General features: G+C 61.8%; 95 protein-coding genes, 5 tRNA genes and 1 pseudogene (1 of these 101 running past the window's edge). 67 read left to right on the plus strand and 34 right to left on the minus strand.

Annotated elements, in window-relative coordinates; genetic code table 11:
• The 3 genes in view from modC to modA are tightly spaced (at most 34 nt apart) and all read right to left on the minus strand, a layout consistent with a single transcriptional unit that may run on beyond the window.
• Positions 1 to 848: the 5' portion of a molybdenum ABC transporter ATP-binding protein gene (gene modC / locus HV670_RS11400; protein ID WP_217478407.1), read on the minus strand. The gene continues 274 nt to the left of window position 1, outside the view; 848 of the gene's 1,122 nt are visible here — the first part of the coding sequence; its start codon is at positions 846 to 848; its stop codon lies beyond the left edge, outside the window.
• 34 nt (positions 849 to 882) lie between these two features.
• A complete protein-coding gene (modB, locus tag HV670_RS11405) occupies positions 883 to 1,563 on the minus strand; it encodes a molybdate ABC transporter permease subunit (RefSeq protein WP_175104887.1) in 681 nt (226 codons plus the stop codon).
• A gap of 9 nt (positions 1,564 to 1,572) precedes the next feature.
• Positions 1,573 to 2,337 carry a molybdate ABC transporter substrate-binding protein gene (modA, locus tag HV670_RS11410; protein ID WP_175104888.1) on the minus strand — a complete coding sequence of 255 codons (765 nt, stop codon included), beginning with the start codon at positions 2,335 to 2,337 and terminating at the stop codon, positions 1,573 to 1,575.
• Positions 2,338 to 3,019: 682 nt separating this feature from the next.
• On the opposite strand from modA, the gene HV670_RS11415 reads away from it, so the two are divergent.
• The 5 genes from HV670_RS11415 (at position 3,020) to HV670_RS11435 (ending at position 6,704) form a co-directional block, all read left to right on the plus strand.
• Positions 3,020 to 4,333, plus strand: a complete 1,314-nt coding sequence (locus HV670_RS11415; RefSeq protein WP_175104889.1) for a replication-associated recombination protein A — start codon at positions 3,020 to 3,022, stop codon at positions 4,331 to 4,333.
• A gap of 363 nt (positions 4,334 to 4,696) precedes the next feature.
• Complete coding sequence (locus HV670_RS11420; protein WP_175104890.1) at positions 4,697 to 5,146, plus strand: hypothetical protein; 450 nt, start codon at positions 4,697 to 4,699, stop codon at positions 5,144 to 5,146.
• Between the two features lie 151 nt (positions 5,147 to 5,297).
• Positions 5,298 to 5,567 carry a helix-turn-helix domain-containing protein gene (locus tag HV670_RS11425; protein ID WP_175104891.1) on the plus strand — a complete coding sequence of 90 codons (270 nt, stop codon included), beginning with the start codon at positions 5,298 to 5,300 and terminating at the stop codon, positions 5,565 to 5,567.
• A complete protein-coding gene (locus HV670_RS11430) occupies positions 5,564 to 6,007 on the plus strand; it encodes a hypothetical protein (RefSeq protein ID WP_175104892.1) in 444 nt (147 codons plus the stop codon). Before HV670_RS11425 ends, HV670_RS11430 begins: the two co-directional genes overlap by 4 nt.
• 412 nt (positions 6,008 to 6,419) lie before the next feature.
• Positions 6,420 to 6,704, plus strand: a complete 285-nt coding sequence (locus HV670_RS11435) for an LAPAL motif-containing putative phage structural protein (protein ID WP_484555932.1) — start codon at positions 6,420 to 6,422, stop codon at positions 6,702 to 6,704.
• A gap of 267 nt (positions 6,705 to 6,971) precedes the next feature.
• Here HV670_RS11435 and HV670_RS11440 read toward each other — a convergent pair whose 3' ends face one another.
• Positions 6,972 to 8,240 (minus strand): polyhydroxyalkanoate depolymerase, encoded by a 1,269-nt coding sequence (locus HV670_RS11440; RefSeq protein WP_175104894.1) that lies wholly within the window; start codon positions 8,238 to 8,240, stop codon positions 6,972 to 6,974.
• Between the two features lie 372 nt (positions 8,241 to 8,612).
• Positions 8,613 to 10,430 carry a glycoside hydrolase family 15 protein gene (locus HV670_RS11445; RefSeq protein WP_175104895.1) on the minus strand — a complete coding sequence of 606 codons (1,818 nt, stop codon included), beginning with the start codon at positions 10,428 to 10,430 and terminating at the stop codon, positions 8,613 to 8,615.
• 296 nt (positions 10,431 to 10,726) lie between these two features.
• Between HV670_RS11445 and HV670_RS11450 the strand changes: the two genes are divergently transcribed.
• Positions 10,727 to 10,975: a hypothetical protein gene (locus tag HV670_RS11450; RefSeq protein ID WP_175104896.1), complete on the plus strand. Its 249-nt coding sequence runs from the start codon at positions 10,727 to 10,729 to the stop codon at positions 10,973 to 10,975.
• Positions 10,976 to 11,122: 147 nt separating this feature from the next.
• Here HV670_RS11450 and HV670_RS11455 read toward each other — a convergent pair whose 3' ends face one another.
• From HV670_RS11455 to fdxA, 3 genes are all read right to left on the minus strand, one after another.
• Positions 11,123 to 11,275, minus strand: a complete 153-nt coding sequence (locus HV670_RS11455) for a DUF3096 domain-containing protein (RefSeq protein WP_175104897.1) — start codon at positions 11,273 to 11,275, stop codon at positions 11,123 to 11,125.
• Positions 11,276 to 11,528: 253 nt separating this feature from the next.
• Positions 11,529 to 11,604: transfer RNA gene (locus HV670_RS11460), tRNA-Asn, on the minus strand.
• 147 nt (positions 11,605 to 11,751) lie between these two features.
• On the minus strand, positions 11,752 to 12,075 hold the full coding sequence (gene fdxA, locus HV670_RS11465; protein ID WP_175104898.1) for a ferredoxin FdxA: 324 nt from the start codon (positions 12,073 to 12,075) through the stop codon (positions 11,752 to 11,754).
• 263 nt (positions 12,076 to 12,338) lie between these two features.
• Here fdxA and pncB point away from each other — a divergent pair, with 263 nt between their 5' ends.
• The 4 genes from pncB (at position 12,339) to HV670_RS11485 (ending at position 17,598) form a co-directional block, all read left to right on the plus strand.
• Complete coding sequence (gene pncB, locus HV670_RS11470) at positions 12,339 to 13,523, plus strand: nicotinate phosphoribosyltransferase (RefSeq protein WP_175104899.1); 1,185 nt, start codon at positions 12,339 to 12,341, stop codon at positions 13,521 to 13,523.
• A gap of 245 nt (positions 13,524 to 13,768) precedes the next feature.
• On the plus strand, positions 13,769 to 15,172 hold the full coding sequence (locus tag HV670_RS11475; RefSeq protein WP_425511416.1) for a sodium:proton antiporter: 1,404 nt from the start codon (positions 13,769 to 13,771) through the stop codon (positions 15,170 to 15,172).
• 78 nt (positions 15,173 to 15,250) lie between these two features.
• Positions 15,251 to 16,243, plus strand: coding sequence for a 2-hydroxyacid dehydrogenase (locus HV670_RS11480; RefSeq protein WP_175104900.1), 993 nt, complete (start codon positions 15,251 to 15,253; stop codon positions 16,241 to 16,243).
• A gap of 23 nt (positions 16,244 to 16,266) precedes the next feature.
• Entirely contained in the window at positions 16,267 to 17,598 is a 1,332-nt protein-coding gene (locus tag HV670_RS11485; protein WP_175104983.1) for a DNA recombination protein RmuC, read from the plus strand.
• Positions 17,599 to 17,607: 9 nt separating this feature from the next.
• Here the strand turns inward: HV670_RS11485 and HV670_RS11490 are convergent, their stop codons facing one another.
• From HV670_RS11490 to HV670_RS11510, 5 genes are all read right to left on the minus strand, one after another.
• Positions 17,608 to 18,093 carry a GNAT family N-acetyltransferase gene (locus tag HV670_RS11490; RefSeq protein WP_425511413.1) on the minus strand — a complete coding sequence of 162 codons (486 nt, stop codon included), beginning with the start codon at positions 18,091 to 18,093 and terminating at the stop codon, positions 17,608 to 17,610.
• Complete coding sequence (locus HV670_RS11495; RefSeq protein ID WP_175104902.1) at positions 18,090 to 18,407, minus strand: hypothetical protein; 318 nt, start codon at positions 18,405 to 18,407, stop codon at positions 18,090 to 18,092. Before HV670_RS11495 ends, HV670_RS11490 begins: the two co-directional genes overlap by 4 nt.
• A 91-nt stretch (positions 18,408 to 18,498) precedes the next feature.
• Positions 18,499 to 19,161, minus strand: coding sequence for a molybdenum cofactor guanylyltransferase MobA (mobA, locus tag HV670_RS11500; protein ID WP_175104903.1), 663 nt, complete (start codon positions 19,159 to 19,161; stop codon positions 18,499 to 18,501).
• Entirely contained in the window at positions 19,158 to 20,297 is a 1,140-nt protein-coding gene (moaA, locus tag HV670_RS11505) for a GTP 3',8-cyclase MoaA (protein WP_175104904.1), read from the minus strand. The genes mobA and moaA overlap by 4 nt, the downstream gene beginning before the upstream one ends.
• A gap of 134 nt (positions 20,298 to 20,431) precedes the next feature.
• Entirely contained in the window at positions 20,432 to 23,890 is a 3,459-nt protein-coding gene (locus tag HV670_RS11510) for an Rne/Rng family ribonuclease (RefSeq protein ID WP_175104905.1), read from the minus strand.
• A gap of 793 nt (positions 23,891 to 24,683) precedes the next feature.
• Here HV670_RS11510 and HV670_RS11515 point away from each other — a divergent pair.
• The 4 genes from HV670_RS11515 (at position 24,684) to HV670_RS11530 (ending at position 27,896) form a co-directional block, all read left to right on the plus strand.
• A complete protein-coding gene (locus HV670_RS11515; protein WP_175104906.1) occupies positions 24,684 to 25,685 on the plus strand; it encodes an RluA family pseudouridine synthase in 1,002 nt (333 codons plus the stop codon).
• Complete coding sequence (locus HV670_RS11520; RefSeq protein ID WP_175104984.1) at positions 25,666 to 26,325, plus strand: HAD family hydrolase; 660 nt, start codon at positions 25,666 to 25,668, stop codon at positions 26,323 to 26,325. Before HV670_RS11515 ends, HV670_RS11520 begins: the two co-directional genes overlap by 20 nt.
• A gap of 118 nt (positions 26,326 to 26,443) precedes the next feature.
• Positions 26,444 to 26,827, plus strand: coding sequence for a Rieske (2Fe-2S) protein (locus HV670_RS11525; protein WP_246257249.1), 384 nt, complete (start codon positions 26,444 to 26,446; stop codon positions 26,825 to 26,827).
• A gap of 49 nt (positions 26,828 to 26,876) precedes the next feature.
• Positions 26,877 to 27,896 carry a S49 family peptidase gene (locus HV670_RS11530; RefSeq protein ID WP_175104908.1) on the plus strand — a complete coding sequence of 340 codons (1,020 nt, stop codon included), beginning with the start codon at positions 26,877 to 26,879 and terminating at the stop codon, positions 27,894 to 27,896.
• A gap of 19 nt (positions 27,897 to 27,915) precedes the next feature.
• On the opposite strand, the gene HV670_RS11535 is transcribed toward HV670_RS11530, so the two are convergent.
• Both HV670_RS11535 and HV670_RS11540 read right to left on the minus strand, forming a co-directional pair.
• On the minus strand, positions 27,916 to 28,632 hold the full coding sequence (locus tag HV670_RS11535; protein ID WP_175104909.1) for an SAM-dependent methyltransferase: 717 nt from the start codon (positions 28,630 to 28,632) through the stop codon (positions 27,916 to 27,918).
• On the minus strand, positions 28,629 to 29,231 hold the full coding sequence (locus HV670_RS11540; RefSeq protein ID WP_175104910.1) for a Maf-like protein: 603 nt from the start codon (positions 29,229 to 29,231) through the stop codon (positions 28,629 to 28,631). The genes HV670_RS11535 and HV670_RS11540 overlap by 4 nt, the downstream gene beginning before the upstream one ends.
• 128 nt (positions 29,232 to 29,359) lie before the next feature.
• Here HV670_RS11540 and HV670_RS11545 point away from each other — a divergent pair, with 128 nt between their 5' ends.
• The 22 genes from HV670_RS11545 to nagZ all read left to right on the plus strand — a co-directional run bounded on the left by HV670_RS11545 (position 29,360) and on the right by nagZ (position 49,818).
• Positions 29,360 to 30,067, plus strand: a complete 708-nt coding sequence (locus tag HV670_RS11545; RefSeq protein WP_175104911.1) for a YceD family protein — start codon at positions 29,360 to 29,362, stop codon at positions 30,065 to 30,067.
• 74 nt (positions 30,068 to 30,141) lie between these two features.
• Positions 30,142 to 30,321, plus strand: a complete 180-nt coding sequence (gene rpmF / locus HV670_RS11550) for a 50S ribosomal protein L32 (protein ID WP_175104912.1) — start codon at positions 30,142 to 30,144, stop codon at positions 30,319 to 30,321.
• 110 nt (positions 30,322 to 30,431) lie between these two features.
• Positions 30,432 to 31,538, plus strand: coding sequence for a phosphate acyltransferase PlsX (gene plsX / locus HV670_RS11555; protein ID WP_175104913.1), 1,107 nt, complete (start codon positions 30,432 to 30,434; stop codon positions 31,536 to 31,538).
• Positions 31,538 to 32,539, plus strand: a complete 1,002-nt coding sequence (locus HV670_RS11560) for a beta-ketoacyl-ACP synthase III (RefSeq protein WP_175104985.1) — start codon at positions 31,538 to 31,540, stop codon at positions 32,537 to 32,539. Before plsX ends, HV670_RS11560 begins: the two co-directional genes overlap by 1 nt.
• A 242-nt stretch (positions 32,540 to 32,781) precedes the next feature.
• Positions 32,782 to 33,708, plus strand: coding sequence for an ACP S-malonyltransferase (fabD, locus tag HV670_RS11565; RefSeq protein ID WP_175104914.1), 927 nt, complete (start codon positions 32,782 to 32,784; stop codon positions 33,706 to 33,708).
• 197 nt (positions 33,709 to 33,905) lie between these two features.
• Complete coding sequence (gene fabG / locus HV670_RS11570; protein WP_175104915.1) at positions 33,906 to 34,655, plus strand: 3-oxoacyl-ACP reductase FabG; 750 nt, start codon at positions 33,906 to 33,908, stop codon at positions 34,653 to 34,655.
• A 138-nt stretch (positions 34,656 to 34,793) separates the two neighbouring features.
• On the plus strand, positions 34,794 to 35,033 hold the full coding sequence (gene acpP, locus HV670_RS11575) for an acyl carrier protein (RefSeq protein WP_175104916.1): 240 nt from the start codon (positions 34,794 to 34,796) through the stop codon (positions 35,031 to 35,033).
• 131 nt (positions 35,034 to 35,164) lie between these two features.
• The gene (gene fabF, locus HV670_RS11580; protein WP_175104917.1) at positions 35,165 to 36,403 is read left to right on the plus strand and encodes a beta-ketoacyl-ACP synthase II; all 1,239 of its coding nucleotides are present in this window, start codon (positions 35,165 to 35,167) and stop codon (positions 36,401 to 36,403) included.
• Positions 36,404 to 36,418: 15 nt separating this feature from the next.
• Positions 36,419 to 36,934 (plus strand): hypothetical protein, encoded by a 516-nt coding sequence (locus HV670_RS11585; protein ID WP_175104918.1) that lies wholly within the window; start codon positions 36,419 to 36,421, stop codon positions 36,932 to 36,934.
• Positions 36,935 to 37,007: 73 nt separating this feature from the next.
• On the plus strand, positions 37,008 to 37,607 hold the full coding sequence (rpoE, locus tag HV670_RS11590) for an RNA polymerase sigma factor RpoE (RefSeq protein ID WP_175104986.1): 600 nt from the start codon (positions 37,008 to 37,010) through the stop codon (positions 37,605 to 37,607).
• A 54-nt stretch (positions 37,608 to 37,661) separates the two neighbouring features.
• Positions 37,662 to 38,348: a sigma-E factor negative regulatory protein gene (locus tag HV670_RS11595; RefSeq protein ID WP_175104919.1), complete on the plus strand. Its 687-nt coding sequence runs from the start codon at positions 37,662 to 37,664 to the stop codon at positions 38,346 to 38,348.
• Positions 38,348 to 39,472, plus strand: coding sequence for a MucB/RseB C-terminal domain-containing protein (locus HV670_RS11600; protein WP_175104920.1), 1,125 nt, complete (start codon positions 38,348 to 38,350; stop codon positions 39,470 to 39,472). The genes HV670_RS11595 and HV670_RS11600 overlap by 1 nt, the downstream gene beginning before the upstream one ends.
• A gap of 19 nt (positions 39,473 to 39,491) precedes the next feature.
• On the plus strand, positions 39,492 to 41,030 hold the full coding sequence (locus HV670_RS11605; RefSeq protein ID WP_175104921.1) for a DegQ family serine endoprotease: 1,539 nt from the start codon (positions 39,492 to 39,494) through the stop codon (positions 41,028 to 41,030).
• 20 nt (positions 41,031 to 41,050) lie between these two features.
• Positions 41,051 to 41,428 carry a glutaredoxin family protein gene (locus tag HV670_RS32020; protein WP_175104922.1) on the plus strand — a complete coding sequence of 126 codons (378 nt, stop codon included), beginning with the start codon at positions 41,051 to 41,053 and terminating at the stop codon, positions 41,426 to 41,428.
• A gap of 78 nt (positions 41,429 to 41,506) precedes the next feature.
• A complete protein-coding gene (gene lepA, locus HV670_RS11615) occupies positions 41,507 to 43,300 on the plus strand; it encodes a translation elongation factor 4 (RefSeq protein ID WP_175104923.1) in 1,794 nt (597 codons plus the stop codon).
• A 15-nt stretch (positions 43,301 to 43,315) separates the two neighbouring features.
• Positions 43,316 to 44,215: a signal peptidase I gene (gene lepB, locus HV670_RS11620; RefSeq protein ID WP_175104924.1), complete on the plus strand. Its 900-nt coding sequence runs from the start codon at positions 43,316 to 43,318 to the stop codon at positions 44,213 to 44,215.
• Between the two features lie 96 nt (positions 44,216 to 44,311).
• Positions 44,312 to 45,583: a ribonuclease III gene (gene rnc, locus HV670_RS11625; protein WP_175104925.1), complete on the plus strand. Its 1,272-nt coding sequence runs from the start codon at positions 44,312 to 44,314 to the stop codon at positions 45,581 to 45,583.
• 41 nt (positions 45,584 to 45,624) lie between these two features.
• Entirely contained in the window at positions 45,625 to 46,521 is an 897-nt protein-coding gene (gene era / locus HV670_RS11630; protein ID WP_175104926.1) for a GTPase Era, read from the plus strand.
• Positions 46,508 to 47,410 carry a DNA repair protein RecO gene (gene recO, locus HV670_RS11635; RefSeq protein ID WP_175104927.1) on the plus strand — a complete coding sequence of 301 codons (903 nt, stop codon included), beginning with the start codon at positions 46,508 to 46,510 and terminating at the stop codon, positions 47,408 to 47,410. Before era ends, recO begins: the two co-directional genes overlap by 14 nt.
• Positions 47,407 to 48,195 carry a pyridoxine 5'-phosphate synthase gene (locus HV670_RS11640; protein WP_175104928.1) on the plus strand — a complete coding sequence of 263 codons (789 nt, stop codon included), beginning with the start codon at positions 47,407 to 47,409 and terminating at the stop codon, positions 48,193 to 48,195. The genes recO and HV670_RS11640 overlap by 4 nt, the downstream gene beginning before the upstream one ends.
• Positions 48,196 to 48,278: 83 nt before the next feature.
• Positions 48,279 to 48,680: a holo-ACP synthase gene (gene acpS / locus HV670_RS11645; protein ID WP_175104929.1), complete on the plus strand. Its 402-nt coding sequence runs from the start codon at positions 48,279 to 48,281 to the stop codon at positions 48,678 to 48,680.
• A gap of 127 nt (positions 48,681 to 48,807) precedes the next feature.
• A complete protein-coding gene (gene nagZ / locus HV670_RS11650; protein WP_175104987.1) occupies positions 48,808 to 49,818 on the plus strand; it encodes a beta-N-acetylhexosaminidase in 1,011 nt (336 codons plus the stop codon).
• Here nagZ and HV670_RS11655 read toward each other — a convergent pair.
• The 3 genes from HV670_RS11655 to earP all read right to left on the minus strand — a co-directional run bounded on the left by HV670_RS11655 (position 49,815) and on the right by earP (position 53,548).
• Positions 49,815 to 51,161, minus strand: coding sequence for a sigma-54-dependent transcriptional regulator (locus HV670_RS11655; RefSeq protein WP_175104930.1), 1,347 nt, complete (start codon positions 51,159 to 51,161; stop codon positions 49,815 to 49,817). The genes nagZ and HV670_RS11655 overlap by 4 nt on opposite strands.
• A gap of 321 nt (positions 51,162 to 51,482) precedes the next feature.
• Positions 51,483 to 52,040, minus strand: coding sequence for an elongation factor P (gene efp / locus HV670_RS11660; RefSeq protein ID WP_175104931.1), 558 nt, complete (start codon positions 52,038 to 52,040; stop codon positions 51,483 to 51,485).
• A gap of 221 nt (positions 52,041 to 52,261) precedes the next feature.
• Positions 52,262 to 53,548, minus strand: a complete 1,287-nt coding sequence (gene earP, locus HV670_RS11665) for an elongation factor P maturation arginine rhamnosyltransferase EarP (RefSeq protein ID WP_175104932.1) — start codon at positions 53,546 to 53,548, stop codon at positions 52,262 to 52,264.
• Positions 53,549 to 53,684: 136 nt separating this feature from the next.
• On the opposite strand from earP, the gene uvrC reads away from it, so the two are divergent.
• The 4 genes from uvrC to HV670_RS11685 all read left to right on the plus strand — a co-directional run bounded on the left by uvrC (position 53,685) and on the right by HV670_RS11685 (position 57,052).
• On the plus strand, positions 53,685 to 55,979 hold the full coding sequence (gene uvrC, locus HV670_RS11670; protein ID WP_175104933.1) for an excinuclease ABC subunit UvrC: 2,295 nt from the start codon (positions 53,685 to 53,687) through the stop codon (positions 55,977 to 55,979).
• A 96-nt stretch (positions 55,980 to 56,075) separates the two neighbouring features.
• Positions 56,076 to 56,672 carry a CDP-diacylglycerol--glycerol-3-phosphate 3-phosphatidyltransferase gene (pgsA, locus tag HV670_RS11675; protein WP_175104934.1) on the plus strand — a complete coding sequence of 199 codons (597 nt, stop codon included), beginning with the start codon at positions 56,076 to 56,078 and terminating at the stop codon, positions 56,670 to 56,672.
• A gap of 145 nt (positions 56,673 to 56,817) precedes the next feature.
• Positions 56,818 to 56,893, plus strand: a tRNA-Gly gene (locus HV670_RS11680).
• An 85-nt stretch (positions 56,894 to 56,978) separates the two neighbouring features.
• Positions 56,979 to 57,052, plus strand: a tRNA-Cys gene (locus HV670_RS11685).
• 109 nt (positions 57,053 to 57,161) lie between these two features.
• Here the strand turns inward: HV670_RS11685 and HV670_RS11690 are convergent.
• Both HV670_RS11690 and HV670_RS11695 read right to left on the minus strand, forming a co-directional pair.
• On the minus strand, positions 57,162 to 57,644 hold the full coding sequence (locus HV670_RS11690) for a copper chaperone PCu(A)C (protein WP_175104935.1): 483 nt from the start codon (positions 57,642 to 57,644) through the stop codon (positions 57,162 to 57,164).
• A gap of 10 nt (positions 57,645 to 57,654) precedes the next feature.
• Positions 57,655 to 58,365 (minus strand): SCO family protein, encoded by a 711-nt coding sequence (locus HV670_RS11695; RefSeq protein ID WP_175104936.1) that lies wholly within the window; start codon positions 58,363 to 58,365, stop codon positions 57,655 to 57,657.
• A gap of 244 nt (positions 58,366 to 58,609) precedes the next feature.
• On the opposite strand from HV670_RS11695, the gene otsB reads away from it, so the two are divergent.
• Positions 58,610 to 59,371 (plus strand): trehalose-phosphatase, encoded by a 762-nt coding sequence (gene otsB / locus HV670_RS11700; protein ID WP_175104937.1) that lies wholly within the window; start codon positions 58,610 to 58,612, stop codon positions 59,369 to 59,371.
• The gene (otsA, locus tag HV670_RS11705; RefSeq protein ID WP_175104938.1) at positions 59,368 to 60,744 is read left to right on the plus strand and encodes an alpha,alpha-trehalose-phosphate synthase (UDP-forming); all 1,377 of its coding nucleotides are present in this window, start codon (positions 59,368 to 59,370) and stop codon (positions 60,742 to 60,744) included. The genes otsB and otsA overlap by 4 nt, the downstream gene beginning before the upstream one ends.
• Before the next feature lie 40 nt (positions 60,745 to 60,784).
• Here the strand turns inward: otsA and HV670_RS11710 are convergent, their stop codons facing one another.
• Entirely contained in the window at positions 60,785 to 62,677 is a 1,893-nt protein-coding gene (locus HV670_RS11710) for an ABC transporter ATP-binding protein (RefSeq protein WP_175104939.1), read from the minus strand.
• 597 nt (positions 62,678 to 63,274) lie between these two features.
• On the opposite strand from HV670_RS11710, the gene HV670_RS11715 reads away from it, so the two are divergent.
• From HV670_RS11715 to HV670_RS11740, 6 genes are all read left to right on the plus strand, one after another.
• Positions 63,275 to 64,339 carry a glycosyltransferase family 4 protein gene (locus HV670_RS11715; protein WP_175104940.1) on the plus strand — a complete coding sequence of 355 codons (1,065 nt, stop codon included), beginning with the start codon at positions 63,275 to 63,277 and terminating at the stop codon, positions 64,337 to 64,339.
• A gap of 154 nt (positions 64,340 to 64,493) precedes the next feature.
• On the plus strand, positions 64,494 to 64,760 hold the full coding sequence (locus HV670_RS11720; RefSeq protein ID WP_175104941.1) for a hypothetical protein: 267 nt from the start codon (positions 64,494 to 64,496) through the stop codon (positions 64,758 to 64,760).
• 133 nt (positions 64,761 to 64,893) lie between these two features.
• Positions 64,894 to 65,220: an ecotin precursor gene (locus HV670_RS11725; protein WP_175104942.1), complete on the plus strand. Its 327-nt coding sequence runs from the start codon at positions 64,894 to 64,896 to the stop codon at positions 65,218 to 65,220.
• Between the two features lie 294 nt (positions 65,221 to 65,514).
• On the plus strand, positions 65,515 to 65,853 hold the full coding sequence (locus tag HV670_RS11730; protein ID WP_175104943.1) for a type II toxin-antitoxin system RelE/ParE family toxin: 339 nt from the start codon (positions 65,515 to 65,517) through the stop codon (positions 65,851 to 65,853).
• A complete protein-coding gene (locus tag HV670_RS11735) occupies positions 65,850 to 66,137 on the plus strand; it encodes a helix-turn-helix domain-containing protein (RefSeq protein WP_175104944.1) in 288 nt (95 codons plus the stop codon). The genes HV670_RS11730 and HV670_RS11735 overlap by 4 nt, the downstream gene beginning before the upstream one ends.
• Before the next feature lie 256 nt (positions 66,138 to 66,393).
• Complete coding sequence (locus HV670_RS11740) at positions 66,394 to 71,268, plus strand: NAD-glutamate dehydrogenase (RefSeq protein WP_175104945.1); 4,875 nt, start codon at positions 66,394 to 66,396, stop codon at positions 71,266 to 71,268.
• A 151-nt stretch (positions 71,269 to 71,419) separates the two neighbouring features.
• Here the strand turns inward: HV670_RS11740 and HV670_RS11745 are convergent.
• The 4 genes from HV670_RS11745 to HV670_RS11760 all read right to left on the minus strand — a co-directional run bounded on the left by HV670_RS11745 (position 71,420) and on the right by HV670_RS11760 (position 73,874).
• A tRNA-Val gene (locus tag HV670_RS11745) sits at positions 71,420 to 71,494 on the minus strand.
• Positions 71,495 to 71,646: 152 nt separating this feature from the next.
• Positions 71,647 to 72,378: a DNA polymerase III subunit epsilon gene (gene dnaQ / locus HV670_RS11750; RefSeq protein WP_175104946.1), complete on the minus strand. Its 732-nt coding sequence runs from the start codon at positions 72,376 to 72,378 to the stop codon at positions 71,647 to 71,649.
• 42 nt (positions 72,379 to 72,420) lie between these two features.
• Positions 72,421 to 72,864, minus strand: coding sequence for a ribonuclease HI (gene rnhA / locus HV670_RS11755; RefSeq protein ID WP_425511414.1), 444 nt, complete (start codon positions 72,862 to 72,864; stop codon positions 72,421 to 72,423).
• Entirely contained in the window at positions 72,864 to 73,874 is a 1,011-nt protein-coding gene (locus tag HV670_RS11760) for a class I SAM-dependent methyltransferase (RefSeq protein ID WP_175104947.1), read from the minus strand. Before HV670_RS11760 ends, rnhA begins: the two co-directional genes overlap by 1 nt.
• A gap of 16 nt (positions 73,875 to 73,890) precedes the next feature.
• On the opposite strand from HV670_RS11760, the gene gloB reads away from it, so the two are divergent.
• The 6 genes from gloB (at position 73,891) to HV670_RS11790 (ending at position 82,946) form a co-directional block, all read left to right on the plus strand.
• Positions 73,891 to 74,745, plus strand: coding sequence for a hydroxyacylglutathione hydrolase (gloB, locus tag HV670_RS11765; protein WP_246257236.1), 855 nt, complete (start codon positions 73,891 to 73,893; stop codon positions 74,743 to 74,745).
• Positions 74,746 to 74,905: 160 nt separating this feature from the next.
• Positions 74,906 to 76,786: a transglycosylase SLT domain-containing protein gene (locus HV670_RS11770; RefSeq protein WP_175104949.1), complete on the plus strand. Its 1,881-nt coding sequence runs from the start codon at positions 74,906 to 74,908 to the stop codon at positions 76,784 to 76,786.
• Positions 76,787 to 77,325: 539 nt separating this feature from the next.
• The gene (gene carA / locus HV670_RS11775; protein WP_175104950.1) at positions 77,326 to 78,492 is read left to right on the plus strand and encodes a glutamine-hydrolyzing carbamoyl-phosphate synthase small subunit; all 1,167 of its coding nucleotides are present in this window, start codon (positions 77,326 to 77,328) and stop codon (positions 78,490 to 78,492) included.
• Positions 78,493 to 78,585: 93 nt separating this feature from the next.
• Positions 78,586 to 81,840, plus strand: coding sequence for a carbamoyl-phosphate synthase large subunit (carB, locus tag HV670_RS11780; protein ID WP_175104951.1), 3,255 nt, complete (start codon positions 78,586 to 78,588; stop codon positions 81,838 to 81,840).
• Positions 81,841 to 81,969: 129 nt separating this feature from the next.
• Positions 81,970 to 82,446, plus strand: coding sequence for a transcription elongation factor GreA (gene greA / locus HV670_RS11785; protein ID WP_175104952.1), 477 nt, complete (start codon positions 81,970 to 81,972; stop codon positions 82,444 to 82,446).
• 11 nt (positions 82,447 to 82,457) lie between these two features.
• The gene (locus HV670_RS11790; protein ID WP_175104953.1) at positions 82,458 to 82,946 is read left to right on the plus strand and encodes a DUF4149 domain-containing protein; all 489 of its coding nucleotides are present in this window, start codon (positions 82,458 to 82,460) and stop codon (positions 82,944 to 82,946) included.
• 24 nt (positions 82,947 to 82,970) lie between these two features.
• On the opposite strand, the gene HV670_RS11795 is transcribed toward HV670_RS11790, so the two are convergent.
• The gene (locus HV670_RS11795) at positions 82,971 to 83,504 is read right to left on the minus strand and encodes a YhbY family RNA-binding protein (protein WP_175104954.1); all 534 of its coding nucleotides are present in this window, start codon (positions 83,502 to 83,504) and stop codon (positions 82,971 to 82,973) included.
• A 110-nt stretch (positions 83,505 to 83,614) separates the two neighbouring features.
• Here HV670_RS11795 and HV670_RS11800 point away from each other — a divergent pair, with 110 nt between their 5' ends.
• The 11 genes from HV670_RS11800 (at position 83,615) to phoR (ending at position 95,662) form a co-directional block, all read left to right on the plus strand.
• On the plus strand, positions 83,615 to 84,286 hold the full coding sequence (locus HV670_RS11800) for an RlmE family RNA methyltransferase (RefSeq protein ID WP_175104955.1): 672 nt from the start codon (positions 83,615 to 83,617) through the stop codon (positions 84,284 to 84,286).
• Positions 84,287 to 84,409: 123 nt separating this feature from the next.
• Positions 84,410 to 86,305, plus strand: a complete 1,896-nt coding sequence (ftsH, locus tag HV670_RS11805) for an ATP-dependent zinc metalloprotease FtsH (protein WP_175104956.1) — start codon at positions 84,410 to 84,412, stop codon at positions 86,303 to 86,305.
• A 131-nt stretch (positions 86,306 to 86,436) separates the two neighbouring features.
• Entirely contained in the window at positions 86,437 to 87,219 is a 783-nt protein-coding gene (gene folP / locus HV670_RS11810; protein WP_175104989.1) for a dihydropteroate synthase, read from the plus strand.
• Between the two features lie 152 nt (positions 87,220 to 87,371).
• Complete coding sequence (gene glmM / locus HV670_RS11815; protein ID WP_175104957.1) at positions 87,372 to 88,730, plus strand: phosphoglucosamine mutase; 1,359 nt, start codon at positions 87,372 to 87,374, stop codon at positions 88,728 to 88,730.
• Between the two features lie 229 nt (positions 88,731 to 88,959).
• Entirely contained in the window at positions 88,960 to 89,994 is a 1,035-nt protein-coding gene (gene pstS, locus HV670_RS11820; protein ID WP_175104958.1) for a phosphate ABC transporter substrate-binding protein PstS, read from the plus strand.
• Between the two features lie 95 nt (positions 89,995 to 90,089).
• Entirely contained in the window at positions 90,090 to 91,070 is a 981-nt protein-coding gene (pstC, locus tag HV670_RS11825) for a phosphate ABC transporter permease PstC (protein WP_175104959.1), read from the plus strand.
• Positions 91,067 to 91,957 (plus strand): phosphate ABC transporter permease PstA, encoded by an 891-nt coding sequence (pstA, locus tag HV670_RS11830; protein ID WP_175104960.1) that lies wholly within the window; start codon positions 91,067 to 91,069, stop codon positions 91,955 to 91,957. The genes pstC and pstA overlap by 4 nt, the downstream gene beginning before the upstream one ends.
• Before the next feature lie 27 nt (positions 91,958 to 91,984).
• Positions 91,985 to 92,764 carry a phosphate ABC transporter ATP-binding protein PstB gene (gene pstB, locus HV670_RS11835; protein ID WP_175104990.1) on the plus strand — a complete coding sequence of 260 codons (780 nt, stop codon included), beginning with the start codon at positions 91,985 to 91,987 and terminating at the stop codon, positions 92,762 to 92,764.
• Positions 92,765 to 92,779: 15 nt separating this feature from the next.
• Positions 92,780 to 93,484 (plus strand): phosphate signaling complex protein PhoU, encoded by a 705-nt coding sequence (gene phoU / locus HV670_RS11840; protein WP_175104961.1) that lies wholly within the window; start codon positions 92,780 to 92,782, stop codon positions 93,482 to 93,484.
• A gap of 38 nt (positions 93,485 to 93,522) precedes the next feature.
• Entirely contained in the window at positions 93,523 to 94,227 is a 705-nt protein-coding gene (gene phoB, locus HV670_RS11845) for a phosphate regulon transcriptional regulator PhoB (protein ID WP_175104991.1), read from the plus strand.
• A gap of 49 nt (positions 94,228 to 94,276) precedes the next feature.
• Positions 94,277 to 95,662, plus strand: coding sequence for a phosphate regulon sensor histidine kinase PhoR (gene phoR, locus HV670_RS11850; protein WP_175104962.1), 1,386 nt, complete (start codon positions 94,277 to 94,279; stop codon positions 95,660 to 95,662).
• A 114-nt stretch (positions 95,663 to 95,776) separates the two neighbouring features.
• On the opposite strand, the gene ppk1 is transcribed toward phoR, so the two are convergent.
• Complete coding sequence (gene ppk1, locus HV670_RS11855; protein WP_175104992.1) at positions 95,777 to 97,855, minus strand: polyphosphate kinase 1; 2,079 nt, start codon at positions 97,853 to 97,855, stop codon at positions 95,777 to 95,779.
• A gap of 158 nt (positions 97,856 to 98,013) precedes the next feature.
• On the opposite strand from ppk1, the gene ppx reads away from it, so the two are divergent.
• Positions 98,014 to 99,522 carry an exopolyphosphatase gene (gene ppx, locus HV670_RS11860; protein ID WP_175104963.1) on the plus strand — a complete coding sequence of 503 codons (1,509 nt, stop codon included), beginning with the start codon at positions 98,014 to 98,016 and terminating at the stop codon, positions 99,520 to 99,522.
• 133 nt (positions 99,523 to 99,655) lie between these two features.
• Here the strand turns inward: ppx and HV670_RS11865 are convergent, their stop codons facing one another.
• Positions 99,656 to 100,456: a GNAT family N-acetyltransferase gene (locus HV670_RS11865; RefSeq protein WP_175104964.1), complete on the minus strand. Its 801-nt coding sequence runs from the start codon at positions 100,454 to 100,456 to the stop codon at positions 99,656 to 99,658.
• A gap of 320 nt (positions 100,457 to 100,776) precedes the next feature.
• Positions 100,777 to 101,256: a SixA phosphatase family protein gene (locus HV670_RS11870; RefSeq protein ID WP_175104965.1), complete on the minus strand. Its 480-nt coding sequence runs from the start codon at positions 101,254 to 101,256 to the stop codon at positions 100,777 to 100,779.
• Positions 101,257 to 101,725: 469 nt separating this feature from the next.
• Here HV670_RS11870 and HV670_RS11875 point away from each other — a divergent pair.
• Positions 101,726 to 101,802 (plus strand) — tRNA-Pro (locus HV670_RS11875).
• Between the two features lie 48 nt (positions 101,803 to 101,850).
• On the opposite strand, the gene HV670_RS11880 is transcribed toward HV670_RS11875, so the two are convergent.
• The 5 genes and pseudogenes from HV670_RS11880 to HV670_RS11900 form a co-directional block, all read right to left on the minus strand.
• Entirely contained in the window at positions 101,851 to 103,350 is a 1,500-nt protein-coding gene (locus HV670_RS11880; protein ID WP_175104966.1) for a coiled-coil domain-containing protein, read from the minus strand.
• Between the two features lie 111 nt (positions 103,351 to 103,461).
• Positions 103,462 to 104,031 (minus strand): hypothetical protein, encoded by a 570-nt coding sequence (locus HV670_RS11885; RefSeq protein WP_175104967.1) that lies wholly within the window; start codon positions 104,029 to 104,031, stop codon positions 103,462 to 103,464.
• A gap of 7 nt (positions 104,032 to 104,038) precedes the next feature.
• Positions 104,039 to 104,737 (minus strand): C39 family peptidase, encoded by a 699-nt coding sequence (locus HV670_RS11890; protein ID WP_175104968.1) that lies wholly within the window; start codon positions 104,735 to 104,737, stop codon positions 104,039 to 104,041.
• Positions 104,718 to 105,104: a hypothetical protein gene (locus HV670_RS11895; protein ID WP_175104969.1), complete on the minus strand. Its 387-nt coding sequence runs from the start codon at positions 105,102 to 105,104 to the stop codon at positions 104,718 to 104,720. Before HV670_RS11895 ends, HV670_RS11890 begins: the two co-directional genes overlap by 20 nt.
• Positions 105,105 to 105,209: 105 nt before the next feature.
• Positions 105,210 to 105,621, minus strand: a pseudogene (locus tag HV670_RS11900) (hypothetical protein); the annotation flags it as partial.

Here is a 105,621-nt window from a genome sequence, read left to right on the forward strand (position 1 = left end):
GAGGAATGAACGACTCTCATCGTCACGGGTGTCCCTGGGAGCGCCAGTGTGAGGAGCTCGTAGGTGGACTCGTAGCCGATGACAACACCGGGCATGACGACGGACGCATCGTCTGCCCTGGCGACAGCGAGATCGAGCCGCGCGAGCATGTCGGAGATCAAACCGCTCGCCACGGTGCGGCCATTGTCCAGAAGAACCAGATAGTCGGCGAGCCGGGCTACTTCCTCGGGCGCATGGCTGACGTAGATCACCGGAATGTCGAGCTCATCATGCAGACGCGCAAGATAAGGCAGGATTTCTTCCTTGCGCTGCCGATCCAGCGATGCCAAGGGTTCATCCAGCAGCAGAAGGCGCGGACTGGTCAACAAGGCGCGTGCAATGGCCACTCTTTGCCGTTCACCACCGGAGAGGCCGCTTGGCATGCGTCGCAGCAGGTGCTCGATACCCAGAAGCTGAGCCGCTTGGTCGAAGACCACGCGCTGTTCGGAGCGCGCCACGCGCTTCAGTCCGAAACGAAGATTTCCTTCGACCGTGAGATGCGGAAATAAGCTCGCTTCCTGAAACACATAGCCGAGCGGTCGACAGTGTGTGGGTAGACAGAGTCGATTCGCCGTGTCGAGCCAGACATCCGCGCCGATAGACAGACGCCCGCTCACCGGCGTGACCAGCCCGGCGAGGCAGCGCAGCAGCGTCGTCTTGCCGGATCCGGATTGACCGAAGATTGCCGTCACGCCACGGTCCGGAAGGTCAAGATCGACGTCGAGCGTGAAGCCGGAATGTTCGACAAGAAAGCGCGCATGAATGCCGCCGGAAGTCGTCCGTGTCTCGCTTGACGGAGTACGGCTCATCAGGGGAGGCTTAGGCTCGGGCAGAGCGGATAGATCATGCATAGGTCTTCGGTGTCCGCCCGCGTGAATAGAGAAGCAGAAGGACTGTGAACGAAAACACCACCATTCCGCCCGCCAGCCAATGTGCCTGTGCATACTCCATTGCTTCGACATGATCGTAGATCTGCACCGAAACCACCCGGGTCTTGCCCGGGATATTTCCGCCGATCATCAACACCACGCCGAACTCACCGACCGTATGAGCGAAACCCAAAATGGCGGCTGTTGCGAACCCGGGCCTTGCCAGGGGCAACACCACTGAGAAGAATCGATCCCATGGGCCGGCGCGCAGTGTCGCGGCCACTTCGAGCGGCCGGTCGCCGATGGCCTCGAACGCATTCTGCAAGGGCTGGACGACAAACGGCATCGAGTAGATGACGGATCCGACCACAAGGCCGGCAAACGTGAAAGGCAGGGTGCCCCACCCCAAACCGTGGGTGAGACGTCCAACCCAGCCGTGAGGCCCCATTGCGACAAGCAGATAAAAGCCGATGACTGTCGGCGGCAGTACTAGCGGCAACGCGACAAGTGCACCCACGAAGCTCTTGAGTCGAGAGTGCGTGCGCGCAAGCCACCAGCTTATCGGCGTGCCGATCAAAATCAGTAGCACGGTCACCAGGCTCGCGAGCTCGAGCGTCAGCCATATGGCCTGCATGTCGTCGTTGGTGGGCAGCATGAGGGCAGCTCAATGCGTGTCGAGCTTGTAGCCGAATGACTTGATGACCTCCGCAGCCTTCGGTCCTTTCAGATATTCGATGAACGCCTGCGCAGCCGGGTTGGCACTGCCTTTCGAGAGAATGACTGCATCCTGCCTGATGGGGTCGTGCAGCGATTCAGGCACGAGCCAGGCCGAACCCTGGGTGACCTTGCCGTTCTTGTAGATCTGCGAGAGTGCGACAAAACCAAGCTCCGCATTACCGGTCGCAACAAATTGCTGCGCCTGTGAAATGTTTTGACCTGCGACGATCTTGGACGCCACAGCCTGCGTTAGCCCGAGTTTGTCGAGCACTTGCGTTGCCGCCAGTCCATAAGGCGCGGTCTTGGGGTTGGCGATCGCAATGTGTTTGAACTCGTTTCGCTTCAGCACGTCGCCGTTCGGATCGACGTATCCGTCTGTCGCCGACCACAGCGCGAGTGCACCGATGGCGTACGTAAAACGGCTGCCTGCCACGATCTGGCCTTCGGATTCGAGTTTGGCCGGTGTCGTGTCGTCGGCTGCAAGAAAGACTTCGAACGGCGCGCCATTCTTGATTTGAGCATAGAACTGGCCGGTCGCCCCGAACGAGGCGACCACCTTGTTGCCGGTGTCTTTCTCAAAGTCCGCGGCGATCACCTGTGTCGGCGCGGTGAAGTTTGCCGCGACGGCAACCTGCACTTCCCCCGCAAGGGCCGAGACGGTTGCCAACGACGTGACGAGTGCAATGACGAAGCGGGATAGACGAGCGTTCATGGAAAATCTTCCTTGAGTCAATGCAACCTATTGGATTCGCGGCTCAAACAGGGAAAACAAAAATGCGACACCAGCGCAGTCCGATCGATCGTGCCGTCCTATCCTCGAAAATCGTCTGAACGGCATCAACGATTCCACTTCTGAAAGCCCCACTGCGAAAGATGCAGGCACGCGAGCTGAAGTTCCTAGTCTGCGGGCGATGGCTGGCGAACAAGTCGAGGGTAATATACTTACAGATATAACGGGAGAATTGACGAAGAATTGCCACAGGAGAGTTCACTCATTGACGGCAAGAGACGTTCTCATGGCACGAGTTGTTCGATACATCGGTGCAAGAGGGTGCGCTTGTGGCTGACGAGTGTGGCGCAGCGACCTTGAGTTTCGTTGAAGACGCGCCTTTGCTTTTCTCGGCGGCGGACATCATGTCAGCTCGCGGTCACGTCAAACGACAGGTTCAGGCCTTGCGCGTGTATCACCCCGTGCCGAAGACAGAATCGGGGCAGCTTCGATGCAGGCCAACGACAGGCGTACGCGTAGAATCCAGGAACCGGTGAAATGCCGGTCGCTGTTGGCCCAAATCGCTGTTTTCCACTGCCCGGCATGTGTCGGGGAGTCCTGATTCGGCGAACCGAACCCGCAGGCCTCAATGCCTCCGGTATAAAAGCCGCAAGCCATCTGTGACATGACCGACCTCTTTACTACCCAACCTCGCGCGCCGCTTGCCGAGCAGCTTCGCCCCGAATCGCTCGACGATGTCGTGGGGCAGTCTCATCTGCTTGGCCCGGGCAAGCCCCTTCGGCTCGCGCTCGACTCCAAAAAGTTGCACTCTTTCATACTTTGGGGACCGCCCGGCGTCGGCAAGACGACGATTGCGCGGCTTGCCGCGAAGGCGTTCGACCATGAATTCATCGCTGAGTCAGCCGTCGCCGCAGGCGTAAAGGAACTGAGGGAGGCCGCCACACGTGCCCAGCAGGTGCTTGACCACGATGGTCGTTCAACCGTCCTGTTCCTCGACGAAATACATCGTCTCAACAAGAGCCAGCAGGACGCCTTGTTGCCCCACGTGGAGGTCGGGCGATTGACCCTCATTGGAGCCACGACGGAAAATCCCAGCTTCGAGGTCAACAGCGCTCTGCTGTCTCGTGCGCAGGTGTATGTACTCAAGCCGTTGTCCGACGGGGAGCTACGGCAGCTCTTCGTGCGAGCCCGCCCTCTGCTGGGCGACCTGGCGTTTGAGGAGCCCGCGCTCGAAGCTGTCGTCGGGTTTGCCGATGGTGATGGCCGAAGGTTCCTGAACCTCCTCGAGCAGCTCGCCAACGCTGCCGCAGCGGCCGGGGTAACGCGCGTCGACGGTAGCTTCGTCAGCTCCGCATCCGCCGCGACCACCCGGCGCTTCGACAAGGGTGGCGAGGAGTTCTACGACCAGATTTCGGCGCTTATCAAGTCTGCCCGCGGCTCCGACCCGGATGCGGCGCTGTACTGGATGGCTCGAATGGTTGACGGAGGTGTCGACGTTCGTTATCTCGCGCGCCGCATCATCGTACTGGCAAGCGAGGAGGTCGGTAACGCGGACCCAAGAGCGTTGGAGGTTGCCGTGAACGCGGCTGAGGCCTATGAGCGGCTCGGCTCACCCGAAGGCGAACTTGCACTGGCGCAAGCCCTTGTGTATGTCGCGGTCGCGCCGAAGTCGAATGCCGTCAGCGTGGCGTGGCATCAGGCATTGTCATTCGTGCGCAGCGACCGCACACGTCCGGTGCCACTGCATCTGCGTAATGCGCCGACGCAGCTCATGAAGAAGCTCGGCTACAAGAAGGGCTATCGCTACGCGCATGACGAACCAGATGCGTACGCAGCGGGAGAGAACTACTTCCCGGAAGATATCCCTGAGCAGCGGTGGTATCAGCCAACGCCGAGGGGTCTTGAAACCAAGATCGGCGACAAGCTTGACCATTTGCGCGAACTCAACGAGCAGGCGCGCAAGGCGGAGAAGAGTTAGGGCACGCACTGTGCCCTGGAAAAATCTCGGAGCAACGTCTTCTTCATCGGGTGTCTACCCGCTCGCGAGTTCTCAGCGTCGCACCGGATTCAATTGAGGCAATGCCATCTGCGCAACATGCGCGCCGTCTCCGCGCAGAGGGGTTCCTGCACGCGCACCTTTTCCAGTCGTCAGCGATGTCCAGATGGCAAGTCAGCCCTTCGCATGGGTTGCGATACGTTCGAGCGTTGGCTACGATCAAAAGTCAATTTTTCTGAAGGTGTGCGAAGTTCTGAAGCCCGCATCAATATGATTTGTGCAATTTTGTAGGATTCTTCCTCAACATTGCGAATCCGAAACCGTACTTATATACTGCGTGATATAGTGGCGAGCCTTTCGTATGTAGACAGGGTTGATCACGACCTTAAGCAGATTTCCGCATGGTCGCAGGAGGACGCAGATGACTTGCGAGCCTTCCTCCAGGAATTGGAGGAGTCGGAGCATCTTCTCGACCGTCTGAGCAGTTGGCACTATGCGCATGCGTACGCCGATCCGCAGTTCGATTGCCGGGCGATCGACTGTCTTCAGCGTCGCGGCTACAACGTGTATCGACTGAAAGCGTTGCGTCTTGAGTGGGCGCGCAGGCACTACCGAATCTTGTACGCGTATGACGTTGCGTACGATGATTTCATCGTTCTGGCTGTGGTGTTGCGCTTGACTGATCGCACACCTTTGGAGTTGCGTGAGTATTGCTATGACTACCAACCGAACCACCCGATCTCCCAAAGAATCTGTACCGAGTACGAGCGACTCGCCTTGCCAGTTCGGCACTAACGTCGCCGCGGCGAGTGGCGCGACCTCGCCATCAATTCAGTGGGTGGCCACTGCGAATCAGGATGCACCCAAGCCTCGGCGGCCAGGTACCAAATCGTTCTCTGAAAGCGTCTCCGCGCGTGAGGTCGCCGATGAGGCTTTCGGCGCACGCATGGCTGCGGCTCGTGCACGTATCGCACCAGATCTGTACGACGTACCTCTGACTTTGGCCGCGTTACGTCTTTCCAGGGGATTCTCGCAGGCTGCTCTGGCAGCTCGACTTGGAACGAGTCAGTCACACGTGGCAAAGATTGAGTCGGGGAAGCTCAAGATTCAATTTGAAACGGCTGCCGCTCTCGCTGACGCGTTGAACATCAGCCTGGATGACCTGCGGCCAATGATCAGCGGTGTTCCTCGCAAGACGAGCGACTCAATCAAATGAACCGCTTTGCCGTGAGCACGTTCTGCGATGACGTGCGCTTCGAGGAGGGATCGAAGAGTTCGCTGATGGGCATCTATCAGCGAGACCTTCTCGTTCCAAAGAATCTGATTGTCCTTCCCAAGCTGTGCATTTTGACCCACTTCGGCGCGGCCATTGACGACCCGGTGAGCAGCCTCGTAGTGCGAGTCCATGCGGACTCCCAGCTGTTGCATGAGGAAATCTTGCCGGATGAGGCCGTTGCAAAAATAGTCGACGATATGCAGCGCGCTGACGAAGCAGCGATGCGGACGATGATCGGCGTTCTTGTCACGCTATCGCCATTCGTCGTTGATCGAAGCTTTGAATTGAAAACGACTGTTGTGGCGGATGGTGAGGTGTTCCTGGCGGGAAGCTTGAGAATCAAATTTGGCACTTCGCGTGCTCGGTCCACTCCGGCCTAGTTCGAATCTCTCGAGGCCGGTTCTTTTCAAGTCAGCTATCCATATCCGATCATTTCGGAAGGCTCTGATGCCGGGCGAGTATGTGCTGCAAGCTGCCCCCCGCGCAGGACGTATGATGATCTGGCGCGGGCAAGACTGCGCTCTAGGTCGTGTCGGAAATGAGCCCGGTGCGTTGTCGCGCTTTCGAACAGAGGCTCGCTGTTTCAATATTTAGTAACCGCCCCGCGCACAATTTCAGTTTCTTCGAGATTGTTGTCGGCTCCTTCCTATTCGTTGTCAGGCGGGGGCTCGAGCCGTCGGACGATTGAGAGATCCGCATCGCTTGCTGCGAAACTAAAAGCTCACTCGAACGAAGTGCCATCGCCGTGAGCGGCGAGGTGATCTTTAATAATTCGCACGCCGCAGCATAGGGATTCGTCAATATGGAAATGAGCAACCACGACACTTTCACGTCGTCTACGACGGGCCTGCACTGGTGGAACATCGGATGGACGTGCGAGACCTCGCGCCGGCCCTCATTGCCATCGCGGATCTGTTGACAGCGGCCAACCAGGAAATAAATGGCGAAGCGGCCGAAGTTCGCGTTCAGGTCAACGCCACGTTCAAGGCAGGCTCGTTTGGCATCGAGCTGGTGGCCGCACAGCAACTGATGGCACAGCGATGCGGGTGCGCGGTTTGGAAAAGGCGATTTGCTTAACGTCGACCTCAGGCGAATCCAGAAGATGGTGGATAGCAGGCTCGTCAGTGACTACCGGGTCGTCAAGGTTCGAGAGCATCGTGCGCCATCGCAGCGCTCGTTTCTTTAACGCTCCGAAGGAGGGGTCTTTCGCTTCGTCTCGCGGAAGTGCCATCTCGTTGAAGAGATCACTGCAGCCGCCCCCTGTATTCAGCGTCTCCTGATCTCATGAAAAATGGGCGCCTAGGCGCCCATTTTTCACTTCGCGATCATCACCTCAACCAACACTCACGCCGCCGCTTTTTCCGACTGCTGCTGCTCATGCTCGTTGATGAAGTCACGAATCTGCGGATAGATGATGTTGCGCCAACGCCGGCCTGCGAAGATCCCATAGTGTCCGCACTTCTCCGCCGTGAAATGGCGGCGCATCGATTCGGGAATTCCGGTGCACAGATCGTGAGCCGCACGTGTCTGGCCGTCGCCCGAAATATCGTCGAGCTCGCCTTCGATCGTGAACAGCGCCGTGTGCTTGATGTCCTGCGGACGCACGAGCGCACCGTTGACTTCCCATGTGCCTTCCGCGAGCCTGAACTCTTGGAACACGATACGGATTGTCTCGAGATAGTACTCGGCCGCCATGTCGAGCACGGAGTTGTACTCGTCGTAGAACCGGCGATGCGCATCGGCATCTTCATCGTCGCCGCGCAGCAGGTTCTGATAGAACTCCCAGTGCGACGTGATATGACGCTCCGGGTTCATCGCGACAAAACCCGTGTGCTGCAGAAACCCCGGATATACCTTGCGGCCCATGCCCGGATAGTTCGACGGCACCGTGTAGATCACATTGTTCTCGAACCACTCGTACGAATGCTGGGTCGCGAGCGAGTTGACCGAAGTCGGGCTCTTGCGCGCGTCGATCGGGCCACCCATCATCGTCATCGTCCGCGGGGTGTCTTCACCGTTGCTCGCCATCAGCGAGATCGCCGCAAGCACCGGCACGGTCGGCTGGCAAACCGAAATCACATGCAGATCCTTGGCACCGATATGACGGATGAATTCCTGGATATAAGCGATGTAATCGTCGAGATGGAACGCACCGTCGTCGAACGGCACCATCCGCGCATCGATCCAGTCGGTGATATAGACCTTGTGATCCTGCAGCAGGGTGCGCACGGTATCGCGCAGCAACGTCGAATGGTGGCCCGACAGCGGCGCGCAGACGAGCACGACAGGCTCTTCCTTCAGCCGCGAGACTTCCTTCGCATCATCCGAATAACGCTTGAAGCGCAACAGGCGGCAGAACGGTTTCTCGATGATCGACTGTTCAACGACCGGAATGCTGTACCCGTCCTTGTCGATCGACTTGATCGCGAATTCTGGCTTCTCGTAATCCTTGCCGAGCCGGTACATCAACTCATAGCCAGCCGCGAGGCGCGAGGCGCCAGGGACATAGGCAAGCGGGCTCGCCGGATTGACGAACGACTTCGAAGCGGCCTCGGCCCATGCGGTGACCGGGCCCCAGAAGGCACGCTGAATTTCGTGTAGCTGGTAGAGCATCTGCGCATCCCATAAACCCGCCGGGTCTCGCGAGACCTGACATTCATCACCATCGAAGTGTCGCATTAAACGGGCAAAGCTGCCTGCGTTGCGCCGCAGCAAGCCCATCAAGGTCGACCGAATGTAGCACCAAGGTTCGAACCGACATGATACGGGACAAACCCTTGTACCGCACAGCAACATTAGTCTAATACATTGTTATGAAAGGTATTTGAATAATTTTGGATTGTGCGCGTACCATCGGATTGTGCATTGCACGATGTGGTTTTTGACACTCATCGTTACTCCGCAAAGCTTTGCCACCACCAGGACTCCCGAGAAAAGCGCCGCGCTCTTTTTTGCGGCGCTCTCTCATGGAAGCCGGTCCGTCTCTCACGCCGCCGCGGCGTCGGCCGGTTGTCCAGCCGCACGCGCGATTTCCTGCTCGTGCCGCATCAGGTTCAGACCCGTATTCACCAGTGACACATGAGAGAACGCCTGCGGGAAGTTGCCGACCTGGCGCTTGCGCACGACGTCGTATTCCTCCGCGAGCAGGCCGACGTCATTGCGAAGCGCGAGCAAGCGTTCAAAAAGCGCGCTCGCGTCCTCGCGGCGTCCGATCAGCTTGAGGGCGTCAGCCATCCAGAAGCTGCACGCGAGGAAGGTGCCTTCGCCCGGCGGCAGTCCGTCGGCCGTATGTTCGGTCCGGTAGCGAAGCACCAGGCCGCCGTCGGTCAGTTCACGCTCGATCGCTTCGATCGTGCCTCGCACGCGCGGGTCGGTGGCTGGCAGGAATCCCAGTTGCGGGATGAGCAACAGGCTGGCATCCAGCGTGTGGCCGTTGTAGGCCTGGGTGAACGACTGAAGCTTCGAATTCCATGCGTTGCTGCATACGTCCGCATGAATTTTCGCGCGCATCTGCCGCCATTTGTCGAGCGGCCCTTCGACACCGAATCTCTCGGCTGAACAGATGGCGCGATCGACGGCGACCCACGCCATCACTTTGGAGAACGTGAAATTCTGCCGGCCACCGCGCACTTCCCAGATGCCCTCGTCCGGCTGCGTCCAGATCTTGCCCAAATGCTCGACGAGGGCGACCTGGATCGGCCACGAGGCTTCGTCCGCGGGCAAGCCGCCAGCACGCGCGACATGCAGGGCGTTCATGACTTCGCCATAGACGTCGAGCTGCAACTGGTCGACCGCCTGATTACCGATGCGCACCGGCGCGGAGTTCTCATAGCCAGGCAGCCAGGCCACCTCCCATTCGGGCAGGCGCCGCTCGCCGGCGAGGCCATACATGATGCGCAACTGTTCGGGCGAGCCCGCGATGGCACGCGACAGCCAGTCGCGCCATTGACTGGCCTCGTCGTAGTAGCCGCATCGCATCAGGGCCAAAAGGGTGATGGTCGCGTCGCGCAGCCAGCAATAGCGATAGTCCCAGTTGCGTGTACCGCCGATCGCCTCGGGCAGCGAGGTGGTCGGAGCGGCGACGATACCGCCGGTCGGCTCGTAGGCAAGCGCCTTCAACGTGATCAGTGAACGCTGGATGGGCTCGGCGTAACGGCCGCTGACGGTGCTCCGGTTGCTCCACTCGCGCCAGTAGGTTTCGGTCTTGGCAAGCGCGTTGAGCGCATTGCCAGCCGGTGGCGGAGACTGGTGAGAGGGCGTATAGGCGAGCGTGAAGGGCACGGTCTGGCCCGCATCGACCCGAAAGGTCGCCTCGGTGTGCAGATTGACGCCGATGAGATCGACGGGCGTGCGCAGGGTCACCATGTCGGGTCCCGCGACCGCGCGCAAGCCGCTGTCGTCGGGCAGCCGCGTGACCCACGGTACCGCCGAGCCGTAGTCGAACCGCAGGATCATGTCCATCTTCATGTCGACGCTGCCACTCTTGCCAATGACCACGCGGATCATTTCCGACCAGCCGTTGCGCAGTGGCATGAAGTCGACGAGGGTGACACTGCCCGTCGGGGTGTCGAAGTCGGTCTCGAGGATCAGGGTGCCTTCACGGTAGCGGCGCCGTACTTGCGAGACCTCGCCGGCCGGCGCGATCTGCCAACGGCCATGATCGCGCGTACCGAGCAGCGCGGCAAAGCAGGCGGGGGCGTCGAAGCGCGGCCAGCACAGCCAGTCGACGGAACCGTCTCGCGCGACGAGCGCGGCCGTTTGGCCGTCTCCGATCAGTGCATAGTCTTCGATACGTGAAGGCATAGTAAAAAACGTTGAGAGTAAAAAAGAGAACTGTCGAGGCATCCGCTGCGGCCCACACCCGATACTAACGAGAACTTTGATCGTTTGCGCGGAACGTATTCTTGCGAAAGCTGAGCGTAATGCCGCAAACACACGGTAAAAGTGGCTCAACTTGCCGTCGCCTGAGTCAAAAAGCGGCCAAACGGGCACTTGCGTTCGTCAGAGCGCTGACTAGAATCGAAGTTCTCGAAGCGACGGATCGCGGTCGCGTGCGTGTCGATTGCAGCTACTTCAACGTGACTTTCCCAGGAGATTTCATGCTTACGCCATCGAAAGCCGATTGCATTGCCGTGCTATCCGCAGCCAGTCGTGTTGCCAATGCAAACGAGAGTGTCCGTCTGAACTCCAGCACGCTCGGTTTGTCGCGCAATAGTCTCGATGCGACCGCCGCGTTCCTGATGGAGCGCGACTGTTTCGTGCGCTGCGAGGGCGCGCAGGGAAGCTATGAAGTGGGCGGTTTGTCCCTGCAGGGCAAATTGCGTCTCGAGCAACTCGTGTACGGCTGAAGTGGATCACCGTTGGCGGTAGAGGAAGTCATGAGCCGGCCTGGAGGCCGGCTCATTTATTTGAACTTGTCGTATGAGAACCGCGCCATCAGCGGTGGGCCTCCCTGATCGAGGGAACGTGCCTCGGGCGAAGTGCAATTCCGATGTCTACAGATGCAGGCCACCGACGCCGAACAATCCGACGATGCCGATGATGATCAGGTACAAGGCAACGATGTAGTTCAGCAGACTTGGGACGATCAGTATCAGGATCCCGGCGATCAACGAAATGAGGGGGCCGAGGCTCAGCGTGACATTCATGGCGACTCCGTTGGGGAAAAAGGGGTGCAGACGTGAATGCGATGGAGCAATCGCCATGCCCGCGAGAAGCGGCCAGATGGGTAGGGAGATGAGGTAGAGGCGACGTGATGGGCCCGATTACTACGCAGGTACCTTGCTCTCGCCATCGGACTTCAATACCAAACCTTCAACTTTATTAGACGTCATCTAATAAAGTATTATCTTCGGCACAAAAGAAAAAGGCCTGCATTTGAATGCAAGCCTTTGATTCTTTTGGCTCCCCGACCTGGGCTCGAACCAGGGACCTACGGATTAACAGTCCGGCGCTCTACCAACTGAGCTATCGGGGAACAGCAGAGAAATGAGATTTTAGGGAGTGGTTCTTATACTGTCAAGCGTCTGCCGCGCATTTTTTAACTTCACTGCGATTTCGTCCGGGGCGGCGGTCGTGCGACGCATTCAGCACTCACGCAGCACGCGTCCGAGCGATCGCACGCTCAGCGCACGAGCAGTTCCAGCTTGTCCTTGATGTCCTTGAACTCGTCCGCCTCGGGGAGCGGCGGCTTGGTCTTCGTGATGCTCGGCCAGCTCTTCGCGAGCTCGATATTCAGCGGGATGAACGCCTGCTGGTCGCCGGGAACATCTTCCTCGGCATAGATCGCGTTGACCGGGCATTCGGCGACGCAAACAGCGCAGTCGATGCATTCGTCGGGATCAATGGCCAGAAAGTTCGGGCCTTCGCGGAAGCAATCAACCGGACATACATCTACGCAGTCGGTATAGCGGCACTTGATGCAGCTTTCGGTCACAACGTGAGTCATGCAAACTCCTGCAAAACGGTAAGCGCCTGTGGGGCGATTTCGCTAAAACCAATATTGTAGCCCAGACGCCGCAGGCAAGCCTGCAGCAGGCTGGCGGGATTTATACAGTTTCGTGATTAACGTATTCGCGGTGGTTGTGGCAGTACGTGCGGAAGTCGCACGGCGACGCCCTGGCGAGGCGATGTCCGATCGTCAGGTGGGATGCGCGCGGCCCCTTTCGGTTACTATCGGGGTCGCCTGTGCTTAGTCACGATTCGCGACCCATGATCATTACCTCGCTGCTGGATACCGACCTGTACAAGTTCACGATGATGCAGGTCGTTCTGCATCATTTCCCCGCCGCCCAAGCCGAGTACGCGTTCCGTTGCCGCACGCCGGATATCGATCTGGTGCCGTACATCGAAGAAATCGAGGAAGAGATCCGCAGCCTGTGCGCGCTGCGTTTCACCGAGGACGAGCTCGACTACCTGCGCAGCTGGCGTTTCATCAAGCCGGATTTCATCGACTTTCTCGGCCTGTTCCATATGAACGAGAAGCATGTCCAGGTCCGGCCGTCGAACAAGGGCAACGGTGAGATCGAGATCCGCATCGAGGGTCCCTGGCTGCATACGATCCTGTTCGAAGTGCCCTTGCTTGCGATCGTCAATGAAGTGTACTTTCGCAACACACAGACGGCGCCCGACTATCCGGAAGGGCGGGCGCGGCTTGCCGACAAGATCCAGATGCTTGGCGCGCGCCCCGAGTACAGCGACTGCAAGATCGCCGACTACGGCACGCGGCGGCGCTTCTCGAAGCGCTGGCACGAGGAGGTGATCGTGATGCTCAAGGAGTCGCTCGGCGAGCAGTTTGCCGGCACCAGCAATGTGTTCTACGCCTACAAGCACGGGCTCACGCCGCTGGGCACGATGGCGCATGAATACCTGCAAGCCTGCCAGGCCCTCGGGCCGCGCCTGCGCGATTCGCAGATCTTCGGCTTCGAGATGTGGGCAAAGGAATATCGCGGCGACCTTGGCATCGCCCTGTCCGATGTCTATGGGATGAAGGCATTCCTCGGCGACTTCGATATGTATTTCTGCAAGCTGTTCGACGGCGCGCGGCACGATTCGGGCGATCCGTTCGAATGGGGCGAGCGCCTGATCAAGCACTACGAAAACAACCGCTGCGACCCGCGTACCAAGGTCATGGTGTTTTCCGACGCGCTCGATATCCCGAAGGTCCTGCAACTGTACGAGCGATTTCGCGGACGCACGAAGCTCGCCTTCGGCGTGGGCACGAATCTGACCAACGATCTCGGCTACACGCCCCTGCAGGTCGTGATCAAGATGGTCCGCTGCAACGGGCAACCGGTCGCAAAGCTCAGCGATTCGCCGGGCAAGAACATGTGCGATGACAAGGCCTATCTTGCCTATCTGCGTCAGGTCTTCGAAATCGAGCAACCTGCCCAGTAGGTGCCTGGCCCGACCTCGAGACCGGTTTCCGGCACGCGAGACTGGCCGTTTGGATGACTAGCGGGTGGGTGGGCGCCGCTATAATCTGGCGTCTCCTCGCATTCTTACCGGGATTCCGATTGACCCCTTTCGATTCTCGCCTCCAGGCTGTTCGCATGGGTCCCGCGGCCTTCGTGTCGGCAATGCTGCTGTGCGTATTTGTGCTGGTGGCCCCTGCTTTCGCGGTAGGCACTGATCTCGTGCAGGTGGCGTCATCCGGTGTTGCAGGGCAAACGGCAGATGCATCGTCGGGCACGCACGGGGTGAATGGTGCGAGCCTTTCGCTTTTGAGTGGCATTCCCTTTGCGGGCATGTTGCTTTCGATCGCCTTGTTTCCCATTTTTGCCCCTCACTTCTGGCATCGCCACTTCGGCAAGATCTCCGCGTTCTGGGGGCTTGCGTATCTGGTGCCGTTCACGCTCAGTCATGGCGTCGGCGAGGGCGCGGCGTCGCTCGTGCACGCCTTCTTCTCGGAATACCTGCCGTTCATCGTATTGCTCGCCGCGCTCTATGCCGTGGCCGGCGGCATTTGCGTGCGTGGCAACCTGCACGGCTCGCCCGCGCTCAATACGGCGATGCTGGCACTGGGCACGGTGCTCGCGAGCGTGATGGGAACGACCGGCGCCGCGATGCTGATGATCCGCCCCCTGCTGCGAGCGAACGACAACCGCAAGCATCGTGTTCACGTGGTCGTGTTTTTCATCTTTCTCGTGGCAAACGCGGGTGGATCGCTGACGCCGCTCGGCGACCCGCCGCTGTTTCTCGGCTTTCTGAACGGTGTGAGCTTCATGTGGACCGTCGTGCACCTGTTCTGGCCGATGATGTTCGCGTGCATCGTGTTGCTGGCACTCTTCTATGCCATCGATTCGTGGTTCTTCCGCCGGCGCGAGGAGGTGGGCCGCCCATTGCTCGATCCCACTCCGGATTCAAATGTGTTCTGGCTCGAGGGCAAGCGCAATTTCATTCTGATCGCGGTGGTGACAGGGCTCGTGCTGCTCAGCGGGATATGGAGACCGGGTGTGAGCTTCGACGTGATGGGCACGCCGGTCGAACTGCAGAACCTCGTGCGCGATGGACTGCTTGTCGTCGTCACCCTGGTGTCGCTGTGGATCACACCGAAGTCCGCGCGCGAGGGCAATGACTTCAACTGGGCGCCGATCGAGGAAGTCGCCAAGCTGTTCGCCGCGATCTTCCTGACGATCTCGCCCGTCATCGCGATCCTGCATGCGGGCGAACATGGGGCGCTTGCCTCGGTGGTCCAACTCGTCAGCGACGCGAACGGCAGGCCGCTTGCACCGATGTACTTCTGGGTCACGGGCTTGTTGTCGTCGTTTCTCGACAATGCGCCGACCTATCTGGTGTTCTTCAATCTCGCGGGCGGCGATGCTCAGCATCTGATGACGGGTGGCGCAACGACGCTCGCGGCGATTTCGGCGGGGGCGGTGTTCATGGGCGCCAATACCTACATCGGCAACGCGCCGAACTTCATGGTCAAGGCGATCGCGGAGTCGCGCGGTCTCAGGATGCCCGGTTTCTTCGCCTATATGTTGTGGTCGGGCGCTATCCTGTTGCCGCTTTTCGGCGTCATGACAGTCGTGTTCTTTCGGTAAACACGCTCCGGGGCCTTGGCGGGATCGCGGCATGCATCTCTGGCGCGGACTCCGGTGCACTTCTCAGAAGAGATCAATGTGAAAAAGATTCTTGTGTCGCGAGCCATTTTCCCTGACGTACTCGAGCGCCTGACGCGCTACTTCGAAGTCGAGTCGAACCAGGAAGACCGGATATTCACCAGCGCGGAACTCGCCGCAAAGCTGGCCGACAAGGACGGCGTCTTCATTGCCGGTGACCGGATCAACGAAGCGGTGCTCGCCGCCGCCCCGCGTCTGCGGGTGGCTGCGAACATGGCGGTCGGCTACAACAACTTCGACATGGAAGCGTTCAACCGCGCGAACGTGTTGGGAACCAACACGCCCGACGTGCTCAATGAAACGACGGCGGATCTCGGCTGGGCGCTCATGATGGCCGCGGCGCGCCGCATGAGCGAAGGTGAACGTCTGCTGCGCGCGGGCAAGTGGGACCGCTGGAGCTACGATATGTTGACGGGGTCCGACGTGTACGGTTCGACGCTCGGCGTGATCGGCATGGGCCGGATCGGACAGGCGGTGGCCCGCCGGGCCCGGGGCTTCGGCATGCGGGTCGTCTATCACAATCGCTCGCGAGTCGCGGCCGAAATCGAGCGCGAGCTCAATGCCGAATACCTGAGCAAGCCGGCGCTGCTCGCCGAGGCTGATCATGTCGTGCTCGTGCTGCCTTATACGGCCGAGAGCCATCACACGATCGGTGCGGCGGAACTCGCGCTGATGAAGCGGACCGCGACCATCACGAATATCGCGCGCGGCGGCATCGTCGACGATGCCGCCTTGATCGAGGCACTGCGTACCCGCCAGATCGGTGCGGCGGGTCTCGACGTTTTCGAGGGCGAGCCGAAGCTCAACCCGGGCTTTCTCGATCTGCCCAATGTCGTGCTGACGCCGCATATCGGCAGTGCGACTGAAGCGACCCGGCGTGCCATGGCCAACCTCGCGGCCGACAATCTGATCGCCGGTCTCGGCGAGGGGCCGCAAGCCGGTCATCCGCCCACCCCGATCAATCCCGACGTGATGGCGCGCTGGAGCCGCTGATGAACAATGCATTCCCGGGCTTGATGACGTTCTTGCTGGGCGCGGCGCTTGTGTTGTCGCTGGTTGCACTGCTCGTCGTGGTGCTTCGGCGCGGCGGGCAGGGCGGCAACGACGATGCGCTGATCGAACTCGGGGATCGCTGGGACGCGGCGCAAGCAGGGCAGCAGCGCCTGATCGAGCGGCTCGAGCGTGAGGTTCGCGCGGACATCGCCGAAAGTGGCCGGCTGGGAAGAGACGAGCAGAGCATCGCGCTCAAGCGGTTTGGCGACACGCTGAACCAGCAGCTCTCCCAACTGTCGGCGAGCAACGACCGGCGCTTTGCGGAAGTGCGCGCGACGCTCGAACAGAAGCTCAAGGACATCGAGTCGAACAATGCAAAGAAGCTCGAGGAGATGCGCCAGACGGTCGACGAAAAGCTTCATGCGACGCTCGAGCATCGGCTCGGAGAGTCGTTCAAGCTGGTGTCCGACCGTCTCGAACTCGTCCATCGGGGCCTTGGCGAGATGCAGACGCTTGCCGCAGGTGTCGGCGATCTCAAGCGCGTGCTCACCAACGTGAAGACGCGTGGCACCTGGGGTGAAGTGCAGCTCGAAGCGCTGCTCGAACAGGTGCTGACACCGGACCAGTATGCGAAGAATGTCGCGACGGTGCCCATGCGTACCGAGCGGGTCGAATTTGCGATCCGCCTGCCGGGCCGCAAGGACGTGGCTTCAGGTTCAAGCGAGGATGTGCCGGTCTGGTTGCCGATCGATGCGAAGTTTCCACGCGAGGACTACGAGCGTCTTATTCTCGCGCAAGAGCGCGCGGATCCCACCGCGGTCGAGGAGGCCGCACGCGCGCTCGATGCGCGGATCAGGCAGGAAGCGAGGACCATTGCCGAGAAATACGTCTCGCCGCCGCATACGACGGACTTCGGCCTGCTCTACCTGCCGACTGAAGGCCTTTATGCCGAGGTGCTTCGGCGCCCCGGGCTGACGGACAGTTTGCAGAGAGACTTTCGCATCACCATTGCGGGGCCGACGACCCTGACCGCCTTGTTGAACAGCCTTCAAATGGGCTTCCGCACGCTCGCGATCGAGAAGCGTTCGAGTGAAGTCTGGCAGGTGCTCGGCGCGGTGAAGACCGAGTTCGGCAAGTTCGGCGACGTGCTGGCGAAGACGAAAGCTCAGTTGCAGACCGTCACGCGCACGATCGAGGCCGCCGAGGTCCGCACGCGCACCATGAGCCGCAAGCTTCGCGATGTCGAGGCGCTGCCGGGTGATGCGGCGGCGGGTCTGCTGGGGGGCGAGGCTGCCCCGGGTGGCGTCGCCGGTGCTACCGGAGGCGAGCCGGTGGATGACACCGAGAATGCCTAGGCCACGTACTCAACTCTGTGCAAGCTTCGTCAAAGCCTCGCCGGTCATGCGCACGATGCGCCACTCCGGCAAGACGGTCGCGCCGATGTTTTCGTAGAAGTCGATCGCCGACTGGTTCCAGTCGAGCACGGTCCATTCGAAGCGGGCGCACTGACGTTCGACCGCAATCGCCGCAAGCTTGCGCAGCAATGCGGAGGCAATGCCGAGACGACGCGCAGCGGGGCTCACATACAGGTCTTCAAGATAAAGACCGCGCCGGCTTAGAAAGCTCGAGAAGTTGTGGAAGTACATCGCATACGCGACCACATGGCCCTCGTGCTCGGCGACCAGACATTCGACACGCGGCTGGTCGCCGGCAAGGGCCGTACGCAAGGTCGCTTCTGTTGCGACGAGGATGGATGTGAGACGTTCGTATTCGGCAAGCTCGACGATCAGTGCATGAATCGCAGGTGCATCGTCCTCGCGCGCGATGCGAATCCGGGGCGCCGCCATCAATCGTCATCCTCGTCGTCCGGTGCGTCGGTCAACGCGATCTCGATACCGCCGAAGCGACCTGCCACCCAGTTGTAGGCATGGCAGGCAATCCACAATAGGGCAAAGCCGATCAGCGCGTTGAGGATCAGTGCACTGAAAAACGCGAGCACGATATTGGCGAGCGAGATGCTCGACATTCCGCCGCTGGCGATGCCCGACTGTACGGCGGCGACCAGTGCGCCGAGAATCACGATCGGCACGGAGAACGTCAGGTAGATCAGGATGAGCGCCTTCGCGGTCTGCCCCGGGGTGATATACGAAATCTGCTTTTTCATTGCTTCGATGAAAAGATGTGACCCACGACGCACGCCGGCTGGTCCCTGCGGTCGAGCGAGCCCATCCGGCTCGCCGCAGTTCTCGTCGCGGCTATCGTTCTAGTGCCTGTAACTCGCGCAGGGTGTTCGCATTGTAGAACGCGCGAGAATCGCGAAAACTGACTTCGATGGCGTTGTGGTGGCCGTACCACGCGCCGAGTTTCCACATCTCGCTCGCCAGTTGCTCAGCCGCGGAAGCAGCGAGCCGAGTCGGCAACAGCGCGAATACAGGGTGGCGCTGTCGAGTGCCGTCTGCTTCGGTGGTGGCTGCAAACGCAAGATCGGCGGTGCTGACCACGAGTGCCTCGATGAGTTTGGTGGCCAGATCGAGCGGGAACAGCGGCGCGTCACACGGCACGATTAGAAGCCAGTCGGTGCGGGCTGCCGCGAGACCGGTGGCGATGCCGGCGAGGGGGCCGGCAAAACGACCGGCAAGACGACCGGCAGCAGGTCTGACGAGCGGGCTCGTAGAGTCGGGCGAATCGAGCCATACCGGAAATCCATAGCGCTGGTACACGTCCACGTTGCGGTTCGCGCTGATCGTGATCTGGCCAACCTGGGGTTGCAGACGTTCGATCGCATGCTCGACGAGCGGGCGCCCGCACAGGGGCTGGAGCCCTTTGTCGACACCCCCCATGCGCGAACCCTGGCCGCCCGCGAGGATCAGCCCGGTAATCTGGTCGCGGTGAATCCGAGGCCGCAGGGCGTTGATCATCCGCCGATATACGACATTTCGACGCGGGGAGCATCGGAACCGCGCCGCTCATTGCCCTGCGCACCGGCTTCGGAGCGCTGCTGGGAATAGTGGTCGTCGCGACCCTGCCAGATGCGTGCGACCGCTGTCGCGAGGCCAGCGTCGTCGACTTGCGGGTTGCGCAGCAGGCTGCGCAGATCGTAGCCCTGAGTGGCGAACAGGCACAGATAGATCTTGCCTTCAGTCGAGAGCCGAGCCCGCGTGCAGTCGCCGCAAAAGGCGTGGCTTACGCTCGAGATCACGCCGATCTCGCCGGCCCCGTCGACATAGCGCCAGCGCTCGGCGGTCTCGCCGCGGTAGCCGGGGGCGATCGCTTCGAGCGGGAAGATCGTGGACAGTCGACTCACGACTTCGCTCGATGGCAGCACGTCGTCCATGCGCCAACCGTTCGAAGAGCCGACATCCATGTATTCGATAAAGCGAAGTACGACGCCCGTACCGCGGAAGTGGCGGGCCATCGGCACGATTTCATGGTCGTTCGAGCCGCGCTTGACGACCATGTTGACCTTGATCGGCCCGAATCCCGCCTCGCGTGCTGCATCGATCCCGGCCAGCACATCGGCGACCGGGAAGTCGACGTCATTGATGCCGCGGAACAGGGCGTCGTCGAGTGCGTCGAGGCTGACCGTCACGCGCGTCAGGCCGGCCGCCTTGAGCGCGGCCGCCTTGCGTGTGAGCAGCGAGCCATTGGTCGTCAGCGTCAGGTCGAGCGGCGTGCCGCGCGGGGTGCGGATCTGCGCGAGCCGCTCGATCAGGAATTCGATGTTCTTGCGCAGCAGCGGCTCACCGCCGGTCAGGCGGATTTTCTCGACGCCATGTGCGACGAATACCTTGGCGATGCGTTCGATTTCCTCGAAGGTCAGCAGGTCGCCATGGGGCAGGAAGAGGTGATCCTTGCCGAACGATTCCTTCGGCATGCAGTAGATGCAGCGGAAATTGCAGCGGTCGGTCACCGAAATACGCAAGTCGCGTAACGGCCGGACACGCGCATCCGCCAGCACGCCGCTGGGCGATACCGCCGGACCTGAAAGGTCGGGGGCCGTGCGGTCGAGGGGCAGGGTGCGCCAATCGGCGACGGGGATGACTTTGCTGAGCATGGGGATCTTCTACACGGATCCGACCATTTTAGCCCAACGGCGCGCCTCCAGCCCAAAAGGGCTAGATACAAAAAAGCCCGGCAGGCAGGGCCTGTCGGGCTTCTTCGCGTCTTCTTCGACGGAGGTGCGGGGCGTTACGCCTGCCCGTTGTTCTCGTGCGTCGTTTCGACCTGCACCATCGGAGCCGATGCCGCCGCCGGCAGAGGCTTGCGCTCACGCGGTGCGCGCGGCGCGGGAGCCTGTTGCGCCGCTGCTTCGCGGGCCGCCTCCAGTTTGCTCGCATCGGTGTTGACCCAGACGAGGCCAGCCGATTCGAGCGCCGGCGTCAGCGCTTCGATCGACAGCTTCGGCGACTGCGAACCCGCGACGCGAGCGGTGACAGGTGTTTCCACCGTAGCCGGTTGCGATGCGGGCGCGGATGCCGGTGCCGGGGATGTCACTTCCGTCGCTGCCACCGCGGCGGCGGTCGCGGCCGGAGCCGTGAACGCGTTCCGGTCATCGGCCACTGCGGCCATCACCGGCGTGGTGAGGGCAACGTCGGCTGGTGCCGGTGCTTGGGCAACCTCTGTTTCTACCGCCGGGGCTTGAGCTTCGACCGGCTTCGCTTCCTCGGTTGCTACCGCTGCCGGGCGGAGTTCCATCGCGGGCGCGGCGACTTCGGCCACATGACTTTCCGTGGACGACGGCGCGGGTTCCGCGACAGTTGCCGCTACCTGAACCTGCGTCTCGACACGGGTCAGTGTCTCGACATAGGCAGGCGTTTCCACCGGAGCAGGCACTTCGACGCGAGCTGGTGTTTCGGCCCCGGTGCGCGCGACTGTCTCGGTTGCGGCGGGCGAGGCGGCTGCGACCTGCACCGGCTCATGAGCAGCATCTGCGATCATTTCGGTGACAGGTGCCTGCACCGAAGCCGGCACGTATTCAACCGGCTGTTGCGCAGCGGCAGGCGCTGCATCTGTCGCGCGTGCCGTCACTTCGGCCGGAACCTGCGCCGGCGCGGTCTGCACCGCGACATCCGCCAGGACCGCGGCCGCCACTCCGGCTGCCGCCAGCGTTTCGACTGGCGCGGAGGTCGCGGCCCGCTCGGTCTGGCGAGGTGCGCGTTGACGCGACACTTCGCCTTCGCCTGCGGGGCTCATCGATGCAGCGTGACCTTCACCTTCGGCGACGTCCGCCGCGAGGTTTGCGTTGACGCCTTCTTCCTCGCGCTCACGACGACCGCCGCGACGGCCGCGCCGGCGGCGGCGGCGTTCTTCGCCCCCTTCGCGGGGCGTCTCGTCGTCTCCGAATTGTTCGTCACGCGCTTGCACTTCGCCACTACCTTCAAGCGAGACGTCACCGTTCAGCAGGATGTCTTCCCCGGCTGTGACAGCTTCGGCAGTGCGCTTTTCGCGACGCTCACCGCGCTCGCCACGAGCACTGCGTTCCTGCCGTTCGCCACCGTCGACGCGTGCCGCGTCGGTGGTCTCCGTTGCGCGTTCCGTCTGCCGTTCACGATTTCCACGACCTTCTCCGCGCCCTTCACGCGGCTCGCGAGCCTCGCGCGGTTCGCGGGTGTCACGGCTTTCGCGCGGTTCACGACCTTCACGCGGCTCGCGGCCTTCACGAGGTTCGCGCGGTTCACGGCCCTCGGTCCGTTCGCCACGCTCCTGACGTGGGCCTTTCACCTGCGCGCCTGCTTCGCGGCTGCCCGCTGCGCTGCCACGGCGGCCGCGGCCGCGTTCCTGGCGTTCGCCCTTGTCGGTCTTCTCACCCGTGCGCTCTTTATCACCGCGTTCAGTACGCTCGATCCGTTCGCGTGCGGTACGCGAGACCGGCTTCGCCACCGGCGTTGCAACGGGCGGTGCGACCGGCGCGGGCGTCATGCCGAACAGACCCTTGAGCCAGCCGATAAAGCCACCGCTTGCGACGGGCACGGCCACGGGCGCCGCGGCTGCGGCGGCAACCGGCTCGGGACGCGGTGTCGCGGCAGGGGCCGGGCTTTCGGGCGTGATGCCCTTGACGGCGGCTTCCTGCTTGGGCTTCGCTTCCTCGGCGCGTTTGCTGTAACCCGACTCCGACTCGAGTTCGCGCGCGGCCTCTTCGGCCATCTTGTAGCTGGCACGCGGTTCTTCGAGGCGCGGGTCGTCGTGGCGCAGACGCTCCAGTTTGTAATGCGGCGTATCGAGATGCTTGTTCGGGATCAGCACGACGCCGACCTTGAAGCGCATTTCGATCTTGTTGATTTCCTGGCGCTTTTCATTAAGCAGGAAGGCGGTCACTTCGACCGGCACCTGGCAATGGATCGCCGAGGTGTTTTCCTTCATCGCTTCTTCCTGAATGATCCGCAGCACTTGCAGCGCGGACGATTCGGTGTCGCGGATGTGGCCCGTGCCGTTGCAGCGCGGGCACGTCACATGGCTTCCTTCGGAAAGGGCCGGGCGCAGCCGCTGACGCGACAGCTCCATCAGGCCGAAGCGCGAAATCTTGCCCATCTGGACGCGGGCACGGTCGTGCTTGAGCGCATCCTTGAGGCGCTGCTCGACTTCACGCTGGCTTTTGGTCGACTCCATGTCAATGAAGTCGATCACGATCAGGCCGCCAAGGTCGCGCAGGCGCAACTGGCGTGCGACTTCGTCGGCGGCTTCGAGATTCGTGCGCGCCGCGGTTTCCTCGATGTCGGCACCTTTGGTCGCGCGTGCCGAGTTCACGTCGATCGCGACGAGCGCTTCGGTGTGGTCGATCACGATGGCGCCGCCCGAGGGCAGCGGCACCGTGCGCGAGTAGGCCGTCTCGATCTGGTGTTCGATCTGGAAGCGCGAGAAGAGCGGCACGTCGTCGCGGTAGCGCTTCACCTTGTTGAGATTGTCGGGCATCACGACGCTCATGAACGCGCGTGCCTGCTCGTCGATTTCCTCGGTGTCGATCAGGATTTCGCCGATATCGGGCTGAAAGTAATCGCGAATGGCGCGAATGACCAGGCTCGACTCAAGATAGATCAGCAGCGGACCGCGCGTCGACTTCGACGCTTCCTCGATCGCGCGCCACAGTTGCATCAGGTAGTTCAGGTCCCACTGCAGTTCTTCGGCGCTGCGGCCGATCCCCGCGGTGCGGGCGATGATGCTCATGCCTTCCGGCAGTTCGAGCTGGCCCATCGTCTCGCGCAGTTCCTGGCGCTCCTCGCCCTCGATACGGCGCGATACGCCACCGCCGCGCGGATTGTTCGGCATCAGCACCAGATAGCGGCCGGCGAGCGAGATGAATGTGGTCAGGGCGGCGCCCTTGTTGCCGCGTTCTTCCTTTTCAACCTGGACGATCAGTTCCTGGCCTTCGCGCAAGGCGTCCTGAATGCGTGCGGAACGCATGTCGACGCCGTCCCGGAAGTACTGCCGGGCGACTTCCTTGAACGGAAGAAAGCCGTGGCGGTCTTCGCCATAGTTGACGAAGCAGGCTTCGAGAGAGGGCTCGATGCGGGTGATGACACCCTTGTAGATATTGCCTTTGCGTTGTTCGCGGCCGGCGGTTTCGATATCGATGTCAATGAGTTTCTGACCATCGACGATAGCGACGCGCAGTTCTTCCTGCTGCGTCGCGTTGAACAGCATGCGTTTCATAGACGGCTCCCAGTACGGCTGAGCTGTCGTTTTGGGTCCGCCCGCGCTGATGAGCGCGATCAGTCCTCTGGACTGATTCAGACCGGACGCCGGATGGGCGCGTGCGGCCAAATGGGGCCGAACGGACCAGGGAAACGACAGCGCGCCGCGCTTTTTGTTGTCACATAAAGCACGCGGGGCCAAAGTCGGGACGGGAGAATTGCCTGATGCGGCTGCCCGGACAAGGGCAGCACTGGCACACGCGATCGGCGATGTCGGCAACCATGCGCGGGCATGCCGTATCCTGACTGAGCCGGTCCGTGCGAGCAACGCAACTGGACCGGACGTCAGAACCGGACGCGCAAGCGGGCGCCTGTGTGAACGTGCAGCCGGCCAGTTCGGCGCTCGGCGGCACATTGCCTGACATCGCACCGGTCGACTTCCGAGGTGCCCGGCTTCGTCGTGATCGTCAGGGATCACCAGTGAAGCGGGGCGCCGCGGCCGCGGACCGGCTTACTTCGCTATTCGCTCAGCGGACCTATTTCAGCCCGCTGGACGACACAAAATTCTTTTTGACCCGGACTTCGCTGCCCGCGAAATACGCTCCTGACCGGATGCACCTGTGGGCGCCATCCCTGCCCGAGCGGATCTCGTGCGTGCAACTCACTAAAAAAATGCTCGTCATCGGGACGAGCAACCGACCCTCCGGTGCAAGTAAAATGACGGTTTCTACCGCCTGCACCGGGCGCATTCCACCGCCTGACCGAATAGGTTCAAGTGGCCGACAGCGAATGCTGGACAAATTATATGCAGAATGAATGAGTTAGGCAAAAACTCCGGGCACGCGGTCGCGGCCGGCCAGGTTTCGATGATCCAGATCGACGAAGAATGTGCCGGTCAAAGGATCGATAACTTCCTGATACGGATCTGTAAAGGCGTGCCGAAAAGTCACGTCTACCGCATTCTTCGCAGCGGTGAAGTCCGCGTCAACAAAGGGAGAGTGGGTGCTGACTATCGCTTAGAGGTTGGAGATCTCGTGCGCGTGCCGCCGGTGCGCGTCGCGGCTCCCGAGCTCGAGGCCCCGGCGTGGATGCCCGCGCCCTCCTATTCGATCGTGCACGAAGATGATTACGTGCTGGTGATCGACAAGCCCGCGGGCCTCGCGGTCCACGGCGGAAGCGGCGTGAGCTTCGGCGTGATCGAACAGCTGCGCAATGCGCGTCCGAAGGCGAAGTTCCTGGAACTCGTGCATCGGCTGGACCGGGAAACCTCCGGCTTGCTGATGATCGCCAAACGCCGCTCCGCGCTCGTGGCCCTTCACGAACAGATTCGTGAAAACAGAATTGACAAGCGTTATCTCGCTTGTGTGGTCGGCGACTGGCACGATGCACGGCGGGCGGTGAAGGCGCCGCTGCACAAGTATCTGACGCCGGAGGGCGAGCGCCGCGTCCGCGTTCAGGACGACGGCCTCGCTTCGCATACGATCTTCAACCTCATCGAGCGCTTCGAAAATTATGCGGTGCTCGAATGTGAGCTCAAAACGGGGCGAACACACCAGATTCGCGTGCATCTCCAACATTTAGGCACGCCGATCGTGGGAGACGAGAAGTACGGGGATTTCGCTTTGAACCGCCGGTTGAGCCGCTCCGGCGTCAGGCCGGGGATCAAGCGGATGTTTCTGCATGCGTATAAGCTGCGCTTCACCCACCCGGGAAGCGGCGAGTCTGTCGAGCTGCAGGCGCCGTTGCCGGCCGATTGCCGGCAATTTATTGATCAGTTGCGGGAAGATGAAGGCAATGTCGCAAAAACTATTTGATCTGATCGTGTTCGACTGGGACGGCACGCTGATGGACTCGACAGTCCATATTACCCGCAGCATCCAGGCGGCTTGTCGCGACCTGGGGCTGCCCGTGCCCGACGATGCTTCGGCCAGTTATGTCATCGGGCTCGGTCTGCGCGACGCGCTGCAGATTGCGGCACCCACACTCGACCCCGCTGACTACCCGAAGCTCGCAGATCGCTACCGTTTGCATTATTTCACCGGCGATCCGGCCACTGAACTGTTCGTCGGCGTGCGCGGCATGTTGGAAGACTTACGCAAGGCGGGATTCCTGCTCGCCGTGGCGACGGGTAAGAGCCGGGTAGGGCTCGATCGCGCATTGGCCCACGTGGGCGTGGGCGAGCTGTTCGACGTCACGCGCTGCGCGGACGAGACATTGTCCAAACCGCATCCCCAGATGCTCTATGAAGTGATGGATACGGTCGCTCAGATGCCCGAACGGACCGTAATGATCGGCGACACCACCCACGACCTGCAAATGGCGCTCAACGCCGGCACCGCGGGCATTGCCGTCACCTATGGCGCTCATCCCGAGGCACCGTTGCTCGAATTGTCGCCACGATTTTGCGCCCACAGCGTTGCCGAACTTGCCGATTGGCTCACGACCCATGCCTGATATCAAGCCTTGCGATCTGACCGATTCCGACACAGCCGGCGATCTTGCGCGCGCCGAGTTGCGGGATCGTGCCGGGAGCCCGGTCGGCACGGACGAGGCGCCGGATGGTCATGCGGCTATCACGGATGGCGTGTATATCTGCGATTCCGCGACTTTGTCCGACGGCGGTAAGGGCGTCAGGACGAATGTGCGGTATCTCGGCCGCGAGGCGAGCATTTTCTTCGTGCGCTTCGACGAAAAGGTGTACGGATATCTGAACCAATGTGCGCATGTTCCGATGGAACTGGACTGGAACGAGGGTCAGTTCTTCGACGATTCGGGTTTATACTTGATTTGCGCTACCCACGGTGCGATCTACGCGCCCGAAAGCGGCCATTGTGTAGGTGGGCCGTGCCGCGGCGCGAAACTTCGCGCAGTACAGGTTGAAGAACGCGAAACACCCTCGGGTCGTGCGGTCTATTGGCTTCCGGACGACGCCGTGCGTCCTGTCGCCGCCGTGTGACTGACGGTCGCCATTCCACTGGCTGGAACAACGCCTCAAACGACGACGCATGTCAGACATTGATCATTCGGATTCATCGGCGCGCCCGGGCGCGCCTGTTCCTCCCGCTTCGTCCGCTTCCCGTGACGGAAACTGGGAGCGCGCAGTGCTGGAGAAGCTCGCCCTGTCGGCGATCCGTGAGCAACGCTCCAATCGCCGCTGGAAAATCTTCTTTCGTTTCGCTTTTCTGATTGTTTTGGCGCTGATCGCATGGGGTCTGCTCAATGTGTCGGGTGAGGGAACAGTCACCACCGGCCGTCACACCGGGCTCGTCACGCTGACGGGCGAGATTTCGTCGGAAGGGCAGGCGAGCGCCGAGAATATCGATGCGTCGCTCGAGTCGGCTTTCTCCGATACGAACACGGTCGGCGTGATCCTGCGCATCAATAGCCCCGGCGGCAGCCCGGTACAGGCCGCGATCATCAATCGCGAGATCCGGCGTTTGCGTGCGAAGTATCCTTCCAAGCCGCTGTACGTGGTCGTTGACGACATGTGCGCCTCGGGTGGCTATTACGTGGCGGTCGCGGCGGACAAGATCTTCGTCGACCAGGCGAGCATCGTGGGCTCGATCGGCGTGCTGATGGAAGGCTTCGGATTCACCGGCCTGATGGACAAGCTTGGGGTCGAGCGCCGCCTGCACACCTCGGGTGCGAACAAGGGCTTGTTCGATCCCTTCACGCCCGAATCCGACAAGGCGAAAGAACACGCGCAGAAAATGCTCGACCAGATTCATGAGCAATTCATCGCAGCGGTGAAGCAGGGCCGGGGCAGCCGCCTCAAGGACCCGAACAATCCGGACTTGTTCTCGGGCCTGTTCTGGACGGGGCAGCAGAGCGTCGAGCTCGGTCTCGCCGACGCGTTTGGCGACACGGACTATGTGGCGCGCAATGTCATCAAGGCTGAGAACATCGTCGACTACACCGTCAAGTCGAATTTCGCCGACCGCCTTGCGAGCCGCTTCGGTGCATCGATTGGCGACGCGGCGATGAAGGCATTGGCGAACTTCGGTGTGCGCGCTTCGATTCAGTAAGTTCGCTTCAGTCAGGCATTTACGAGGCGAGCATCAGAAAGATCGCCGGCCGCTTGTTGAGATCGAGCGTGTCGGCTTTCCAGTCTGAAACCGGCCTGCTGACAATTTGCTCGGTCGCCAGGGTGAGGTCGACCGCGATGCAAACGCGCGTCGAAGGGGCGCAAGTCGCGCGCAGCGACTCGAGCAGCGCCTTGTTGCGATAGGGCGTTTCGATGAAGATCTGCGTCTGCTGGCCGCGCCGCGAACTCTGCTCGAGTTCGCGCAACTGCTTCGTGCGGGCGGCCGGATCGACTGGCAGATAGCCGTGAAACGCGAAGCTCTGGCCGTTCAGGCCGGAAGCCATCAGACCCAGCAGGATCGAATTCGGGCCGACCATCGGCACGACGCGTACGCCGCGCCGGTGTGCGAGTTCGACGAGTCTCGCACCGGGGTCGGCCACGGCCGGGCAGCCCGCTTCGGAGACGAGTCCGCCGTCCTGGCCGGCGAGAATCGGCTTGAGTAGCGCTTCGAGCTGACCCGCCGGCGTGTTGACATTGAGTTCGGCAATCGCGATTTCCTGAATCGGCCGTTCGGTGCCGACCCGCTTGAGGAAAGCGCGGGTGCTCTTCGCGTTCTCTCCGACGAAATAGCCCAGCCGAGCCGCCTGCGCACGCACGGGAGCGGGCAGGACGGTGTCGAGTGCGGCTTCGTCGCCTTCGCCGAGGGTGTTGGGAATCAGATAAAGCATGCCACTCATCGTTTCAGTACCGGAAAACCTGCGTTATTCAACATGCTGACGAGCTCGATCAGCGGGAGACCGACCAGTGCGGTCGGATCGTCGCTGTCGATGCTTTCGAGCAAGGCGATGCCGAGCCCCTCGGACTTCGCGCTGCCCGCGACGTCATAAGGCTGCTCGATATGGAGATAGGCTTCGAGTTCGGCGTCCGGCACGTCGCGGAACCGGACCCGGGTGATGACATCCTTGACCTGCGCATGATCGCGCGCCGCGTCGAATACGCATAGTGCGCTATGGAATTCGACTTCGCGCCCGCGCATCGATTGCAGTTGGGCGAGCGCACCGGCGTGATTGCCGGGTTTGCCGATCTGCCGGCCGTCGAACGTCGCGACCTGATCCGAGCCGACGATCAGGGCGAGTGGATGGTCTGCCGCCACCGCGCGCGCCTTTTCCACGGCGAGACGCAAAGCCGTCTCGGCGGGCGCCTCGCCATCGCGCGGGGTTTCGTCGATGGCCGGGACGACCACTTCGAAATGCAGGCGCAGCCGTTCGAGCAGGGCACGACGGTAAGGCGAACTCGAGGCGAGGATCAGAGGGCGGTTTGCTGCGGGAGCATTCATCGAAAACGGATCGGAAGGGGTGGCGCACAGGGGTAATCCCGCGGCGACTCAGAAACCCTGGGTTAAGTGATTGACTCGAAAGGGCGAAAATCGGTACACTATCGCGCTTTGCAGCGGCAGCATTGCTCATGAGCAAATCATCCGTCGTCGGCCCCGACTGGCGTGCTTTCGACCTCTTCGAATTTGCCCGCGCTTCGCGCAGCGCTGCGGGGACCGTTGCTGTCGGCGCCTTGCCGCGCATGGTAAACGAAGTGGGTGAAGTGGGGAGTGAAGCACGCGGGAATCTGCGCACGAATGATGTCGGCGCAGGCAAGATCGTCGGCGACGCCGCCGAGGCCTCGCAGCATGACGGGCTGAATGACGAGTCAAATGAATCCGTGAGTTGGGCAGCGCGTGGTGAATCGCGCGAAAAGACTGGCAGTGCGACTGAGTTGTACCTGCACCTGACGATCGAGGCCGCGCCCTGGGTAGAGTGCCAGCGTTGCCTGAAGCCGTATCGGCAGCCGCTCGATATCGTGGCGACTTACCTGATCGTCGCGAGCGAGGAAGAGGCCGACGCCGTCCCGCTCGATGACGACGAGGTCGATCCCATCGTCGGCTCCCGGCAGTTTGACCTGTACGACCTGATTGAAGAAGAGCTACTGTTGTCCTTGCCGCTCGTGCCCAAGCACGCGGTTTGCCCAAGTGTCCATGAGGCACTTGTGACCGGCGAGGCCGGCGATATCGTGATCGAACGGCCGGACGAAGACGAACCGGCACGGCGTGATGCATCCGATAACCCATTTGCAGCGCTTCAGGCGCTGAAACGCGACGTTCCCCCAAAGAACGACGCTTGATCGAAGCAGGCAATGCTCGCCCTGAGAGTGCTGCCTGAATATGCTAGAATCCGGCAAAATTTTTAGGAGTTGTCATGGCAGTCCAGCAAAACAAGAAGTCGCCGTCCAAGCGCGGCATGCACCGTGCCCACGATTTCCTGACGGGTAACGCAATCGCCGTCGAACCGACCTCGGGTGAAACGCATCTGCGTCACCATATCAGCCCGAACGGCTACTATCGCGGCAAGAAGGTCGTCAAGACCAAGAACGACTGAGTGCGCGCAGCCATTTTGGCTTCGTTCTTCAGTCCATACTTGCAGCGTTGGTTCGACAAAATAAGCGGCATCCGATGCCGCTTTTTTGCATCTGAGATCCGTATCGTCGCATGACCGTCAAGATCACAATCGACTGCATGGGCGGCGATCACGGCCCGTCCGTGACGGTGCCCGCTGCTATCAGCTTCGTTCGCTCCCACCCGGACGCCGAACTGGTGTTGGTCGGCCTTGAAGGGCCGATTCGCGCACAGTTGAAGCGTGCCAAGGTCGTCGACGCTCGCGAAATCGCCGCGTTGACGGTGGTTCCAGCCTCGGAAGTCGTCGAGATGGACGACTCGATCGAGGTTGCACTTCGCAAGAAAAAAGATTCGTCGATGCGCGTCGCGCTGAACCTCGTCAAGGAGGGGCGTGCGCAGTGCTGCATTTCGGCCGGCAATACGGGCGCGCTCATGGCGGTGTCGCGCTATGTGCTGAAGACCCTTCCCGGCATCGAGCGCCCTGCGCTCGCGACCGTGATGCCGAACCGGAAGGGCTATTCGACCGTACTCGACCTCGGCGCGAACGTCGACTGCGAACCCCAGCATCTGCTGCAGTTCGCGGAAATGGGGCATGCGCTCGTGTCGGCCGTCGACGGCAACGAGCGTCCGACCATCGGCCTGCTCAACATCGGCGAAGAGGCGATCAAGGGCAATGAGGTAATCAAGCGCGCGGGCGAGCTGCTGCGCGCGAGCACGCTGAATTTCTACGGCAACGTCGAAGGCAACGACATCTACAAGGGCACGACGGATGTCGTGGTCTGCGACGGTTTCGTCGGCAACGTGGCGTTGAAGGCATCCGAGGGGCTCGCGCAGATGCTCATCGAGATGATCAAGGAAGAATTCTCGCGCTCGTGGATGACCAAGCTCATGGCCGTGCTCGCCTGGCCCGTGCTGGCGCGCGTGAAGCATCGCGTCGACTACCGCCGCTACAGCGGCGCGGCGCTGCTGGGGCTGCGCGGGCTGGTGATCAAGTGCCACGGCTCGGGCGACGCCTATGCGTTTGAGTGGGCCATCAAACGCGGTTATGATGCAGTCAAGAATGGCGTGCAGGCTCGCCTGACGCAAGCGATGGAGGAGAATGCCGCCCCGCTTGCCCATTCAGACCCGTCTCTGTCCGACGCATCCGCCGGGACCTCGGGTCCGCACATCGCGTTCGCGACCGTTTCCTCGAAGGCATGATGGCATTTTCTAGCTCGCAACAACCTCGTTATTCCCGCATCATCGGCACCGGCAGCTATCTGCCACCCAAGCGCGTCACCAACGACGAACTCGCCGTTCAACTCGCCGCCCGGGGGCTCGAGACGAGCGATGAGTGGATCGTCGCGCGCACCGGTATCCGTGCTCGCCACTTTGCGGAACCCGACGTCACGACGACCGACCTCGCCCTGATCGCCTCGCAGCGCGCGATCGAAGCGGCCGGCGTCGACCCGCAGGCGATCGACCTGATCATCGTCGCGACCTCGACACCCGACTACGTGTTTCCAAGTTCGGCCTGCCTGCTCCAACACAAGCTGGGTATCACCAATGCCTGCGCGGCGTTCGATGTTCAGGCGGTCTGCTCCGGCTTTGCTTATGCGCTCGCGACCGCGGATAACTTCATCCGCAGCGGCGCGAACAAGACTGCGCTCGTGGTCGGTGCGGAGACTTTCTCTCGTATTCTCGATTTCAACGATCGGACGACCTGTGTGCTATTCGGCGACGGAGCGGGCGCGGTCGTCGTGACGGGGTCGGACGAGCCGGGCGTGTTGTCCACGGCCCTGCATGCGGACGGCAGCCACGCGTCGATCCTCTGCGTGCCGGGCAATGTGCATGGCGGCGCGATCGCAGGCAACGCCTTCCTGCACATGGACGGCCAGGCGGTTTTCAAGCTTGCCGTCAACGTGCTGGAGAAGGTCGCCACTGAAGCGCTCGCCAAAGCCGGCATGACGGCCTCGCAGGTTGACTGGCTGATTCCGCACCAGGCAAATATCCGGATCATGACGAGCACTTGCCGCAAGCTCGGCTTGCCGGCCGAACGCATGGTCGTGACGGTCGACCAGCACGGCAATACGTCGGCCGCGTCGATTCCGCTCGCGCTCGATGTCGCGGTCCGCGACGGCCGCATCAAGCCGGGTCAAACCGTATTGCTGGAAGGCGTCGGCGGCGGTTTCACCTGGGGTGCGGCGCTCGTGCGCATGTGAGCCTACGCGACCATCGCCCGTGAACCGGGTGTCGGCGCACGCGCGCTCGCGTGCCGCGCGACGGCCGGGTCGCGGGTCGACAGCCGGTTCTACCGAAATTCGCGGGCAGCAAGACGTGCATGCTTGGCGCATCTGGCTCGACACAAGAGACGGCCGACGCTGCGACCGTCACCCGCCGCGGGTGGTTCAGGCAAGCCGTTCGATTTTCCCCAATTGCATAGACTGACGATCAAGAGGACGCCATGAAGTTCGCGTTTGTATTTCCCGGACAAGGCTCGCAAGCCGTCGGCATGCTCAATGCATTCGCCGACGTGCCGGCCGTGCAGGAGACATTGCAGGAAGCATCCGAGGCCCTGGGCCAGGATATGGGCCGTCTGATTGCGGATGGTCCCGCCGAAGAACTCAACCTGACGACCAATACCCAGCCGGTCATGCTGATCGCCTCTTATGCGATCTATCGAGCATGGCTTGCTGCGGGCGGTCCGAAGCCCTCGATCGTCGCGGGTCATAGCCTCGGTGAGTACACGGCGCTGGTCGCCGCCGGAGCGTTGAGCTTTCGCGATGCGGTGCCCCTCGTGCGCTTTCGCGCGCAGGCCATGCAGGAAGCGGTACCGGTCGGCACTGGCGGCATGGCCGCCATTCTTGGCCTGGACGACGACGCGGTGCGCGCGGTCTGCGCCGAGGCATCGTCGGCCGGCATCGTCGAAGCCGTCAACTTCAATGCCCCTTCGCAAGTCGTGATCGCGGGTCTCAAGGCGGGCATCGACAAGGCTTGCGAACTCGCCAAGGCAGCCGGCGCCAAGCGTGCGTTGCCCTTGCCGGTTTCCGCTCCCTTTCATTCGTCGTTGCTCAAGCCGGCCTCAGATCGTCTGCGCGACTATCTTGCGAATATTGAAGTGCGTGCGCCGGCGATTCCAGTGGTCAACAATGTGGATGTCGCGGCGAATGACGATGCCAATGCGATCAAGGATGCCCTCGTGCGTCAGGCCGCAGGCTCCGTACGTTGGGTTGAATGTGTGAAACGCATTGCACAGGAGACCACGCATGTGATCGAATGCGGCCCGGGCAAGGTGCTTTCCGGCCTGACCAAGCGCATCGACGGCAGTCTCGTCAACGGCTCGGTCTATGATCCGGCGTCGCTCGCGGAAACGCTCAAGGTCGTTCAGTAAGACGGCTCGATGAGGCTGTCCACTCAGGCCACTCGCTTAGGTGGCTTGATAAGGCAGCTTGATGAGGGAGCTTGAGCGAACAGCTCCCAAGACAGTTCAACAACGCAGACAGCGCGCCGACATCCGGCGCGGCTAAGCTAGGCATGCGCGCTGGCCATCGGGCCGAATGGCGCAGGAAAGACGGACACACTACGATCATGGACAAGATTCTCGACAAGCAGATTGCTCTCGTTACCGGCGCCTCGCGCGGCATTGGCCGTTCGATTGCGACGACGCTTGCCGCGGCGGGAGCAACGGTGATCGGCACGGCGACGAGCGAAGCCGGTGCGACGGCCATCGGCGAGGCGCTGGCGGCCGCGGGCCTGAGCGGGCGCGGTGTCGTGCTCGACGTCAACGATGCGGCCGCGAGCGACGCGCTGATCGATTCGATCGTCAAGGAGTTTGGTGGCATCCATGTGCTGGTCAACAATGCGGGCATCACGCAGGACCAGCTTGCGATGCGCATGAAGGACGAGGACTGGGACGCGGTGATCGATACCAACCTGCGCGCGGTCTTCCGTCTGTCACGTGCAGTGCTGCGCCCGATGATGAAGGCGCGCGGCGGCCGCATCATCAACGTGACGTCGGTGGTCGGATCGACGGGCAACCCGGGCCAGGTCAACTATGCCGCCGCGAAGGCAGGTGTGGCCGGCATGAGCCGCGCGCTCGCGCGCGAGATCGGCAGCCGAGGCATTACGGTAAACTGCGTCGCGCCGGGTTTCATCGATACGGACATGACCAAGGTGCTGCCCGAAGAACAGCAGGCCGCGCTCAAGGCGCAGATTCCGCTGGGCCGGCTGGGCAGCACGGACGATATTGCGTATGCGGTCGCGTTTCTCGCGTCGCCGCAGGCGAGCTACATCACGGGCACGACATTGCACGTGAATGGCGGGATGTTTATGAGCTGACGTCGGCAACGCGTTTTCCAGGAAAGCGCGGGGCGTTTCGGCGGCCGTGTCACCAAGGGTTGAGCGGTACTTTTTTGCGGGTCAAACCTGCTAAAATGCGCCCACTTGTTTTTGTGAACTTATTTCCCGGAGGGGTGAATGGACAATATTGAACAGCGCGTCAAGAAGATCGTCGCCGAACAACTCGGCGTGGCTGAAGCTGAAATCAAGAGCGATGCATCGTTCGTCAACGATCTCGGCGCCGACTCGCTGGACACGGTCGAACTCGTGATGGCCCTGGAAGACGAATTCGGCATGGAAATCCCGGACGAGGAAGCAGAGAAGATCACGACGGTGCAGCAAGCGATCGACTACGCTCGCGCCCACGTGAAGGCTTGAGTTCACCTCTTGGGGCGGACGTACCGTTCGGGTTCTCCGTCGGTCAGGATTGATGGGCCACAGGGCTTGCAGAGTTTGTCTCTGTGGCTGCTGTGGCTTTTGTTTTTTAAAGTCAGCGAAAAGGGGCAATCGTGAGCCGTCGTCGCGTTGTCGTTACAGGTCTCGGACATATCTCACCGGTCGGCAATAATGTTGCCGACGGATGGGTCAATCTGGTTGCCGGCAAGTCCGGCATTGCCACCATCACGAAGTTCGATCCAACGAACTTCTCGACCCGCTTTGCCGGCGAGGTCAAGGGCTTCGACGTCGAGCAATACATGCCCGCGAAGGAAGCCCGCCACATGGATACCTTTATCCATTACGGATATGCGGCGGGCGTGCAAGCCTTTCAGGATAGCGGCCTGACCGTGACCGAGGAGAACGCTGAACGCGTCGGCGTCATCATCGGCTCGGGCATCGGCGGCTTGCCGATGATCGAAAATACGCAGACGGAACTGCTCAATCGCGGCCCCCGCCGGATCTCGCCTTTCTTCGTACCGGCTTCGATCATCAACATGATTGCGGGGCACCTGTCGATCAAGTTCGGGTTCAAGGGCCCGAATCTCGCGATCGTCACCGCCTGCACGACCGGCACGCACTCAATCGGCGAAGCCGTGCGAATGATCCAGCATGATGAAGCCGACGTGATGCTGGCCGGCGGTGCCGAGGCGACGGTGTCGCCGCTCGGCATTGGCGGTTTTGCCGCGCCACGCGCGCTCTCCCAGCGCAACGACGACCCGGCCACCGCGAGCCGTCCGTGGGACAAGGACCGCGACGGATTCGTGCTCGGCGAAGGGGCGGGCGTGGTGGTGATCGAAGAGTACGAACACGCGAAGGCCCGCGGTGCGAACATCTACTGTGAAATCATCGGCTACGGCCGCAGCAGCGATGCCTACCACATGACCGCGCCCTGCGAGGACGGCGATGGTGCGCGCCGCTGCATGCTTCTCGCGATGAAGGATGCGGGCATCAACCCCGACGTGATCGACTATGTGAATGCGCACGGTACCTCGACAGGTCTCGGCGACCTCGCCGAGACGATCGCGATCAAGCGCGCGCTCGGCGACCATGCGAAGTCAACCGTTGTCAACTCCACCAAGTCGATGACGGGCCACCTGCTCGGCGCGGCGGGCGGGATCGAAGCGGTCTATTCGGTGTTGGCCGTCAAGAACCAAGTCTCGCCTCCGACGATCAATATCTTCAATCAGGACCCCGACTGCGACCTCGACTACTGTGCAAATGCCGCTCGTGATCTAAAAATAGAGTACGCAATGTCGAACTCATTCGGGTTTGGCGGGACTAACGGCACGCTCGTCTTCAAACGCATCTGAGGCCGGGTTCACCCGATGAGCGCCGCGACGGGTCTGTTGTTCGAGGTGCACCGATCGCCGGCCCTGACGATCGCGCTCGGCAGTTTCTTCGCCGGGTGTGCGATTGCGCTGTATCTGAGCGCGTCTGCCGCAGCCGGGCCGTTCGCCGGCGTGGCGGCTTCGCTGGCGGGTGTGGCGTGGCTGGCATGGTGTGCCCGTCGTCAGGCGCGCGGTTGTCCGCGTTGGTTGTGGCTTGCGGAGCAGGGTTCGGTCGAGTGGTGCGACCGGATGGGAAGGCCCGGCGCGGGGCAGGCGGTGGCGGCGGTGCGGGTGGGCGGCTTGTGGGTGTCGCTTAGCGCGCAACCGGATAGGCAGACGAGGGAGCAGGGCGAAACGCGAGCGGGTGAGCGCGGCGCAGTCCCTCGGATGCGGTCGATCCCGAGTTTCGGGAAGCGGACGTGCGCATGGTTGCTGCCGGCCGATGCCCTGGATCCGGAAGCTTTTCGCGCGCTGGCGGTGCGCGTGCCACGCATACCGAGTAGCCGGCCGTGACGACGAGCATGAGCGGGCAACATTACAATGCCCTGTTATCCCGTCAGCAGTACTCAAGCGAACGGACCCACAGGTGAGCGAAAAGGAAATCGATCAGGTTCTGGTCGAACGTGTGCAAAAAGGCGACAAAGCGGCGTTCGAGCTGCTTGTCGCGAAATATCAACGGAAAATCATCCGCCTGATTTCACGCCTTGTCCGCGACCCGGCCGAGGTGGAAGATGTCGCCCAGGATGCCTTCATCAAGGCCTATCGTGCGCTGCCGCAATTTCGCGGCGAATCGGCGTTCTACACGTGGCTGTATCGGATTGCCGTCAATACGGCGAAGAACTACCTTGCAACGCAGGGGCGCCGGGCGCCCACTTCGACGGAAGCGGATGCTGAAGAGGCTGAAACTTTTGCCGAGGCCGACCAACTAAGGGATATCAACACGCCAGAATCGATGTTGATGAGCAAGCAGATCGCCGAGACAGTCAATGCGGCGATGGCGTCCTTGCCCGAGGAATTGCGCACCGCAATCACGTTGCGCGAGATCGAAGGGCTGAGTTACGAAGAAATCGCGGAAGTGATGGGGTGCCCGATCGGCACCGTGCGCTCCCGGATTTTCCGGGCGCGCGAGGCGATTGCGACCAAGTTGCGTCCCTTGCTCGATACGCCGGAAGGCAAGCGCTGGTAGTTGACCGGCATCCAACTCGCAAGTACAGGGTGGTTTTTAATGATGGGGAACACCATGGGGTCAGTCTCGACGCACACGCAAGCCGCCGCCCGCGCTGAAAGGGTGTCGGCGATCATCGACAGCCAGTCGGTGCCGGAAGTCGATCAGTTTATTTTTGAACTCGACGCGCAGGATCGCGCCACTTGGGCTACCTATCATCTCGTCGGCGATGTGCTGCGCTCGGACGATCTGGCCGAACATGCATCGGACGACGCAGGCTTCATGTCGCGGTTTTCGGCGCGGCTCGCCGATGAACCGCATTTGCTCGCGCCGGCGCCGCATGCTCACTGGTTCGCCGCTCCGGCGACGGGAGGGTCGTCCCCGTCAATGGCCGGCGACGCCGACCCGTCTGTCGTCGCCGCATCGGCCGGTTTGCGCCGGCGCGTTGTGCCCGCATTCGCGGTAGCCGCGGCTGCGGCGATCCTGAGCTGGGTCGTGCTGCCGCAACTCCAGCATCTCGGCAACCCGGGCATGATCGGCATTTCGCCCGCCGCGCTGAGCGCCGCAGGCGTGCCAGCCACGGATGTGCGCCAGGTGGCGATGGCGGCGGCACCCGCTGCACCTATTTCCGCGCAGGTGAACGTGATCCGTGACGCGGCGCTCGATCAGTATCTCGAAGCGCATATGCAGTTCGCCTCGCATCCCGGCGATACCGGTTCGCCCTATGTGCGATCGGCACTCTATTCGGCGGGCGCGAATTGATGCGTGGTTCGCGCGTGGTCGGTCGGTCTGAAGTGAAGCGGCTGCAGATGGCGGCCGTTTCGTTGTTTACCGTCATATTGCTTGTCGCCGGTGTTGTGAGGGCGGGTGGCGCATTCGCCGCATCGACTTCTGATGCGGCTTTGGCTTCCGCAGCTGGCACGCCTGGCAGCGCAGTGAGCACCGGCGGCCTCAGCCCGCCGCCGGCTTCGCATGCCGATGCCGCAGCCTGGCTGACGCGGATCGATCGCGCGGCGAAGCAGGAAAATTTCGAAGGCACCTTCATTTATCAGCGGGGCAACAGCTTCCAGTCGTCGCGTATCGTTCATTACGTCGATCACGGCAACGAATACGAGCGCGTCGAAGGGCTCGACGGGCGTCCCCAGCGCACCTTGCGCAAGAACGATGATGTCTGGACTTTCCTGCCCGATCGCAAGCTGTGCATCGTCGACAAGCGCGAAAACAAGTTCGCGTTCCCATCGCTGCTGGCCGGGGGCGTCGCGCATGTGCTCGATGCCTACGATGTGCGTGTGGTCGGCACGGACCGCGTGGCGGGCTTCGATGCCCGGGTGATCATGCTGGTGCCGAAGGACGGCTACCGTTTCGCATTTCAGATCTGGTACGACAAGAAGACGAGCCTGCTGTTGCGTGCGCAGACGCTCGATGCGAACAACCAGGTGCTCGAGCAGATCGCGTTTTCGCAGTTGAGCTTCAGCGTAGACAACGGCCATCGCACCGTCGCAAGCGCGCTGCGCGATATGTCGGGCTGGAACGTGGTGCATCCACCGCTCGATTCGGTCGATATGGCCGCCGAGGGTTGGGTGGTACCGCAGACGATCGCAGGTTTTCATGCGATTCGCGAGCTGCGCCGGCCGATGGCCGCGCGCGAAGCCGGTGCCGCGCCGATCCAGGTCGACCAGGCGGTCTATAGTGACGGGCTGTCGGCCGTGTCGGTATTCGTCGAGCCGGTAGGCAAGAGCGACCGCAAGGAAGGCATCGCGAGCAGCGGGGCAACTCACATCCTCGTACGCAAGGCGGGCAATTTCTGGATCACTGTCGTCGGTGAAGTGCCGCAACTTGCATTGCAGCAGTTTGCTTCTGCCATAGAATACAAACCGTCCAAGTAAACATCGGCGAACCCCCTTTATGAGCTTCCAATCGGTGCGAGCCGTATTTGTCGCAGCAGCGGCTTTTCTGTTTGTTTCGCTGGCTGCGCCCGCGGCGCATGCGCTGCCGGCTGCCAATCTGCCCGATTTCACCGATCTGGTGGATAAGGTGGGGCCTTCGGTCGTCAATATCCGGACGACGGCCAAGGTGCGTTCGAATCCGAACGGCCTGCCGCCGGGCATGGACAACGGCGATATGTCGGAATTCTTCCGGCGTTTCTTCGGTATTCCGATGCCGACGCCGCCGGGTGGCGGTGGTGGTGGCGGCAAGGCGAACCCCGGCAATCCCCATGACGGCGGCAGTGGCGCGGAGCCCGGCAACGGGCCGGATAGCGCTGACCAGGGCGACGGCAGTAACGATACCGAACAGGACAGCGGCGTGGCTTCGGGTTTCATCCTGACCGCTGATGGCTATGTGATGACCAATGCGCACGTCGTCGACGATGCCGACACGATCTACGTGACGCTGACCGACAAGCGCGAATTCAAGGCCAAGCTGATCGGTTTTGACGAACGCACCGACGTTGCGATCGTCAAGGTCAGCGCGACCAATCTGCCGGCGATTACGATCGGCGATTCGAACAAGGTTCGCGTTGGTGAATGGGTCGTCGCGATCGGTTCGCCGTTCGGTCTCGAAAACACGGTCACCGCCGGCATCGTGAGCTCGAAGAGCCGCGATACGGGTGACTACCTGCCTTTTATCCAGACCGACGTCGCGGTGAATCCGGGCAACTCAGGCGGTCCGTTGATCAATATGCAAGGTGAAGTGATCGGGATCAACTCGCAGATCTACAGCCGCACCGGCGGTTTCATGGGGATCTCGTTCGCGATTCCGATCGACGAGGCGATGCGCGTCGGCGATCAGTTGCGCACAACCGGCAAGGTCACGCGCGGCCGTATCGCGGTCGCGATCGGCGAGGTCACGAAGGATGTCGCCGATTCACTGGGTCTGCCGAAAGCGACCGGTGCGATGGTCGGTAGCGTGGATCCGGGCGGTCCGGCCGATAAGGCGGGCGTCCAGGCGGGCGACATCATCCTCAAGTTCAACGGCCGTCCGGTCGATGTGGCCACCGATCTGCCGCGCATGGTCGGCGATACGAAGCCGGGCACGCACGCGACGCTGACCATCTGGCGCAAGGGTCAAACGCGCGACTTGAGCGTTGTCATCGGTGAAATGCAGCCCGACAAGCCGGCCAGGGCAGATTCGAGGTCCAAGCCCGCACCGAAGGCCCCGACCACGGACGCACTGGGTCTCGCCGCGGTCGACCTCTCGTCCGACGAGCGCAAGGCGCTCAAACTCGACCACGGCGTGCTGGTCAACGTGGCCGACGGTGCCGCCGCGCGAGCAGGTATCCAGAAGGGCGACGTGATCCTTCGTGTCGGCGACACCGATATCACGAGCGTCAAACAACTCGAGTCGGTGGTCAAAGGTCTCGATCCATCGAAGGCGGTGGCCGTGCTTGTGCGTCGGGGAGAGAACTCGCAGTACGTGCCCTTGCGCCCGCACGCGCAGAAGTAGCGCGCAAGCTGATCAGGCTCATGGAATTGAGGCTCACGGTCTACAGTCGCGCATGGTGCCATCTCTGTGATGAACTGTGCGCGGCGCTTGCTCCGCTTGCCGAGCGCTATGGCGTGCCGGTCGACGTGATCGATGTCGACAGCGATCCGGCACTCGAGGACCGGTATGGGGAGCGTGTACCGGTAGTGCTCGCGAACGAGACGGAGTTGTGCCACTATCGGCTCGACGCTGCCCGGGTGATCGCGGTGCTCGACGCCAGCCGCTGCGCGCCGAATCTGCCCGGTGAACTCCCTCACAGCCAGTTTGGCAGCGCATTGGCCGGTCTTTCGAACACTCCTCTGAGCGCCGACCCGGCTGAACCGCCCAATAACGGGGTCCGGCCAGCCGATTTCAGCTAAAATGCCGGGTGCTCAACCCTCTTCCCGAAGGCGTGCTCCGCAATATCAAGAGCGCGCCTTTTTTGTGTACCCGCCTGAATGGACCATATTCGCAATTTCTCGATCATCGCGCACATCGACCATGGCAAGTCGACGCTCGCGGATCGCATCATCCAGATTTGCGGCGGCCTGACTGACCGTGAGATGGAGGCGCAGGTGCTCGACTCGATGGATCTCGAGCGCGAACGCGGCATCACGATCAAGGCACAAACCGCGGCACTGACCTATCGCGCGCGTGATGGCCAGATCTACAACCTGAACCTGATCGATACGCCGGGGCACGTCGACTTCTCGTATGAAGTGAGCCGTTCACTGTCGGCATGCGAAGGCGCACTGTTGGTCGTCGATGCAAGCCAGGGTGTCGAGGCGCAGACCGTTGCGAATTGCTATACCGCAATCGAGCTCGGGGTCGAAGTGGTTCCGGTGCTCAACAAGATCGACCTGCCTTCGGCCAACCCCGAAAACGCGATTCAGGAAATCGAGGACGTGATCGGCATCGACGCGACCGACGCCACGCTTTGCAGCGCGAAGACGGGGCTCGGCGTCGAGGATGTGCTCGAGGCCGTGATCGCCAAGATCGCGCCGCCCAAGGGTGATGCGTCGGCCCCACTGCAAGCCCTGATCATCGACTCGTGGTTCGACAACTACGTCGGCGTCGTGATGCTGGTGCGCATCGTCAACGGCACCCTGCGGCCGAAGGACAAGATTCGCCTGATGGCGACCGATGCCGAGTTTCCGGTCGAACACATCGGCGTGTTCACGCCGAAGTCGCGCAATCTCGAAGTGATGTCCGCGGGGCAGGTGGGTTTCATCATCGCCGGCATCAAGGAACTCGATGTTGCGAAGGTCGGCGATACCGTCACGCACGCGAACCGGCCCGCCCCGCAGCCGCTGCCGGGCTTCAAGGAAGTCAAGCCGCAGGTGTTCGCCGGCCTGTATCCGGTCGAGGCAAACCAGTATGACGCGCTGCGGGAATCGCTCGAGAAGCTCCGTCTGAACGACGCCTCGCTCCAGTACGAGCCGGAAGTGTCGCAGGCACTCGGTTTCGGTTTCCGCTGCGGCTTCCTGGGTCTGCTGCACATGGAGATCGTGCAGGAACGTCTCGAGCGCGAGTTCGACATGGACCTGATCACGACGGCGCCCACCGTCGTCTATGAAGTGCTTCAGCGCGATGGCACGATCGTCACGGTCGACAATCCCTCGAAGATGCCCGATGGCTCGAAGATCGAAGAGATCCGCGAGCCGATCGTGACGGTCAACCTGTTCATGCCGCAGGAATACGTGGGTTCGGTGATCACGCTCTGTACGCAGAAGCGCGGCGTGCAGATCAATATGTCGTACCACGGCCGTCAGGTTCAGCTGACTTACGAAATCCCGATGGCTGAAATCGTGCTCGACTTTTTCGATCGTCTGAAGTCGGTGTCGCGCGGCTATGCTTCGATGGACTATGAGTTCAAGGAATATCGAAACGCGGATGTCGTCAAGGTCGACATGCTCATCAACGGAGACAAGGTCGATGCGCTGTCCGTGATCGTTCACCGTTCGCAAAGTCAGTATCGCGGCCGGCAGGTTGCCGCGAAAATGCGCGAGATCATTCCGCGCCAGATGTACGACGTCGCGATCCAGGCCGCGATCGGCGCGAACATCATTTCTCGCGAGAACATCAAGGCGCTCCGCAAGAACGTGCTCGCCAAGTGTTACGGCGGCGATATCTCGCGCAAAAAGAAACTGCTTGAAAAGCAAAAGGCTGGGAAGAAGCGGATGAAGCAGGTCGGCAGCGTCGAAATTCCGCAAGAAGCTTTCCTCGCGATTCTCCAGGTCGAAGACAAATAAGGACAGGACCGTTTTATGAATTTTGCGCTGATTCTCTTCGTGCTGGTCGTACTGACTGGTATTGCCTGGGTCGCGGACAAGCTGGTATTTCTACCCGGACGCCGTCGCAAGGCGGAAGCCGCAGTAGGGGAATTCGACAGACAGCAGGAAAAGGTCGGCGAACGGTTCGCCGACGAGAATCCTCAAGCGACTCGCTCGCGCCTGCGTGACAATGCGCTGCGCCAGCCCTGGTGGCTCGAGTATTCGGCAAGTTTCTTTCCGGTCATCGTGCTGGTATTCGTGCTGCGCTCGTTTGTTGTCGAGCCCTTCAAGATTCCATCCGGCTCGATGTTGCCTACGTTGTTCGTCGGCGATTTCATCCTCGTCAACAAATTCGACTATGGCATCCGCCTGCCGATCATCGACAAGAAAATCATCCCGCTCGGCAATCCGCAGCGCGGCGATGTCGTGGTGTTTCGCTTTCCGAAGGATGAGTCAGTCGATTTCATCAAGCGTGTCGTCGGCGTGCCTGGTGATACGATTGCCTATCAGAACAAGGAACTGACGATCAACGGACAGCCGGTATCGAAGGTGCCCGATGGCGAGTTCCTCGACGACGAACGCGATCCGCCGTCGTTCAACAAACGCTTTACCGAGGTGCTCGGGCCGAAGAAGCACGACATTCTGAACAATGCGCAGGTGCCACCGTTCGTGATGGGAGCTTCGGACTATCCGTATCGCGAGAACTGCAAGTACAACGCGATGGGTGTGATCTGCACGGTGCCCCCCGGCAGCTATTTCATGATGGGCGACAACCGCGACAACAGCGAAGACAGCCGTTATTGGGGTTTTGTACCGGACAAAAATGTCGTCGGCCGCGCCTTCTTCATCTGGCTGAATTTCGCGAGCCTCAAGCGGATCGGCGGCTTCGAATAAAGCAGCATCGCATGCCGTCGCGCTGGGCTGTGCCGCCCGCGCGACGGCCCTTCCGCCGTTTTCCGCCCGCCTTGGCGGGCGGGTTATACTTGGTCCATGCCTCCGTCCCAACTGGAAAGCCGGTTGCGCTACGAATTCCGCAATGCGGAATTGTTGCGCCAGGCGATGACCCATCGCAGCCACAGCGCCACGCACAATGAACGGCTCGAGTTTCTTGGCGACTCCGTTTTGAATTGTGTGGTGGCGTCGTTGCTGTTCGAACGCTTTTCGAAGCTGGACGAGGGTGACCTGTCGCGCGTGCGCGCGAATCTGGTCAAGCAGCAATCGTTATACGAGCTGGCTCAGGGGCTCGGTATTGCTGAATTCCTTCGCCTTGGCGAAGGCGAACTCAAGAGTGGCGGGTTTCGCCGGCCGTCGATTTTGGCGGATACGCTCGAGGCCATCCTCGGGGCCGTCTTCCTCGATTCGGGATTTGATGCCGCTCAAACGGTGATCCGGCGGCTATATTCGCCGATTCTCGACCATATCGACCCCCGAACGCTCGGCAAGGATGCGAAAACGCTTTTGCAGGAGCATTTGCAAGGGCACAAGATCGCATTGCCTCAATATACGGTGATCGCGACACACGGTGCCGCGCATAACCAGCAGTTCGAGGTCGAATGCCTCGTGCCGAAGCTGGATATCAAGGTATTCGGCTCGGGCGCGAGCCGTCGCGCCGCCGAGCAGGCCGCCGCCAAGAAGGCGCTCGACGAGATGCAGACACTTGCGCCGAGCCTGACGGCAAAATCGAAGCGTTCGAAGAGTGCTCGCGCCGCTGCGAAGCAGGCCGAGGCCGACGCGGCGATTCAGCAGGCGCTCGATTTGCGCGCGCCGCCAAGCCGCCCGCCGCGTGCCGAACGAGCCCACCACGCGGAAAAGACGGTTGAAAAAGGGCTGGAAAAGCCGGTCTCGGACAAAGCGGTTTCAGACAGAGCGGTCCCGGAAAAGTCCGTGCCTGAAAAAGCTGCGTCCAACAAACCGGTCTCGGACAAGGCCGTCTCCGACAAGGCGACCGCTGAAAAAGCGGCCGTTGACAAGCCGCCCACCGAAAAGCCAACCGCAGACAAGCCGACCGCCGATAAACCGACCCTCGTCCAGTCTTCAGTCGGAAAGGCGCCGGCCGTGCATCCGCCGCCGGACAAAGCCTCCTTGCCCGCACCCGTCGCAGTCATCCACGGCGCCCTTGACACGGTCAAGAACGAAAGCGGTAAGGCGTTGCCGCCCGCCGACTCCACCTCATCCAAAGCCAGCCTCGCTGCCGAACCTGCCACGCCCGAGACCCTCGCGACCGAGGCCGGACGACACCCCGCAGGTCGTGCGGGTGCCTGAGCGGTCTTGACCGCCAGCCCGCCTCTCAGAGATACATCGTCATGAGTTCACCCGAGATTCCCTTCCGCTGCGGCATGATCGCGATCGTCGGCCGACCCAATGTCGGCAAGTCGACGCTGATGAATGCATTGGTCGGGCAAAAGATCAGCATCACGTCTCGCAAGGCGCAGACGACGCGCCACCGGATCACCGGCATTCGTACCGAAGCCGGGGCCCAGTTTATTTTCATCGATACCCCGGGCTTCCAGACGCAGCATGCGACGGCCCTGAACCGTTCGCTGAACCGCGCGGTGACCTCGACCCTCTCGAGTGTCGATGTCGTGCTGTTCGTCGTCGAAGCCGGCCGCTTTGGTCCCGACGACGAGAAAGTGCTGAAGTTGCTGCCCGCGAATGCCGTGGTTTTCCTGATCGCCAACAAGATCGATCGGGTCGGCGACAAGGGAGATCTGCTGCCATTCGTCGATGAAGTCAGCCAGGTCCGCGAATTCAACGAGATCATCCCGATGTCGGCGAAGAGGCCGGAGGACATCCAGCATCTGCTGACGACGCTGATGCCGCATCTGCCCGAAGGCGAGCCGATCTACGGCGAGGACGACCTGACGGATCGCTCGGAGCGGTTCCTTGCTGCCGAAATCCTGCGTGAGAAGGTGTTCCGCTGGACTGGCGATGAGCTCCCGTACACCAGCACGGTGTTGATCGAGAAATTCGAGCAGGAAGGTCGTCTGCGCCGGATCTTCGCGACCATCCTGGTCGACCGTGACGGACACAAGGCGATGGTGATCGGTCAGAAGGGCGCGAAGCTCAAGCAGATCAACACCGACGCGCGGCTCGATATGGAGAAGCTGTTCGACGGTCCGATCTATCTCGAGGTCTTCGTCAAGGTCAAGAGCGGCTGGGCCGACAATGAGGCCGGATTGCGCGCCTATGGTTACGAATGACGGCGCGCCGGTAGACGAACTCGAGACCGACGACGAGCCGCCCACGCGGCTTCGCCCGAAGGCGCGCACGCGCCGGCCCGGTGCCACGCCGCGTACCGCGCCGGCCGCACCGGAGGAAGGCGCACAAACCTATGCGCCAGCGCCCACGCCACTGCGTCTGGGCACCCGTACCGAACACCGGGTGCTGCATCAGCCAGGTTTCGTGCTGCACAGTTATCCCCATCGCGAGACCAGCCTGATCGTCGACGTGTTCACGCGTTCGCACGGCCGCCTTGCACTTGTCGCCAAGGGGGCGAAGCGGCCGCACTCGGCCCTGCGCGGCGTGCTCCAGACCTTCCAGCCACTGGCGCTTTCGTGGCTCGGCAAATCCGAAGTCCGCACGCTGACGACGGCGGAATGGCTCGGCGGCATGCTGCCACTGACGGGTGACGCACTGCTGTGCGGTTTCTATGCGAACGAACTTCTGGTCAAGTTCTGTGCACGCGAAGACGCGCATTCCCAATTGTTCGACCACTATGTACTGACGCTCACGCGGCTTGCCCACGACGAACCGCCGGTCCAGGTGCTGCGCTCGTTCGAACGGGTCTTGCTGCGCGAAACGGGGTATGCAATGAACTTCGATCGCACCTGCGACACCCACGATGCGATCACGGCATCGGTCTCTTATGTATTCGATCCCGAGCGCGGCGTGCGTCTGCCGCGCGACGGCGACCCGGCGCACTGGCCGCGAGTGTCGGGCCAGACGCTCCTCGACATGGAGCGCGATGACTATCAGCGCACGGCGACGGCGGCGCAAAGCCGCAACCTCATGCGCTTTGTCCTCAACTACCATCTCGGGGGTACACCGTTGAATACGCGCCAGATCCTGATCGACCTGCAAAATCTATGAGCTTCCTCTTCCCACTGTCTTCACCTTCGAGCCTTCCCGAACTCGGTGTCAATATCGATCACGTCGCGACGCTGCGCAATGCGCGCGGCACCGACTACCCCGATCCGATCCGAGCCGCGCTTGCGGCCGAACTGGCGGGCGCGGATTCGATCACCCTGCATTTGCGTGAAGACCGCCGCCATATCCGTGATGCCGATGTCCAGGCGCTGCGTCCGCAACTGCGCACGAAGATGAATCTCGAATGCGCGGTCACGGCCGAGATGCTCGATATCGCATGCGGGGTCAAACCTCAGGATGTCTGCCTGGTCCCCGAGAAACGCCACGAGCTGACCACCGAAGGCGGCCTCGATGTCGCAGGGCATTTCGAGGCGGTGTCGGCGGCATGCCGACAACTGGCCGACGCGGGCATTCGCGTGTCGCTGTTCATCGATCCCGATGAAACGCAGATCCGCGCCGCCGCGGAGGCGGGCGCGCCGGTTATTGAACTGCATACGGGCAGCTATGCCGAAGCCCATGACGACAAGGTGAGGGACCGTGAGCTTGAACGCGTGGCCGCCGGTCTTGCGATCGGGCGTTCGCTGGGTCTCAAGGTCAATGCGGGCCACGGACTGCACTATCAGAACGTGCAGGCGATCGCGGCGCTCGACGGGATCGAGGAACTCAATATCGGCCACGCGATCGTGGCCCACGCGTTGTTCGCGGGCTGGGACAATGCGGTGCGCGAAATGAAGGCAATCATGGTTGCCTCGCGACTCGCATCGCTGCGCGGGCAACACGCGCGATAGGTAACGGGCCGGCGAACCTATCGCGGCACTGACGCATCGGAACACTGGCGCCCCGGTGCACCAGAAGGAATCGAGGACTCGATATGGCGATCTACGGGATCGGCACTGACATCACGCAGATCAATCGCGTACAGGGCGTGATGGAGAGGACGAACGGGCGCTTCGCCGAGAAGGTGCTCGGCCCCGACGAACTGAAGACCTACCACGCCCGCGCAGCGCGCTCCGCCCCGCGCGGGCTCGCCTACCTGTCGACGCGGTTCGCCGCGAAAGAGGCGTTTTCGAAGGCGATCGGCCTCGGCATGCATTGGCCGATGACGTGGCGCGCGTTGCAGACGCTCAACGAGCCGAGTGGCAAGCCTGTCGTAGTCGCCTCGGGTGAACTGGCGACATGGCTTGCCGAGCGCGGCCTCAGCGCAAAGGTCACGATCTCCGACGAGCATGAGTACGCCGTCGCGTTTGTGATCGCCGAGACAGCCGCTGCCTGATTGCCCAAGGGTGGCCGAAAGGACCCAAAGGGCTGAACGGCCGAAGCGCACTGGAGTCGGAAGACGACCCGAACCACAACAGCAAGGAAAGCAATTGATCGGATTCAAACGTATCGTGGGCCCTGTGATGCTCGATATCGTCGGCTCGACGCTGACCCACGAGGATGCGCGCCGGATCGCGCATCCGCTGACGGGTGGGGTCATCCTGTTCGCTCGCAATTTCATCGACCGTGCGCAACTGACCCTGCTGACCGAGCAGATTCGCACGGTTCGCGACGACGTGCTGATCGCCGTCGACCAGGAAGGGGGGCGCGTCCAGCGTTTCAGGTCGGACGGATTCACGCTCCTGCCCGCCATGCGCGACATCGGCGCGCTATGGGACCGCGATGTGTTCCTCGGCAGCCAGGCGGCGACCGCCGCGGGGCTGGTGCTGGCCTCGGAACTGCGCGCCTGCGGCATCGATCTGAGCTTTACGCCGGTGCTCGACATCGACTACGGCCAGTCGCAGGCGATCGGCAGTCGCGCCTTCCATCGCGACCCGCGGGTGGCCGCGATGCTTGCGAAGAATCTCACGCATGGTCTTGCGATGGCGGGCATGGCGAACTGCGGCAAGCATTTTCCGGGGCACGGATTTGTCGAAGCGGATTCGCATCATGCGATGCCCATCGACGACCGTCCGCTCGACGATCTGCTTGCTGACGCACGGCCCTATTCATGGATGGGGATCGCCTTGACGGCCGTGATGCCCGCGCACGTCGTCTATCCCCAGGTCGATTCTCTACCGGCCGGATTCTCGAAGAAATGGGTGACTGAAATCTTGCGCGGACGGCTAGGGTTCGAAGGAGCCATCTTCAGCGATGATCTGTCGATGCACGGCGCGCGCGCGGTCGGCGACCATCTCGCCAGTGCGAATGCCGCGCTCGAGGCCGGCTGCGACATGGTGCTCGTTTGCAACGAACCTCTTGAGGCCGACAAGGTGCTGCAGGGGCTCGTCTATGAACCCTCCCGTCAGTCTCAGCGCCGCATCAAGCGCTTGCGGCCGAGGGGCAAGGCTCCCGAATGGAAGAAGCTGACGAGGCAAGCGGACTATCGCAGCGCACGCGAATTCCTGACAACCCACCTGCCCGCGTCGCGCTAGCTCATCTTCATGCGCTGCAGCTTGTTGTAGAGCGTTTTCGGGCTGATGCCGAGCATCGAGGCCGCGCGGTGGCGCGTGCCGCCCACCGCGTCGAGCGTGGCGCGGATCAGCAATTCCTCGACCGTCGCGAGCGGCGTGCCGACCGTGATCTGTACGCTGCTGAACGCCGTCGAACGCGCACCGTCGGCGGAGCGCAGCGTGTCGATCGTCTCGTCCGACGTCCGGTATGCATGCCGCAGGGCCGTGAACAGTTCGCGGATATTGCCGGGCCAGTCGTAGGCCTGGAGCTCCCGCGGCACGCCTTGGCCCAGACGCTTTTGCAGACCGGTCTCGCTATTGGATTCATCGATGCAATGCTGCGCGAGCAGTTCGATGTCCGCACCGCGTTCGCGCAGCGGCGGCAATGGGATCGTCGCGCCCGTGAACCGCTGGGCGAGTGCGTCGAGCAAGACGCCCTCGGCGATGGCTTGCGACGGTATCCGTTCCGTGCCCACGATCAGCCGGAAGTCGGCGGCGGTGTCCTGCGTGCCGCCGACCCGCCTGAGGGTGCGGCCTTCGAGCGCGCCGAGCACAGCGGCTTGCTGGCCAGGCGGCAACGAGGTGACGTTGTCGACGAACAGCGTGCCGCCTGCGGCTTCCTCGAGTACGCCGGTCATGCGAAGGTCCGCACCGGGGAACGCAGCGCGTTCGTGGCCGAACAACAGGCTCTCGAACGGCCGGTTGTTGTCGCGCGGGGCGGCGCAGTCAAAGCGGACAAACGGGCCTTTGCGGCGCCGGCTCATCTCGTGAATCGCATGCGCAACCGTGTGCTTGCCAGTGCCCGTCTCGCCGTGCACGAGCACGGCGGACTCGGTCGGTGCAACCCGTTCGATCGCGTCGTAGACCCGTTGCATCGGTTCCGAGCGTCCGACCATCGGGCCAAAGCGGCCGAGTTCCCGCAGGGTCGAACGCAGGCTCTGCACTTCCTCGCTGAGTTCGTAAGGGCGCGGAATCCGTGCAAGCAGGCTGCGCAGGCGAGGGATGCTGACCGGTTTGAGCAGGTAATCCCAGATACCGTGCCGCAGGCCCTCGATCGCCGATTCGACCGTCGCGTTCCCTGTCATCACGATCACCGGCACATTGCCGTCGGGCGGCTGTGAAGGCAGGTGCTGAAGCAGGTCGAGCCCCTTGCCGTCCGGCAGGTTCAGATCGATCAGCACGACATCTGGAATGAAGCGGGTCAACGCGTCACGGGCGTCGCCTAGCGTCGCGGCGACATCGACGGAAAATCCGTCGGCCTGGAGAATGGCCGCCAGTCCGGAAAGGCTGTTCGGGTCGTCTTCTACGATAAGCGCATGTGGCATGACGTTGACTGGTGCGTTCAGTTAAGGTCGTCGCGGAAGGCGACGGCACGAAGATTCCGCGTTACGGTTCAGACTTATTTTCGGGATAACTGCGAGAGGGGCAAAGCAGGAGTCGTGCCATTTTGAAACTGTGATGGCGCGATCCTTGTGGCGCAAAGGCGCAGCGGGTACGGGAGGAGGAAAGCGTGAACCATGGCTCACCCTGGTGATCCAAGTACGCCGGTAAATCTTGCCTTGTTGGAGAGGTAAATGTGAAAAAAAGAAAAAGCGCCCAAATGGGCGCTTTTTCTAGCGAAGCCGATGCGCGAGGCGCATCCTCGATTACGCGCGGCTGCGGTATTCGTTCGTCCGTGTATCGATCTCGATCTTGTCGCCGATTGCGCAGAACAGCGGTACTTGCAGTTCCAGGCCACTCGAAAGCTTGGCGTTCTTGAGCACCTTGCCCGACGACGTGTCGCCCTTGACGGCGGGTTCGGTATAGGCGATTTCGCGGACCAGCGTCGTCGGCAGATCGACCGAAATTGCCTTGTCGTTGTAGAACACGACTTCGCACGGCATGCCGTCTTCGAGGTAGTAAATCGCGTCGCTGAGGTTTTCCGCCTCGACTTCATACTGGTTGTAGTCGGCGTCCATGAATACATACATCGGATCGGCGAAATACGAATACGTCACTTCCCTGCGGTCCAGCACGACGACGTCGAACTTGTCATCCGCCTTGTAGACGGATTCGCTCGGCGCTTCGGTCAGCAAATTCTTGAACTTCATCTTGACGACCGCGGAGTTGCGGCCCGATTTGTTGTATTCAGCCTTTTGCACGACCATCGGTTCAGAGCCGATCATTACGACATTGCCCGTGCGGAGTTCCTGTGCGGTCTTCATAAAAAACTGTCCTGTTACCTGAATGGGTGGCTCAACCTGGCGAACGGGCATGTACGGACGCGGGAGCCGGGCTTGATCCCCGCTTTTACGCGGACACGGACACATGACCCGGCTTCGGCATTTCGATGTCGCCGTGTCCGCTAGTGCATGGGACGGCAGGGGCAACGGCCGGAATGTCCGGGGTGCCTTCGCTCGACAAGTCTAAGCTATTGAAAAACAGCTTATTTTAACCGGCTTTCGACGAATTCCGCCAGATTAGCGGCAACGTGGCCCGGCGCTTCGAGGTCGGCGAGCCAGTCGCGCGCGCGCGCGTCGAGCGCGACGCGATAACGTAGGAAAGACTGCCAATGATCCTGGGGGCCAAGGTCTCGGGCCGGCTCGCGCGCAGAGCCGGCGGCAACCGGCACGTCGGAGGGGGGCGTACGCGTCAGAAGGCCGCGAGCGGGGTCGTGATCGGCGTGGTCGGCGCAAGGGCCGTCCGCCGGCGCGCTGACGCCGTTCCACATATGCCAGAGCCGCTGTAACGCACGTGCCGCGGGCGCGTCGACATTTCGGCCATAGCGTGCCAGCGCGGCTTCGAGCTTGGGCAGGTGAGCGTCGTCGTGTTGCGGATAGATGTGCCAGACGAAGGGGCGGCCTGCGAGCTGTGCACGGACAAACGAGTCTTCGCCACGCACAAAATTGAGATCGCAAGACCAGAGCAGCCTGTCGTAGGTCGGGTGATCGACAAACGGCAGCGCGTGGATCGACAGCGCCCCGCGCGTTTCGCGAACGCTTGCGTCGAACCGGGGGAGATCGAGGAACTGGGCGATCTGCGGACCGATCCGGCCGACTGGCACGAGCGCGAGTACGGGTGTCGGGCTTTCCCGCCATTGTTGGAGAAGGCTCGCGACCGCCGGATTTTCATAGGCGAATAGCGAGACCACCGTGGTATCGGCGACCGGCATCGGGATACCCAGAGCATCGAACAGGGCGTGTCGCGCTGAGGGATCTGATTGGAAGGTCGCGCGTTCAGTGGCCAGGGATCGTTCGATCAGCACGCCGCCCGTATGCAGGCCAAGCCCTGGAAAGAAAAACCACTTGATGAGCGGCAGTCGCGGATGGGGCGAAGGCCGCAGATGGAAATCGCGGACCCAATCCTCTGCGCTCAGATAGTCGAAATTGATCCAGACAGGGGCGGAGCTACGGTCCGCCATGGCGGCAAGGTAGGCAGCCGGGAGGTCACAGCCAAATGTTTCGATCACGACGTCGGCGATCTGGAGGGTTTCCTGTTCACCGAGCGGCTCGCCCCAATGCTCGACGACGATATCGCCGTGACGCTGCCAGCGCCGCGCGGAATCGAGGCCCGGCGCGAGCTGTGCAAAGGTCGTGAGGTCGTCGACCCAGAGCCGGACCGACCATTTGTATTCCGCGGCCAGCTGGCGCGCGAGTCGCCACGCCACGCCGATATCTCCGAAATTGTCGACGACGGTGCAAAAGATATCGCAGGCAAGCGGGCGTGAAGTCATCGGAATCCAGAGTGAACAGGAGTGCGCGGGCTAGGTATCATCTAGACTCGCGATTTTAGTGCAGCCGTCAGTGCAGCCCGACGCGGTGGCCACGAATGCCGCCGTGTGCCGATCCGCCGGCTCATCCCCATTTAGTATGTCCGACGAAACCGACGTTTTCGACCCGAAACCGATTCTTGCGCAGTTGCCGCACTTGCCTGGCGTCTATCGTTACTACGACGTGGCCGGTGCCGTGCTCTACGTCGGCAAGGCGCGCGACCTCAAGAAACGGGTTTCGAGTTATTTCAACAAGACACTGCTTTCGCCGCGCATCGCGATGATGGTGACCCGGATCGCGCGGCTCGAGACGACCGTCACGCGCTCCGAAGCCGAAGCGCTGCTGCTTGAGAACAACCTGATCAAGGCGCTGGCGCCGCGCTACAACATCCTGTTTCGCGACGACAAGTCCTATCCGTATCTGAAGCTCACGGGCCACGCGTTTCCGCGGATGGCCTATTACCGGGGATCGGTCGACCGCAAGCATCAATACTTCGGTCCCTTCCCGAATGCATGGGCGGTTCGCGAAAGCATTCAGATCCTGCAGCGCGTGTTCCAGTTGCGAACCTGTGAGGACTCGGTGTTTGCGAATCGCGCACGTCCGTGCCTGCTGCATCAGATTTCGCGTTGCACGGCGCCATGCGTGGGCAATATCAGCGAAGAGGACTATGCGGTCGACGTGCAGAATGCGGCTCGCTTTCTGGGGGGGCGGCAGACCGAGGTCATGCACGATCTTGAACAGAAGATGCATGCCTTCGCTGCCGACCTGAAGTTCGAGCAGGCAGCCGCGGTACGCAATCAGATGAAATCGCTGGCCGCGGTGCTGCATCAGCAGACAATCGAGACGGGTGGCGATAACGACGCCGATATCCTCGCAGTGGTGGCCCACGGCGGCAAGGTCTGTGTGAATCTCGCGATGGTTCGCGGCGGCCGGCATCTGGGCGACAAGGCCTACTTTCCAAGTCAGGTCGGGAATGCGCTGGTGGACGACGTGTTGGAGGATGAAGCACCGGTCGATCTGCTCGCGGCCGCGCACGAGGTCGGCGAGATCGAGCACGATCGGGCGCTGGCTCGGGCGGAAGCGCGCGCGCAGCGCTTTGGAGAGGGGCGTGGAATCGATGAGGATATCGACACCCCGGACGTCGGAATCCGTGACGCTAGCCATGAGGATGGCGATTTCGATGAGACAGACGATACCGATGAGGCTGGTGATCCCGATGAGGCAGGCGGCGAGGTCGCGGCTGGCTCCAACATGGAAGCCGAGCCCGGCGAAGGGAGCCTTTCCGACGATCGTGGAGAAGGCTTGCCTGCCGGAGCCGTCCCCGGCAGCGAGGCCAATCGTTCACTTGAAGCCGAGGTGCTCGAGGCGTTTATCGGCCAGCACTATATCGACCATGTGATCCCGCCGGTACTCATCGTCAATCATCTTCCTGGCAACCGCCAGGTCGTTGAATTGCTTGCCGCACAGGCCGGTCGCAAGGTCGCGCTGATTCGTCAGCCACAGGGACAAAAGCGTTCCTGGCTCGCGATGGCCGAGCAGGGTGCGCGGCTCGCACTCATGCGGTTGCTGTCCGAGCAGGGTTCGCAACAGGCGCGCACGCGCGCGCTGGCCGACATCCTGAGCCTCGAATGTGAAGACCTCGGAACGTTGCGCGTCGAGTGTTTCGACATCAGCCATACGATGGGCGAAGCGACCCAGGCCTCTTGCGTGGTCTACCATCATCACAAGATGCAGTCGGGCGAATACCGTCGCTACAACATCAATGGCATCACGCCGGGTGATGACTATGCGGCCATGCGGCAGGTCCTCACCCGGCGCTACGAGAAGATTCTCGCGCAGGCCGCGGCGAGTGCCGGCGATGCAGTGCAGGTCGCGGATATCGAGCAGGATCCGGCCGAGATCGCCGGGTCGCCCGCCGTGGCATCGGTTTCTTCGCCTGTCGTGACACCGATGCCGAATATCGTGTTGATCGACGGCGGCAAGGGGCAGGTCGAGATCGCGCGACAGGTGTTCACCGAGCTCGGCATCGATATCTCGATCCTGGTCGGGGTGGCGAAGGGCGAGGGGCGCAAGGTCGGTCTCGAAACACTTGTATTCGCCGACGGCCGAGCCTCACTCGAACTTGGCAAGGACAGCGCCGCGCTGATGCTGATCGCCCAGATCCGCGACGAAGCGCACCGTTTCGCGATTACCGGGATGCGGGCCAAGCGTGCCAAGGTCCGGCAAAGCTCGCGGCTCGAAGAACTCGAAGGCGTCGGTGCGAAACGCCGTCAACGGCTGCTTGCGCGCTTCGGCGGCTTGCGCGGGGTGGTCTCCGCAAGCATAGACGAACTCGCGAGCGTCGAAGGGATTTCGCGGGCGCTGGCCGAGCAGATTTACCGTCAATTGCACTAAGCGGCCTATTTTCTCGTTTGCCGGAATTGCGTCCGGTTGTTCGTCGGCTTCTGAACAGGGCACAATGGCACTCTCGTTTTCGTCCGCGCGATGCCCATGCCGTTCAATCTGCCGATTTTCCTGACGTGGCTGCGAATTGTCCTGATTCCGCTCGTCGTCGGAGTGTTTTACGTCCCCGATCTGATGATGGCGGTGCCCTCGAAGAATCTGGCGGCGGCCGTGATCTTCGTTCTGGCCGCGCTGACGGACTGGTTCGATGGCTTTCTTGCGCGCAAGCTGAATCAGACTTCCGCGTTCGGAGCCTTTCTCGACCCCGTCGCGGACAAGCTCATGGTGACCGCGGCGCTGCTGATCCTGGTCGAACTCGGACGCCTCAACGCGGTGATCGCACTTGTGATCGTCGGACGCGAGATCGCGATCTCCGCGCTGCGCGAATGGATGGCGCATATCGGCGCCTCGCGCAGCGTGGCCGTCAATTCGCTCGGCAAGTTCAAGACTGTCTGCCAGATGACGGCCATTCCGCTGCTGCTGTTCAATGCGCCATTGGTCGTGGGGGGCAGGACGTGGCTCGACGCTCGCGTCTGGGGTCTGTGGCTGATCTATCTTGCGGCGGTGCTGACGATCTGGTCGATGCTGTACTACATGAAACTGGCGTGGCCACAGATTCGCGAGCGGGTCGGCGCGGAACAGTGAACGCTTCCAGAATCGGTAATGCATCCCACTCTTGACACTGTGGAATGACCTCTTCATAATCTCGTTTCTCGTCGCCGAGCCTTCTACGAAGCGGCGGGAAAGCAGGAAGTACCGCAGTGTTCGTGCGGTGAATGTAGTGGTAAATGCGGGAGTAGCTCAGTTGGTAGAGCGCAACCTTGCCAAGGTTGAGGTCGCGAGTTCGAGCCTCGTCTCCCGCTCCAGATATCGGGGAAGCTTGGTGCTTCCCCTTTTGTTTGAGCGATTTCGGCGGAGTTTCGCCCGTTGCGCAAACAAATAGCCGTTCATGGCGCGGTAGCAAAGCGGTTATGCAGAGGACTGCAAATCCTTCCAGGCCGGTTCGACTCCGGCCCGCGCCTCCAGATCGCGTCAAGCGGAAAAACCACCCCGAGGGGTGGTTTTTTTTCGTCTATTGCTTTCGGGCGCTTGTGCTTGTATTGCCCGGCCCCTTTCGATGCGATCAGGACGAACTTACTGGGTCGTACCGGGCGGTTTGATCGGCAAGGGCGCGACGACTGTTTCTCCATCCGAGAATTTGAGCTGGAGCTGGATGTTGGCGCCGGGTGCGAGAGAGCGCTTCGGTTGTTCGAGCATCACATGGTAGTTGCCGGGTGAGAACTGGACTTTCCCATGTGCGGGGATGGTCAGCTTGTCGACCATGATCATCTTCGAGAGCGACCCTTCGTTGGTGGTCTGGTGCAGCATTGCCATCCCATAGTCGGGGCTTGTCATTCCGACGAGGGTGACCGGCTTGTCGCCGTTATTGGTGATCGTCAGATAACCGGCTGCCGGCAACTCGCCGGGCAACCAGCGGACCCAGCCGTCGCTGATCGCGATCGTGGGGGCCGCAGCCGATGCAAGGGTGCCCGCACAGGCGAGCAGGATGCCGGCCAATACGCGGCGCGACGTTGCGCCTGAACTCGTTTGGGAAATAAGGCGGGAAATCGAAGCCATCTTGAGCATCTCAACTTTGCTTTGCCAGTTGCTGGAGGTCGTGCGCGAGTTGATCGACGGTATCGGTGCCATCGGCCAGCAGCCGAGCCTTGCCCTCGCGATCGAAGATATAGACGCCCGAACTGTGCGCGACTTCGTAGCTGCCGCCGTCATTGGGCTTGTCGGCTTGGTAGGCGACACGGTACCGCTTCGCGATCGATTCGATTTCAGAAGGGGATCCGGTCAGTCCGATCGCATGTCTGGCATCGAACGCATCGACATAGGCATGCATCGACTCGGGAGTGTCGCGTGTGGGGTCGACCGAGATAAAGACGATCCGCATGTCGTTGGCGCCGGCACCACTCTTGCCGATGGCCTGCGTGAGCTTGGCCATGGTTTCGGGGCAGATATCGGGACAGTGTGTATATCCGAAGTAGACGATTGCAATTTTGCCCTTCAGATCCTGGGCATTCATCGGCTTGCCGGTGTCGGAAGTCAGCGAGAAGCTCAGGTCCGGCAAGTGGCCCGAGACGTTCTCGAGCTGCCAGGTCTCGGGCTTGGCGCCGCAAGCGGCCAGACTCGCCGCGAGACCGGCCGCAACGAGCAGGGCCGCGATGCGGCGACACGCATGGGTGATCCCGGAGGACAGGGTAGACGTGGCATCGTCGATGCTTGGCTTTGTTGGAGAATCGTTGAAACATTGCGATGGCAGGAGGCCGGCGCGTCGGAGCGGGTGTTGCATGAGACCAATACCTTTTGAAATACAGGGCGAGCGCTGAGCGGTCCAGGTGACTCGAGTCTAGCGGCCATCCTGGGCCTAAGCCCCGCGGATCAAGCTGATTGCCAGCTCCCGAGGCTGACGCCCGCTCACTGTACCGCATTTCGTGTGCGATGCCATTGCCGCATACCTTCCTTTCAAGAAGCTGTTTCCTCCCCCGAAGCGAGGTAAGATGCCGCGTCCCGCTGGCTCATCAAAGCACTGATCCATGTCGCCATCCCTAGCACTACCGCCCACCGCGCTCGCTGTCTCCGAAGTCGCGTTCTTTTTCGATTTCGATGGCACGCTCGCCGAACTGGCGTCCGCGCCCGACAACGTGGTGGTTGAGCCGCGCGTGCGCACCCTGCTCGAAGCGCTGAGCCGGCTGACGGGCGGCGCGCTGGCGATCGTATCGGGCCGCGACGTGGAGAGTCTCGATGGCATGCTCGCGCCACTACGCCTGCCGACTGCGGGCCTGCACGGGGCCGAACGGCGCGATGCCAATGGCGATATGCTGCGTGTTGGTTTCGGTGACGAACGCCTGCTGAAGATGGAGCACGCGCTCGAACAGGTCGTCAGCGACAATCCCGGCATGTTGCTCGAAATCAAGGGTGCCGCACTTGCGCTTCATTACCGCAACGCGCCTGGACGCGAGGCGGCCGCGCGCGCCGCAACCGAAAAGCTCGTCGAGCGCTTTGCCGACGGTTATGTGCTGCAGCCCGGCAAAATGGTGTTTGAGATCAAGCCCAAGAACGTCGACAAGGGGCGCGCGATCGCGGCCTTTCTCGACGAGCCGCCATTCGCGGCTCGCCGACCTGTTTTCGCGGGCGACGATCTGACCGATGAGAAGGGCTTCGCGGTCGTCAATCAGCGGGATGGCGTGTCGATCAAGATCGGTGCGGGCGAGACGATCGCACGCTGTCATCTCGATACAGTCAGCGACCTGCTCGACTGGATGGAGCGCATCGTCGCCGGCGCAGCTCTCGCATGAGCCGCCTGATCATCGTATCGAACCGGGTCGCGCCGATCTCCGAAGGCGGCATGGCGGCGGGCGGTCTCGCGGTGGGCGTGTATGACGCGCTCAAGGAGACCGGTGGGATGTGGTTCGGCTGGAGCGGCGAGATTGCCGGTGCGGCGGCCCCTGAACTCAAAATCGAGGAACGGGGACCCGTCACGTTCGCGACGGTGCCGCTGACGCGTCGCGACTACGACCAGTATTACCGGGGCTTCTCGAACGACACGCTATGGCCGACCTTCCACTACCGGACCGATCTCACACACTACGACCGGCATGAGTTCGAGGGCTATCAGCGTGTGAACGCGTGGCTCGCGCATCAGCTACTGCCGCTGCTCGAGCCGGACGATGTGATCTGGGTTCACGACTATCACCTGATACCCTTTGCCGAAGCGCTGCGCCAGCAAGGTGTGACGAACCGGATCGGCTTCTTTCTCCACATTCCTTTCCCTGCTGCGCAGCTGCTGGTGACCGTGCCCCCGCACGACAAGCTCATGCGTGCGTTGTGCTGCTACGACCTGGTCGGCGTGCAGACTGCGCCCGATCTACGGGCTTTGCGCGACTATCTCGAACATGAGGCGGGGGGCACGGTGTCCGACGACGGTACGGCCCGTGCATACGGCCGTACCTTGCGTATCGGGTCCTATCCGATCGGCATCTATCCCGACGAACTCGCGAGCCTCGCCGAAGCAGGTCGTGACGGCCGTCACCTGAAGAACCTGCGGCAGACCATGCGTGAGCGGCGACTGATTGTCAGCGTTGACCGGCTCGACTATTCGAAGGGCCTTGTTGAACGCTTCCGGGCCTTTGAAAAGTTGCTCGAACTGTCACCCAATCATCGTGCGCAGGTTTCATTCATCCAGATAGCGCCGCCCACTCGTGCGGATATCCAAAGCTATCAACAGATTCGTCTGCAATTGGAGTCTGAGTCTGGCCGAATCAATGGCCGTTTCGCCGAAATGGACTGGACGCCGATCCGCTATCTTCATCGCCAGTTCGAACGCGCGGTGCTGGCCTCGTTGTTTCGCGAGGCGCACGTGGGTTATGTGACGCCGCTGCGCGACGGGATGAATCTCGTCGCCAAGGAGTATGTCGCCGCGCAGAATCCCCACGATCCGGGCGTGCTCGTGCTCTCTCGGTTCGCGGGTGCCGCTCAGGAGCTCGACGGTGCGTTGATCGTCAATCCGGTCGACGTGACGGGCATGGCCGAGGCGCTGGATCGCGCGCTCGACATGCCGCGGGACGAACGCCGCGAGCGTTACCAGAGAATGATGGAGACTCTGCGGCGAAACAGCGTGTCGGTCTGGCGGGATTCGTTTTTGTCTGACTTGCGCGCGGTGCCGCAATAGGGCTGAACTCCCTGAGGGAGTTCAGCGCCCAGGCTCACGCTCAAACGACGTGTTCTGCCGCCGGCACTTTGGTGAGGGGCAGGGCGCCCTTGCCGTGCTGCTTGCTGAGCAGGTCCCGGTACAGACCGGGCCGGGCGCGCAGCACGTCAGGTGAACCATCGTCGATCACATGGCCATTGCTCATGACGATCAGCCGGTCGAAGTTCTGGAGCGTCGACAGCCGGTGGGCGATCGCCACGACGGTGCGGCCTCGCATCAGCCGGTCGAGCGCTTGCTGGATGGCTTCCTCGGACTGGCTGTCCAGTGCCGACGTTGCCTCGTCGAGCAGAAGAATCGGGGCATTCTTGAGCACCGCGCGTGCAATGGCGATCCGCTGCCGCTGGCCGCCTGAGAGTTTGACGCCGCGATCGCCGACGATCGTGTCATAGCCTTCCGGCATGGCATCGATAAACTCGGCGCAGCGCGCCTCGCGTGCCGCAGCGACGACTTCCTCGCGCGTCGCATCGGGACGACCGTATGCGATGTTTTCGTAGACCGTGCGATGGAACAGCGAGATATCCTGAGGCACGACTGCAATCGCGTGGCGAAGGCTGTCCTGGGTCACCAGGGCGATGTCCTGGTCGTCGATCAGGATCCGGCCGCCGTGCGCCTCGTAGAAGCGCTGAAGCAGCGCGAGGACCGTCGACTTGCCCGCACCGGACTTGCCGATCAACCCGACGCGCTGGCCCGGCTCGATCATCAGATTGAAATTCTCCAGAATACGTTTGCGCTTTGGATAGGCAAAGGCCACCGCATCGAATTCGATCTTGCCGCCCCGTGAGGTAAGTTCCGTCGCTTGCGAGTGATCGGGCATGCTGTGCGGTTCGAGCAGCGTCTCGACCGCTTCCGCGAGCCGCGCGATATGTTGCGTGACATCGACGAGCGCGACGGCGAGGTCACGTGTCCCGTGCAGGATCGTGAAGCCGAGCGAGCTGATCAGCACGATGTCGCCGGACGAAACCTTGCTCTGTGTCCAGAGCAACAAGGCCCAGCCGAGCAGGGCGGCCGACAGGGCGGCCGTGACGACCGCGTGCAGCAGACGGAGTTTTTCGAGGTAAAGCAGGCTGCGCCGGCGGGCGTCCATTTCCGCGCTGACGCTTTCCGAGAAGCGCCTTTGCTCGCGAAACGTTGCACCGAATGCGCGCACGAGCCCCATATTGCTGATCACATCGACGAGTTCGCCGTCGACAGCCGCGGCACGCGTCGCGAACGTATGGTGCTTATGCGAACCGCGCCCCGCGAGGTTGAACAGGATGACAGCGAGGATGGCCGAGACCCCCAGCAAGCCGCTGGCCATGATGGGGTTCACGAGCGTCACCATCACAATCGCCCCGATCACCGCGATGGTCGGCGGCAATACGTTCCAGGCCATTGTATTTTCAGTGATGTACACCGCGTTCGAAGTCGCGGTGATCCGGCTCGCGAGCATCCCAGGCTGCTTTTCGAGAAAATAACTGGGCGCATGGCCGCTCAGATACTGGAACAAGTCGCGGCGCAGATCGCCGGTCACGCCGACGAACGCCCGCGCGCCGATCCAGCCGCCGACGCGCCAGGACAAATTGTCCGCGGCAATCAGCGACACCAGGATCAGGAACGCCACCCAGACCGGACCCGTGTTGCGGTGGCCGGCGGACAGCACGTCGACCAGATGCTTGATTGCATATTGCGACATCAGGGCGCAGAGCACCGCGACCAGGACGCTCGAAAGCAGGATGCTGTGAGCCACCGGGCGGCGGCGGATATAGCGGAACAGGAAGGCGAGGGGGCGCTGCGAGTAGCTCGAAAGGCGTTCGTTGCGCAGATTGCGATCGGCAACAGACAGCTTCTCGGGCGACTCTTTTTCGAGCTGCTCGGGTGTGAGCCGCGTGATGTGCTGCGCGTCTGAAGTAGTCATAAGTCTGTATGGCGTGCGGCCCTGACGGCGTGTCCGTCGGTAATCCGCTGTAACGTCCCAATCTAGGTGACGGCTGACAAGACTGTCCGTCACAAGTTGTATCCCCACTGTAACAAGCTAAATTCTTTGAAATTCGTTCAATGACCTTCAACTTGTCACCCGCATACTCCGGCCCGACCATGAGAAAATTCACCCCCGAGGACGACGGGTTTTCTCAGGATTAATGCGACGCAAGTTACGCGCCGAACACGAAAAACGTAAGTGTGACCCAACTTGATGACGGGCGGGTCCGTTTCATGCTTTCAGGGTTCGACGCGACCATTCGATGAACGTCGAGGCCATGCGCGGAGCTTACATTTTTTTTTCATCACCTGTCGTCAACGATCGATTGTCTCGTGCGTTATGTGTCAAGCGCTATTTTCCCGTAGGGCTAGCGTGAGCACACGGTGCCGGTTGCACCGCCTCGCAGGAATCGACTACGGACCGGCTGTCGGCATCAGCGAGGCCGCGGCCCGGTGGACGTCCCAGGAATGGGTCGGACGCCGATTCCAGAACTCGCAGCAAATTTTTGCCTGAATTTCTTAGGAGAGTGTCGATATGCGAATCGCTCAGATCGCTCCACTGCACGAGGCGGTTCCCCCCAAGCTGTATGGCGGCACGGAACGCGTTGTGTCCAATCTGACCGAGGCCTTGGTTGAACTGGGTCACGATGTGACGCTGTTCGCCAGCGGTGATTCGAAGACGTCGGCGAAGCTCGAAGCCTTCTGGCCGCAGGCCCTGCGCCTCGACCCGACGATTCGGGACACGATGGCCCCGCATATGCTGCTGCTCGAGGAAGTGCGCCGGCGCGCCCACGAATTCGACGTGCTGCATTTCCATATCGATTACTACCCGTTCCCGCTGTTCAGCCGCCAGGACACGCCGTTCGTGACGACGCTGCACGGTCGGCTGGACTTGCCCGAACTGCAGCCGATCTTCGATGCGTTCAGCGAAGTGCCGGTCGTGTCCATTTCCGACCATCAACGCACCCCTTTGCAGCAGGCCAACTGGCTCAAGACGGTGCATCATGGCTTGCCCGAAAATCTGCTGACCCCGGTCAAGGGCGTCGAACAGGGTTATCTTGCTTTCCTCGGCCGCGTGTCGCCGGAAAAGCGTGTCGATCGCGCGATCCGGATCGCCCAGGCTACTGGGATGAAGATCAAGATTGCCGCCAAGATCGACCGCGCCGACCGCACGTATTACGAAGAAGAGATCAAGCCGCTGTTCGCGCTGCCGCACGTCGAATATATCGGTGAAATCAACGAATCCGAAAAGCCGGCCTTCCTGTCGGGGGCGCATGCCTTGCTGTTCCCGATCGACTGGCCGGAGCCGTTCGGCCTCGTCATGATTGAGTCGATGGCTTGTGGCACGCCGGTGATCGCGTTCAATCGCGGTTCGGTGCCGGAAGTGATCGACAACGGCATTTCGGGTTTCATTGTCGAAGACGAAGTGTCCGCGGTCGCGGCGGTGAACCGGCTCCATACCTTGCCGCGCGCACGCGTGCGTCAGCAGTTTGAAGATCGTTTCACTTCGAAGCGCATGGCTCAGAATTACGTGCTGGCGTATGAAGAATTGCTGCATCAGAAGCGTCGTTCGGTGCTGCGAGAAGTCAACGCGGGCTGAGTTGATAGGTTGTTTCGCGATCGCTCTTAAGCGATCGCGCTGATTGTCCCGGAACACCCCCGACAGCTGGAAGGCTTCGGGGGTGTTTTGCTTTTTGGCATGAGAGCGGGAACGCGTGATGCGTCTGACTTCAGTACCTATGAAGGAGGATGCAATGGCTCACATCAATACATACGCGGGTCGTTCACACGACGAGGCCTATGCGGCACGCAAAGGCAAGAAGCAAGCGGCGCAGGAGCAGGCGGGCGGGGCGATGGCCGTCGAGGGGTCGGAGGCCGACGACCAGCACAGTTCAGGGCAGTTGTCGGAAAAGGGCAAACAGGTATGGAGGACGGGTTCCGGGCTCGATGGTGGCGGCATGGATAACGGCGGGCGCGATATTCCGGCGGGCAGCGCCGCCAAGACGAAGCGGAACAAATAGTAGGTCCTCGCACTGTCATACGCGAAATCTCCCGTTACCACTTGCAGCATCTATTTCTTGAAAGCGCGCCCACAATGAAGTCATCAACAACAACACATGCTTTATTGAGTGGGAGAAAACCAAAATGCGCCAAATGCGTAAATTAGCCGTCACCCTTGCCGTGGTTGCAAGCGTCGCGAGCCTCGGGGTGTCTGGCCAGGCTTCAGCCCACGGCAATGACGGCGGCGCCATTGTCGGTGCGCTGATCGGTGGTGCGGTGCTGGGTGCTGTGGTTGGCTCCGCCGTCAATGCGCAGCCGGTGGTTGCTTATCAGGCCCCGGTGTACCAGCAACCGGTATATGCGGCGCCAGTCTATGCAAGCCCGCCGCCGGGATATTGCTACGATGGTTATCGGCAAGCGTATGTGCCTTGCGGCCCTGCACCTCAGGTGCAGTATGGGTATCCGCAGCCGGGGTATTGATCGAGTGCCTCGGGATTGCCCCGCAAAGCACTTTCATTCCGCGTGACCAAGGCCCTAGGCAACTCGCCTGGGGCCTTTTCATTTGGGCGACACGATCGCGTCTGCTCCATGACAAGCCTTTGCCCTACGGAGGGTAAGTGAGTGTGCCATTGCGACCAGATAGTGGTTGCACGGAAGCTATTCGATTGGTGTCATGCCCGTTCGCAGCATGGGCGGATGCCTTCAAGGCATCAAGGAGAAGTGCCGTCACTGCATTCCGCACTCTTGCAGGCATACAAAATTTTGTATAATCTGATGACCGAACCTAAGACCATTGAGTTTCGGGGTACTGCCCTTCACGATCTTCGCATGTTTCCTCTTGCAGCTCGCCGAGAGGCGGGCCATCAGTTGGATCAGGTTCAGAATGGACTCGAACCGGACGACTGGAAGCCGATGCCAGCTATCGGAAGAGGCGTACGGGAAATTCGAATCTATGATGCGGCTGGTGCTTTTCGCGTCGTCTATGTCGCCAAGCTGGCTGATGCTATCTACGTCCTGCATTGCTTTCAGAAAAAGACGGAGAAGACAGCCAAGTGCGACCTGGAGTTGGCAGCTAGACGCTACCGAGATCTGTTAAAGGAGGTGGGGGGATGAGTACTGAACGATTTGCCAGCGTGTGGGATGCCATTGAGGATACCCCGGAAAAAGCAGAAAACATGAAGCTGCGATCGGGGCTCATGATGGCACTCAAAGGACACATCATTCGCGCTGGTCTGAGCCAGTCAGAAGCTGCGAAGCTGTTTAGCGTCACTCAGCCGCGCGTGTCCGATCTCATGCGAGGCAAGATTGGCCTGTTCGGTCTTGATGCCTTGGTGAATATGGCCGCCGCAGCGGGTATGCAGATCGAAATGCGGGTGCACGAAGCTGAGCGGTGCTGAAAAAACGTTCTTGCTTTTGGCCCGGGATCATGCGGTGGGGCTGTGCGTCGCGTTCGATGTAACCCTTTGGAATTCCTGGGAGTTTTGCCATCTCGTCCTGGGTCAAATGGCGCGCTTTCCGCGCCTCGCTAGCGATCTGTCCTACTTCCAGGAGGTCCATGTCTGCACCGGATTGGTCTTGTGACCGGAGGTCAAGTGTCCAAAAACTTGGCGCATAATAATCCGAGCAACGAACGTGCTAGATCCGGGAGCGACCATGCTGACGAAGAACGAAGAGCGCGTAGCGCATCTCCTTACCGATGTGGTCGACTTTGCACGGGGGAGGCTGTCAGAGCCCGCGTTCAATGTCGTAGACCCCCTCCTGCGTCATTACTACGAACTCGCTGATCCCGAAGACGTCCAGAGCCGCGATATAGCCGATCTCTACGGCGCCGCCATGGCGCACTGGCAGATGGCGCAGAAATTCGTGACGGGCCACGAGGTCCTGCGGGTCTACAACCCCAACCTCGAACAACACGGCTGGCACTCCGATCATACGATCGTGGAGATCGTCAACGACGACATGCCGTTTCTCGTCGACTCGGTGACCATGGCGGTCAACCGTCTCGGCCTGGCGATGCATGCCGCCATTCACCCGGTGTTCCGTGTCTCCCGCGACGCAAGCGGCGCGATCACGCGCATCGCGTTGGGTCACGTCAACGGCGGCGACCCGCAATCGCATCTCGAGTCGTTCATTCATTTCGAAGTGGACCGATGCAGCGAGGCCGCAAAGCTTGAAGAACTGCGCAGCGACATTGCGCGTGTGTTGGGCGACGTGCGTGCCGCAGTGGAAGACTGGCCGAAGATCCTCGAGGTGGCGCGCTCGACCATCGGCGAAATGAAAACGCGTGACACAGGCGCGGAGGGCGTAGAGGCTCGTGCGTTCCTGGAGTGGATGGTCGCGGATCATTTCACGTTTCTCGGGCATCGCGACTACGAGCTCATCTCGCAGGACGGCGCGTTCGCGCTGCGCGGCGTGCCGGGTTCCGGCTCAGGACTACTGCGCGAAAGCTTGCGTCCGCCTACAGCCGATAACGTCACGCCATTGCCGCCCGCCGCCGCGGCCATCATCAATGGCTCCGCGCCGATTTTTCTCACGAAGGCCAATTCGCGAGCGACCGTGCATCGGCCGGGTTATCTGGACTATGTCGGCGTGAAGTGTGTTGGCGCGGACGGCAAGGTGACAGGAGAGCGACGGTTTATCGGCTTGTACACGTCGACCGCGTATCTGGTCCCCACGTCCGAGATACCGATCGTGCGGCGCAAATGCGCGAACATCATCAGGCGTGCCGGCTTTCTCGCGAAGGGGCATCTGCACAAGTCGCTGGTGACGGTGCTCGAACAATATCCGCGCGAAGAACTCTTCGAAGCCGATGAGGACGACCTGTTCGACATCGCACTCGGTGTGCTGCGCTTGCAGGAACATCAGCGCACACGCCTGTTCGTGCGGCGCGATCGTTTCGACCGCTTTGTCTCGTGCCTCGTTTTCGTGCCGCGCGACAAGTTCAACACGGACCTGCGCAGGCGCATCGCGAAAGTGCTGATGGAAGCGTTCAACGGCAAGAGCATCGAGTTCACGCCGCTGCTGTCCGAATCCCCGCTGGCGCGCATCTATATCACGGTGCGTTCGGACAAAGGGGTGATGCACGAAGCCGATACGCGCGAACTCGAACAACGGATCGTGCAGATCGCGCGTCGCTGGCAGGACGATCTCGCGGATGCGCTGATCGATAGCTTTGGTGAAGAGCAGGGCAATCGGCTCTTGAATCGATATGCGGATTCGTTCCCGGCCGGTTATCGCGAAGATTATCCGGCGCGTACGGCGGTGCGTGATATCGAATTGATCGAACAGACGCAGGTGAAGGCGGGCGGTCTCGCGATGAGTCTTTACCGGCCCATTGAAGCGGGGCGGCGGGCGTTTCGCTTCAAGGTCTATCGCGTGGGTGATCCGATCGCACTGTCGCATAGCCTGCCGATGCTGGAGCATCTTGGCGTACGCGTGGATGAAGAACGGCCTTACCGCATCGAACCGCTTGGTGCGCCGCACGCCTGGATACACGACTTCGGCCTGGAGCTTGCTGACGATGTGGAGTTCGACATCGATCGCGTCAAGGAGCTGTTCGAGAACGCGTTCGCGAGTGTCTGGACCGGTGAAGTCGAGAACGACGATTTCAATCGCTTGGTCCTGCGCGCGCAACTCGGCGCCCGCGACATCACCATCCTGCGCGCTTACGCGAAGTACTTGCGGCAAGTCGGATCGACATTCAGTGACGCCTACATAGAACGCGCGCTGACCGGCAATCCTGCGATCGCACGCAAGTTGCTTGAACTGTTCCTGGTGCGCTTCAACCCGGCTCTTCCCGGCGCGGCGAGCGATACCCCCCAAAGCCGTGAGCTCCGCGATACACGCACACAGCATGTCCTCGCCGAAATAGAAACCGCACTCGACAACGTACCCAATCTCGACGAAGACCGCATCCTGCGCCAGTTCCTGGGCGTCATCAACGCGACAGTGCGGACCAATCATTTTCGTAAGGATGCCGAAGGCAAGCCCAAGCCGTATTTGTCATTCAAACTCGATCCGTCGAGGGTGCCGGGCTTGCCGGAACCCAAACCCATGTTCGAAATATGGGTCTATGCGCCACGCGTCGAAGGGGTGCATCTGCGAGGCGGCAAGGTCGCGCGCGGCGGCTTGCGCTGGTCGGATCGTCGAGAAGATTTCCGCACTGAAGTGCTCGGTCTCATGAAGGCGCAGATGGTGAAAAATACCGTGATCGTGCCGGTTGGATCGAAGGGCGGATTTGTGGTGAAGAACCCACCGCCATTGACCGATCGGGAGGCGTTCGCGCGTGAAGGTGTGGCGTGTTACCAGATGTTCCTGCGCGGTCTGCTCGACGTGACGGACAACCGTGTGGCCGGCGTCATCGTGCCGCCACCCGACACCGTGCGCCACGATCCCGACGATCCTTATCTTGTCGTGGCGGCTGATAAGGGCACGGCCACGTTCTCGGACTATGCGAACGCGATCGCGCATGAATATGGATTCTGGCTCGACGACGCCTTCGCTTCCGGCGGTTCAGTAGGCTACGACCACAAGAGAATGGCGATCACCGCACGCGGCGCGTGGGAGTCGGTGAAGCGGCATTCGCGCGAGATGGGTCTCGACACCCAGACGACGGATTTCAACGTGGTCGGTATCGGCGATATGTCGGGCGATGTATTCGGCAATGGCATGCTGCTCTCGCGCCATATCCGCCTGATCGCGGCGTTCGATCATCGCCACATCTTCCTCGATCCCGATCCCGATACCGCCGCGAGTTTCAATGAACGCGAACGGCTGTTCGCGCTGTCGCGTTCAAGCTGGGCCGACTACGACGTCGCGCTGATTTCAGCCGGTGGCGGTGTCTTTCCGAGAACGGCAAAAACGATTGCGTTATCGAAAGAGGTTCAGGCCGCGCTCGGCGTAACAGCGCCGACGCTCGCGCCGAACGAATTGATCCGCGCGATTCTGTTGGCAGACGTTCATCTCCTTTACAACGGCGGCGTGGGCACATACGTCAAGTCGACGCGCGAGACACACGCGCAAGTCGGTGACCGCACGAACGACGCTGTGCGCGTCAACGGTTCGGAACTGCGCTGCAAGGTTGTTGCCGAAGGCGGCAATCTTGGCGTGACACAGCTCGGCCGGATCGAATACGCGCAGCAGGGAGGACGCATCAATACCGATGCCATCGACAATTCCGCGGGCGTGGACTGTTCCGACCATGAGGTGAACATCAAGATCCTGCTGGGTCTTGTCGTGGCCGACGGTGAGATGACCGAAAAGCAGCGTAACGCGCTGCTCGCCGAGATGACCGATGAAGTCGGCTTGCTCGTGCTGAAGGACAACTATGCGCAGACGCAGGCGTTATCGATTGCGAACCGCTACGTGGCCGAGATGCTCGACGCCGAGGCGCGGCTGATGCGCTGGCTGGAACGCGCGGGGCGGCTGAAACGCAAGATCGAATTCCTGCCCTCTGATGAAGAGATCGCCGAGCGTCTGGCGGCCAAACAAGGGCTTACATCACCCGAGCGCGCCGTGTTGCTCGCCTACAGCAAGATGTGGCTGTACGACGAGTTGCTTGCCTCCGATGTTCCCGAGGACCCGCTTGTCGCCAGCATGTTGCCCGAGTATTTTCCGCTGCCCTTACAGGCACGCTACAGCGAACCGATGCAGCGCCATCCGCTCAGGCGTGAAATCCTCGCCGCGCACCTGACGAATGCGTTGATCAACCGGGTCGGCTGCACCTTCGTGCATCGGTTGATGGAGGAAACCGATGCATGTCCGAGCGAGATTGTGCGCGCCTGCATCATGGCGCGCGACGTATTCGATCTGAACGAGATCTGGCGCAATATCGACGCACTCGACTATCGCGTCGCCGACGAAGTACAGGCACGCATGTTTGTCGATGTGGTGCGTTTGCTTGAGGGCGCGACGCTCTGGTTCCTGCGTCACCTGAAGGTATCGACGGAGGACGCCAGTCTCGCGGCGGAGCGGGTCGCGCGCTGTCGTGAAGCCGCGCAAAGGCTTGGTCCACAGTTACTGGCCTTGCTCCCCACCGGCGAACTCGAAGAATGGACAGAACGGCGCCGCGTGCTGGAGGAAGCGGGCGTCGAAGAGGCATTGGCGGCGCAAGCGGCGAGCGGAGAGATACCGACTGCCGTGCTCGATAGTGCCGAAGTGGCGGCAAGTTGCGGCCGTAGTCTCGAGGTGGTCGCGAGCGTTTACTTTGCTATAGGCAGATTGCTGAACTACGGCTGGATCGCCGAGCGTGCGATGGCGTTGCCGGCGTCCACTCACTGGGATCTACTCGCACGGGCGGCTGCTTTGGAAGAACTCGCACGGCTCAAGCGCGCACTGACGATCAGCGCGCTCGAACAGACACGCGATATTGACGCAACTGAGGTGATTGTTGAAAACTGGCGCTCGAGAAGGGAAGCCGCGGTCGAGCGTTACGCACGTCTGCTTGGAGAATTGCGCGCGACGACCGGTGCGAGTCTTTCGATGCTGCTGGTGGTGGTCCGTGAGATAGCGACGCTGGAACGCGCGTAGTTGCGTGAGGCCGGACACAAGACACCCCGAATGTATGGTGTGACAAATGTGTGCCAACAATCCGGCTTGGCGTGAGGACACTTAACAGACATTTGCTAAGCATCCGGCCCGGAAAGCAAGAAGGGCCGGCGATTGCCGGCCCTTCCGAATCTGGTGGATGGTACAGGGATTGAACCTGTGACCCCTGCCGTGTGAAGGCAGTGCTCTACCGCTGAGCTAACCATCCGAAGAAGACCGCGATTATAGCAACGAGCTTTGCGAACTGGCAACGGGAAATCTTGCATGCCAACCAGCAAGCGCCGTTTCCCAGTCATTGATGCCGCCGCCACACACCCTGCAAAAGCGACGCCGCCAGGCACTCAGCGACCTGCGCCACATTCAAGCAGCCTCGACAACTTGCGGCTCGACTCGCCACACGCAGCTTCCCTTCACGGCCTTGTCCAGTTCGTTCAGCACGATGCCGTGCGCAGCCTCTTCTTCAGGTAAAGCAAGTACCACGGCCAGCACGAGTTGGTCGAATCCCGTCTTGACCGCCAGCTCGTCGCCGCCGCTGGCCTGCTCCGATTCTCCGAGCATGTCGATCACGAGGCTCTCCTGGCCGCGTGTCATGGCCAGGTAAACCTCGGCGAGCAACTCGGCATCGAGCAGGGCGCCGTGCAGGGTCCGATGAGCATTGCTCACGCCGAGTCGGTCGCACAGGGCGTCCAATGAGTTGCGCTTGCCCGGATACAGCGACTTCGCCTGGACGAGCGTGTCGATCACTTCGCCGCAGTGGCTGACGAATGTCGGCAGGCCGAGCAGCGAGAATTCGGCGTCGAGAAAGCCAAGGTCGAACGGGGCGTTATGAATGATCAGGTCGGCACCCGCGATGAAATCGCGAAGCTCGTTTGCAATCTCGCCGAACTTCGGCTTGTCGCTCAGGAATTCGGTCGTCAATCCGTGCACGGCCAATGCGCCCGGCTCGCTATCGCGCTCGGGATTGATGTAGAAATGCAGGTTCTTGCCGGTCAGCCGTCGATCGACGAGCTCGACAATACCGACTTCGATCACACGATCGCCCGACCGCGCATTGAGGCCAGTGGTTTCGGTATCGAGTATGAGTTGACGCATAGCTTGATGTTTGCCTGGGGTGTTGCAGTAGCGTTGCGCCGACTATGCCTCGGTCAGCGATGCGACGCCCTTGTTCGCGAGCTGATCCGCACGCTCGTTCTCGGGGTGTCCCGCATGGCCCTTGACCCAGCGCCATTCGAGTTCGTGTTTGGTCGTCGCCTCGTCGAGCCGTTTCCACAGATCGGCGTTCTTGACGGGCGCCTTGGCGGCGGTCATCCAGTTTTTTTTCTTCCAGCCGTGGATCCACTCGCTGATACCTTTCTGCACATACTGCGAGTCGGTATGGACCACGGCCTTGCACGGACGCTTCAACGCCTCGAGCGCGGCAATGACGGCCATCAGCTCCATCCGGTTGTTGGTGGTCAGTTTCTCGCCGCCGAACAATTCCTTTTCCTGGGTACCGTAACGGAGCAGCGCGCCCCAGCCGCCCGGGCCAGGATTGCCTTTGCAGGCTCCATCCGTATAGATATCGATGACGTCCGACATTATTGGTTCTGTGTCTCTCGTTCGATGCTGCTGCGGGAATTCGGTGTGGCAACCGGCGCGAGGCCGGGCGCGAGCGCGGGCTTCTTGGCCCACGTCGGCCCGATCATGCGCATGCCGCGCACGCGTTTGACGGCCGTGATCATATAGGTCGCACCGAAGATCGGCCACCACCGGTCGCCGGCCGATTCCATGAAATCGTAGCGAGTCAGCCATTGATCGGTCACGAGCGGCGGCCGATAGCAGCCGAAGCGCCCGCGATCGAATTCGAAGCCGAGCAGCTTGATCCAGTCCTTGAGTCGCGTGAACGCGATCAGGTCGTGTGTGCCGGGCACAAAGGGGCGGCGCGTCATCCGCCCGACGGACTGTCTCATGCCCCACAGGCTCAGCGAATTGAAGCCGGCAATCACCAGTCGTCCATCGGGCATCAGCACGCGTTCGACTTCGCGCAGCAGGCGGTGAGGATCGGGCGTGAACTCGAGGGTATGGGGCAGGACGATCAAGTCGACGCTTTGCGCTTCGAACGGCAGCTCGACGAATTCGCACCAGATCGTGCTTCGCGCGAACGCGGGCGCATGAACGGAGCCCCGGTTGGGGAGCGACGTCACCGAAGCACGGCCAGCGGGAGAACCGGCAGCGCTGGGTGTGCCGCTGTCTTCGCTGGATCCCGCACCGAGTCCGCCGGCATCACTCCCCGAGCTCGCCGCATTGCCCGATCGCTCGGCGGCGCCTTGCACGCCAAAGCCCTGCGCCCCACTGTGGCTACGCGCACTCTTTGCGCGCGGCACCACATAAGGTGCGCTCGCGCGGCTCGCACCGTCGAGCACGAGCCCCCGGTAAGGCATTCGGTTTTCGCGCAGTGCGTCGATCTGGGGCAGGCCGAGCTGCAGGGCGTGGTAGCCGAAGATATCGCCCACCACATGATCGAGTTGCGCCTGTTCCCACTCGAGCACGTAGCGTCCGGGCGGTGAAACCGTCCAGGCGGGCCAGTCTATAATCCCGTGATCAGACATGGGCAATCCAAATCAAATGAAAAGCGCGAGTGAAGCCTCATACCAATACGTGCCTGTTCCGGCGTTCGAGGACAATTACATCTGGGTGATGACCGACGGCCACAGCGCGGTCGTGGTCGACCCGGGCGACGCGGCTCCGGTCGAAAGCTGGCTGCGCGAACACGGTGTGAAGTTGATCGCTATTCTACTCACGCATCATCACGCGGACCATGTCGGCGGCGTCGCCACTTTATTGAGAACTTTCTCCGGCCCGGAAGGCATCCCGGTCTACGGTCCCGCGGCCGAGTCGATCCCGGTCGTCTCGCGGGCGCTCAAGGGCGGCGACACGATAGAGCTCGACGAGCCCTACGGCGAATTCGCCGTACTCGACGTGCCCGGTCACACACGCGGACATATCGCCTACGTCCAGCATGCAGGCGGCGACGGCGCCCCCCACCTGTTCTGCGGCGACACCCTGTTTGCAAGTGGTTGCGGACGTTTGTTCGAAGGCACGGCTGCCCAGATGCTCGCCTCGCTCGATTCGCTCGTTGCGCTCGACGACGATACGCAGGTCCACTGCGCACACGAATACACCTTGTCGAATATCCGTTTCGCGCTGGCCTGCGAACCGGCCAATCCGGACTTGCAGGCATGGAGCATCCGCGCCCGCGAACTCCGCGATCTCGGCCGGCCGACGCTGCCGACGACGATCGGCCATGAAAAACGCGTCAATCCATTCCTGCGGGCCGATCAGTCATCGGTACGCGAGCACGTACTTGCTTCGGCCTCGGCGCGGGGCGCGAACGGGTCGAGCGGCATGTCCGAGGCGGGCTCGATCGACCGTCTCGGCGTGTTCGCGGCGATGCGCGAATGGAAGAACACATTCCGTTGAGCCCGCGCAAGCTCGGGTATACATCAGATGCAGCACTCAAAATCCGCTCCAGATCGCGGATTATCAAGGCTTTTTAGCATTATTTAGGTTGACGGATGATGAGGGCTTCCTTACCATCCTCCCAACACTTTCCTTGCGGTTCAACGGAACGAGACGTCCAATGCGATTGATTTTTTGTGCGCTAGTCGCCTTGCTACTCTCAGCGTGTGCTAGCGCGCCCGATACCGCTGGCCTTGCTTCCGCTCCGATCTCCACGATTCAGAAGTCCCCCAAAAATCAAGCCGTCGCGCTTGCTTCCACCGAAAACCCGATCAACGTCGACCACACCTCGGTCGACACGCTCGTGAAGCCCGACGATATCTGGTCGCGTATCCGCAAGGGTTTTCAGATGCAGGATCTCGACGGCGATCTCGTGCAGACGCAGATCGACTGGTACTCCCAGCGCCCCGACTATGTGGCTCGAATGACCGACCGGTCGAAGCTCTACCTCTACCATATCGTCAGCGAACTCGAACGCCGCAACATGCCGACGGAGCTTGCGCTGCTGCCGTTCATCGAGTCGGCTTACAACCCGCAGGCCCTGTCGGTCGCGAAGGCGGCGGGCATGTGGCAGTTCGTGCCGGGAACGGGCAGGACATTCAACCTGCGCCAGAACATGTTCCAGGATGAACGCCGCGACGTGCTGGCCTCGACGAGTGCCGCGCTCGACTATCTCGAGAAGCTGCATGACATGTTCGGCGACTGGTATCTCGCGCTCGCTGCCTACAACTGGGGCGAAGGCAATGTGCAGCGCGCAATCGCGCGCAACCAGGCGGCCGGACTGCCGACCGACTACATGAGTCTCAAGATGCCGGCCGAGACGCGCAACTACGTGCCCAAGCTTCAGGCGGTCAAGAACATCATCGCCAATCCGCAGATGTATGGACTGACGCTGCCGGATATACCGAATCACCCGTATTTCGTGACGGTCACGACCTCGCACGATATCGATGTCGATGTCGCGGCTCGGCTCTCGGGCATGACGCTCGATGAATTCAAGGCGCTGAACCCCTCGTTCCGCCTCCCCATGATCCTCGGCGCGACCCAGTCGCAGATCCTGCTGCCCTTCGACAATGCGCAGCAGTTCGAAAGCAATCTCAAGGCCTATTCAGGACAGCTTGCATCGTGGACGACCTACACCGTCAACGAGCGGACCACGCCGAATGCCCTCGCGCAGAAGATCGGCATCGACGTCGACATGCTGATGACAACCAACCAGATTCCGCGCGGCATGCGCCTCAAGCCCGGCTCGACGGTGGTCGTGCCGCGTGAGGACGATGACGAGGACATCAGCGCGGACGTTGCCGAGAACGCCGTGCTGGCGATGGAGCCGGACGTCCCCGACACCCGCAAGGTGCTGATTCGCGTGCGTCGTCATGAAAGCATGGCCTCGTTCGCGAGCCGCTATGGCGTGAGCGTGCGGCAGCTGAGCGCCTGGAACAAGGGCCGCCGTTCGGTGCTTGCGCCGGGCCAGACGCTCGTGCTGCACGTGCCGGTCGGCAAGAAGCTGCCGGCCCAGCCCCCTGTTGCGGTGGCGAGCAACGACAGCGGGCAAGAGGGCGGGAGCGGAGGGGCGGCGAAGACTGCCGATTCCGATTCCCATCCGGCCCCGCGCGGCAGTATGATCAAAGCAGCCGCGCCGACAAAAGAAGCGTCCGGCAAGGGCGGGAAGGGTGGCTCGAAGCTGGCGAAGGGCGAGGCGGTGGGTGGCAGCAAGGGTGGCGATTCGAAAACCGCGGACTCGAAGGCCAATGCGGCGGCCGCTGCTCCAGCTGATGCGAAGCCCGATGCGAAGGGCGCTTCCAAGGGTAAATCGATGGCCGTGAAGCCTGCGCCGAAGCTCGCTTCGCGCTCGAGTGGCAAACAGAATTCGGATGGGGCGGTGAAATCCGCCACGCGGTCGAAGGCCGCACAGGCTCCAAAAGCCCAAAATGGTGGTGCGAGCCGCAAGCGATCCGCCGCCGAGGCTTCGGATGAGAAGCACGGTAAAAATAGCGGCTAGGCACGGATTGAGCACGCTCTGCGGGGGCAGTGCGTGAGGTTACGCTCCGATCAATTCGATGCTTTGAGCGCGCTGGCTCATCTGGCCCGCGCGCTTTCGTTTTTCTGGGGCGGGGGTTTTCCGGTGCGCCCGGTCGCGCGAGCGTTGTGCGGCGCGGTTTCCCGGTCGCATGGCGGTACTGGACTGAAGGGCGGGAAGGCGTTGCGCAGCGGCGCATAAGCGCCCGGCGCAGGGTCCCGGGCAAGCGAGGGCCTAGCCTGGGGAGGCTGCTCAGGCTATAATTCGAAGGTTTAAGTTAATCCACCCGCACCCTAGCGCCTACCCACATTCTCTCGTTCGTCCGCTGCATGCCTCGCTCGTCCACGTATGGGGAGCGCCTCTACGGCATGCGCAGGATCGACCCGCCACGCCTGGCTCGTCGCGCGCCCGATAGTCTCTGACTCCGACGGCTGCAGCACGAACGCCCTGCGTCTGGCTGGCTCGTTTCTCCGGACATGAACGACAGGTCGGCAGCTGGGTGTCCCCGCAAGGAGCCTCCCGTGTTGCCGTCTTTTCCTCTTGCCCTGCTTGCGCTCGCTGACGGTACGGTCTTTCGCGGTTATTCGATTGGCGCACCCGGTCATACGATCGGCGAAGTCGTTTTCAATACCGCAATGACCGGCTATCAGGAAATTCTCACCGATCCGAGCTATTCGCGCCAGATCGTCACCCTGACCTATCCGCACATCGGCAATACTGGCGTCAATGCCGAAGACGTCGAGGCCGCCAAAGTTCATGCGGCCGGCCTGATCATCCGCGATCTGCCGCTGCTTCACTCCAATTTCCGCCAGGAACGTTCGCTCAGCACCTATCTGAAAGACGAAGGGATTGTCGCGATCGCCGGGCTCGATACGCGCAAGCTGACGCGCATCCTGCGCGACAAAGGCGCGCAGAACGGCGCGATTCTGGCGGGCGAGGATGACAGTGCAAAGGCACTGACGCTCGCGCGTTCGTTCCCGGGCCTCGCGGGCATGGACCTCGCGAAGGTCGTCTCGTCGACCAAGCCTCATGAATGGACGCAGGCTGAATGGCGTCTCGGTGCCGGCTACCGCGAGCAGACGGCCCCGAAGCATCATGTCGTCGCCTTCGACTATGGCGTCAAGTACAACATCCTGCGCATGCTGGCCGAACGCGGTCTGCGTGTCACGGTGCTGCCGGCGCAGGCGAGCGCGGCCGATGCGCTCGCGCTCAATCCTGATGGCATCTTCCTGTCGAACGGGCCGGGCGACCCGGAGCCTTGCGACTACGCGATCCGCGCGACGCGCGAATTCATCGAACGCGGCATCCCGACCTTCGGCATTTGTCTGGGCCACCAGATCATGGGCCTCGCGGTCGGCGCGAAGACGATGAAGATGAAGACCGGTCACCATGGCGCGAACCATCCGGTCAAGGATCACGATGACGGCCGCGTCGTCATTACCTCGCAGAACCACGGTTTCGCGGTCGATGCGTCGACGCTGCCGGCCGATGCGCGCATCACGCATACCTCCCTGTTTGACGGCACGCTCCAGGGCTTCGCGCTGACCGACAAGCCGGCGTTCTGCTTCCAAGGTCATCCGGAAGCCTCGCCGGGGCCCCACGATATCGCCTATCTGTTCGACCGTTTCGTCGCGCTGATCGAGGCGAAGAAGGGCGGCCGCACGGCCGCGGCCCGAGCCACCGCCTAGCCGCTGTCAGAGCCGCCGCGCCCGCGCGCTGCGAAAGCACGCGGGCGACGAGAGCAACCATCGCGAACACAGAATCCAGTATCCGAGAGCTTTATGCCGAAGCGTACAGACATCAAGAGCATCCTTATCATCGGCGCCGGGCCGATCATCATCGGCCAGGCCTGCGAGTTCGACTATTCGGGCGCGCAGGCGTGCAAGGCGCTGCGCGAGGAAGGCTACAAGGTCATTCTCGTCAACAGCAATCCTGCGACGATCATGACCGACCCGAACACGGCCGACGTGACCTATATCGAGCCGATCACCTGGGAAGTCGTCGAGCGCATCATCGCGAAGGAACGCCCGGACGCGATCCTGCCGACCATGGGCGGACAGACCGCGCTCAACTGCGCGCTCGACCTTCATGCGCAAGGCGTGCTCGGCAAGTACGGTGTCGAGCTGATCGGGGCATCGCCCGAAGCGATCGACAAGGCTGAAGACCGCCAGAAGTTCAAGGACGCGATGACCAAGATCGGTCTCGGGTCGGCGAGGTCGGGCATCGCGCATTCGTGGGAAGAGGCGCAGCAGGTGCAGGCAAGCATCATGGGCGCGACGGGTGGCATCGGTTATCCGATCGTGATCCGTCCTTCGTTCACGCTGGGCGGTTCGGGCGGCGGCATCGCCTACAACAAGGAAGAGTTCGAAGAGATCTGCCGTCGCGGACTCGATCTCTCGCCGACGCACGAATTGCTCATCGAAGAGTCGCTGCTGGGCTGGAAAGAGTACGAGATGGAAGTGGTCCGCGACAAGAAGGACAACTGCATCATTGTCTGCTCGATCGAAAACCTCGACCCGATGGGTATCCATACGGGCGATTCGATCACCGTCGCACCGGCCCAGACGCTGACCGACAAGGAATACCAGCTGCTGCGCAACGCATCGCTCGCGGTGCTGCGCGAGATCGGCGTGGACACCGGCGGCTCAAATGTCCAGTTCGCGATCAATCCGGTTGACGGTCGGATGGTTGTCATTGAAATGAATCCGCGTGTCTCGCGTTCATCGGCGCTCGCCTCGAAAGCCACCGGCTTCCCGATCGCGAAGATCGCCGCCAAGCTCGCGGCCGGCTATACGCTCGACGAACTCAAGAACGAGATCACCGGTGGCGAGACGCCGGCGTCGTTCGAGCCGACGATCGATTATGTCGTGACGAAGATTCCGCGTTTTGCGTTCGAGAAATTCCGCGAGGCCGATTCGCATCTCACCACGCAGATGAAGTCGGTCGGTGAAGTGATGGCGATCGGCCGCACATTCCAGGAATCGTTCCAGAAGGCCTTGCGCGGCCTCGAGGTCGGCGTCGACGGGCTCGATGAAAAGTCGAGCGACCGTGATGAAATCGTCGACGAAATCGGCACGCCGGGTCCGGACCGGATCTGGTACGTCGGTGATGCGTTCCGGATCGGCATGAGCTTGCAGGAAGTGCAGGAAGAAACCTCGATCGACCCGTGGTTCCTCGCACAGATCGAAGACATCGTGAGGATCGAGACGAGTCTCAAGGGCCGCGCGCTCGAGAGCCTGAGCGTCGACGAGCTGCGCTTCGTCAAGCGTGCGGGTTTCTCGGACCGCCGCCTGGCGAAGCTGTTGGGCGCGACGCCCGAGCAGCTTCGCGCGCGGCGCATCGAGCTCAATGTGCGTCCCGTCTACAAGCGCGTCGATACTTGCGCGGCCGAATTCGCGACGAAGACTGCGTATATGTATTCGACCTACGAGGAAGAATGCGAATCGCAGCCGACCGACAAGAAAAAGATCATGGTCCTCGGCGGCGGTCCGAACCGTATCGGGCAGGGTATCGAATTCGACTACTGCTGCGTGCATGCGGCACTCGCGATGCGCGAGGATGGCTATGAAACGATCATGGTCAACTGCAATCCGGAAACTGTGTCGACCGACTACGACACATCGGATCGCCTGTACTTCGAATCGCTGACGCTCGAAGACGTGCTTGAAATTGTCGACAAGGAAAAGCCGGTCGGCGTGATCGTCCAGTACGGCGGCCAGACGCCGCTGAAGCTCGCGCTCGATCTCGAGGCGAACGGGGTACCGATCATCGGCACGTCGCCGGACATGATCGACGCGGCCGAAGATCGCGAACGCTTCCAGAAGCTGCTGAATACGCTGGGCCTGCGCCAGCCGCCGAACCGTACCGCGCGCGCGGAAGACCAGGCGCTCATGTTGGCGCAGGAAATCGGCTATCCGCTCGTCGTGCGTCCCTCGTACGTGCTCGGCGGCCGTGCAATGGAAATCGTCCACGAGCCGCGCGACCTCGAACGCTATATGCGCGAGGCGGTCAAGGTATCGAACGATTCGCCGGTGCTGCTCGACCGCTTCCTCAATGACGCGATCGAGTGCGACGTCGACTGCATCTCGGATGGCAAGGACGTGTTCATCGGCGGCGTGATGGAACACATCGAACAGGCCGGGGTCCACTCGGGCGACTCGGCGTGCTCGCTGCCGCCGTACTCGTTGTCGGCCGCGACGATCGCCGAACTCAAGCGCCAGACAGCCGCGATGGCACGCGCGCTGAACGTTATCGGCCTGATGAACGTGCAGTTCGCGATCCAGCAGGAAAAACGCGAGGACGGCACGGTGGAAGACATTGTCTACGTGCTCGAAGTCAACCCGCGCGCGTCGCGCACGGTGCCCTACGTGTCGAAGGCGACCGGACTGCAGCTTGCGATGATCGCGGCGCGCTGCATGGTCGGTCAGTCGCTCGTCTCGCAAGGCGTGACGGCCGAAGTGAATCCGCCATACTTCAGCGTCAAGGAAGCGGTGTTTCCGTTCATCAAGTTCCCTACGGTCGACCCGGTGCTCGGACCCGAAATGCGTTCGACGGGTGAAGTGATGGGCGTGGGCAAGACCTTCGGCGAGGCGCTGTTCAAGTCGCAGCTCGCCGCGGGTTCGCGCCTGCCGGCAAGCGGAACCGTGTTGCTGACGGTCAAGGACTCCGACAAGCAGGTCGCCATCGAAGTCGCGCAGGAACTGCACGAATTGGGTTATCCGCTCGTCGCGACGAAGGGCACGGCCGCGGCGATCGCCTCGGCCGGCATTCCCGTGAAGATCGTCAACAAGGTCAAGGACGGCCGTCCGCACATCGTCGACATGATCAAGAACGGCGAAATCGCACTCGTGTTCACGACCGTGGACGAGACGCGCATGGCGATTGCCGACTCGCGCTCGATCCGCATGAGCGCGCAGGCCCACAAGGTCACGTACTACACGACGATGTCGGGCGCGCGCGCGGCGGTCGAAGGCCTGCGCTATTTGCGTGAGCTCGAAGTCTACGATTTACAAGGACTTCACGCTCGCCTACACTAAACCCTATCCGAGGCCCCGGCTGTTCCCAGACGGGGTATCTCCGAAACCGGCCGCGGCCAACGCGGTGTCTGACCGAAACAGGTTGGATGCACTTTGGCTGCGGCGATTTTTTTTGTTTTGTGAATTCTTATGAGCACCATTCCGTTGACCAAGCGCGGCGCCGACCTGTTGAAGGAGGAGCTGCAACGCTTGAAATCGAAAGAGCGGCCTTCCGTGATCAACTCGATCGCTGAAGCGCGCGCACAGGGCGACCTGTCCGAAAACGCCGAATATGATGCGGCGAAGGAAAAACAGGGCTTTATCGAGGGACGCATCGCGGAAATCGAGTCGAAGCTGTCCGCTGCGCAGATCATCGATCCGGCCGCTCTGGAGGCCGATGGCCGCATCGTCTTCGGTGCGACCGTCGATCTCGAGGAAGTCGAGGACGGCAGCAAGGTCACGTATCAGATCGTCGGTGACGACGAAGCCGATATCGACCATGGCCTGATTTCGATCAGCTCGCCGATCGCGCGTGCGCTGATCGGCAAGGGCGAAGGCGATGTGGCCGCGGTGAAGGCGCCGAGCGGCGTACGCGAATACGAAATCATCTCCGTGCGTTACATCTGAGTGGTTTCGTGATGGGACATCGTTTGTTTAACCTCTTCACGACGATCTGGGTCGGCAGCCTGCTGACCACCGGTTATATCGTCGCGCCCACCTTGTTCTCGCTGCTCTCGAGGACGGAGGCAGGAGACGTTGCCGCGAGCCTGTTTCGCACACAGGGCTTTCTGTCCATTGTGTGCGGACTCGTGCTGCTGGTGATCGCGAACCGCGCGATCCGGCTCGCTGCGGGCGGGCAGGGCGTGCAGACGCTGCGGCGCGCGCGCCGCCTCGTCGTGGCGATGATCGTCTGCACGCTGCTCGGTTATTTCGCGCTGCAACCGTGGATGAACTCGCTGAGGCTTGCCGCACAGGCGGCAGGCACGGATGTCGGCCACTCGGCATTTGCGACGCGCTTTGGCATCCTGCATGGCGTGTCGAGCGTGTTCTACCTGATCGAAAGTCTGCTCGGCGTCTGGCTCGTTTGCCTGCGCCGTGTGCCGGACACGTTTGCGATTCCGGGCTGAGCGCCCGGTCCGCTGCCAAACGTCTTATTTGTTCGACTGATACTGGCGCTTGGCGCTGGCCTGGCGCGGCTTCGCGCGCTTGACATTGCCTCCCGCCGTGACGCGCTCGTTGCCGCGCACGGTGAGTGAGACCGGCTTCGGACGACGCACCGAACTGCTCGGCTTGATGACCTTGACCACACGCGGTGCGCCGCCTTTCGCGCTGCGCTGTTCACCCGCGGCGCTGTTGACCGACGGCATGCCGCGTGCGGCACCGCGCGCACTGGGTTTTTCGTCGACTTCGGGCGCGGGGCGCCAGATGACGAGCAGCTTGCCGATATGCTGGACCGGCGCCGCCTTGAGGCGGTCGCAGATCTCGGTGTAAATGGCGAGCCGTTCCTCGCGTTCGTCGCCGAACACGCGAATCTTGATCAACTGGTGGGCGCTCAGGTGGACCTGAATCTCTTTGAGGACCGCATCGGTCAGGCCCTCGGCTCCGATCATGACGACGGGTTTCAGGGCGTGCGCGTCGGCGCGCAGGGCGGCGCGTTGCGCAGAAGTGACTGTAAGGGCGGGCATGGCTCGGTCTGGATGAAGGGCGCGAGGACCGCGCCAAACGCGTATTATCGAACAAAAGCGGCGAGTTAGGCCATTTCCTGGTCAATCGTTCGTCGCCACGACCCAATCCCATGGCAAAGAATCGTTTCAATCAGAATTGGCTGCACGATCACATCAACGATCCTTACGTAAAAATGGCGCAGCGCGACGGGTATCGCGCGCGTGCCGCTTACAAACTGAAGGAAATCGATGAGCAGGACAAGCTGATCCACCCGGGTCAGGTCATCGTCGATCTCGGCGCGACTCCTGGCAGCTGGAGCCAGTACGCGCGCAACAAGCTCGCCCAGGGCGCGCGCAAGGCCGAGGGCGGCATCGACGGTACGATCATTGCGCTCGACCTGCTGCCGATGGAGCCGATCGCCGACGTGCATTTCCTGCTCGGCGACTTCCGCGAGGACGAGGTCCTGGCCCAGCTCGAAGAACTTGTGGGTTCGCAGGCGGTAGACCTTGTAATTTCCGACATGGCACCCAATCTCTCGGGGGTAGCATCGGCCGACTCTGCCCGCATCGAGCATTTGTGCGACCTGGCGCTCGAGTTTTCACAGAATCACCTCAAGCCCGAAGGCGCCTTGCTGGTCAAGTGCTTTCACGGCAGCGGGTATAGCCAGATCGTCAAAAAGTTCAAGGAGCAGTTCAAGATTGTCGCGTCGCGCAAACCCAAGGCCTCGCGAGACAAGTCGTCGGAAACGTTTATTTTGGGCCGGCAATTGAAAATTCCCGGCAAAGTGCTGCCAAACCATTGAATTGACTATCTTTGGCATAGACTATTCCTGTGGCGAGGGTTGGCCGGCTGGATTAGAATGGACCGCCAGTGCTGAACCGACTTTTTTCGGACCAGCCGGCGCTATCAGTGAAGGAGCGATGCTTTGAACAACAATTTGTTTTCCAAGGCGGCAGTGTGGCTGGTCATCGCACTGGTGCTATTTACGGTGTTCAAGCAGTTCGACAAGCCGCGCGTCCAGGAAGGGGTTAGCTATTCCCAGTTCATGGACGATGCCAAGAACGGCAAGATCAAGCAGGTGATCGTTCAGGGTCGTAACCTGACCGTTTCGCCGGCTGACGGAACCAAATACACCCTGGTGTCGCCCGGCGACATCTGGATGATCGGCGACCTGATGAAGGACGGCGTATCGGTGACCGCGAAGGCGGAAGACGAGCCGAACGCGCTCGTCTCCGCCCTGTATTACCTGGGGCCGACGATCCTGATCATCGGCTTCTGGTTCTACATGATGCGGCAGATGCAAGGGGGCGGCAAAGGCGGAGCCTTCTCGTTCGGCAAGTCGCGTGCGCGGCTGATCGACGAGAACAACAACGCGATCAACTTCACCGACGTCGCGGGCTGCGACGAAGCGAAGGAGGAAGTGTCCGAACTGGTCGACTTCCTGCGCGACCCCCAGAAATTCCAGAAACTCGGCGGCCGGATTCCGCGCGGCGTGCTGCTCGTCGGCCCCCCGGGTACCGGTAAGACGCTGCTCGCGCGCGCGATTGCGGGCGAAGCCAAGGTGCCGTTCTTCAGCATCTCGGGTTCGGACTTCGTCGAAATGTTCGTCGGTGTCGGCGCGGCCCGTGTGCGCGACATGTTCGAGCAGGCCAAGAAGCACGCACCGTGTATCGTGTTCATCGACGAAATCGATGCGGTCGGCCGTCATCGCGGTGCCGGCATGGGCGGCGGCAACGACGAACGTGAACAGACGCTGAACCAGATGCTCGTCGAAATGGACGGCTTCGAGGCGAACTCGGGCGTGATCGTGATTGCGGCGACCAACCGCTCGGACGTGCTGGACAAGGCGCTGCTGCGTCCGGGCCGGTTCGACCGCCAGGTCTTTGTCGGTCTGCCGGATATCCGTGGCCGCGAACAGATTCTCAAGGTTCACCTGCGCAAGGTGCCGGTGTCCAACGATGTCGACGCCTCGGTGATCGGCCGCGGTACGCCGGGCTTCTCGGGTGCGGATCTCGCGAATCTCGTGAACGAAGCGGCCCTGTTCGCCGCGCGGCGCGGCAAGCGAATCGTCGAGATGCAGGACTTCGAGGATGCGAAGGACAAGATCTACATGGGTCCGGAACGCCGTTCTGCCGTGATCCGCGAAGAAGAGCGCCGGATGACCGCGTACCACGAGTCGGGTCACGCGGTGGTCGGCAAACTGCTGCCGCTGTCGGATCCTGTCCACAAGGTCACGATCATGCCGCGCGGTTTCGCGGGCGGCTTGACGTGGTACCTGCCCGAGCATGACAAGAACTATGCGTACAAGGACGGCATTCTCAATGAGATTGCGATCCTGTTCGGGGGACGGGCTTCGGAAGAAGTCTTCCTGAATGCGATCTCGACGGGCGCGTCGAACGACTTCGAGCGTGCAACCAAGCTGGCTCGGGACATGGTCACGCGTTACGGGATGTCGGACGTGCTTGGCACGATGGTCTATGTCGATACCGAGTCGGACCAGTCGTTCGGCAGGATGTCGTCGCGTGCGGTGTCCGAAGGCACGCAGCAGAAGGTTGACGCGGAAATTCGCCGGATTCTCGACGAACAGTACACATTGGCTCGCAAGCTCCTGCAGGACAATCGCGACAAGGTCGAAGCCATGACCAAGGCACTGCTCGAATGGGAAACCATCGACGCGGACCAGGTCAACGACATCATGGCGGGCTTGCCCCCGCGGCCGCCGAAGAGCACCCCGCGCGGCCCGTCGGGCGACACGCCTCCGGGTGGCGGCAATACCGGAGTGGAAGTCAAGCCGGCCAACGGTACGACGCAGCCTGCATAAGGTCACGGATGTAGAAGGAAAAGGGTCGGCGAATTTGCCGGCCTTTTTTTATTTTGACTCTGGAGTTTTCGGTGGCCTTATCCCTGTGGCAATGCGGGCGGTTCGCGCTGGCGCTCGACCGTCCGCTCGTGATGGGTATCCTGAACGCGACGCCCGATTCGTTTTCCGACGGCGGCCGCTATTTCGCGCGTGATGCGGCGCTGCGTCATGCCGAGCAGATGATCGCGGCGGGCGTCGACATTCTCGACATCGGCGGCGAATCGACGCGGCCGGGAGCACCGCCGGTGCCGGTCGACGAGGAACTCGAACGCGTGATTCCGCTCGTCGACGCGCTGCGCGATGCGGGTGTCGCGCTGTCGATCGATACTTATAAGCCCGCCGTCATGCGCGAGGCCCTGGAACACGGGGCGGATGCGATCAACGATGTCTGGGCCTTTCGAATGCCCGGCGCGATCGAAGCCGTCGCCGGCAGCGGCTGCGGGCTCTGTGCCATGCATATGATCGGCGATCCGCTGACGATGCAGACGGACCCCGCCTCGGCCTATGACGACGTGGTCGAGGACGTGCGACGCTTCCTGGCCGGGCGGGTCGCGCAGTTCGAGGATGCCGGTATCGAGCGGGCCCGGATCACCGTTGATCCGGGCTTCGGCTTCGGCAAGACGGTCGAACAGAACTATCGGCTGCTCGCGCATCTCGCGATAATTGCACCCGCGGGCATGGCCTTGCTCGCCGGGGTATCGCGCAAGTCGATGCTCGGCGCAGTGACCGGCAAGCCGGCGCCCGAACGTGTGTCTGCAAGTCTGGCCGGTGCGGTGTGCGCGGTCGAGCGCGGGGCGGCCATTGTCCGCGTGCATGATGTCGGTGAAACGGTCGATGCCCTGAGAGTGTGGCAGGCCGTCAGGAATGCCGCGTGACGCGCGCTGCGCGCGGGTGTATAAGCGCTCTCTCAGGCGCGCGCCGGTGTCGAGGTCGGCCAACAGTGCCGATCGTCAGCCCGATGAACGCCGGCAGGGCAGTAGCGAGTAATCCACTAACCAGTCAAGCTTGATAACCAGGAGAACGGGGCATGACGCGTCGTTATTTCGGTACAGACGGAATCCGAGGCAAGGTCGGCGATTCGCCGATCACGCCTGAATTCGTGTTGCGGCTCGGTTATGCGGCCGGCAAGGTGCTTGCCGGAGGAGACCGCTGGAACAAGAAGGGCGCTCGCCCGACGATATTGATCGGCAAGGACACCCGGGTGTCGGGCTATATGCTCGAGGCCGCCCTCGAGGCGGGCTTCGCCTCCGCCGGCGTCGACGTGATGCTGGCCGGGCCAATGCCGACGCCGGGCGTGGCCTACCTCACGCGCGCGTTGCGGCTTGCCGCCGGCGTCGTGATCAGCGCCTCGCACAATCCGTATTACGACAACGGCATCAAGTTTTTTTCAGCTGATGGCAACAAGTTGCCGGACGAAGTCGAACGTGAGATTGAAGTCCGGCTCGAACAGCCGCTCGAATGCGCCTCGTCCGAGAACCTCGGCAAGGCGCGCCGGCTCGATGACGCGGCGGGCCGCTATATCGAGTTCTGCAAGAGCACGTTCCCCGTCAAGTATGATTTGCATGGCCTCAAGCTGGTCGTCGACTGCGCCCACGGCGCGGCTTATCACATTGCCCCGCATGTGTTTCATGAACTCGGTGCGGAAATCGTGCCGATCGGCATCCAGCCGAATGGCTTCAACATCAACGACGGCGTCGGCGCGACCGCGCCCGGGGCGTTGATCGAGGCCGTCAAGGCAAGCGGTGCCGATCTGGGCATCGCCCTCGACGGTGATGCTGACCGGCTCCAGATCGTCGACGCGCAGGGACGCCTGTTCAACGGCGACGAGTTGCTCTATGTGCTGGTGCTCGACCGGATCGCGACCAATGGCAAGGTCGCGGGCGCGGTCGGCACCCTGATGACCAATCTCGCGGTCGAACTCGCGTTGCGCAATGCGGGAGTCGAATTCGTCCGGGCGGCCGTCGGCGACCGCTACGTGCTCGAGAAACTGCATGAGCGCGACTGGGAACTCGGTGCCGAAGGTTCGGGCCACATTCTTTCGCTCGATCGGCATACGACCGGTGACGGTATCGTCTCGGCGCTGCTCGTCCTGGCGGCCTTGCAGCGCAGCGGGAAGACCCTGGCCGAACTGCTCGACGGCGTGACACTGTTCCCGCAGACACTGATCAATGTCCGGATGCGTCCGGATGCCGACTGGAAGAACAGCGGCATGATCGACGACGCGATCAACGCGGCGCGCACGGCGCTCGGCAACCAGGGCCGGGTGTTGATCCGCGCCTCGGGCACGGAGCCGGTCCTGCGCGTGATGGTCGAGGCCGAGGATGCGGGAGCGGCTCATGACCATGCCGAGGCGATTGCCAATACGGTGCGCACGGTCACGGCCTGAAACACGCCCCCTCGGCGCAAGCCATGGTCTGTGCCGAAGCCTGCGAGGGCAGCTGAACACACTGCCCAGGCAGGGCATTCCTCTCATGAATGCCCTGCCTGCAGCTTTCGGTTTGTAACGAATCTGTCATCTAAGTTTCACTGAATGTCATGTGAGTGACACAAACTCACCCTAAAGTGAGCGGCTCCTAGAAGGCATTTTTTGCCCATACGCTACTACTGGAGTTCTCATGCATTTCATGAAATCCGCGATTGCCGGTCTTGCCGGCGCGATGTTCGTTCTTGCCGCCCACGCTACCGACATCACGGGTGCTGGCAGCACGTTCGCGGCTCCGATCTACACGAAGTGGGCCGATGCCTACGCCAAGTCCGGCGGCGGCAACGTCAACTATCAAGGCATCGGCTCGTCGGGTGGCATCAAGCAGATCGTTGCGAAGACCGTCGATTTCGCCGGTTCGGACGCTCCGCTCAAGGATGATGAACTCGCAAAGCAAGGCCTTTTCCAGTTTCCCACGGTGATCGGCGGCGTGATCCCCGTGATCAACCTCCCGGGCATCGCTGCCGGTGAAATCACGCTGTCGGGCGAAGTGCTCGGCGACATCTACCTCGGCAAGATCACCAAGTGGAACGACCCGGCGATCGCCGCATTGAACCCGAAGGTCAAGCTGCCGGCAACCGACATCGCCGTGGTGCGCCGCGCCGACGGTTCGGGCACGAGCTTCATCTGGACGAACTACCTGTCGAAGGTCAACGCCGAATGGAAGTCGAAGGTCGGTGAAGGCGCAACGGTCAATTGGCCGACGGGTCTGGGCGGCAAGGGCAATGACGGCGTGGCCGTCTCGGTCCAGCGCACGCCGGGCGCGATCGGCTATGTCGAATACGCGTACGTGAAGCAGAACAAGATGATCTACGTCGACCTGAAGAACGCCGCCGGCAATGTCGTCGCCCCGGATGCGAGCACCTTCAAGGCCGCCGCGGCGGGCGCGGACTGGTCGAAGTCGTTCTACCAGATCCTCACGAACGAAGGCGGCAAGGATGCATGGCCGATCGTCGGCGCAACCTTCGTGCTGGTGCATACTACGGAAGACAAGCCTGCTCAAGGCACCGAGACGCTGAAGTTCTTCGACTGGGCGTTCAAGAACGGCCAGCCCGCAGCGGAATCGCTCGACTACGTGACGCTGCCGGACAGTGTGGTCACCGAAATTCGTTCGCAAATGAAGACGAAAGTGAAGGATGCGTCGGGCAAGTCGCTCGCCGCGGAATAAGTAGTCAGCAGTAAGCATTGCATCCGCCCTCCGGACCCGGAGGGCCGTCAGTAGTCCGCGCGGCAGTTCGCCGCGCGGTGCGTTTAAGGGACGACATGTCCGACACCCAACTTCCATCGAATTCCGCCTCGAGTCCGATGCGCGCACCTTCCCGCACGGGCGACATCGTATTCGGCTCGCTGGCGCGTGGCGCCGCGCTGATTACGCTGCTGCTGCTTGGCGGTATTCTCGTGTCCCTGGTCGTGGCCGCCTGGCCAACCTTGCAGAAATTCGGCTTGTCGTTCATCTGGACCAGCGAATGGGATCCACCCAACGACCAGTTCGGCGCGCTGATCCCGATCTATGGCACGCTGATCACCTCGGTGATCGCGCTCGTGATCGCGGTGCCGGTGAGCTTCGGTATCGCGCTGTTCCTGACTGAACTGTCCCCGGCCTGGCTGCGCCGGCCGCTCGGCACGGCGATCGAGCTGCTTGCCGCGATTCCGTCGATTGTCTATGGCATGTGGGGCCTGCTGGTGTTCGCCCCGATCTTCGCGACCTATGTCGAAACGCCGCTCAAGACCGTGCTGGGTCCGATTCCGCTGATCGGCGCCCTGTTCCAGGGACCGGCCATCGGTCTGGGCATCCTGCTCGCCGGCTTCATCCTCGCGATCATGATCATCCCGTACATTTCCTCGGTGATGCGCGACGTGTTCGAAGTCGCACCGGTCCTGCTCAAGGAATCGGCTTACGGCATCGGTTGCACCACATGGGAAGTCATGTGGAACGTGGTCCTTCCGTTCACCAAGTCCGGCGTGATCGGTGGCGTGATGCTCGGTCTCGGCCGCGCACTCGGTGAAACGATGGCGGTCACCTTCGTGATCGGCAACACCAATCTGCTCAATAATATTTCGCTGCTTTCACCGGGTAACAGCATTGCGTCGGCGCTTGCCAACGAATTCGCTGAAGCGGGCCCCGGCCTGCACACCGCGGCCCTGATGGAACTCGGCCTGATCCTCTTTGCGATCACCTTCCTCGTGCTGTCCGCCTCGAAGCTGATGCTGTTGCGTCTCGAGCGCGCCGAGGGTTCGAAATGAGCGATCACACATTCAACGCACCGACTGCCATGCACGCCCAGTCCGCCGATGCCCGTCGTCTGCAGGGCCGCCGCCGGCGCGTGAACAGCGTCGCGCTGACGTTGTCCATGATCGCGATGGCGTTCGGCCTGCTTTGGCTGGTCTGGATTCTCTACACGACGATCCAGTTCGGTGTCGGCGGGATGTCGCTCCATCTGTTCACGGAGTCGACACCGGCGCAGGGCGTTACCGGCGGCGGTCTGCTCAATGCGATCATGGGCACGCTGATCATGGTCGGGTTGTCGACCGTGGTCGGTACCCCGATCGGCATCATGGCCGGTGTGTATCTTGCCGAATACGGGCAGAGGGGCTGGTTCGCGAGCTTGGTCCGCTTTATCAACGACATCCTGCTGTCGGGCCCGTCGATCGTCGTCGGCTTGTTCGTCTACGCGGTCATGGTCTCGCCGTTCGGAGGCTTCAGCGGCTGGGCCGGCTCGGCCTCGCTTGCGCTGCTGCAGATTCCAGTCGTGATCCGCACCACCGAGAACATGCTGAAGCTGGTACCCAACGCACTGCGTGAAGCGGCAATCGCGCTTGGCACACCGAAGTGGAAGATGGTCATGTCCATCACACTGAAGTCGTCAGTCTCCGGTGTGATGACGGGTGTGCTGCTCGCGGTGGCACGGATCACGGGGGAAACCGCACCGTTGTTATTCACCTCGCTGAACAGTCACTTCTTCAGCCTGAACATGAGCAAGCCGATTGCGAGCTTGCCGGTCACGATTTTCCAGTTTGCCCTGAATGTCGATCCCAATCTGCAATCGCTTGCATGGGCCGGCGTATTCCTGATCACCCTCGGTGTGCTCGGACTCAACATCCTCGCACGCGCGCTTTTCAAGGCTCGATAAATGGCGACCGTCCAGACGAATGCGGCGATGGCCGCTTCCCCTGCCGCGCACGGCACTACGAAGATCAACGTCAAGAACCTGAACTTCTTCTACAACCGCTATCACGCGCTGAAGAACATCAACCTGTCGATCCCGGATCGCAAGGTGACCGCGTTCATCGGCCCGTCCGGTTGCGGCAAGTCGACCTTGCTGCGCACATTCAACAAGATGTATGCGCTGTATCCCGAACAGCGCGCAGAGGGCGAGATCCTGATGGACGGCGAGAACCTGCTCGAATCGAAGCAGGACATTTCGCTGCTGCGCGCGCGTGTGGGCATGGTGTTCCAGAAGCCGACGCCGTTTCCGATGTCGATCTACGACAACATCGCATTCGGCGTGAAGATGTTCGAGTCTCTGTCGCGCCCGGAACTGGACGACCGCGTCGAATGGGCGCTGACCAAGGCCGCGCTCTGGACCGAGGTCAAGGACAAGCTTCAGCAAAGCGGCTACGGCCTGTCCGGCGGCCAGCAGCAACGGCTGTGCATTGCACGCGGTATCGCGATCCGGCCCGAGGTATTGCTGCTTGACGAACCCTGCTCGGCACTCGATCCGATATCCACGGGCCGTATCGAAGAGCTGATCGCCGAGCTCAAGGACGATTACACGGTAGTGATCGTGACTCACAATATGCAACAGGCGGCGCGCTGCTCCGATTACACGGCTTATATGTACCTCGGTGAACTGATCGAATTCGGCGATACCGAAAAGATCTTCATCAAGCCGGTGCGCAAGGAAACCGAGGATTACATCACCGGCCGCTTCGGCTAAAGGGAGAACCCAGCCATGTCCGATAAACATTTGTCCAGCCAGTTCGACGCCGACCTCAATGCGGTGTCGTCGAAGGTCCTCGAGATGGGCGGCCTGGTCGAAGCGCAGATCACCCAGGCGATGTATGCGCTGAACAACTTCGATATCGAATCGGCCGATCGCGTGATCGCGGCGGAACAGCGCCTGAACACGATGGAAGTCGAGATCGACGAGGAATGCAGCAACATCATCGCGCGTCGCCAGCCGGCTGCACGCGACCTGCGCCTGCTGATGGCGATTTCAAAGACCATCACGAACCTCGAACGTGCGGGTGACGAAGCCGAGAAGATCGCCAAGCGTACCAAGCGCCTGGCGGAAGACGGCTCGGCGCGCCTGATCAATATTGCCGAGATCAAGCTCTCGGGCGAGATGGCCACGACCATCCTGCGCCGTGCGCTCGATGCGTTCGCCCGTCTCGACACGGTCGCCGCCGCGCAGATCGTGCGCGACGACAAGGCGATCGACGAGGAATTCCGTGCCTTTGTTCGCAAGCTCGTGTCGTACATGATGGAAGACCCGCGCACGATTTCGGCGGGCCTCGACTATCTGTTCATCGCCAAGGCCGTCGAGCGTATCGGCGACCACGCGAAGAACATTGCCGAGTTCATCATCTATATCGTCAAGGGAACGGACGTGCGCCATGTCTCGCGCGAGCAGCTCGAGCGCGAAGCGCTCGGCTGATTGATTCGTCTGAACAAGGAAGAGGTACACAGGTGTCGATCCCCAGCAGCATTCTCGTTGTCGAAGATGAGCCGGCCATTTCCGAACTGATCTCGGTCAACTTGCAACACGCCGGCCATTGCCCGATCCGGGCTTATAACGCCGAGCAGGCGGCGAATCTGATCAGCGATGTTCTGCCTGATCTCGTCCTGCTCGACTGGATGTTGCCGGGCAAGTCGGGCGTGACGTTCGCGCGCGACCTGCGGGCCAACGACCGGACCAAGCACATCCCGATCATCATGCTCACCGCGCGTGGCGAGGAGCAGGACAAGGTGCTCGGCCTCGAGATCGGCGCCGACGACTATGTGACCAAGCCATTTTCTCCGAAGGAATTGATGGCCCGGATCAAGGCGGTGTTGCGCCGTCGCGCACCGCAGCTGACCGAGGACATCGTCGCGATCAACGGCCTGCGGCTTGATCCGTCGACGCATCGCGTCGCCGCGCAAAACGGCGGGGGTTCCGAGACCAAGCTCGATCTCGGGCCGACCGAGTTCAGGCTGCTGCATTTCTTCATGACCCATCCGGAGCGGGTGCACAGTCGCACGCAATTGCTCGACCAGGTGTGGGGTGATCATGTATTCGTCGAGGAACGCACGGTCGATGTGCATATCAAGCGCCTGCGCGCGGCGCTCAAGCCCGCCGGATGCGATGCTATGATTGAAACCGTGCGGGGCAGCGGCTACCGCCTCGCGAAAGCCGGCTGACCGGCCTTACCCGGCGCGCTTGTGCGCCATCGAACCGATCCGGTTTCGCATGAACGTCATCTGGGCGCGCGCTGTCGCGTCCCTCCTGCTAATCGTTGTTGTCGCCGTTGGGCTTGGCGTGACGCTGGGCCCGCTGACGGCCTTGGGCTTCGCTGCCGTGGCATTGGTGGCGCAGGTCCTTTTCAATACTTTCCACACGCAGCGACTGTGGCAATTGCTCGAGGCGCCTGTCTATGGCGAGGTGCCGAGCGCGCCTGGCATTTGGGGTGAAATCTACTACCGGCTGCACAAGCTCGCGAAGCGCTGGCATTCGCAGGTGCGTCAGGTCGAGCAGCAACATTCGCGTTTCATCCAGGCGATCCAGGCTTCGCCGTATGGTGTGGTGATGCTCGACGATCACAACCAGATCGAATGGAGCAACGGGATCGCCGAGAATCACTTCGGGCTCGATGCCAAACGCGATTTGCGCCAGCACATCACGCACCTCGTACGCCAGCCCGATTTCGTGCGCTATCTGAGCCAGCAGCGCTATGACGAAGACCTTCATATGCACGGCATGGGCGAGAACCGCCAGAACGTGATCGCCGTGCAGGCCTTCCCCTACGGCGACAACCGCAAGCTGATCCTCACGCAGGACATCACCGAACTCGAACGCACGGACTCGATGCGCCGCGATTTTGTCGCGAACGTCTCGCACGAACTGAAGACGCCGTTGACCGTGCTCTCGGGTTTTCTCGAGACGATGCGCGAGTTGCCGCTATCCGAGGCCGATCGCAACCGCTACCTCGACATCATGGCGCAGCAGGGCGCGCGCATGCAGATCATCGTCAATGAGCTGCTCGTGTTGGCCAAGCTCGAGGGCGATGCGAAGCCGCCGGTCGAGCAGATGCTCGATATCAAGACCGTGCTGCGCCAACTGCACGACGATGCGCAGGGCCTGTCGGCCGGCAAGCATACGATCGAGATGCACGTGGATCCCGCGCTGACCGTGATCGGTGCCGAGAGCGAACTGATGAGCGCGCTCGGGAATCTCGTGAGCAATGCGATCCGCTATACGCCGGAAGGCGGCAAGATCTGCATTCGATGGCGCGATGCGGGCGAGGCCGCGGTGTTCTCGGTCACCGACACGGGTATCGGTATTCCGCCCGAGCATATTCCGCGGCTCACTGAACGCTTCTACCGGGTTGACCGGAGCCGTTCGCGCGATACCGGCGGCACGGGCCTCGGCCTCGCGATCGTCAAGCACGTACTGCAGCGCCACGATACGGTGCTGCAGGTGAAAAGCGAAGAAGGGCGGGGCAGCGAGTTCTCGGTGAAATTCCCGGCCGCGCGCACCGTGCGAAACCAGGCGATCGCGACGTCAGTGAATACGGGGCCGGTGCTCTCGGCGAAGGTGGCGAGCCCTGCGGTCGCCAAGGCTGACAAGGCGAATTGAAGCCCATTTAGTCCAACTGAGCGTTCAACTAAGGGCCAAGCCCAGCGATTACGAGCCGCCGGGCCGATCCGAGCGCCTTGAACGCTCAAGCCACTCGAACCGTCTTGCGGTCGATCACGTCATCGATGTGTCGCTGCAGAATTTCGACAGCAGACTCAGTTGTACATTGCGCGAGGTCTTGCCCGGGCGTCGGCGGCGATAGTGGCCGTCGCTCTGCATGACCCAGGCAGCCTGGTTGTCGCCGAGAAAGGCCGAGAGCCCTTCGGCGATCACGCGCCGCTTGAGCCGGCGGTCGAGCACCTGGAACGCCACCTCGACGCGGCGGAAGAAGTTCCGGTCCATCCAGTCGGCGCTCGACAGATAGACATTCTCCTGGCCGCCCGCGTAGAAATAGTAGATACGATGGTGCTCGAGAAAGCGCCCGACGATCGAACGCACCGTGATGTTCTCGGACAGTCCCGGCACGCCTGGTTGGAGCGAACACACCCCCCGAATGATCAGGTCGATCTTGACGCCTGCCTGCGAAGCCTCGTAAAGCTCATAGATCACCGTCGGTTCGAGCAGCGCATTCATCTTCGCGACGATGCGCGCGCGGCGGCCCGCGCGCGCATGCGCCGCTTCGACGCGGATCGCGTCGATGAGCTTGGGGTGAAGGGTGAACGGCGACTGCCAGAGGTTGTGCAGCGGCAACTCCGCGCCGATGCCGGTCAGTTGCTGGAATACGTGATGAACGTCTTCGCAGGTCTTCTGATCCGAGGTCATGAGACCGAAGTCCGTGTAGAGGCGGGCTGTGCGCGGATGATAGTTGCCGGTGCCCAAGTGGGCATAGCGGCGCAGATGCGGCTTGCCATTCTGGAGCACGCGCCGCACGATCAGGATCATCTTCGCGTGGCACTTGTGGCCGACCACGCCATAGACGACGTGCGCGCCGACGGCTTCGAGCTGGGCCGCCCAATTGATATTGGTCTCTTCGTCGAAGCGCGCGAGCAGTTCGACGACAACGGTGACTTCCTTGCCGTTGCGGGCTGCCTGCATCAGCGCGTCCATCAGCGGCGAGACGCTGCCGGTCCGGTAGATCGTTTGCTTGATCGCGACGACGTTCGGATCGTTCGCGGCTTCGAGCAGCAGATCGAGTACCGGCTGAAAGCCCTCATACGGATGGTGGAGCAAGATGTCGCCGCGATCGATCGCATCGAACAGACTTGGCGTATTCGCGACGACCGTAGGGGTCGACGGTGCATGCGGGACGAACTTGAGATCGGACCGGTCGACGAGGTCGGGCAACTGCATGAGCCGCACGAGATTGACGGGGCCGTCGACACGATAGCAGTCCTGTTCCTGAAGGCCGGACTCGTCCATCATCCGGCGCACGATATGCTTGGGCGTCTCTGCCGAGACCTCGAGGCGCACCGCCGCGCCGAGGTGGCGCGCGGGAAGTTCGCCCTGCAAGGCGATGCGCAGGTTCGTGATTTCGTCTTCGTCGACAAAGAGTTCGCTGTTGCGCGTGATGCGGAACTGGTTGCAGCTCTTGACCGTCAGGCGCGGGAACAGCTCACCCACAAAACGCTGCATGAAGGTACTCAGCAGGACAAAGCCGAACGGATAGCCTGAGAGTTCCTGCGGCATCTTGATCAGCCGCGGCAGTGCGCGTGGCGCCTGGACGATGCCCATCACCGCTTGCCGTCCGAACGCATCCTTGCCTTCGAGCTCGAGCGCGAAATTCAGGCTCTTGTTGAGCACGCGAGGGAAGGGGTGGGCGGGATCGAGCCCGATCGGCGTCAGGACCGGTAGCAATTCTTCAAGGAAATAATCGTGCGCCCATTCTGTCTGGGCTTCATTCCAGCCATCGGCGTTATGAAACGCAATACCTTCCAGTTCGAGCTGCGGCAACACGACATCGTCGAGCATTGAATATTGCTGATGCACGAGTTTCTGCGCGCGCTCGACGACCTGGTCGTAGACCTGCTGCAGCGACATGCCGTCCGGTGCGAGTGCACCGGGGTTGTCGCGCATCTGCTCCTGCAGTCCGGCCATGCGGACTTCAAAAAACTCGTCGAGATTGCTCGACGTAATACAGATAAAACGCAGGCGCTCGAGCAGCGGTACGGATTCGTCTCCTGCCTGCGCGAGCACGCGCTCATTGAAGCTTAGAATGCCGAGTTCGCGGTTTAGCAGCGGGTAACGCATGGGCAGCGGCGGTAAGAAGAGTAGACAGGGGGACTTTCGAAGAGTCTCACAGTATCATGTCGAGCGAGTGATCTTATATTGTCACAAGCTTTACGTGTGTACGGCATAGCGTCGCGCGACGCCGCAGCGATCGACTTTTTATTCGACCCCCTCTATTTCGACGCATGGTTAAAAACGCGAAACTCCTGGCTTCGGTCGACCTCGGCTCCAACAGTTTCAGGCTGATCGTGGGTCGTGTCGAAGAGAGTGCCGCCGGCAGCCAGATCTATCCGGTCGACGCGTTACGCGAACCGGTGCGTCTGGCCGCGGGCCTCTCGCGCGACAAGTTTCTCGACCGGCCGGCCCAGTTGCGCGGCTGGGAAGCGCTCAAGCGCTTTGGTGAGCGCCTGCGCGATTTTCATCCCGATCATGTGCGTGCGGTTGCGACCAATGCATTGCGCGTCGCGAAGAACGCGTCCGATTTTCTCGGCGAGGCGGAGCGTGCGCTGGGGTTTCCGATTGAAGTCATCGCGGGCCGCGAAGAGGCGCGCCTGATCTATGCGGGTGCCGCGCATTCGGTGCCGACGATCCCGGGCAAGCGGCTCGTCGTCGATATCGGCGGTGGCTCGACCGAGTTCATCATCGGACGCCACTACGATCCGTTGATCATGGAGAGTCTCTATATCGGCTGCGTGAGTCATAGCCAGACCTTCTTTCCTAGCGGCAACGTCGACGAGTACACGATGCGCCAGGCCGAACTGGCCGCGCGCCGTGAAATCCAGATCATTTCGAGCGAATACCGCAAGGCCGGCTGGGACCAGGCGATCGGTTCGTCGGGCACGGCTCGTGCGCTCGCCGAACTCGTCGAGGCGAACAACTTCAACGATGCGGGTGTGACTCACGGGATCACGCGAGGCGGACTGGAGAAGCTGAAGCGCGCGCTCATCAAGGCGGAGAACGTCAACCGTGCAAAACTCATCGCGCTCAAGGCGGACCGCATCCCGGTGTTGCCGGGCGGCCTCGCGATCATGATCGCGGTGTTCGACGAACTGGACATCGAATACGCCGACACGACTGACGGCGCATTGCGGCTTGGTGTGCTCTACGACCTGCTCGGACGCTCGCACCATGAAGACATGCGTTCGATCACCGTGGAGGGCTTCTCGAAGCGCTATGGGGCCGATAATGCGCAGTCGCGCCGCATCGCCGATCTCGCGACTGCCTTCTACGATCAGATCAGCGATTCGAATGAGGAAATCCGCGCCGAAAGCCGGATGTTCCTCGAATGGGCGGCCGCACTTCACGAGATCGGCCTGTCTATCTCGCATAGCGCGTATCACAAGCATTCGGCGTACATCGCGAGCAATGCCGACATGCCGGGTTTCTCGCGCACCGATCAGGCGCGGCTCGCGGCGCTCGTGCTGGGCCATGCGGGCAAGCTCGGCAAGTTGTCGCAGACCCATGTCGTCGAATGGCGGCTGCTGTTCTGCCTGCGGCTGGCGGTGCTGCTCTGCCGGCGCCGCGCCGATCTGATGCTGCCCACGATCACGGTGTCGGAAGCGGGCAAGCAGTTCGATATCCGCCTGCCGAAGTCCTGGGTCGACGAAAACCCGCTGACCGATTACAGCTTGCTGCGCGAGGCTGCTGAGTGGGAAAAGATCGGTTACGGCTATCGCGTGATCTATACGGATTGAACGGGGTGAGGATCGGCACTGCGAAGGGGGCGAGTGGCCGACTCCGCGATATTGCGATTGCCCGATGCCGGCGCGCGGCGTCTCGCCGGGCCGGCTGGATGCAGCCCGTCATGGCGACGGGCGGATCGCCCCTTTACCCTAGGAAGTGCCGCGCATAGCGCGCATTGATGTCCGTCAGACGGAATAGCGTGAGGAAGTCGGCGGTATTGAAATGCGGGTCCCAGGCGGGTGCGCCGCAGAACTTCGCGCCCAGGCGCAGATACCCCTTGACGAGCGGCGGCGCGGTCACGTTGGCCCCCGTCTTCAATTCGTCGACGGGTAGAGGCGTGTGGGGGAAGGCGTGGTATTCGGGTTCGGTCATCGAGGTTTCGCGCAGCGAGCAATAGAGATTCGCCGCGTAGTGACCGCCGTCGCCCATCGGCACGCTCGCACAGCCGAGCATCGTCTCGTAGCCGTGTTTCTTCATGTAGTCGGCCAGGCCGGCCCACAGCGACATGATCACCGAGCCGCTCCGGTAGTCCGGGTGCACGCATGAGCGGCCGACCTCGACCATCTTTGGGCGCAGGTGCGTGAGACGGCTGATATCGAATTCGCCTTCCGAGTAGAGTCGGCCGATCTGCGCGGCGCGATGTGGAGGCAGCACCCGGTAGGTGCCGACGACCTTGAGCGTTTCGAGGTCGCGCACGAGCAGGTGGTCGCAATAGGCATCGAAAGGATCGACGTCGAGACCGGCGGGGCCGCTCAACTGCGCCCCCATCTCCTCGGCGAAGACGCGGTAGCGCAGGCGCTGTGCTTCGCGAAGCGCTTCGTCGCCATGCGCCCAAGCCACGCTGAGATTATGCTGGGGAACCGCGTCTTCTCGACGAGGAAGACGCCTCCGAGTGTCGACGGGAAACGAGGCGAGCGGCAAGGTCGGAGTCGGCAGTTCGCGCATAGGGCGGTATCCTCAGGTGGTCAAAGTGACTTGTGCTGAAGGTGAAATGTAAAAACCGCCCATTACGTCTCCATGAACAAGGCATGACGAATCCGTGAATCGTCCCGGTTGCGTAGCCTGATTGTCATTGAATGCCCAGGTTTGGCGGGGCTGGGCGAGGTATCCCGCAGCCTTTGACAAAATGTGCGGGACGAAAGCGCGTTGCAGAACGGACACTTTTCGACACGCCTGGCCGAAAAGTATGCGTTGCGCGATTGGGAAGTCGATTGGGAAGGCGATTTGGAAGTCGATCGGCAAGCCGGTCGGGAAATCGATCGAGGCTAGACGAGATCCGGGTTGATCACTGCCCGAAGGACCACTTGCGCTTCTTCGTCGCGCTTGCGGTTCGAGCACCACCATAGCCCGGCCTTCTTGATGCTCCACGGAGCCTCGTGGCCCGCGAGCAACAGGCTTGCCACGCAGCCGAGGGTTGGCTGATGGCCGACGATGACCACCGTGTCCGCGCGGCCGTCCGGCCAGCCGGCCGCTGCCAGTACAGCCGAGGCATCGGCTCCCGGCGCGATTTCGCGTGCCGTCTCGAATTCACGCTTGAGGGCCGCGGCGGTTTCCTGCGCGCGTAGCGCGGGGCTCACGAGTATCAGCGCATCCTTGTCGAGGCGTGCGGCCAGCCATTGGCCGACCCGCTCGGCCTGCTTGTGGCCGCGCTGCGTCAGGCGCCGCTGGAGATCGGCGGGATGATGTTCGACCAGGCGTTCGGGCAAGTCTTCGGCATCGGCGTGCCGCCAGAGAATGAGGTTCATTGCAGTAGCGCTTTGGGGCAGGACGGGAAGAACATGAATGGGAGCGGCATGAAAGGATGCGACGCGGGTATGCACGGAGCATAGGTGAAGAAAAGGGGCGATGCGCGGCGATTATGAAGCCCGTCATGTGTCGCGCGTGTGATCGCGGCCGTGCAGGGCCGCGGCGCTCGTGCCAGCTGTCTGGGCGCGGGCGGTCCGTCAGCGGACTCTGGTGGAAGCCACGAGCCACGAGCCATGAGCCATGAGCCATGAGCCATAAGCCATAAGCCATAAGCCATAAGCCATGAGCCATGAGCCATGAGCCATAAGCCATAAGCCATAAGCCATAAGCCATAAGCCATAAGCCATAAGCCATAAGCCATAAGCCATAAGCCCCGAGCCCCGAGCCCCGAGCCCCGCATAGTTTTTGCATGAAATTGGCATTTACGTTGACTGTGCCGTTCGGGTGTCTATACAATCGCAGATTCTTCGGAGCGTAGCGCAGCCTGGTAGCGCATCTGATTTGGGATCAGAGGGTCGTAGGTTCGAATCCTATCGCTCCGACCAGTAGATTCAAGCAAAAAGCCCAGTCTTATTGACTGGGCTTTTTGCTTTTCAGAACATGATCGGCAACCTGAACGTGACCGTGAGATCCGGCGTATCGCGTGTGAGCCCCGCGCCGACCGAAACGTTGAGGGTCATCTTCTTGCTCAGTGTGTAAGAGTAGCCTACGAGGAGGGTACCCAAGGTGGTACGCACGGAGCCCGGCACGGTCTGGCCGTTTTGCGTGGTCGGCCAGATGATGCTCTGGTCATAGCCGATGCTGAATGAGGCTTTCTCGTTGAGCGCGAGGCCCATGCCGAAGTTGAAGCCGAAGATATCGCCGGCATGCACGTCGCCAACGAATTGCTGCGCGCCATTGAGCAGCGTCAGGCTCACATCGCTGCGCGTGAAATTATGCAGGTAACTGAAGTTGCCGAAGAACACAGCGGGGTCGGACGGCAGCAGCCAGGTAATGCCCGGCTGCAAGGCATAGAAGCCAGAACCGGTCGGCGACTCCAAGGGCAGCCCGGTGCCCGTCGTGTTCGCCACGCAGCGCGTGACGCAGTCGGTGACGACCGAGAACGGATCGCTACCGGTGCGTGACTTGAAGCGTAACCAGCCGATGTAATAGAGGCGATCGGCACCACCGTCGTTGAACTGATAGCGCGCGGTCATTTCGATGTCGCCGATGTCATGGCCGCTTGCATTGAATACACCGTCTTGGGCCGACCCCTGGAAGATCTCCCGTTCGACGGTATCGGTCGAAGTCCATGCGTAGGGAATCCGCAGTTCGAGTTCGAAACGGTTGTTCACACCATAGCGGAAGGTCGCCGTGCCCGTGAGGGTGGTGGTCTTGATCTCGCGGACATCGATCAGTCCGATCAGCAGCGCGGGGATGATGGTGTAGCCGACCAGCGAGACGCGGTCGCTCGATGAATAGCCGTATTGCACCGAAGGCTCGAAGATGAGCTTGCCGGCCGGCGTCAGCACGCCCGGTTGTTCGAACAGCGGCGCGACCTCGGGCGGACGGGTGTCGCGCACGGGCGCCTGCCCGACCGGCTGCTCGGCATGTTGCTGCGCGGGTGGGGCTGAACCCGGCGCCGTCTGGCTCGCGGCGGCCCCGGCCACCGCGGCGGCGGCGGGACTGGCTGTATTGACCCCGGTCGCGTTGCTGTTGCCGTTGGCAGTGCCGCTACCGCTTGCATTGGCGTTGGCACCACCGCCGCTCGCATTAGTGTTGCTGCCACCACCGCCGCTTCCGTCTGGCGAAGCACTTTGCGCACTGTCGATCGGCGGGGCTGCTTCAGTACCTTGTCCCGCTCCGCCGCGTGTGCTCTCGAGTGTCTTCGCGTCGAGCGCCCGCGTCAGTGCCTGGAAGCGTGCTTCCTGCGAATCGAGCTGCTGTTTCAAGGTGTTCAACTCTTTCGCACGCTGGTCGATCTCGCGACGCAATTCCTGCAGCGAAGTGACGGGATCCTGGTTCTCGAGTGCCTGACTATGTGCGAGCGAACTGACCAGCATCAGACATGACCCTCCCGCCGCTCCGATGCGCCGCCATTGACGTTGCTTCATCGCCTGACCTCAGTCTTGTTCTCTATTGTTATCCGGGCTGGCCGCATGTTTGCCAGCCGGCTTGTCTCCTTTCACTTCCTCGTCGTTCTTCCGACGCGTTTCCGCCTCCTCCTAGCGGGGGGCCACCGCGTTGGCGATCCCCCTGTCCAGTGTCGATTGCAGGTTCAGCGCCTGATAGGCGCCCAGCGTGTTGACCGTCGCGTTGATGGTCGTCAAGGCCTTGATGGCCTGGTTGTTCAGCGTGTTCTGCACGATCGTGGCCGCGCCCGACGTTGCGCCCGATGCCAGGTTCGCTACCGGCTGGAAGCTGTTGCCCGGCCCGTTCTGGACGAGGGTCGTCGTGCCGAGCGCGCTTGCCAGCGTTTGGGCCTGCTGGGGGGTGATCTGTGCGACGTTCGGAATGTTGAAGCTCGTCGTTGCGATGAGTTCGCCGTTGACGAACACCATGCGCTCGATGCCGAACGCGACATGGAGGCCCGGTGCGACATCGAAGCCGCCGCGCATTTCATCAAGCCGTGCGTCACTGAGCTTGATCTCGCTCAAGCCGGAGCTCAGATCGGGTTCGGATGAGGCAGTCGGCTCGGCGGGTCCGGGTCCTTCGGCTGACGGGACGGTCGCCCATGCCACGCTCGAGCCGAGCAGCAGACTCAGGCAGGCGAGGTTGCGTTGGTGCTTGTCCATGGTGCCCTCAGAAATCGTTGATGCCGAACTTCGAATTGGTCACGTTTTGCAAACCTTCGCGCTGGACCGCAAGCCAGCGTGGCCCCTCGGGCGCGTAGCGCCAATCGCCGGGGTTGTTGAAGCGCGCATTGTTCTTGCGGTTGTGGATCACGAACAGCACGTTGTTGTCCCAGCGCGCTTCGAAGCTATCGCGCGGCAACGCGCGAGTGCCGAGTGCCGGATCGCCGACCAGCACGCGTCCATCACGCATTCCCTTGATGACGACGAAGTGGTGATAGCCGTTCTCGGAGACCAAGGCGATGGCCGGCAACTGAGCTTGCTCGAGCTTCTCGAGCGGCGCTTCGAAACCGTCGGCGTCAAAGCCGTGCGCCGCGAGAAAACGCTTCATATCGAGCAACGAGAAGCCTTCTTGACGAATCTTCGGCTGGTCGCCTTCGGCGAACATCTCCTGGAACGCAACTTGTTCGCTCATCGGGTAGCCGTACTGATACGTGAGCAGCGTCGCGACGGCCGCCGAGCCGCAACTGAAGTCGTACTGCTGCCGTACGGTGCCGCGGAAGCGCGCCTCCTTGAGGCTCGTGACGCGCACGACCTCCTGGCCGCCCGACGGATTCTGGATCGTGATCGAGTCCGCGCCGGCCAGCATCGGAACCACCGCAAGCGCGCACGCGAGCGCGCGGAGGTACCTACTGCTGGAATTGAACATTGACGATCGTCGCGTTCTGGATCAGAACGTTTGCGCCGGTGTTCTGGATCACCGTCGGCAGTCCGCTCGCGTTCGAGAACGAACCTTCGCTGATCGCGTTATTTCCTGTGACGACCTGTACCGCACGCGTATTCGCCACGGTGCCATTGAGTTCCATATCGTTTTGTACGAGACCGCTGGCGCCTCGCAGCTCGTCGAGCGCTGTGGCACTCAGTGCGATGCCGATGTCGTTCGGCGCTTCGGGGCGGTTTTCCGACGTGGCGTCCGACGATGTGACGTCGGGCAAGGTTTGCGCGTGGGCTGCCGGGCCGGACAATCCCACAAGCAGCGGCACGATGGCCGCGACAATCGATCTGACCGAACACATGGTCCTGTCTCCCAGTACCACTCCATTCCGGCACAAAGCCCCGCGGGATGCCCCGCCCACGGGGATGGACTACCTCTACCTCAGGCGTAACGGCCTCCGTGGGGTTCAGTGACCGCCGACGTTGAGATTGGCCTGGACGTTGACGCTCTGTTGCACCAGCGATGCCAGACCGCTGTTCTGGTTGGCGATCATGATGCCAGCGGCGGATTGCCCGACGCTGGTCATGGTGTTCGACATGTTGAACGTGCCAGCGTCGACGGTTACTACACCGCCGCCACCGCCTGCTCCACCTGCCGCACCATTGCCGACACCACCAGTGCCCGTACCGCCGGCCGCACCTGCGCCGCCGACCGCACCGACTGCGCCGTCGCCCGCCGTCGCACTGCCGTTCGTTGCTGTGGTGCTTGAGCTGCCGTTGGTTGCCGAGCCGCCCGCACCGCCCGCACCGGCCGTTGCCGTGCCCGTGCCGCCAGCCGCACCTGCGCCGCCCGCACCGCCCGTTCCGCCGGAACCGCCG

Origin of the sequence: Pararobbsia alpina, assembly GCF_902859895.1 — a bacterium.
GTDB classification, from domain to species: domain Bacteria; phylum Pseudomonadota; class Gammaproteobacteria; order Burkholderiales; family Burkholderiaceae; genus Pararobbsia; species Pararobbsia alpina.

Bases quoted from the DNA above. Each gene is read 5' to 3' on its own strand.
- HV670_RS11800 (WP_175104955.1), top strand. From the start codon at position 83,615: ATGGCAAAGAATCGTTTCAATCAGAATTGGCTGCACGATCACATCAAC.
- HV670_RS11425 (WP_175104891.1), top strand. From the start codon at position 5,298: ATGGCTGCGGCTCGTGCACGTATCGCACCAGATCTGTACGACGTACCT.
- HV670_RS11455 (WP_175104897.1), bottom strand. From the start codon at position 11,275: ATGAATGTCACGCTGAGCCTCGGCCCCCTCATTTCGTTGATCGCCGGG.
- pstC (WP_175104959.1), top strand. From the start codon at position 90,090: ATGTCCGACACCCAACTTCCATCGAATTCCGCCTCGAGTCCGATGCGC.
- HV670_RS11595 (WP_175104919.1), top strand. From the start codon at position 37,662: ATGGGGTCAGTCTCGACGCACACGCAAGCCGCCGCCCGCGCTGAAAGG.
- moaA (WP_175104904.1), bottom strand. From the start codon at position 20,297: ATGCTCAGCAAAGTCATCCCCGTCGCCGATTGGCGCACCCTGCCCCTC.
- HV670_RS11495 (WP_175104902.1), bottom strand. From the start codon at position 18,407: ATGAAAAAGCAGATTTCGTATATCACCCCGGGGCAGACCGCGAAGGCG.
- pstS (WP_175104958.1), top strand. From the start codon at position 88,960: ATGCATTTCATGAAATCCGCGATTGCCGGTCTTGCCGGCGCGATGTTC.
- HV670_RS11885 (WP_175104967.1), bottom strand. From the start codon at position 104,031: ATGGACAAGCACCAACGCAACCTCGCCTGCCTGAGTCTGCTGCTCGGC.
- HV670_RS11430 (WP_175104892.1), top strand. From the start codon at position 5,564: ATGAACCGCTTTGCCGTGAGCACGTTCTGCGATGACGTGCGCTTCGAG.
- lepB (WP_175104924.1), top strand. From the start codon at position 43,316: ATGAATTTTGCGCTGATTCTCTTCGTGCTGGTCGTACTGACTGGTATT.
- efp (WP_175104931.1), bottom strand. From the start codon at position 52,040: ATGAAGACCGCACAGGAACTCCGCACGGGCAATGTCGTAATGATCGGC.
- era (WP_175104926.1), top strand. From the start codon at position 45,625: ATGAGTTCACCCGAGATTCCCTTCCGCTGCGGCATGATCGCGATCGTC.
- phoU (WP_175104961.1), top strand. From the start codon at position 92,780: ATGTCCGATAAACATTTGTCCAGCCAGTTCGACGCCGACCTCAATGCG.
- pstB (WP_175104990.1), top strand. From the start codon at position 91,985: ATGGCCGCTTCCCCTGCCGCGCACGGCACTACGAAGATCAACGTCAAG.
- phoR (WP_175104962.1), top strand. From the start codon at position 94,277: ATGAACGTCATCTGGGCGCGCGCTGTCGCGTCCCTCCTGCTAATCGTT.
- HV670_RS11720 (WP_175104941.1), top strand. From the start codon at position 64,494: ATGGCTCACATCAATACATACGCGGGTCGTTCACACGACGAGGCCTAT.
- HV670_RS11545 (WP_175104911.1), top strand. From the start codon at position 29,360: ATGAGCAAATCATCCGTCGTCGGCCCCGACTGGCGTGCTTTCGACCTC.
- HV670_RS11790 (WP_175104953.1), top strand. From the start codon at position 82,458: ATGGGACATCGTTTGTTTAACCTCTTCACGACGATCTGGGTCGGCAGC.
- HV670_RS11530 (WP_175104908.1), top strand. From the start codon at position 26,877: ATGTCAGACATTGATCATTCGGATTCATCGGCGCGCCCGGGCGCGCCT.
- HV670_RS11585 (WP_175104918.1), top strand. From the start codon at position 36,419: ATGAGCGCCGCGACGGGTCTGTTGTTCGAGGTGCACCGATCGCCGGCC.
- rnc (WP_175104925.1), top strand. From the start codon at position 44,312: ATGCCTCCGTCCCAACTGGAAAGCCGGTTGCGCTACGAATTCCGCAAT.
- HV670_RS11655 (WP_175104930.1), bottom strand. From the start codon at position 51,161: ATGCCACATGCGCTTATCGTAGAAGACGACCCGAACAGCCTTTCCGGA.
- HV670_RS11730 (WP_175104943.1), top strand. From the start codon at position 65,515: ATGACCGAACCTAAGACCATTGAGTTTCGGGGTACTGCCCTTCACGAT.
- modB (WP_175104887.1), bottom strand. From the start codon at position 1,563: ATGCTGCCCACCAACGACGACATGCAGGCCATATGGCTGACGCTCGAG.
- HV670_RS11865 (WP_175104964.1), bottom strand. From the start codon at position 100,456: ATGCGCGAACTGCCGACTCCGACCTTGCCGCTCGCCTCGTTTCCCGTC.
- carB (WP_175104951.1), top strand. From the start codon at position 78,586: ATGCCGAAGCGTACAGACATCAAGAGCATCCTTATCATCGGCGCCGGG.
- HV670_RS11795 (WP_175104954.1), bottom strand. From the start codon at position 83,504: ATGCCCGCCCTTACAGTCACTTCTGCGCAACGCGCCGCCCTGCGCGCC.
- HV670_RS11760 (WP_175104947.1), bottom strand. From the start codon at position 73,874: ATGTCTGATCACGGGATTATAGACTGGCCCGCCTGGACGGTTTCACCG.
- HV670_RS11715 (WP_175104940.1), top strand. From the start codon at position 63,275: ATGCGAATCGCTCAGATCGCTCCACTGCACGAGGCGGTTCCCCCCAAG.
- HV670_RS11605 (WP_175104921.1), top strand. From the start codon at position 39,492: ATGAGCTTCCAATCGGTGCGAGCCGTATTTGTCGCAGCAGCGGCTTTT.
- HV670_RS11695 (WP_175104936.1), bottom strand. From the start codon at position 58,365: ATGCAACACCCGCTCCGACGCGCCGGCCTCCTGCCATCGCAATGTTTC.
- HV670_RS11740 (WP_175104945.1), top strand. From the start codon at position 66,394: ATGCTGACGAAGAACGAAGAGCGCGTAGCGCATCTCCTTACCGATGTG.
- HV670_RS11440 (WP_175104894.1), bottom strand. From the start codon at position 8,240: ATGCTCTACCAGCTACACGAAATTCAGCGTGCCTTCTGGGGCCCGGTC.
- modA (WP_175104888.1), bottom strand. From the start codon at position 2,337: ATGAACGCTCGTCTATCCCGCTTCGTCATTGCACTCGTCACGTCGTTG.
- HV670_RS11600 (WP_175104920.1), top strand. From the start codon at position 38,348: ATGCGTGGTTCGCGCGTGGTCGGTCGGTCTGAAGTGAAGCGGCTGCAG.
- greA (WP_175104952.1), top strand. From the start codon at position 81,970: ATGAGCACCATTCCGTTGACCAAGCGCGGCGCCGACCTGTTGAAGGAG.
- HV670_RS11535 (WP_175104909.1), bottom strand. From the start codon at position 28,632: ATGAGTGGCATGCTTTATCTGATTCCCAACACCCTCGGCGAAGGCGAC.
- HV670_RS11725 (WP_175104942.1), top strand. From the start codon at position 64,894: ATGCGTAAATTAGCCGTCACCCTTGCCGTGGTTGCAAGCGTCGCGAGC.
- fabG (WP_175104915.1), top strand. From the start codon at position 33,906: ATGGACAAGATTCTCGACAAGCAGATTGCTCTCGTTACCGGCGCCTCG.
- HV670_RS11690 (WP_175104935.1), bottom strand. From the start codon at position 57,644: ATGGCTTCGATTTCCCGCCTTATTTCCCAAACGAGTTCAGGCGCAACG.
- glmM (WP_175104957.1), top strand. From the start codon at position 87,372: ATGACGCGTCGTTATTTCGGTACAGACGGAATCCGAGGCAAGGTCGGC.
- uvrC (WP_175104933.1), top strand. From the start codon at position 53,685: ATGTCCGACGAAACCGACGTTTTCGACCCGAAACCGATTCTTGCGCAG.
- acpS (WP_175104929.1), top strand. From the start codon at position 48,279: ATGGCGATCTACGGGATCGGCACTGACATCACGCAGATCAATCGCGTA.
- ppx (WP_175104963.1), top strand. From the start codon at position 98,014: ATGGTTAAAAACGCGAAACTCCTGGCTTCGGTCGACCTCGGCTCCAAC.
- recO (WP_175104927.1), top strand. From the start codon at position 46,508: ATGGTTACGAATGACGGCGCGCCGGTAGACGAACTCGAGACCGACGAC.
- HV670_RS11415 (WP_175104889.1), top strand. From the start codon at position 3,020: ATGACCGACCTCTTTACTACCCAACCTCGCGCGCCGCTTGCCGAGCAG.
- fabD (WP_175104914.1), top strand. From the start codon at position 32,782: ATGAAGTTCGCGTTTGTATTTCCCGGACAAGGCTCGCAAGCCGTCGGC.
- plsX (WP_175104913.1), top strand. From the start codon at position 30,432: ATGACCGTCAAGATCACAATCGACTGCATGGGCGGCGATCACGGCCCG.
- otsB (WP_175104937.1), top strand. From the start codon at position 58,610: ATGTCGCCATCCCTAGCACTACCGCCCACCGCGCTCGCTGTCTCCGAA.
- HV670_RS11640 (WP_175104928.1), top strand. From the start codon at position 47,407: ATGAGCTTCCTCTTCCCACTGTCTTCACCTTCGAGCCTTCCCGAACTC.
- HV670_RS11560 (WP_175104985.1), top strand. From the start codon at position 31,538: ATGGCATTTTCTAGCTCGCAACAACCTCGTTATTCCCGCATCATCGGC.
- HV670_RS11520 (WP_175104984.1), top strand. From the start codon at position 25,666: ATGTCGCAAAAACTATTTGATCTGATCGTGTTCGACTGGGACGGCACG.
- otsA (WP_175104938.1), top strand. From the start codon at position 59,368: ATGAGCCGCCTGATCATCGTATCGAACCGGGTCGCGCCGATCTCCGAA.
- HV670_RS11445 (WP_175104895.1), bottom strand. From the start codon at position 10,430: ATGCCTTCACGTATCGAAGACTATGCACTGATCGGAGACGGCCAAACG.
- earP (WP_175104932.1), bottom strand. From the start codon at position 53,548: ATGACTTCACGCCCGCTTGCCTGCGATATCTTTTGCACCGTCGTCGAC.
- lepA (WP_175104923.1), top strand. From the start codon at position 41,507: ATGGACCATATTCGCAATTTCTCGATCATCGCGCACATCGACCATGGC.
- HV670_RS32020 (WP_175104922.1), top strand. From the start codon at position 41,051: ATGGAATTGAGGCTCACGGTCTACAGTCGCGCATGGTGCCATCTCTGT.
- pstA (WP_175104960.1), top strand. From the start codon at position 91,067: ATGAGCGATCACACATTCAACGCACCGACTGCCATGCACGCCCAGTCC.
- dnaQ (WP_175104946.1), bottom strand. From the start codon at position 72,378: ATGCGTCAACTCATACTCGATACCGAAACCACTGGCCTCAATGCGCGG.
- folP (WP_175104989.1), top strand. From the start codon at position 86,437: ATGGGTATCCTGAACGCGACGCCCGATTCGTTTTCCGACGGCGGCCGC.
- HV670_RS11485 (WP_175104983.1), top strand. From the start codon at position 16,267: ATGACGTTCTTGCTGGGCGCGGCGCTTGTGTTGTCGCTGGTTGCACTG.
- gloB (WP_246257236.1), top strand. From the start codon at position 73,891: ATGAAAAGCGCGAGTGAAGCCTCATACCAATACGTGCCTGTTCCGGCG.
- fdxA (WP_175104898.1), bottom strand. From the start codon at position 12,075: ATGACTCACGTTGTGACCGAAAGCTGCATCAAGTGCCGCTATACCGAC.
- HV670_RS11540 (WP_175104910.1), bottom strand. From the start codon at position 29,231: ATGAATGCTCCCGCAGCAAACCGCCCTCTGATCCTCGCCTCGAGTTCG.
- HV670_RS11890 (WP_175104968.1), bottom strand. From the start codon at position 104,737: ATGTTCAATTCCAGCAGTAGGTACCTCCGCGCGCTCGCGTGCGCGCTT.
- rpmF (WP_175104912.1), top strand. From the start codon at position 30,142: ATGGCAGTCCAGCAAAACAAGAAGTCGCCGTCCAAGCGCGGCATGCAC.
- pncB (WP_175104899.1), top strand. From the start codon at position 12,339: ATGATCATTACCTCGCTGCTGGATACCGACCTGTACAAGTTCACGATG.
- HV670_RS11770 (WP_175104949.1), top strand. From the start codon at position 74,906: ATGCGATTGATTTTTTGTGCGCTAGTCGCCTTGCTACTCTCAGCGTGT.
- HV670_RS11895 (WP_175104969.1), bottom strand. From the start codon at position 105,104: ATGTGTTCGGTCAGATCGATTGTCGCGGCCATCGTGCCGCTGCTTGTG.
- HV670_RS11735 (WP_175104944.1), top strand. From the start codon at position 65,850: ATGAGTACTGAACGATTTGCCAGCGTGTGGGATGCCATTGAGGATACC.
- nagZ (WP_175104987.1), top strand. From the start codon at position 48,808: ATGCTCGATATCGTCGGCTCGACGCTGACCCACGAGGATGCGCGCCGG.
- HV670_RS11870 (WP_175104965.1), bottom strand. From the start codon at position 101,256: ATGAACCTCATTCTCTGGCGGCACGCCGATGCCGAAGACTTGCCCGAA.
- rnhA (WP_425511414.1), bottom strand. From the start codon at position 72,864: ATGTCGGACGTCATCGATATCTATACGGATGGAGCCTGCAAAGGCAAT.
- HV670_RS11510 (WP_175104905.1), bottom strand. From the start codon at position 23,890: ATGAAACGCATGCTGTTCAACGCGACGCAGCAGGAAGAACTGCGCGTC.
- HV670_RS11880 (WP_175104966.1), bottom strand. From the start codon at position 103,350: ATGAAGCAACGTCAATGGCGGCGCATCGGAGCGGCGGGAGGGTCATGT.
- HV670_RS11515 (WP_175104906.1), top strand. From the start codon at position 24,684: ATGAATGAGTTAGGCAAAAACTCCGGGCACGCGGTCGCGGCCGGCCAG.
- pgsA (WP_175104934.1), top strand. From the start codon at position 56,076: ATGCCGTTCAATCTGCCGATTTTCCTGACGTGGCTGCGAATTGTCCTG.
- HV670_RS11710 (WP_175104939.1), bottom strand. From the start codon at position 62,677: ATGACTACTTCAGACGCGCAGCACATCACGCGGCTCACACCCGAGCAG.
- mobA (WP_175104903.1), bottom strand. From the start codon at position 19,161: ATGATCAACGCCCTGCGGCCTCGGATTCACCGCGACCAGATTACCGGG.
- HV670_RS11450 (WP_175104896.1), top strand. From the start codon at position 10,727: ATGCTTACGCCATCGAAAGCCGATTGCATTGCCGTGCTATCCGCAGCC.
- acpP (WP_175104916.1), top strand. From the start codon at position 34,794: ATGGACAATATTGAACAGCGCGTCAAGAAGATCGTCGCCGAACAACTC.